This is a genomic window from Desulfurobacterium thermolithotrophum DSM 11699 (genome assembly GCF_000191045.1).
GTDB lineage: Bacteria > Aquificota > Aquificia > Desulfurobacteriales > Desulfurobacteriaceae > Desulfurobacterium > Desulfurobacterium thermolithotrophum.
This window is the reverse complement of sequence record NC_015185.1, coordinates 1,075,755-1,191,097: the sequence shown is the minus strand read 5'-3', so window position 1 is coordinate 1,191,097 and position 115,343 is coordinate 1,075,755. Positions and strand designations below refer to the sequence as shown.

The following is a 115,343-nucleotide window of genomic DNA, read 5'->3' as shown; positions in this document are numbered from 1 at the left end:
AGGTGCAGTTATCTCTACAACCGTTTTAATTACATCCTAAGACAGCAGTATTTCTCCTTTGGAAAAGTCAAAGTTACTGATGGAATTCTCTACAAGTTAGCTAAGGGCTTACCAGAGTATAAAGCTCTCCCTTCAGACATAGCTCAGGAAGTTTTAAAGAAGCTATTAGAGGACTGGAAGTCGTTTTTAAAGCTAAAGAAACAAAAAGAAAAAGGAGAACTACCTCCACACATAGAAAAGGTAAATCCTTCAAAATACAAAAAAGACAGGAAAAGAAACTTAACTCTTCCTATGGACATCTACATTAAGACAGACAGGAGCTACCGTTTAGGGAATTACTCTTTTGAGATGACAGTTCCGAAAGATTTAAGCAGAAAAAGACTAAAGATTAGAGCTAAGTATTCAGTCTCTTATGAAAACATTAAAGGTTTTGGTAGAGCTGAAATCTTCTATAAAGCTGGGGAGTGGTGGTGTTATATATCTGTTAATCTTCAGAATTCCGAAACCAAACCAGTAGGAGAAAAGACAGCAGGGATAGACTTTGGGATTCGTAACTTCCTGACACTTGCAGTGGAAACAGATAAAGGGATAGAAGTTTTCCAGTTTAAAAGCAGAGAGCTTATCAAAGACTACAAAAGATGGAACAGGAAGATAGCTAAGTATCAGTCTCTCCTTAACAGAAGTGGAGCTTATACTTCAAAGAGACTCCAAAAACTATACGTTAAAAGAGATAGGAGATTAAAGCAGTCAATTAACTCAATGCTCAATCGTGTTGTAGAAATCTGTATTTCAAGAGGAGCTAAAGAAGTTTATGTAGGAAACCTAACAGGGATTAGAGAAGACAAAAACTTTGGAAAGCTTAATATTCTCCTACACAACTTCTGGGTAAGAGCTTATGTAACGAAAAGACTTGAAGAAAAGCTAACCGAAGCTGGAATCGGACTTAAACCGATTCCAGAATACAATACAAGCTCAAGGTGTTTTAAGTGCGGTAGTTCTGTCAAAAGACCTCATCAACATTACGTAATCTGTCCAAAGTGTGGAAAACTGAATGCAGACCTAAACGGAGCAGTTAACATATTGAAGAGAGGGAAGAAACTTTCCTCTCTTAAAATTATCTCTTTCTACCACTTTAAGTGGGTTAGAGGGAGAGTGAGCAGTTGGATGCCCGTTGTGACGGGACAAGCTGATAAACCAGCTTGTAGTCTCCTTTTGGAGACTACGAAATCCCTCTCATTTTAATTTAATGAGGGGTAGTTTAGACGTGTTTTTTAAGGTTTAATATAGGCACAACCTTCTTTTTGCAATCGGATTAATTCTACAACTCCAGCTGGTACTATTTTGCAAAATTCTAAAAGTTCATCAGGTCTAATATTTTGCTTACGAAGCGAGTTGTTACACAACAAAAATTTAACACCTATATCGGAAAGTTTTTTCATTCTATCTATGTATTTAGCAGCATTTTCTTTTTTGAGTAGCTTAACTGAAGTACCATTTGCTACTACATAGATAGATATATCCTTAGCAGGAATTTCTTTTAATAGATTTTCGATGTTATTAAGTGTCATAAGAAGTTTTTTTTCTTCAGAATCAATATGAAAAACAACTTTTGCTTTCATTATTTTTTTCCTCCTTTAAATATTATTATAATCAAAAATCCAATTTTGAAATAAAGTTAGCTGAAGCATTAATAACCGGATTGATCCATATTCCGAAAATGATTAAAAATATTGCCATAATGGTGAGAGGTATAAGAATTAGATTTTTATCAGGAGGATTATTTAGAGGTTTTTCTATTTTAGGTTCTTCAAAGTACATCTGTTTTGCAATCCAAATGTAGTAAGCAACAGAAAAAGCACTATTTAAAAGACCTATAACTGCAAGCCAAACCATTCCAGCATTAACGGCTGCTGTAAAGACGAATACTTTGCTGATAAATCCAGCCATCGGAGGAACACCTGCTAAAGAAAATAGAAATATTAAAAAAAGAGCTGCAAGTAAAGGTTCTCTTTTTCCAAGACCTTTATAATCGTCCATAGTTTTTGCTCCCCAAAGATAAAGAAAGACTGCAAAACATAAGAAAGCAGCCGTTTTCATGAAGATGTAAGCAACTGAATGATAAAGAATACCCGTTACGCTAATAGGAACTGAAAGGGCTGCAAAAGCAATAAGAGTGTAACCGGCATGAGCAACAGAAGAATAAGCAAGGATTCTTGATACTCTTTTTTGAGCAAGAGCTAAAAGATTACCAACTGTCATTGTGATTGCTGAAATTAGTGCAAATATGAAAGTTAGATTTTCAGAAATAGGTGGCAGTGCTTCGTAGATAACTCTCATAAGTGCAATAAATACAGCACTTTTGGAAATACCTGTTAAGATTGCAGCTATCTTAGGACAGGTTCCATCATAAACATCGGCTCCCCAAAAATGGAAGGGAAAAGCAGTTATTTTGAAAGCAAATCCAGCTAGAATAAAAATAGTAGCAAGTAAAACTAGAGGGTCTTTAAAGAGCTCTCTCGATAAAACATTAAAATCAAAGCTTCCTGTAAATCCATAAAGAAGAGATATTCCAAAAAGCATTGTTCCAATAGCTAAAGCTCCATTAAAAAAGTACTTAATTCCGGCTTCTATAGATTTATCACTAAAAGTAAAGAGAACCATTAAATATGTTGGCATTGCCATTAATTCCATAGAGATAATAAGGGAAATGAAGTTAGTGCTGGAGATGAGAAAAAGAGCTCCTGCGGTGGAAATAATGAGAGCTCCTATTAACTCATTAACAAACTTATCCTTGTTAGTAGTCCAGTAAATAACAAGCATAGTCATCCATGAAGCAACAAGTATAAATAGACCTATTAGTTGAGCTACGCTATCTGTAACGAAGAAAGAAGTCAGAACTTTCTTCCCTTCTCCTGAAAATAAAATCAGGAAACTGGCAAGAACGTAACCAATACTGGAAATAATGGCTCCTAAATTTCCAGATATTCTAAAAATTCTATTGATAACAGGTAGAAAAGCACCTGTAAGAGCTAATATTAGTATTCCAGCTAAAAAGTTAATATTCACCTGCTACCCCCTATTTAGATTAAAGAGCTGAGCAAAAGCATCTACTACAGGATTGTAAAGGTTAAAGACTAAGGAAGGAACAATACCAATAACTATAAAAGCTACAATGTACATTACTAAAGGAATGTTTTCTATTAGAGGTAACTCTTTTAATGATTTCAAATCCTTAAAGCACTCTTTGAGTGGACCAAAAACTGCTCTTTGGAGCATCCACATAAAAAATCCTGCACTAAGAGCGCTAGCAAGAGGAACAATAATCATTATCCAGCCGTAATAATCAAAAGCTGCAATCACTACAGTTATTTCACCAATAAAACCAGCCGTTCCGGGAAGTCCAACAGCAGCAAGAACTCCAATAACAAACATTGTCATAAGACCAGGAATTTTTTTCATTAGACCACCAAGTTCTGAAATGTACCAGGTGTGAGTTTTGGAGTGAATATAACCGGCAATCATGAAAAGGAGAGATATAATGAGAGCGTGACCTACCATTTCGTAGATAGCTGCTGAGATTCCAGCAGCAGTTATTGCAGACAGCCCTAAAAGAACAAATCCCATGTGGTTGATACTGGAGTATGCAACCATTTTTTTGATATGGTCTTCAGCAAGAGCTCTAAAGCCTGCATAAAAAATTGTCAAAACTGCAATAAATGCCATTAGTGGAGCAAAAAATTTTGATGTTTCAGGTAACATGAATATTTCCCATCTAAGAAGACCATAAGCTCCCATCTTAAGAAGAAGTCCCGCAAGAAAAACGGAAATTGGAGAAGGAGCTTGAACATGAGCATCTGGAAGCCATGTATGAAATGGAACAACAGGCATTTTTACAGCAAAGCCAATAAACATGAGTACCCATACGAGTTTAGCTATGCCGGGCTCAAGATTTACACCAAAAAGATTTGTGAAATCAAAGGTATGTGTATTTAGGAAAAGGATAATGATTCCTAAAAGAAGGAAAATACTTGCAAGATGTGTATAGATAAAGAACTTCATAGCAGCATATATACGGTTTTCTGCTCCCCATATACCTATATGAAAAAACATTGGAACAAGAGTAAACTCCCAAAATATAAAGAACCACAGTAAGTTAAGTGAAGTAAATACTCCGACCATTGGGCCTAAAAATATTAATACTAAAAAAAAGTAAGCTCCTGGTTTTTCTACATTCCAAGAAGAAAGTGTTACAGTAATTGCAAGGAAAGCTGTAACTGAAAGAAGAATTAAAGATATACCATCTACTGCTAGATGAAGATTGAAATCAAAGGGAGGATAAATTTTGTAAAACTCTTCAAAAGCAAAACCTTTATTAGGATAATTAAGTAAAAGATATATAGTACTCAGACCTAAAAATATTCCAATTGAAAGAGATAAATATTTAGGAATACTTTTATTGATTTTCTCCCCAATATAGGCAAATGGAGCTGCCAAGATAGGTACAAGTATCATGCTAAGAAGAATCATTTATTCCTCCTCATATTGCAAGAATAATTAAAGAGAGTACTATTAGACCAGCTACAAAGTAGGTAAGGTAGTGAATTAAATTACCAGTTTGTATTTTTCTACCTTTTTCCCAACAAACTAAAGCAAATTTTGCAGTTCCATTTACAGCTCCATCAATAACATTGGTATCAATCCATTCGATAGCTTTAGCGATGGAACCGTAAAAAATATTTTTGCACGTCCATTTAATAGCGTCATCTATTAGCCAACCTTTGTAAAAAAAGAAGTTAACAGCTGAACCAATTGGATGTGCAAGAAACTTTTCAGTGCTAAATTTTTTCTTATAGTAGATTAAATAAATAATTGAAAAAAGAATAAACATAACAACCATAGTTATCATAAATAAATTCATGTAAAAAGGTTCATGAACTTCTTCAAAGATGAAGTAAATAATTTTTTCCTTAAAAAAGGCAGTAATAAGAGTAAACGCTGCAAGAACATAAAGAGGAAACAGCATTACAGGATAAGCTTCTTTGGCATGTTTAGACCTTTCTGAAGGGTTACCAGTAAAGAGAACAAACCAAAGCCTAAAACCGTAAGCAACTGCCAAAACAGCTGAAACAAAAGTAAGACCAAAAATTACAGGATTTCCAAATCTATAGGATTCAGTAAGTATCCAATCTTTGCTAAAGAATCCATTAAAAGGAGGAATACCAGATAAAGCAAGAATTCCTATTAAGAATAGAAAAGCAGTTTGAGGCATGTATTTATAGAGACCACCTAATTTAAATGCATCTTTTGTATGGTGAGTCATATGTATGACAGCACCAGCTGCAAGGAATAAAAGAGCCTTAAAGATGGCATGGCTTGTAAGATGAAATATACCTGCGGCGACAGAACCTACACCAAGAGCAACGAACATAAGGGCTAAGTGCTCCATAGTAGAAAAAGCAAGAACTTTTTTTATCTCTTTGTGTACTAAAGCACCCGTTGCTGCGATGAATGCAGAAATTGCTCCTACAAAAGCAACGATAATTAGGGCATTAGAATAGTCAAAAAATGGAAACATTCTTGCAACGAGATAAACACCAGCATTAACCATCGTAGCAGCGTGAATGAGGGCAGAAACTGTAGTTGGTCCTTCCATTGCATCAAGAAGCCAAGGAAAGAGCGGAAATTGAGCGGATTTACCAATAGCTCCAATGAATATTAATATAGAAATTATGAAGCCTAGTTTTGCACTAAAAGCTCCTATAACACTTAAAGCATTAAGTTCTTGAAAGTTAACAGTTCCAAGAAAAACAAGAGAAACAATGATACCTGCTAACATAAAGACATCACCAAATCTTGTCATTACAAAAGCTTTTAAAGCTGCTTCTGCAGCGTTCTTTTTCCAGTACCAGTAGCCTATTAAAAGGTAGGAACAAAGACCTACTCCTTCCCAGAATATGTAAAGACCTATTAGATTGCTAACAAAAACAAGACCAACCATCGAACCAATGAAAAAGAGCTTTTCAAAATAATATCTGTGGGGAGATTCATCTTCTTCCATATAACCTTTAGAAAAGACTATGTCTAAGAAACCAATTCCTGTGGCAATTAAGACCATTAAAATGGAAAGAGTATCAACATAGATTCCAAGAGGAATTGAAAAATTACCAAATCGAAACCACTCAAACTCATGAGCTATTGGAGAATTTCCTATATTTAAAGCTATGTAACAAGAAGTTACGAAACCTATGGCTCCAGTGATAACTGCGACCCAAAAAGAATTCCATTTCTGTGTGAACTTTCCTACTATAAAAGCAAGTATGCTACCAAGGAAAAATATTCCAATTAAAGAGTAGACCCAAAATTCCATTCTACCACCTCAGGTTTTTTATTTTAGAGGGTATAACCTCTCCAAACCTTTTGTAAAAGACAATGATTATTGCAAGACCAACTGCTGCCTCAAGAGCTGCAAGGCCTATAGTGAAAAAAGTGAAAATCTGGCCGTCAAGATTTCTTTGAGCTGAGAATATGACAAAATTAAGGTTGGCAGCATTTATTATCATTTCAACAGAAAAAAGCATTCTGATTACGGACTTTTTTGACAAAAGTCCATATACACCAACAGCAAAGAGAGAAAACGATAAAAAAAGATAGGCGTGAATATCTGCTTCAAGTAACATTTATTCTGCCTCCCTCTTTTTTGAGATAATTGCATTAGCCATATAGAGAATTGCAGAAACTATAAAACCGAGAATAATTGTGAAAAATGAGTATTTTTCTACAAAAACTGTTCCAAGTACTTGAGTTGGATAAATTCTGTATGAAAAAGTATCTATGGCACTGAAAAATGAAACTGCTGTTCCAAGAATCAAGATTATTAAACTTAAAACTTTTGCTCCAACGGCTTTACTTTGTGGTTTTTTATAACTTTCTCCTATCATCATTATTGCAAACAGAACGAGAATGGTTACTCCTCCAGCATAAATGGCTAATTGAACTCCTCCAAGAACAGGCATTTCTATTCCGAAATAGACAAGTGCAATCTCTGAAAGAAGAACAACAAAAGCTATAGCTGCCCAAAGAAGAGATGTTGCTTCAAGTGCTACTATTGCAGATATAATGATTACTGCATAGATAATCCAAAAATAAATACTCATGATTGTTCTCCTTTTGTTTCCCTTTTTTCTAATGCTTCCTGCTTTTTCTTTTCTAACATTTCTTCCAGTTTTTTTGCTTTTTCTATTGCCTTTTCAAAATCTTCTGCTTCAAAAACATATTTTGAGAGATTGTCCCAAGTTCCAGGTTCTACGTACATTGCATAGATATCTGTAAGCTTTATAGCTTTTTCTGGTTTTGCAGGACATACATCTTCACAAAAGCCGCAAAACATACATTCGCTAGCTTTAACACGAGGTATAGCTCTTGGTTTTTTTACTCCTGTGGGAATCATTTCTATACACTTAACAGGACAGGTTCTTGCACATAGACCACAACCAATACAAATTGCTGCTTTTATAATATGTTTTCCCCTGTAGTGATAATCTCTTTTTATATCTTTATCCAACCAAACTTCCGTGGCTTTTGGTCTAAATACTGCTTTTGTTATTCTTATTAGCTTTTTAACTACTTCTGCAGGAATCTTAATTACATCTTTAAATTCCATGTTTTCTCCTTATGAAAGTAACATCTTGACAAAAATGATGAAAATAAGGTTAAGAAGAGCAAATGGAGTTAAAATTTGCCAACAAAATCTAAGCAATTGATCCATTCTTATTCTTGGTGTCGAAGCTCTTAAAACAAAAGTGAAAAAGTAAAGGACAAGTATTTTCAAGAGGAACCAAAATATTCCAGGTAGAAAAGGTCCCTTAAATCCTCCTAAAAAAAGTGTAACCGCAAGTGCATAAAGGCCAAAGAGCTCTATTAGCTTTGATAGAATTAAAAGTGCGTAGTTAAATCCTCCATATTCTGTAAGAAATCCATAAACAATTTCCTGCTCAGCTTCAGGAATATCAAAGGGAGGTCTGTCTGTAACGATTAATGTTGCTACCGTGAAAATAAAAAATGCTGGAAGTAGAACTAAAAAACTAAGCCAAGAGCTCTTTTCCACTATTTCTATATGATTGAGAGTTCCATAGAAAACAGCAGCCGCAAGAGCGGAAAGCCAGATAGGAATTTCACTGGATATCATCTGATTAACGACTCTTAATCCTCCAATGAAGGAATATTTACTCTTTGAAGCCCAACCCGCATAGAAAAAAATGGGTGGCATACTTGTAACTATTGCAAGAACAATCAAAAGATCAAAGCTTGTACTAACAACGTACGAGCTTTTTGAAAAGGGTATGAAAGCAATGATTATTGTAACCATCAAAAATGCGACAAAGGGAATGAGAGAATAAAGGAGTTTATTGGCTCTACGCTGAATAATAAACTCCTTTTGAAGAAGTTTGAAAACATCTGCTGTTGTTTGAAGGAGTCCCCATTTACCAACATAGTAAGGACCAGTTCTTAGATGGACATCTGCAAGAATTTTTCTCTCTAAGTAAAATATTAGTAGGAAAACAATTAAGAGGAATAAAAATCCCGGGAAGACAATTGCTTTAAACCAAGGTTCCATTTTTCCCCCTATCTGTCGATATCTCCATGACACATGTAAAGAGAAGCAAAAATTACTGGAACATCTGCTAGTTTAACTCCCTTTATCATTTCAGGCATAGCCCAAAGGTTGGCAAAAGAAGGAGCTCTCATCTTAAGTCTATAAGGACCAGTACCTCCATCGCTTACAAGGTGAAATCCAAAACATCCCCTTGCCCACTCAACGTTTACATAGGCTTCTCCTGGAGGGATTTTAATAGGAAATCGTACTTTGTATTCACCTTCTGGAAGTCCATCTATTGCTTGTCTAATTATCTTTACTGATTCTTTTAGCTCTTCAAACAAAACGCAGTAGCGCGCGTAAGAATCTCCATCTTTTTTTGTTACAACGTTAAAATCGAGTTCTCCATAGGCAGCATAAGGGTAGTCTTTTCTTATATCTGAAGCTATTCCAGATGCTCTTAATGCAGGTCCTGCAAGACCAATTTTAATAGCTTTCTCTTTAGGTATAACTCCCACCCCTTTAGATCTCATTTTTAAAGTAGGATTATCAATAAAGACTTCTTCATATCTTGGTATAAACTCTTTTTCAAGATAGTTAATTGCTTCTAACATTTTATCTATGAACTTTTTGGTAGGTTCATATCTAACTCCTCCAGGAACAATAGAGGAAGTTGCAATTCTTTGACCTGAATAAATTTCAAAAGAATCTAAAAACTTTTCTCTTGCAATAAGTGCCCATTGCATAGGCGTATTAACTCCCATAATTCCGACAAAACTACCAAGGCCTAAAAGATGACTAACAATTCTTCCTCCTTCACAAAGAATTGTTCTGATATAATTAGCTTTTTTAGGAATTTCTATCCCTGCAATTTTTTCCGCGGTTATAGAATAACCTGTCATTGTTCCAAAATCATCCATAAAACAGATTCTCTCCACATTAACGATAGCATTTATCCAGCTTCTATATTCAACAAGCTTCTCAAGAAGCCTAAAAACATATCCAATATCTGGATCTATCTTTACTACTTCATCTCCATCAATCCAAACCTTTAACCTCATAGGACCACTAGCTGGATGTTGAACTCCCCAGTTAAGCTGGAGTAACTTTTCCTGTAATAAACCTAAATCTTTGCCACTTACTTCTTTTCTTTCTTCTACTACAAAGGAGAATCCTAATTGAGATATATCAGCCATTATTTTTTCTCCTTGCGATGCTTCTCAAAATCATAAGATTTTCTTAAAGGAAATGTTCCCTTTGCCCATTCTGGTAAAAGCATAACTTCAAGCCTTGGATTTCCAACAAATTCAATACCGAACATTTCCCAAGCTTCCCTTTCATGTGGTTGTAAAGCTGGGAAAACATCACAGACGGAAGGAATAAAAAGTTCATCTTCCAATAAATTTACTCTTACAATTACGAATTTCTTCTCCTCTATATTTTCAATAATATAGTTTATTTGAAATCCTTCTCCTTTCGGTGTGTAATCAACAACAGAAATTGTATGAGGATAGTTAAATCCTGAATGTTTTAGAAATTTAAGGAAATCTTTTATCTTTTCTTTCTCTCCATGAACAAGCAATATGTTAGTGTCATAAGGTTCTGTTTTAAATCCAAATTCTTCCTGTATCCTTTCTTTTATATCTTCTAACATTTTTTCTCCTATGAAAGATGTCAACCCCCAACACAGAGGTTGCATTTATTTTCAACAAAATCCATAAATTGCCTTCTCTCTCTCAAAACTGCGAACATTACTTTAACCAATTTCCTCGCCGCAGCTATCAGCGCTTTCTTCTTCTCTAAACCTTTCTTAACTAACCCTTCGTAAAATCTTTTAACTGAATTGTCTAACTTGCTGTTCAATAACGCTCTCGTAGCCTGGATAATCTTGTTCCTCGTTCTGCTGTCCCCTTTCTTTGTTATCCTTCCATTTCTAACTTCGTCTCCACTGCTATTAACACGAGGAACAAGTCCAAAATAAGCCGCTACCTTGTCTCCGTTTTCAAACCTCTCTTCGTTACATACGGCAGATATAAAGGCTATAGCTACTATATCTCCTACTCCAGGTATGCTTTTTAGAAGTTCTACTTTTCCCTTAAGCTCCTCATCTTCTCCTATAAAACTCTTGATATCTTCTTCTGTCTCTCTTATCTTATCTGTTAAGTATTCTATTGTTTCTATTTGCCTCCATATCGTTTCTCGTAATGACGGAGGCACTTTCTTCTTCGTTTCTTCCTTTATCCTTTCCATCCCTTTCTTCGTGGTGAGTTCTCTCTTGTTTGTCTTTATCCCATATTCAAGCAATAGGCTATGAAGTCTGTTAATTACCCCTTTTCTCATATCTACAAAGCTATCTCTCTCTTTCATCTTTATCCTTAGCTCTTTTTCTTTTCTCGTCGGGACGTAAACTGTCGGAAGTAAGCCCATTTCATAGTAAATGGCTATCGTTTCTGCATCTATCCTGTCGTTTTTAGCACTGTTAACACCTTTTAGAATGTTCTTAAATTTGTTAGTGTTAACGTAAGTTATTTCATCAACGCAGTTCCTTATCTCCTCCGTAAAAAATGTTACTCCTGTTAAGGTTTCTACCGCAACTTTTACTGAATATCCTTTTTTCCTAAAAGTTGTTAGGTGATTTTTAAATTTCTCTAACTCTTCTGCTTCGTACTTCTTGGTATTAAGTATCCCTGTCAGACAATCTAAATAAGCTGCTGTAAAGCTGTTTTTGTGGTAGTCCACTCCGACATACAGTGTTTTCTCTACCTTCTCCTTCATCTCTACCCCCTGATATGTTTTGTGTTTTGCAACCTCTGCTTCGGAACTATTCCCATACTCCAATACGGCGCTTCCCGCCACTATAATTAGCCGGCAGGAGGCATCGGCTAATCTCCACGCACGGGGCTTATTCCCCAGGGAAAAATCCAGCCTCCTGCCTTTAAAGGTTGCCTCTTTACTATAGTCCCGAATTTCAGGGGGTGACATCTTTTATATCATCTCCTATAGTTAATAATTAATTTCTTCCATTTTGTTTGGATATTTCTTTGCAGCATTGTTTTTATTTTTGAGTATTATTTCTTTTAACTTAAGAAGTCCTTCAAGAGTAGCTTCTGGATTTGGAGGACAACCTGTAACAAAAATGTCAAAAGGAATATATTGGGAAACATCAACTGCCACAAAGTCTGAATCCCAGTATGGTCCTCCACCTCCAGCACAAGCTCCCATTCCAAAAACATATCTTGGTTCCGGCATTTGTTGGTAAACCCTTAGAAGAACTGGAAGAACCTTCTTTGAAACAAGGCCCGTGACAATTATGAAGTCAGCTTGTCTGGGACTTGGAGTCATCATAAAACCGTACCGTTCCCAATCAAAACGAGGTCCCATAAGAGCTAAAACTTCTAAGGAACAGCAACCACTACAAAAATGAACTCCCCATGGAGAGTTAGCTCTAGACCAATCTAAAAACTTTAAAATCATTCTTTTCTTCCTCCAAGCATAACGTATGAAAGAGGAATCATTAGAAGAAATGAAAAGAGGATGAATATCCATCCAAATGAAGGATTTCCTTTTCCTATTGCATAGAGAACGAAAAGAACACCTGCGATGTCCATTGCAATGAAAATGATTGCATAAAAGTAATACTGAAAATTAACACTAGAGATTATTGGTTCAGGAGCAGGAAGGCCACATTCATAAGTATCTTCTTTTACAGGATGAGGATTCTTCGGAGAAGTAACAATAGAAAGAAGCCATAGAGAAATTCCTGCTATTGTCATAACTATTACAAAGATTACAAAGTCATAAAGCATTTTCATCTCCTTATTTTATACATTTAATTCGTCTATACTAACAAATTGTAAATAACTTGTAAATATTTTGTAAATATTTTGTAAATATTTTGTAAAGTCATGATGAATAAGTTAGAATGATGTAGAATAAATATTACTATTAATATTTATTCTACGAAAGAGGTAAAGGTTGCTAACAAAGATAATACTTCTCCTTATTGTTGTTGGTATCATATTCGGATGGGATAAGATCATCAATCTTATTAAATCCTTCTTTGTTGCAAAAGAAGAGTTTAAAAAAGGGCTAGAAGGAAAAGAAGAGACGGAAGCTACTAAAAAAGAAAAACCTATTATAAAGGTAGCGAAGAAAGACTAACAAAAGCTATTTTAAAACTTCAAGCGGGTTAATCTGATATATCTTTCTGTTGTATATTTTGTTTATTTCAAAATAAATCCCACTTTTACCCCAGTCTCCTGATATTCCTGCCGTTCCGATAACATCACCTCTCTTAACTATTTGCTTAGGTTTTACAAAAATCTTGTCTAAATTACTATAAACGGTCTGATAACCTTTAGGATGTTCTATTATTACTACGTTTCCATAAGGTTTGAGAAAATGTTCATCTTTTCCAGCAAACTTTACAATTCCTGTCTCTGCAGCTTTAACTTTTTTCCCAGGATTACTGAGGATAAATATTCCAGGATATCCCTTTTCTCTAACTGTTGGATCAATTCTTCCATCAAGAGGAAACCTAAACTGAACGGGCCTATTTAATTTCAATACATCTTTATAACCTGTTAGTATTTTTAGTTTTTGCCCTGGTCTAAGAATGTAAGGCTTTCTTAAGTGATTTTCTCTTATTATCATTCTCGGAGAAACTCGGAATTTCTTTGCTATTTTGAGAACAGAATCTCCTTTTCTGACACGATAGTACTTATAAACCGGTACTTTCGAAAGAAGAGATGATTTATAGACAAATTGACTATTTTTTTTCTTTTTCGAACTTTTCTTTTTCAAATTTCTTTTTACAAGATAGCTCTTTTTTACCGGAACCTTTAGTTTTTGACCAGGTCTAATTATGTATGGTTTCTTTAAATTATTAATCTTTATAAGTTTTTTTATAGACGTCCTAAATCGCTTTGCTATTTTTGAAAGAGAATCTCCTTTTTTTACAGTATAGTAAACAAACTTTTTTTCAATTCTTCGACTTTTATTAGGTATTTTTAGTTTCTGTCCAACTCTAATTATATAAGGTCTTTTTAAATTGTTAGCTTTAATTATATCCTTTACAGATACACCATAATTTTTAGCAATTTTAGCTATACTATCACCTCTTTTTACAACATAAGTTATATCTGCAAAGGCAAAGTTAGTTAAGAATAAAAAGCTAATGAATAATATTAAAATCTGCATAGTTCCTCCTTAGAAACTATAACGCTTATAATAGCATGTAAAGCTATTACAACCAATCTTCTATCTCTTCAAAAGCTTTAAGTCCATTTTTATAACCTAATTCAAAAATTTCCTCTATATTTTCAAAATCAAAGCTAAATTGTTCAAAGCAATGGTTTACAAGAACATCACAATATTTATATCTCATTTCTTGATTTTCTAGTATTGATGCGAAGCTAACTCTTAATGAAACATCTTTTATTGAGGAAGGTTCAAACTTTTCAGATATTTCATTTACATTTGAGCAGATGTTAATGCGACATCCTGAAGCTTTTACCATTTCGGCCGGAAGACAATTTCTTATCCCTCCATCAATGTAATAATTTTTTCCTATCTGATAAGGAGTAAAAATTGGAGGAATTGAGCATGAAGCTACAACGTAGTCTATGACTTTTCCTTCAGTTATGAATTCAACTTTTAGAGTTTTTAAGTTTACTACTGTTAATCCAAAAGGAATTTTTAAGTCCTTAAAATCTATATCACCTATAAGTTCTTTAAGTTTAGCTCTTAGACCGGAAAGAGAAAAAAGTCCTCCTTTAAAGGAAGGTTTTGTCAGTTTTCTCCAATTAAGATCCAAAGAAAGTTCTCTTATTTTGTCAGGAGAATATCCAGCAGCATAGAGAACTCCTATTGCCGCACCAGAACTAGAACCTGCTATAAAAGAAGGAGATATTCCTTTATACTCAAGAGCTTTTAATAAACCTGCATGGGCGACTCCTTTTATAAAGCCGCCCGAGAGAGTTACCCCTATCTTCATTAGAACTCTATTTCATCTCCTGGATTGAGTATCTGAACGTTGATTCCTCTTTTTTCTGCAAGGGCTTTAAAGTCTTCAGGCTCAGCATCAATAATTGGCCATGTCTTAAAATGCATTGGAATAGCAACTTTTGGTTTTATAAGTTCTGAAGCAATGGCTGCATCTTTAATGTCCATTGTAAAATTCCCACCAATTGGAAGAAGAGCAATCTCTATATTTTCGTATTTTCCAAGGAGTTCCATTTCAGCAATAAGTCCTGTATCTCCAGCATGATAAACGTTTTTACCTTCTACTTCAATAATTACTCCACATGGACTTCCAAGAGTAATGACTTTATTATCCTCAATTACAGAACTTCCATGAGATGCTGGAACAAGTTTTACCCTTCCAAATGGAAAATTGAAAGTACCACCGATATGCATTGCATGAATATTTGCTCCCTTAGATTGGCAGTATTGAGCTACTTCGAAAATACTAACTATTACCGCATTTGTTTTCTTTGCTATTTCAATAGCATCACCAAGATGATCACCATGAGCATGGGTTACAAAAATATAATTAAGATCTTTAAAATCCTCTGGTTTAGCAATTTTCCAAGGATTTTCTGAAAGAAATGGATCTATAAGAGCTTTAATGCCTTCTCCTTCAAGGTAAAATGCTGAATGCCCAAGATACCAAAGCTTCGCCATTTCTCCCCCCTATAACGATAGTTTTATCTCATTAAGCTTGGCACGAAGTTTAAACCGTATTTTTCCATATAGATGATCTCTTTCGGCAAGTGCAACAAGATATGTATCATTTACAAGTTTATAAACTAAAAGTACATGTTTTTCCGTGAACAAAACCATTTCCTCTAAGCTATCTTTTTCTCCAGATATATCCTCTATGCTTTCTACTAAAGTCTTTACAGGATTTACTATATGAACTGAAATTTCCTCTGGATCTACGTCAAGGCCAGGTTTATCAAATTTATAAAGAATAAAACCTTCTTCATCTACAATCGATAATGACTTAACTTCAGGTATTGAATTAGCAATTTCTTTAAGCTTTTCTTCCATATTATCTCCGAATTATATCAATCCCCTTTCTATTAAGACTTCAGCAATTTGAACTGCGTTTAAAGCAGCTCCTTTTTTAAGATTGTCTCCTACGATCCATAAGTTTATGCCATTTTCTACTGTTTCATCTTTCCTTATCCTTCCTACTAAAACATCATCTTTTCCTGCAACATCTATAGGAGTAGGATAGACAAGGTTTTCAATATCATCCATTACTTTAACACCTGGAGCATTCTCAAGAGCTTCTCTTGCTTCTTCTAAAGAAACTGGTTTTTCAAATTCAATGTTTACAGCCTCTGAATGACCTATAAATACCGGAACCCTTACACAAGTAGGAGAGACTTTTATACTATCGTCATGCATAATTTTCTTTGTTTCGTTTATCATCTTATGTTCTTCTCTTGTGTATCCATCAGAAAAGAACTTATCTATATGAGGAACACAGTTAAACGCTATCTGTCTTGGAATTTTGTTAGGAGGAGGGACCTCTCTTCCCTCAAGAACAGCTTTTGTTTGCTCTTTTAACTCTTCTATTGCTGCAGCACCAGCACCAGAAACTGCTTGATAAGTAGATACGACAACTCTCTTTATTCTTGATATATCATAAAGAGGTTTAAGAACTACAACCATCTGGATTGTAGAACAGTTTGGGTTTGCAATTATTCCTTTGTGCCAGTCAACATCTTCAGGATTTACTTGGGGAACTACAAGGGGAACGTCCGGTTCCATTCTGAAAGCAGAGCTGTTATCAATTACAATAGCACCTCTTTTTACAGCTTCAGGAGCAAATTGCTTACTTCTGTCTCCACCTGCAGAAAAGAGAGCCATATCAATTCCTTCGAAAGATTCAGGTTTTAATTCTTCTACAACTACTTCTTCTCCCTTAAACTTGAGTTTTTTTCCAGCAGACCTTGCAGATGCAAGAAGTTTTATCTCGGAAACAGGAAATTTTCTATCCTCCAAAACTCTTATCATTTCCTGTCCAACTGCTCCTGTTGCACCAACAACAGCAACTCTATATCCCTTCATTTCTTACCTCCTATGAAAGATGTCAACCCCCAACACAGAGGTTGCATTTATTTTCAACAAAATCCATAAATTGCCTTCTCTCTCTCAAAACTGCGAACATTACTTTAACCAATTTCCTCGCCGCAGCTATCAGCGCTTTCTTCTTCTCTAAACCTTTCTTAACTAACCCTTCGTAAAATCTTTTAACTGAATTGTCTAACTTGCTGTTCAATAACGCTCTCGTAGCCTGGATAATCTTGTTCCTCGTTCTGCTGTCCCCTTTCTTTGTTATCCTTCCATTTCTAACTTCGTTTCCACTGCTATTAACACGAGGAACAAGTCCAAAATAAGCCGCTACCTTGTCTCCGTTTTCAAACCTCTCTTCGTTACATACGGCAGATATAAAGGCTATAGCTACTATATCTCCTACTCCAGGTATGCTTTTTAGAAGTTCTACTTTTCCCTTAAGCTCCTCATCTTCTCCTATAAAACTCTTGATATCTTCTTCTGTCTCTCTTATCTTATCTGTTAAGTATTCTATTGTTTCTATTTGCCTCCATATCGTTTCTCGTAATGACGGAGGCACTTTCTTCTTCGTTTCTTCCTTTATCCTTTCCATCCCTTTCTTCGTGGTGAGTTCTCTCTTGTTTGTCTTTATCCCATATTCAAGCAATAGGCTATGAAGTCTGTTAATTACCCCTTTTCTCATATCTACAAAGCTATCTCTCTCTTTCATCTTTATCCTTAGCTCTTTTTCTTTTCTCGTCGGGACGTAAACTGTCGGAAGTAAGCCCATTTCATAGTAAATGGCTATCGTTTCTGCATCTATCCTGTCGTTTTTAGCACTGTTAACACCTTTTAGAATGTTCTTAAATTTGTTAGTGTTAACGTAAGTTATTTCATCAACGCAGTTCCTTATCTCCTCCGTAAAAAATGTTACTCCTGTTAAGGTTTCTACCGCAACTTTTACTGAATATCCTTTTTTCCTAAAAGTTGTTAGGTGATTTTTAAATTTCTCTAACTCTTCTGCTTCGTACTTCTTGGTATTAAGTATCCCTGTCAGACAATCTAAATAAGCTGCTGTAAAGCTGTTTTTGTGGTAGTCCACTCCGACATACAGTGTTTTCTCTACCTTCTCCTTCATCTCTACCCCCTGATATGTTTTGTGTTTTGCAACCTCTGCTTCGGGACTATTCCCATACTCCAATACGGCGCTTCCCGCCACTATAATTAGCCGGCAGGAGGCATCGGCTAATCTCCACGCACGGGGCTTATTCCCCAGGGAAAAATCCAGCCTCCTGCCTTTAAAGGTTGCCTCTTTACTATAGTCCCGAATTTCAGGGGGTGACATCTTTTATATCATCTCTACAATTTCTTTATTTCTTCAGCAATCAAGTCTCCCATTTCCTCAGTTGAAACAAGTTTAGTTCCTTCAGAGCAGATATCTTTAGTTCTATAACCTTTAGCAAGAACTCCCTTAACAGCTTCGTCAATTGCTTTTTCAACTTCAGGCATATCAAAAGAATAAGTGAACATCATTCCAATAGAATTAATAGTTGCAATAGGATTGGCAATATTTTGTCCCGCAATATCCGGAGCTGAACCATGAATTGGCTCATAAAGACCTATCTTTCCGCCAATACTTGCTGATGGAAGCATTCCAAGAGAACCTGTAAGCATTGCACATGCATCAGAAAGAATGTCTCCAAAAATATTTGTTGTAACTATAACGTCAAACTGTTTTGGCCATCTGATTATCTGCATTGCTGCATTGTCAACGTACATATGGTTAAGTTCAACATCTTCGTACTCTTTGTGAACTTCTTCGATAACTTCTCTCCAAAGAACAGTAGCTTCAAGAACATTAGCTTTATCAACACTTGTTACCTTTTTGTTTCTCTTTCTCGCAACTTCAAAAGCTACTCTTGCAATTCTTTCAACTTCATGTTCTCTATATCTAAGAGTATTAATTCCTACTTTTTCTCCATCGTCTTCAAAAATTCCTCTTGGAATTCCAAAGTAGATACCACTGGTGAGTTCTCTAACAACCATAATGTCTACGCCTCTAACAACCTCAGGTCTTAAAGTAGAAGCATCAATAAGTTCATCGTAAAGTTTTGCAGGTCTTAAGTTTGCAAAAGCGTTTAAGAGTTTTCTCATTCCAAGGAGAGCTCTTTCAGGTCTTATTGAAAAATCAAGATTATCCCACTTTGGTCCTCCAACAGCACCAAGTAAGACAGCATCTGATGAAAGAATTATTTCTTTTGTTTCTTCAGGGAAAGGAATTCCACATTCATCAATAGCAGCACCACCAATAAGACCATAATTGTATTCAAGCTTAACATTAAACTTTTCAGAAACAGCATCCATTACTTTAACAGCCTGCTTAACTATTTCTGGACCTATTCCATCGCCTGGTAGAACTGCAATCTTAAAAGTTTTCAATTTTCACCTCCAAAGTTATTGCTAATTTTTAGTGCCTAATCATCTAACCTTTTAAATCTTTACTTCAATCCTAATTTTTGCTTTGCGTATTCCATAAGTCCACCAGCATCCATTATTCTTCTAATATCTGGAGGAATTGGATTGGCTTTGTATTCTGTTCCCTTAGTAAGATTTTTTATAACTCCCGTTTCTGGATTAATTTCAACAATGTCTCCTTCTTCTATTCCTTCTACTGCCTCAGAAGATTCAAATATGGGAAGTCCAATGTTAATAGCATTTCTATAAAAAATCCTTGCAAAGGACTTTGCTATTACAGCAGATACTCCCGCAGCTTTAATCGCTATAGGAGCATGTTCCCTTGAAGAACCACATCCAAAATTCTTTCCAGCTACAATGATATCTCCCTTTTGAACTTTTTGAGGAAATTCAGGATCTGCATCTTCCATTACATGTTTTGCAAGTTCAGATGGCTCAGAAGTATTGAGATACCTTGCTGGAATAATTTCATCAGTATTAATGTCATCTCCAAACTTAAAAGCTCTTCCTTTAAAAATTTCGGACATCTTTTCCTCCTAACTTAAACCTAATTTGAATGTACTGGAAATTATACAGAGATTATATCAGTGATACAGTATCCTTGCTAATCTAAAATTTAATAAAATAATTTTTACAATGCTATCAAAGTAAGAGAGGAGTTTTGTTGAAGTGTCATAGATGCTACTTTCCAGCTTGTTATAGAGAAGGAAAGGAATGTAAAAATTTAAAAGGAATTTTGGAAGAATTATCTGAATTTGAAAGAAAGTTACTTACAGTTTCTTCTCATATTGAGAAGGAATTTTACTGCAAATTGACAAGAGTGGAAGAACTTATTGAATTTGCAAAAAGAATGGAATTCAAAAGAATTGGTATAGCTTTTTGTATAGGCCTTTTGGAAGAAGCTAGAACTCTTGCGAAAATTTTAGAATCTTGCGGATTTGAAGTCTTTTCAGCTATATGTAAGATAGGAGGAATAGATAAATCTGAGTTAAATATTGAAAAAATAAATCCTGACACCTTAGAGGCTTCCTGTAATCCGATTGGTCAAGCTGAAGTTTTAAATGAAGTCGGAACTGACATGAACGTAATTGTTGGACTTTGCATTGGCCATGATATGCTCTTTCAAATGCACTCAAGAGCTCCTGTAACTACTTTGATTGTTAAAGATAGAGTTCTAGCTCATAATCCTGTTGGAGCTCTTTATAGCAATTACTATAAAAGAAAGTTAATTAAATAACGTTTATGAAAAAAGTTATATTAAGTTAATCAACACAGTTTTTTCTTCAAATCAAAAATATGTAGAATTTACGTGTAATTTTATTTTATTAAAAGGAGTTTTTGTTGTGATAAAGCTTATAATTTTTGATGTTGATGGTGTTATGACTGATGGTACCATTACCTATGACAGTGAAGGAAGAGAGTACAAGAGTTTTAATGTTAAAGATGGTTATGCAGTAGTTACTGCCATAAAGAAAGGAATCAAGGTTGCTGTAATCACAAGTAGGTTTTCTCCTATGGTAGAAAAAAGGTGTAAAGAATTGGGAATTGAAGACATTTTTCAAGGAGTGGATAATAAATTAAAATCCTATGAAATCTTAAAAGCCAAATACGGTTTACAGGACAGAGAAATAGCTGCTATGGGAGATGATATACCTGATTTACCTATTCTTGAGAGAGTAGGTATTTCAGGAGCTCCAAAAGATGCTGTGGAGGTAGTTAAGAAAAAAGTAAAGTTTGTTTCTTCTTTCCCAGGCGGTAAAGGAGCAGTTAGGGATTTTATTGAATATCTCTTAGGTGGAATAGAGTGAGGGAAAAATTTTTTAAAGTAGCCGTGTTTTTGGCTATTATCTCTATTCTTCCATTTATTGTTCTTATAATGCGCAAAGAAACTCCGCCTGAAAAACTCAATGTAGAAACTCACAAAAAACAGGTAATAAAAGATTTTGTTCTTAAATCAGAAGGAGTAAAAAAGTGGATACTGAGAGCCCCTAAAGCTCTCTTTGAAGGAGAAGAAATTCACTTAAAGAAACCTCAGCTTGTTATCTATGATAAAGATAAGTTTTTTCTAATTGCAGATGAAGCTGTATATTATCAAAACAAGAAGTTGGTACATCTAAAGCAGGTTACTCTAATTGGTAAAAATCTTAGAGGAAAAGCACCTTATGGGACTTACTACACGGACAAAGAAATTTTTACCACTAAAACTACATGTGAGTTTACTTTTGATAATGATAAAAGAGTGACAGGTAAAGGATGTCAATTAGAGCTTAAAGATAAAAAAGTTATAATCCAATCTAACGTTAAATCTAAATTCGGAGAGGCTATAAAATGAGATTAGTAGTTTCCTTGTTAATTTTCTTTATGTCTATTTCTCTTTCTGCTCTTGGAGAAACTAAAGAGAAAACTTCTACTCCAATAGTTATTGAATCTCAAAAGCTTATTTATATTCAAAAAAAACACATGGCTACCTATATTGGTAATGTTATTGCTCAAAGAGAAAAAACTATAATGAAAGGAGATAAATTAATTGTTTATTTTGATCCAACTGATCGTTATATCGAAAAAATAGAGGTTATAGGTCACGTCTATATAAAAGATCCAAGAGGAGAAGGTTGGTGCAATAAGCTTTATTACTATCCTGTGCAAGAAAAAGCAGTTCTTATAGGGAATGCTAAGTTAAAACAAAAAGAGAATCTTGTTGTTGGAGATGAAATAATAGCTTATAAAGATGGGCGTGTAACAGTTGAAGGCATAAAACAAAGAGTAAAAACTGTAATATTTCCAGAAGAAAAGAACAAAAACCTCATAAAAGGTGGAAAAGAAAGTGAAAAGAGTCGTTGATTTAAATGTTCTCAGAGCTGAAAACATAACAAAGATATATAACAAAAGGAAAGTCGTTAACGGCGTAACTATAAAGGTAATGGAAGGAGAGGTTGTAGGACTTTTAGGTCCTAATGGAGCAGGAAAGACTACTACTTTTTACTGTATTGTTGGTTTAATAAAACCTGATGGTGGCAGAGTTCTTCTTGGAGAAGAAGATGTTACTAATGACCCAACTTATATAAGAGCAAGAAAAGGTATTTCATATCTCCCTCAAGAACCTTCTATTTTTAGAAAATTAACAGTTGAAGAAAACATAAAAGCTATTCTTGAAATGCATGGATTTTCAGAAAGAGAAATAAAAGAAAAAACTGATTGGCTTCTTGAGAGATTTGGAATTACACATCTTAGAAAACAAAAGGCAAACTCACTTTCTGGAGGAGAAAGAAGAAGATTAGAAATAGCGAGAGCTTTAACTATAAATCCCAAATTTTTGCTTCTTGATGAACCCTTTGCTGGAATTGATCCTATAGCGGTTTATGAAATTCAGGAGTTAATTGAAGAGTTAAAAGAAATGAACATTGGAATTTTAATTACTGACCATAACGTGAGAGAGACTCTAAGGATTATTGATAGAGCCTATATAATAGGACATGGAAAGGTTATAGCGTCAGGCTCACCCCAACAAGTAGCTAAACAAGAAATTGTCAAAAAAATATACTTAGGGGAACAATTCACGTTCTAATATATTTTCCAGCTTTTAATTTCAAATGTCTTTGAGTCTCTTCCATCTATCATGTCTTTAAGTTGGCAGTATATATTTTTATAAAAGCTAGGAATAGTCGTATCTTCTTCACAATAATATTTTATTTCATCGTAACTTAATCCACTTCTTTGCTCTTGACCAGCAAAAAACCAAAAGTTAAGGTTTACGTTTCCATTAGAAACTAATATTGAAAAATTTCTTTCATTATTATCAAAAGTATTACCTGAATTTCCAGTTATTTTAAACCCTCCTTGTTCACTTTCAATTCCTTTATCTGCCCAAATCAAAAAATTGACATCTTTTTTTGTTGTTGATGGTTCAAAAATTAAATTTCCTTTAGTTCTTACTGTTTCCGGAGTTATTATAAAGACATTTGAGGTGTATTCTGTGTTTTGGTTACCTGAGATTTTTATCAAGTTGTTAGAAGACGTGCTTTCAATCCCTTTTTGAGCATAAAGAAGAATGTTATATCCTTCTTGAGAACCAGAAAAGTCTATTCCTGCATTGCTGTTAAATATAATCTGTCCTCCTGCTATAAAAGACAAATTATCAGCTGAATTATCACTCTGCTTGTTTCCTGTAAACTTAAGTTCACTACTTATTGTTACATTTTCTTTTGCCACTATAAATAAGTCTGCATCAAAATCTAAAGCGTTTTCTGATCCTATACCTTCAATGGATATGTTTTTACCACAAATAAAAACGGTTCCTGATTTATTTTTTAACAACTCTTTTAAATCACTAAGCGTTAAATTTTTATCCTTGCTGAGTTCTACATCACTACAGTATTTTTCAGGAGAAATATCGATGTTAGAAGCTTTTGGAAAATCAAAACCTGAAGGATCTACTCTGACAGTAAAAGCACTTTCTTCAAATGCTTTTTTCAACTCTTCAGAAATACTCTTTACACCCAACTGTGCATCCGTCCAGCTTCGACTTCTTCCTTTATTATGAAAACGGTTAATTCTAAGTTCTCCATTTATTGAAAAGGGAAAAAACGTAGAACCTTTTTTTTCTACGGAAGCTACAATTCTTCTTTCTGCATCATTCTTTTTACCCTTAGAATCTATTATAAAACTGTTTCCATTAACATCTAGAGTAACTGTATAAGTTGCATTACCTATTGTGCCAGAAAAAGAATAAGGAAAAGAGGTAATTAGCCTATTTTTCAATTTTATGATTGCTATTTCTACACCACTTTCAGCAGCTTTTAGAGCCTTTATGGAGTCTGAAGTGTCAACAGTTACTCTTGTTTCTTTGGTTACAATATATAAACCAATAGCTCCAGCTATTGTGAGAATGGTAATGATTGCAAGTGTTGTTGTAAGTATAAAACCTTTTTTTGCTTTCATCCTAAAATCTCTAAAAAAGTTTATTTCCAGTTTCTACAGATAACTGTATCCCCAATTGTAAAATTTCCTTCTAGTGTTGTACCATTAATAGCATATTCTACTGCATGAGTTGTGTTATTTATTGAAACAAAGAAATCCTCTATCTTTATCAGATTTCCGTCGAACATAGGAGCAGAAGAGCTGTTGCCATTTGCTCCTTTATCAACGAACCTATATAAGTTATTATTTTTAAGTTGATAGATAATGATATAATCACACTCGGGAGTGTTATTGTCTCCAAAAGTTTCATTTTCACAGTCTATATCATCTTTTTCATAATCAACATATCTAACAATAAGTTTTTTTAGTTCTAAATTCCATTCAACAGGAGGATAAGTAGTTGGGTCCTCTATTCCATATCCTGCTTTTCTCAAATCAGAATTGATTATTTCCTCTACTTGAAAAATAGAAGTATTACTTCTTGAATTAGAAATAGTATTTAAAATCAAACGATATCCATAAGAGAAAAAAATTGTGGATGCTAAAACTATTATGATACCTATTAAAGCTCCAATAAGAATTTCTATTAAAGTAAATCCTTTCCTCATTACCAGTTTCCTTTAATCTGTTCTAAAGACACACCTCCTTCATAATCTCCACTTTTAAACCTTACAGTCACTGATATTTTCTTCATATCTGTTTCAAGGTTTTCTACTGAGTAACTTATTTTTGGATCTCCAGCAAAGCCATTACAACAGGTTCCAGCATCTGTTTGACAATTCCGGATTCCAACAGTAAGACAGGAACTATCATATGGAAGAGATGTTAAATAATTTAGCAATTTATCAGCCTTGTAAAGAGCTCTCTCTCTTAGTTTATTTATCTTTGCAAATTTAATGTTGTAAACTATTGTAGCTCCAATACCAAGAATAGCTATAGAGAAAATGGCTAGGGCTATTAAGACCTCAACGATTGAAAAACCTTTTCTTTTCATTGTATTTTCTCTAAATAAATTCTCCCACTAGTAGAGTTGATAACTATTTTATAATAAATAATTTCAGATTCAGAATCCTTTATTTCAATATTTCCACCTGTATCAGGAAGCTTGTTTCTTTTGAATTTTATTCTTGTTTTTTCTAAATCTAAATTAGCCTTAATAGCAATCTTTTCAGGGGCTACTTTTTCCTTAATTGGAGAAGTAGAATTTTCAGGAACGTATATTAAATATCTATCACTCTGAAATTCTACTTTACTGCTTCCTTTCTTAAATGCTAAGCAACGTGCCCACTCCAAATCAGAAAGTATTTCCTCTGAAAAGCTTTTAACCTTGATTTTGTGTATCCAATTTATGATACTTGGCATTACCAAAGAAGAAAGAATTCCAATTATTGCAATGACGACTATTAGTTCACCAAGTGTAAAACCTTTCCTTAGCCTCAAACTGTTTGTCCTTTTACATTTCGCTACTTAATACGTCAACTTTAATGTAATCCCTTAAAACCTCTGGGACGATAACTGAACCATCCTCCTGCTGATACTGCTCGAGGATTGCAATTACAGTTCTTCCAACGGCTAACCCCGAACCGTTTAGAGTATGAACAAATCTTGTTTTGCCATTTTTGTCTCTAAAACGTATTTTAGCTCTTCTTGCTTGGAAATCTTCACAATTTGAGCATGAAGATATTTCTCTATACTTGTTCTGAGAAGGTATCCATACCTCTATATCGTAGGTTTTTGCAGCAGAGAATCCGAGGTCTCCTGTACAAAGCTCCACTACGCGATAGTGAAGTCCTAAAAGCTGTAAGACTTTTTCAGCTTCTCTAACAAGTTTTTCAAGCTCTTCGTAGGAAGTCTCTGGATGAACTATTTTTACAAGCTCAACTTTGTTAAATTGGTGAAGTCTCATTATTCCTCTAACGTCTCTTCCATGAGCACCAGCTTCTCTCCTAAAACAAGGAGTATAAGCTGTATAGTACTTTGGAAGCTCTTTTTCAGGAAGTATTTCTCCAGCGTGAATATTTGTCAGAGGAACTTCTGCTGTTGGTATAAGCCAAAGATCTTCATTTTCGATCTTATATAGGTCTTCTTCAAACTTTGGAAGTTGTCCTGTTCCTGTCATTGTTTTTGTGTTAACAAGAAATGGCGGTATTATTTCTTCATAACCGTGATTGCTTGTGTGAAGGTCAAGCATAAAGTTTATGAGAGCTCTCTCTAATTTTGCTCCCCACTTTTTGTAAATAACAAATCTTGAACCTGCAAGCTTTGTAGCTCTTTCAAAATCGAGAATATTAAGCTCTTTTGCAATATCCCAGTGAGGTAAAGGTTCAAAACAAAATTCTGGTTTTTCACCCCAGTATCTGATAACTACGTTGTCTTCTTCGTCTTCTCCGATAGGAACAGAAACGTGAGGAGGATTTGGAATGGAAAGAATCAATCTTTCAAACTTTTTTTCTATATCTGTAAGTTCTTTTTCAAGGCTTACAATTCTTTCTGATATTTTTTCTACTTCTGATTTAAGTTTAAGAGCTTCTTCTTTCCTTCCTTCTTTAAAGAGCTTTCCTATCTCTTTTGAATATTTATTTCTTTTTGCCTTTAAATCTTCAACCTCTGAGATGATAGCTCTTCTTTCACTATCAACGGCAAGAAGTTCGTCAACCATTGCAATATATTTTTTATCTCTTCTTGAAAGGAGTTCTTTAACCTTTTCTGGTTCTTTTCTAAGAAGTTTTATATCAATCATTACTCTCCTCCAGCTTTTCTTGAACCTTAGAAACAGAAACAACTACATCTTCTTTTGAAAGCTTTTGAATTCTTACACCTCTTGTGTATCTGCTGTAAACAGGTACATCACTGCTATTTACTCTTATTATTTTTCCATTCCTTGAAACGATAATTACAGGTTCTTCATTTTTTAAAGTTATTGCATCAGCTATCTTTCCTGTTTTTTCACTGAGTTTTGCAGCTATTAATCCTTTTCCTCCTCTTCTTTGAAGAGGAAATTCTGAAAGTAGAACTCTTTTTCCATATCCTTTTTCCATAACTATTAGCAAGTACACATCGTCAGGTTGAACAACTGTTCCTGCCATAATTCTATCTTCTTCATCAAGAAGCATTCCTTTGACGCCTCTTGCACTTCTTCCCATTTGTCGAACATCTTGAACGTGAAATCTAATGGCTCTTCCTCCTTTCGAAATAAGGAGGATATTATCTTTTTCTTCAACGAGACCAACGTAAATAAGTCTATCTCCTGGCTCAAGGTTTATAGCATTTATTCCTGTCGAACGTGGATTAGAAAATTCTGAAAGAGAAGTTCTTTTAACGTATCCTCTTTGGGTGACAAAGAATATGTCCTTTTTCTCAGAGAAATCTTTTACAGGAATAATTCTTGATACAACTTCTGCCCCAGACATCCCAGGTAAAAAGTTTCTTATTGATTGACCACGAGTTGACTTTTCTGTTTTTGGAATTTCGTAAGCTTTTAACCAGTAAACCTTTCCTTGATTTGTAAATATGAGAAGATAGTCTTTTGAAGATGCGGTAATTACATCTTTAACAAAATCACCTTCTCTTGTCCTTATTCCTCTTACTCCTGTTCCACTTCTTCCTTGAGTTTTATAACTTTTTGCAGAAGTTCTAGCTATGAAGCCTTTGTGAGTTAGAAAAATTACAACTTCCTCTTCTTCTATCATTGATTCAATATCTATTTCTGATTCCTTAGAGACTATAGCAGTCTTTCTCTCATCACCATAATTCTTGATGATCTCGTCAATGTCTTCTTTTATAAGTCTTTTCTGTTCTTCTCTGTTTGAGAGAACAAATCTATAGTATTCAATATCCTTTTCAAGAGCTTCATATTCAGAATCTATCTTTTCTCTTTCAAGACCTGTAAGTCTTTGAAGTTTCATATCAAGAATTGCTTTGCTTTGCTTTTGGGAAAGGCCAAACTCCTTTTCAAGGAGCTCTTGAGCAATATTTGGACTTTCAGAACTTCTTACAATTTCAATTACTCTTTCTATGTTAGTAAGAGCTATTTTTAAACCTTCTAAAATGTGGAGTCTTGCTTCTGCTTTTTTTAGTTCATGAGTAGTTTTTCTAAGAATAACTTCTCTTCTAAATTCAATAAATTCTTTTAGATAAGTTTTCAGGTTTAGAAGTTTTGGTTCACCATTTACAAGAGCAATCATGTTAAAGTTAAAGTTCGTTTGGAGAGGAGTAAACTTATAAAGTTTATTTAAAACTACTTCAGGAGTAGCATCTCTTTTTAGCTCAATTACCACCCTTATTCCTTCTCTATCAGACTCATCCCTTATATCGGAAATACCATCTATTTTCTTTTCCTTAACAAGGTCTGCAATCTGTTTTATAAGAGCAGCTTTATTCACTTGGTACGGTAGTTCTGTAATTACAATAGCTGTTTTTTTTCTAACTTCTTCAATGGTATGTTTTGCTCTTATTGTTACACTTCCTCGTCCAGTTTCATAAATCTTTTTTAGGTTTTCAGGATTTATGATTTCGGCACCTGTTGGGAAATCAGGTCCTTTAACAAACTGGAGAAGCTCGTGAGTTTCTGCTTCTTCATGATCAACCATATACTTGACTGCCTGACAGACCTCTTTAAGGTTATGAGGAGGAATATTTGTTGCCATTCCAACAGCAATTCCGGCCGAACCATTTACAAGAAGATTTGGAAATCTAGCAGGTAAAACTTCAGGTTCTGTTAAGCTTTCATCAAAGTTTGGCCTAAAGTCGACGGTATCCTTTTCTATATCTTTTAGGAGCTCTATTGAAATCTTTGAAAGCCTTGCTTCAGTATATCTCATTGCAGCTTGGGAATCACCATCAATAGAACCAAAGTTTCCCTGTCCATCAATAAGTGGATATCTCATTGAAAAATCTTGAGCCATTCTGACAAGAGCATCGTAAACTGCTGTGTCACCGTGTGGATGGAATTTACCTAGACAATTGTGAACTACTACACCATTAGCAACAAACTCATGATCTTCATCTACTTGAATATCGTAAGTAACTTCGGGTGCAATATTGGAAACTGACTTAACTTTGCAGAAAAACCAATTAAACTCCTTAACAGACTTGAGAAAGTCTGTGTATTTAGAACCTATAAGTTCTGCTTTTTTCAAGATACCAAGCTCTTCAAGAGAATCTCTGTAAAGTCTGAATTTCTCTTTTAAGCCTTTACTGTAACGGATTTTTGCTCCATCTTTGTACTTAAGTCCACATCTTATTTTCTTTCCATCAATTTGTGAGTACCAGCCTCCACCCAGGTGTTTCTCCGAAAACTCTTTGAGAAGAAGTGAACCCATATAAGGTATTTCGTCAGATTTGTTTCTTTTTAGACCGCGAAAGTTAAATTTCTCTGCTTTTATGGGTTTAATTGGAGCATTTAGTGCAGCAACAACATATTTACCCGTAATCTCCAAATAATAAAGGGAATGTTTCCCTTTTATTCTTCTACCGTTTATATATCCATCTTTTGGCGGTTGACAATAAAGTTTTGAAGGAATTCCAAGAGAGAACAGAAGTAGTTGAAGTTCCTCAACAAGTTTTCTTGAAGTAAGAGCAATAATGATAACATTTCTTTTTCTGTGAACAAAGCCGTCCGAGTCAATTAATCCTGATAAAAACGAGAGTATAACTTCTTTCTTAGATTCAAAAAGCCAAGAAGGAATCTTTTTCGTCAGAGCATTGATATTTTCATCACACTCGAGAATTTCCATAAGCTTTTTTGTAAACGAAGAAGAAACTCTTATATCTGATCGGATTTCGCTGAACGAAACAGGAATTCCTATTTTTTCAAGGATTCTTTTTGCTTTTTCCACTGCTTCAGGAAGAGAAGGTATTGTTAATCCGAAACGGTGATAGCCTCTTTTGTCTTTTTCTATCCATCCATCGCCACAGAAAAGTCCCGTTAAATAAGCAACTTCTTCGTTTAAAGTAATACCTTCTTTCCTTTTATAAGGAACATTTTTAGGATAAGCTGCTCTGAGAAGTAAAACATCTCCTTTTTTTAATTGATCAGCTTTTTTCCATTCAAACTTACCTTTAGGAGACAAAACCTTAAACATCTGTCCTGAAGTACATCTAAGCTTTATGCCGTTTTCAAGCTCTATTTCTTTAAGAGGTTGAGGAGGCATTACATAAAGTTCTGTTACTTTTCTAACCCCTGTGGAAGTAAAAACTTCATCACCAATGTTAAGATCCTCTATATTTCTCAATCCAGCAGGTGTGGAAACCTTTGTTCCTTTTACAAAACATTCACCAACAATTCTCGCGCTTTTCTTATAAGGCTTATCTGGATAAAGCCCGAGTTGATACATTGAGTAAAGAATCCTTCTATGAACAGGTTTTAAACCATCTCTAACATCAGGTAATGCCCTACCTACGATTACGCTCATTGCGTAATCAAGGTAAGATTGTTTCATTTCGTCTTCTATGGAAACAGGAATTATTTTTTCCACTGAGAAACCTCCTTTAAGGATTGTTAGCAATTATAACACTTAACTTTAACTTAGAATTTTAAAGATCATTGTAAGTTTCTTTCTACTGAATTTTTGCTTTATCAGCTTTTTCGCCCAATGAATTTATCAATTCATCATAGTAAGCTTCTTTCATTTCCTCTTCGGGGAAGTGAGTTGGAAGAGGGTAGTTCTTTACTATTTCTTCGTATGGTGGTTCAAACTGCTCACAACCGTATTTTGAACAAAGTTCCTTGGCAATCTCAGCCCATGGAGGTGCAGCTACTCCTCCACCTGTAGCTCCCTTCCACATTGTTTCATAGCTATCCCTTCCAAACCATATGCTCATAATAAAAGAAGTTGTAAATCCTGTAAAGTAAGTATCTCTCCAATCATTAGTTGTACCTGTTTTACCAGCTACATCAAACCATTTTGTTAGATAAGATATCCTCTTTGCTGTTCCTTCCTTCACTACGTCCTGAAGTATAGATCTTATAAGCTGAATAGAAAAAGGATCTGAAACTGGTTTTATAGTTGGATATCCTTTATAAATTATTTTTCCATTTTTACTTCTTATTTCTGTTACCACGTAAGGTTCTTTTAGTATTCCATTGTCTTGAATTGCAGAATAGGCTCTTATAATTCTGTATAAATTTGCAGGAAAACTTCCTAGAACATAGGATAAGTCAAAAGGAGAGTCTTTCTTTATAAGTTCAAAGGCAATCATATTTTTTCTTATTTTTTGAGGAAAATTTAACGCTAAATAAATAGTTGCAACGTTTACTGAATGAATTAGAGCTTCTCTTACTTGAATAAAGGGAGTAAACTTTCCTGAATAATTTTCAGGTTTCCAAATTTTTTCTTCTCCCGTTTCGTTGTCAATTTGCCCAGTTGGAATTTCTAAAGGTTCGTTTGGAACGAAATCTAATGGAGACCACCCATTTTGAAAAGCAGTTAGATAAGTCATAGGTTTTGCTGTAGAACCTATTGGTCTTAAGACTTGGAAAGCTCTGTTAAATTTACTTGTTTTGTAATCTTTACCTCCAACGACAAATAGTACCTCTCCTTTTTTATTTATTGCCATTCCAGCACATTGAAGGTCTTCAAGTTTATGGATTTCTGAGTACTTTTGATCATATTTAGAAAGTATTTCTTGAGCAAACTTCTGAATTTCTTCGTCTATAGTGGTTTTTATCCTATATCCACTTGTAAATATAGAGTTGTATGGAACTAATCCTTTTCTCGCAATTTCAAATTTTACAAGGTCAAGCTCGTAACCGGCTGTTTTGGGTTTATTAGGTTTTTCAAGAGGAGTAAGTGGCTCATTAATAGCCTTTTCATACTCTTTTCTTGAAATGTATCCTGCTTTTAACATTTTTTTCAAAATGAAATCTCTTCTCTTCTTAGCTCTTACTGGATGTTTAAAAGGGTTGTAATATTCAGGACCCCTAATGATTCCTGCAAGAAGTGCGCACTGAGCTAGAGTAAGTTGTTTAAGATCACTTACTCCAAAGAGAACCCATGCAGCAGCTTTTACTCCATAAGCTCCATTTGAAAGATAAACGTAGTTTAAATATAGCTCAAGGATTTCCTTTTTCGTTAACTTTTCTTCTAGCTCTCTTGCAAGTGCAAGTTCTTTTAACTTTCTTTCTACAGTTCTTTTAGGAGACAGATACACCATTTTTGCAAGTTGTTGAGTAATTGTACTTCCCCCTTGGACTACTTTTCCTTTTGAAATATCTGTTACTGCTGCTCTAAGAATTCCAAGGGGGTCTATACCTTTATGTTCAAAGAACCTTTCATCTTCTGCTGTTATAACTGCTCTTATTAAGTTTTCTGGTATCTCTTTATAAGATGCATAGATTCTAAATTTTCCTTTATAGAAAAAGCCAATAATATGTCCATCTCTATCATATATTGTCGATGCAAACTTTGGTAAAAGTTTTTCTTTATACTCTGAAGATGCAAGTGCGTTAATACTAAGCATAAAGAAACAGATTAACAAAAAGAATCTATTCACTGTACTTCTCCATCGTTAAAACTTAATGAGTGAAAATACAGGATAACCTCTATCTGTGATTTTTTTCCTTCCATTAAGGAATGTTAGCTCAAGAAGGAAATCAACACTTACGATATTTCCTCCCAACTTTTCAACAAGATCAATAGCTGCACTCATTGTTCCACCAGTTGCAAGAACATCATCAATAAGGACAACTTTCATTCCTTTTTGAATAGCATCTTCATGAACTTCTATCTTGTCTTCTCCGTATTCAAGTGTATAGGTAGCACTTATAGTTTTGTAAGGAAGCTTTCCAGGTTTTCTAATAATTGCAAGACCTGCTCCTATTTTGTAAGCAAGAGCTGAAGCAAGAATAAAACCTCTAGATTCTATTCCTGCAACTATGTCAACTCCAAGACCAATATATCTATTTCCTATGTAGTCTATAATTTTTTGAAAAGCCCAAGGCTTGTGGAGTAAAGGAGTAATATCTTTAAAAATGATGCCAGGTTTTGGAAAGTCTGGAATATCTCTTATTAAAGACTTTAACTCCTGTATTTCCTTGTGAACGTTAAGGTCTGTTTCATTGATGTAATTTTCCATTTTACGTCCTCCTTTGCTAATCTGAAATGTTTAAAATTTTCCTCACTATTTTAACAGCTTCTTGTGCATCTTCACTGTAGTGTCCTCCTATTTCTTTAGCATATTCAGGAGTTACAACAGCACCACCGACAATTACAGGAACATCAAGTCCTGCTTCTCTTAACTTTTTTATAGTTTCTTCCATGGACGGTAAAGTTGTTGTCATAAGAGCACTTAGACCTACAACATCTGCTTTTTCCTTTTTGGCAACCTCTACTATTTTTTCTGGAGGAACGTTTGTACCAAGATCTATCACTTCAAATCCGCTGTTTTCAAGCATTGTTATTACAATGTTCTTACCTATTTCGTGAACATCTCCATAAACTGTTGCCATTACAATTTTTCCATCTACTTTTACGTTTCCTCCTCTTTTTTTGACTTCTCTTTTAATAATTTCAAAGGCTGATTGAACTGCTTGAGCAGATCTAAGCATTTGGGGAAGAAAGATTTCTCCCTTTTCAAATCTTTGTCCAACAACGTCAAGAGCAGGAATTAAAGCTTTATCGCTTATTTCCATAGGTTCAAACTCTTTTAAAGCTTCTTCAGTTGGTTTAATTATTCCTTCTTTATCTCCTTCAAGAACTTTTTTGAAGATTTTTCCTAAAATTCCTGGCGGAATACTTTCATCTTCTTTACTTTTGTCTTCCTCTAAGGATTTTTTTTTCTTCTTACCTTCACTTTCTACTTCAAAACTTATTTTTTCTCCTTCTAAGAAAGCGCAAGAAATCTGACAAATCTTTCTAAGGAGCTCTCTGCACTCTTTGTCCTCTGTTTTAGGTTTATAGTTTTGAAACTTTTCAACGTAACGAGTAGCTCCTTTGTCTTTTCCAACTAACACGTCTGAAGCATAGATAGTTTCTACCATTCTCGAATCAGCTGGATTAACAATTCCAGAATCAAGTCCTGCTTCTATTGCCATGGCCATAAAGGATGAGTTAAGAAGAGATCTTCCTGGAAGCCCGAAAGAAACGTTACTTACACCAAGAGTAGTTGCAATTCCATGTCTTTCCTTAACAATTCTTATTGCTTTAAGAGTTTCTCTTGTTGCTTCCTGCATTGCACTTGCTGCAAGATTTAAAACATCTGCAATTATGAAATCTTTTGGTATTTCAAGTTTTTGACATTCTTCTACTAATTTATCTATAATGGCTGCTCTATCTTCGGCTTTTTCTTTTAGCCCTTCATCATCAATTCCAAGAACAAGAATATTTGCACCGTATTTTTTTACAAGTGGAAGTATGTTCTTTATGTCTTTTTCTTCTCCTGAACAAGAATTGACTATCGGCTTTCCATCACACATTTTTAAGGCTCTTTCAACAGCTTCAGGATCCTTACTGTCTATCATTATTGGAACGTTAACAGTTTCAATGACTGTTCTTACTGCTTTTTCCATTGCTTGTGCTTCGTTAATCCCTGGAACCCCAACGTTAACATCAAGTATATCTGCTCCCTCTTCTACTTGCTTTTTAGCTTCTTCCTTTACTAACGAGAAATCTTTTTTCTTTAAAGCTTCTTGGAGTTTTTTCTTTCCAGTTGGATTTATTCTCTCTCCAATTATTCTTGTTGGATGGTTAGTTCCAATTATTACAAGTTCTGTTCTGCTTGCAACCTTTAATCCTTTAGTAGGATTTTTCTTAATAGGTTTTAGAGTTTTAACTGCTTCTTTGATGGCCTTTATGTGTTCTGGAGTAGTTCCACAACAGCCACCAATTATGTTTGCACCTGCTTCTACAAAAAGAGGTGCATATTTTTCAAAAGTTTCTGGAGGTTCAGGATAGTAAGTCTTTCCATCTTTTAAAACAGGAAGGCCAGCATTTGCATAAATGATAATTGGAGTATCTGTAATATTAGCCATTCTTTTTATAAGATCAACAAAGCTTTCAGGACCAAGTGAACAATTTGCACCAATAGCAGCAACACCAAAACCTTCAAATATTGCTGCAGAGACTTCAGGCGGAGTTCCAAGAAGAGTTCTACCATCAGCTTGATAAGTCATGCTTACCATTATAGGTAAATCACAAACTTCTTGAGCAGCAACAACTGCTGCTTTTGCTTCTTTTGTGTCGGACATTGTTTCAATCAAAACAAGGTCGGCACCTGCTTCGGCACCAGCTTCTATTTGTTCTTTAAAAACATCCACAAGTTCGTCAAAAGTATAGTCTCCAACAGGTTCTACAAATACACCTGTCGGGCCGACAGAAAGTGCAACTAAGGCCTTATCTTTTGCTGCTTCTTTTGCAATCCTAACTCCTGCAGCAGTTAGCTCTTTTACTCTATTTTCAAGACCATAGTGAGAAAGTTTGATCCTATTACTGCCAAAAGTGTTTGTTTCTATGATATCTGCTCCAGCTTCTATGTACTCTCTATGGATTTCTTTCAAAATTTCTGGTTTTTCCATATTAAGGAGCTCTGGAGCATAATTGACGTCTACTCCTTTCCTCATAAGCATTGTTCCCATTCCACCATCTAAGACCCATATCTTTTCTGAGTCTCTAAAAGGGTTCTCTTTCAACGAAGACCTCCTTGTTAGCTTTCAACTTTTTTGCCACAGTGTTGGCAGAGAGAGCTCTCAGAAATAATAAACAAATTTTCTCCAGAAGTTTTTTCTGGCTTTGGATGATAAAAGTCAACAGTAAACCATGCTCTTTCCCATAAACCTAGTTTCTTTAAGATTTCATAAGCGGCAATTCTTCCATCTCTAACCGCATTGACCACTGAGGAAACACCGCTCAACGAATCTCCAACTACAAAAACTCCGTTCTCAAAAAGTTTTTTTCCCGAAACGCCAAATACTTTAAAAATTTCCTTATCTTTTTCAAAACCTATTGCAGGAACTAAGTAATCAAAGTAAACTTCTCCACAAGAGAACTTTACTTTCTTGTTCTCTACTAATATAGGTTGACAGTTTGTATATATTTTCACTCCTTCCCTTATGGCAGCATTTATTTCTCTTTGTTGAGCTTTAATCTCAGTAGCGTTTCCTCTATAAAAGACAAAAGCTTCTCCTTCTTTTTTTATCGTAAGTCTTGCAACGTCAAAGGCAGTATCTCCAGCTCCAATGACTACAACTTTCTTTCCTTTTAGTTTCGGGGGATTCTTTAAAAAAGAGAGAGGATAAAGAATTTTTGGATTTCCCTTTGTAGGAATATCTAACTTTTTCTCTTTCTGTGCTCCCGTTGCAATAACGACAAAATCATAATTTTTTAGCCTTGAGTTAACTTTAGTGTTAAGAAATACTTTAATATTTTTAAATGAAGTTAGAAATTCAATTTCCTTTCTTAGAAGAACTTTGTTAAGTTTAAAATCGGGAATTACATGTAAGAGTCCTCCAAGCTCACTTTCCTTTTCAAAGATATCAACTTTTATACCCGCAGAAGCAAGATAGTAAGCTACTGTTAATCCAGCAGCTCCTCCGCCCACAACTGCAACCTTTTTGTTGATAATTGGGAATACAGGTTCTCTCTCTATTATCTCTATTTCTTCAAGAACTTTTTTTCCAAACTCTTTATGAACTTCTCTTATTTTTAATGGTCTTTCTGGAAGAGTGCCACACTTTGTTTCGCACTGGGCTGGACAAATTTCTCCAAGAGTAAAAGGAAATGGAGCTCGCGTCATAAAGGAACCAAAAGCTTTCTTGAAATCTCCCGATTCGCAATAGCTCATAAAGGTTGGAATATTAACGTTTGTAGGACAGAAATCTTCGCATGGAGATGTTTCTCTTTTAGTTCCTCTTTTTGCATCAAGAAGTTGCAAAATATAAAGAAAAAACTGAGATAAAATGAGGGTCACTGAACCATAGTTGAGTTTAAAGCCTATTAAGTAGAGATAGTAAAAAGGAAAAAGAAATATCAACAAAAAAGCAAGTCCTGAAATCCAACGTCTTTGGTATAACTGTCCAAGTCCTGGAAAAAGTAGCGAAAGGTAGAAAGCTTTCTTTCGCTCTTTTAGAATCCGTTTTCCTCTTATATGAAATTCAAAATCAGGAAAATTCAATTCATATACCCTTAAAACGTTAGTTTGTAAATCAACGAAGTTACCCTATAAAATAATAGGGGATTAAATTCAGATTTCAATTTTGTGACTTCCTCTCTTCATTAAAGATTTGTATTTCTAACGATTATTGTTGAAGTTCAGATAGAAGGTGGACACCCTAAAATAACCTTTGAATCCCAGAAGGAGGTGTCCACCGATGAAACAATTGAAAAGATTCAAAGGAACATCCCTCCATATATCAAGCACAAATACAGCATTCAAAGAAACCCTGAAAGAAGGAAGAAGAGTAAAAAAGAAACTTGACCTAACAAAAGACAGAAATGTTAAAAGGAGACTCAAATGGATAGAGTATTACCACAAAACAGGCAACGCCAGAAAAACATGCAGATACTTTGGCATCAGTCCAACAACCTTCTACAAGTGGAAAAAAAGATACGACAAGTACGGGATAGAAGGACTCCAAGACAGAAACAAAAGACCTCATAAAGTAAGACAACCCCAAACAGAACCTGAAATAGAACACATCATCGTCACAATAAGGGAAAAATTCCCAACCTGGAGCAAAGAAAAGATAGCAGCCTTCATGGAAAGATACCTAAATGTAAAAATATCATCCTCTACAGTTTACAGGGTTCTCAAAAGACACGGACTAATAGAAAGAACCTGGAAACTAAAAAGTACCTACAAGAGGAAGAAACAGAAAGGGAAAAAGAACCGCACCAGAAAAGGACTAAGAGCAGACAAACCAGGAACAATCCTCATGGACGTTAAATACCTCTACTGGTGCGGTAAAACCTTTTACCAGTTCACGGCAATAGACAAGTTCACCCGAATAGCATTTGCCAAGGTTTATTCTACAAAAAGCAGCAGGAGCGGAAGAAGGTTTTTTGAAGAACTTGAAAAATTTCTTCCCTTCAAGATAGAGAAAGTTCAAACGGATAACGGGAGCGAATTTTTAGGGGAGTTAGACGAATATCTTAAAAGAAAAGGGATAGAACATACTTTAGTTATCCGAAATCTCCCAAGACTAATGCGCATGTAGAAAGGTTTATTCAAACGACAGAAAGTGAACTATGGATGATAGAAGGAACAGAACCGACTGTTGATGAGATGAATAAAAAACTTTTTGAGTATTTAAAGATTTACAACTTTCTTAGACCCCATCACTCTTTAAATTACAAGACTCCCGCTGAGAAGTTTGAGGACTATATTAGAAGTCATCAAGGTGTCCACCATGTATTGAACTCGAACAGAGCCTTGACAAATGTTAAATAAGGTTTAAATTAGAGTTAAATTCTTTAAAGAAGGCAGTACCGGAAATACGAAAGCCCTGAAGGCATGCCGTTTCTGCCTTCAGGGCTTTTTTACTTTAAGATGAATTTAAGGAGAGGTAAGACACATGGAGAAGCTTGTTGGAACAGTTAAGTGGTTTGATTCAAAGAAAGGATACGGCTTTATAACAGCCGACAACGGACAGGATGTATTTGTTCACTACACAGGAATTGCAGGTACAGGTTTCAGGACTCTTGAAGAGGGCGAAAGAGTTTCTTTTAACATCACTGAAAGCAACAAAGGTTTGAAAGCTGTTGATGTTGAGAGAGTTTAATTAAAAATTAAACTTAATTAAAATCAGTTGCCACGGCTTACGTCTGAAACGGCGGCGTGAGTCGTGGCAATTTTTATTAAGAAGGGAGAAAAAATGGAATTTACGTTCAATCAACTTGATTTAAAAGTTCAAAAGTCTTTGGAAGAAATGGGATTTGAGAGTCCTACTCCTATTCAGAAAGAAGCGATTCCTCTTGCTCTTGAAGGATACGACATTGTAGGACAAGCCCAAACAGGAACAGGGAAAACTGCAGCCTTTGGTATCCCTATAATAGAAAACATAAATTCGCGAGAAAGAGGTGTTAAAGCAATAGTTCTTACTCCTACAAGAGAATTAGCAATACAGGTAGCTCATGAACTTTCTCTTATAGGAAAGAATAAAGGAGTTTCTGCATATCCGATTTATGGGGGCGTTTCTATTGAGAGACAAGCAAATATTCTAAAAAGAGGAAGAAATCAGATAGTTGTCGGAACTCCCGGAAGAGTAAAAGACTTAATAAGTAGAGGACTTTTAAAGCTTGATAGGGTAAGATTTGCTGTTTTAGATGAAGCTGATCAGATGCTTGATATGGGATTTATAGAAGATATTGAAGAAATCCTTTCTAAGACACCTAGAGAAAAACAGACTTTATTATTTTCTGCAACTATGCCTTACGAAATTAGAAAGCTTATAGACAACTATCTTAAGTCAGGTTATAAAACCATTAAAGTTGGAAAAAATCTAATAACTCCAAAGGTTCATCAGAGGATTATTTTTGTTAAAAGCGAAGATAAGTTAAAGGCTTTAGAAAAGCTTTTAAAAGAACATCAAGGAACCTCTACAATTGTTTTTGTTAAAACAAAAAGAGATGCTGCAGAGATAGAGAAGGAGCTCCAAAAAAGAAGTATCAATGCCAGAGCAATTCATGGGGATCTTTCTCAAAGACAGAGAGAAAATGTGATGAAAGCCTTTAAGGAGGGTAAAGTAAAGACCCTCGTGGCAACCGATGTTGCGGCAAGAGGTATTGATATCAAAGACGTAGGATTAGTCATAAACTATGAACTTCCAGAAAATCCTGAAAGCTATGTTCACAGAATCGGAAGAACTGGAAGAGCTGGTAGAGAAGGAACTGCAATCAGTTTGGTCGCAGATAATGAAAAAAGGAGAATTTACAGGATAAAGGGATTGAAGCACATTAAGCCAGAAAAATTTAAAGCAAATGATTTAAGAGATCTTAAACAAGACCTCCTTTCTGCCGACGTTGGTAAAGTTTCAGAAAAAATTAGAAAAGTAGCTAAGGAGCTCTTAAGAGAAAGAGATCCTGAAGAAGTTATTTCTCTTTTAATAGCTAAACTAATTTAAATTTTTGCGCCCCCAAATTAAATAGTCAAAATGAGGGGGCTTAATTTAACTTAGATTGCTTTTTTCTTTATAAAGTGGAAGAACATAGGGATAATCCATAAATTAACAAAAATTGCAAACAATAATCCTCCAATAATTGCTATTGCCATATCTTGAAGTATTTGGGTACCACTTCCAATAGTCAATGCTATTGGAAGCATAGCAAAAGAGTTAGATAGCATGGTCATCATTATAGGTCTAAATCTTGTAGATGTAGCAGCTACAATTTTTTCTGTTTCTGAAAGGTGATTTTTTTCACTCATCTTGTAAAAGTCAAAGATTAATATGTTGTTGTTAATGGCAATACTGAGAACTATTAGCATTCCCATGAAAGCTGTAATATCAAGCGGTTTTGCTGTTAAAAGCAAAGCCATAAAAACCCCTATAAGTGTCAAAATGAGTGCCAATAAAGTAGAAATAGATATTTTGAAATCTCCAAACTGAAACATTAGAGCAGTTAGTATGATAACTATCGATAGGATTATTACAAAAAGCATTTCTTTAAATGATTTTTGTTGTTCTTTGTAAAATCCAGAAATAACGGGAGAAATACTAGAAGAAATTTTAGCCTCTTTTATAACTTTTTGGATTATTTCAACAGCTTTAGACATATTGTTTCCTTTGAATCTTAAAGTTATTACAGAAACTGGGGAAAGATTGTAATGTGTTATTTCTGGTACTTTATCTTTAAAAGAAATATCTACTACATAAGAAATAGGGATTAATTTTCCTAATTTAGGAGAATAAACCTTTAATTTTTGAATTTCAAAAAAACTTTTTTTCTGAGAAGATAAAAGACGAATATTAATTATTTTTTCTCCTTGCATAATATTTCCTATTACTTTTCCCCAGTAGATACTGTACAGTTGGTTATATATATCATTAACTGTTATTCCATAGAGAGCTTCTGCATCTGGTTTAACACTTATTTGGATTGAAGGAGAAACATAGTTAGTTTTGAGATTTACTTCTTCTAAAAGTGGTTGTTTCCTTAATATATCTCGAAGATACTGACCGGTTTTTATAAGTTTCTCTGGATCGGAACCGTAAAGGATGATGGAAATAGGAGCTTCTGCTCCCATTATATCTCCTAATCTATCTTCCAATACTTGGGGTAAATCAAATTCCTGTAAGTTTGGAAAGCGGGAAAGAACCTTTGCTCTGAGTTCTTCTTTAATCTGGAAAATACTACGTTTTCTATTACTTTTTAAGACAACAAGAAAATCTCCTTTACTTGGTTGAGTAACAATGTGTCCTAAGGAAGTTCCTATTCTTAGTGTCCAGTTTTCTACTTCAGGAATACTATTTATTATTTTTCCTATTTCCATGGCTTCTTTGTAAGCTTCTTCTAAAGAAGTTCCTGGAGAAAATGAAAAATCTACTACGAGATTTCCTTCATCCCATTTAGGTAAAAATGTTGAAGGTAATGCTTTGTAAAGAACAAAAGTCGTTAATATACCTATGATAATTAAAGGAACCGAAAGATAATCGTATTTGAGAGCTCTTCTTAAAAAGTTGGCATACTTTTCTTTAAGTCTTTCTATCAAGTCAACTTTTTTCTCTTCTTTTTGAGGTAAAAGAATATAAGCTACTATAGGAACAAAAAATATAGCTAAAATTTGGGATATTATGTATGTTGCAACCAATACCAAAGCTAACTGTTTAAAGAAAACTCCTACAATTCCAGAAACTAAAAGCAACGGAATAAAAACAATGATTGAAATAAGAGTTGCAACGGTCATTATGGGAATTATCTCTTTTGAGCCTTCAATTACAGCAGTTAACTTATCTTTTCCTTTTCGTAAGTGTCTTTCTATGTTCTCTGTTACTATGATTATGTGATCAATTAGTCCGCCTATAGCAGCTGCTAGTCCACCAAGAGAAAAAAGATTAAAGTCCAGCTTAGTAATCTTAATTCCAATTATCGTTATGAAAAAAATTACAGGAATTGTGAGTAAAGTAGCCAAAGAAAGTTTAACTTTTCGTAGGAACAGGTATATGATAAAAACAGCAATTACACTTCCAAGTAGTATAGCATCTCTTACGCTTTTAATGGCTTCTTCTATAAAGAGAGTAGAATCATAAGATTTTTTAATTATTATTCCTTGCTTTTTTAATGAAGCATTTATCTTTCCTAAGAGTTCATCAACGTTTTTTACTACTTCTACTGAGTTAGCGTTTGGTTGACGAAGAAGATTAAATACAACAGCGTTTTTGTACCCTGAAAATGCAGAAATTGACTTTACAGGAGTATGAGATTTAACGATTATAGCTATATCGGAAAGACTAATGAATTTGCTGTTTGAAACAGGAATTTTAATTTTTAAGAGTTTGTATATGTCTTTAGACTTTTGATACAAAGAAATAATATATTGTTTATGGGGAGAATCTAATTTTCCAAGGAATTTGATTTTAGTTTGTTCTCTTAAAATTGATACTACTTTACCGATATCTATGTTGTAGTTTGCAAGTTTTTTTAAATCAACAATTACGTGATATTCTTCCCATTCAGGTGCCTTTATTTCTATGTCATAAACTCCTTTAATAGAAAGAAAGAGGGGTTTAAGTTGATAATAAAGAATTTCTGTTAATTTATCTCGTGGCAAAGAATTGGAACATATAGCGTATATCGCTATTGGATAAATACTTGGAGTTGCTTGTCTTACTACTACATTAGCAGTTGAAGGTAATCTGTTTTTTAGTTCTGCAACTCTTGCCTGAACAAGTTGATAGGCCAAATATGGATTTATTTTCCAGTCAAAGTATATGTTTATTTCCGTTGAACCAACTGAAGTTTTGGAAACTATCTTTTCTGCATCTTGAACCGTTTTTAGAGATTCTTCTGCTGGTTTAGTAACTTCTGAAAGCATTTGCTCTACGGGAACAAAGCCATTTTCAATAGTTACCTCAATTCTTGGGAAAAAAACGTTAGGGAAAACACCTCTTGGTATATCTTTTGATACTAAATAACCAACAAGAGATAGTATTAAGAGGGTTAGTGAAATAGCAAACTTTCTTTGTAATATGAATAAAAAGATTTTTTCTCCTTTCATCTTATTGTTACCTCTGTTCCATTTTGAAGCCGGTAAGAATTAGAAATAACTATAAGGTCTTTGGATGATAAATTTCCTGTTACTAATACTTCATTACCTAAATCTTTTAAAACATTTATTTGTTTCATTATTGCTTTATTGTTTTTCACTATAAACAAGATGGGCTTATTGTCCTTTATGACTATAGCTTCTTTGGGAACTACAAGTCCTTTTAGTTTTTTTATAGAAATCTTAGCAGTAAACTTATAGTTTAAAGGAAGAGATAGACTGTTAATACCTGAAACCTTAACTTCTACTAAGTTTCCGTTGGTAATAGGAATAACCTCTTTAATTTTTCCTATATACCATTTCTTAAGAATTCTTACTTTTAATTTTTTATTTGTTTTTATTTCGGAGAGATACTCAATTGGAAGATATAAGGATAAATAAGTTTTTTGGAAATTATAGACTTTTGCTATTTGTGTACCAATTTTGATGTATCCTTTGTTAGGAACTATTTCTAAAACATATCCATTACACGGAGATATTATCTTAGAGTAATTTTCTTGAAACTGAAGTATTCTGAGTTGATGCTGTAAATTCTCAAGTTCTATTTTTTTATTCAAAATAGTATTTTTTAGATTAACTAAATCGTTTTTAGATATTAATCCTAATTGAAATAACTCTTGGTAATTTTTTAATTTTTTATTAAAGTTTAAGAGCTCTCCTTTTACAAGACTTATTTTATTTTTTAAGGAAAGTACCTTTGTTTTTAAAATTTCATTTTGGATCTCAGCAATTACTTTTCCTTTTTTTACAGAATCTCCTTTTCCTACATATGTTGTAATGTATCCTTCTGTTTTTGAGGTAATAGCACAAACATTACTTAAATCTATTTGTCCAGGAACTTCCACAGTTATATCTGAAATTTTTTCTATAGGTTTAAAAACTTTTACTGGTACTCTTGTTTTCTTTACTATATGTGGAATTTCGTCGTCATCAAAATCAAAAGCGTAAAGCTTACTTGACATAATAAATATAAAGACCAGTGCGTATAAAAGCTTTTTCATCTGTAAATATCTCCTTTTGATAGATGTTTTAATAGCTGATATTTAAGGTAGATTCTATATTTCGTTTTTATATAAGATTCTTTTGCTGATACGTATTCTTTATAATAATTGTCAAGTATTGTGAAATCACAAAGTTTCATTTCATACGCTTTTTCGTACTTATCAAGAATGTCTTTTAGAGCTCTACACCTTTTTTTAAGTAAACTAAGACTTTTTAGCCCTGAAGAAACAGAGTTATATAAAGAATTGATCTTTTGGATTAGCCGTATCTTTTCTTGGTGTTTAAGTATATTTAAAGTTTTTTCCTTTGTTTTTATACTCAGTAATTTATACTTCTTTCCATTATTAAACACTTTAAAATTTAAAGATGCTCCTATAGAGTACTGATTTCCATTTCCTGTTGGATCTTTATTGATCTGATATTCAGAAAAAATAGAAAGAGTGGGAAGCCAATAATTCTTTTCCTTGAGGTAGGTTGTTTTTAAAATCTTTTTATCCAATTCTAATAGCTGTAAGTCTGGATTGTTGTGTAAGACTTTAGCCTTTAAAGACTGCAGATTTTCTAATTTATTAGGTAACTTGACTTTTTCTAATTTAACTTCTTTAATCCCACACAAAGTTTTAAGATTTTTTTCGATAATATTTATATTTCCTTTGTAATTTACAAGTTTTTCTTTTTCTTTTAGAAGTTGTGATTCCCATTTACTTGATTCTATACTTGGAAAAATACCACGACTAATAGCTTTTTGAGTAAATCTTAAGTTTTTTCTTATCCAAATAATCCTCTCCTCTTGTAGCTTAAGTAATTCGTTGTACATCAAAAGAGATGTATATAAACTTAATATATTTTTAAAGAGTAACTGTTTATCTTTTTTAACAAGAACATTTGACTTTTCTTTCTGAATTTCATTTATTCTTACATCGTATTGTGTTTTATTGAAAAGATCAATGTCGTCTGATATAGCTATTAAAGAAAAATTATATGGATGTGTAAGTTTTGTATCTATCCTTGAATAAGAAATCTGAGAATTTAGATTTAAAAATCTATTCTTTTTTAAGACTTTGTTAAGCTGATCATAATACTCTTGATTGAGAGAAAACTTTTTACTTAAAAGTAGATTTTTCTCTGCTTGTTTAAATAATTCAACAATTTCTTCACCTTTAGTATTTTGATAACTTAAAATAAGTATTAATGCAATAATCCATTTCTTTTTCAAAATCTTACCCCTACCATTAAGTTGTTTTTACTAGGCAGTAGTACTATTTTTTTGTTTAAATGTCTTTTGGAAAAGAAATAACCAACTGCAAGACCTATACCAGAAGACATAACTGTATCTGATAGCCAGTGTTTATTCTTATAGACACGTGCAAAGTTAACAGATAGAGGAATTAGATAAAGAAGTGGTTGTTTATAGTAAACAGCATAAGGTGTAATCATCGACCATGCCATTACAGTATGCCCAGAAGGAAAGGAATGAAATAAAGTGTCTTTTTTAAATGGCTTAAATCTAAATGGATTATCAGTACCGTAAGGTCTTTTTCTACCAACAGCTATCTTAATACCTATTGTTAGTAGTCCAGCTGTTAATCCAGATTCAAAAGAGGTAACAGAGGCTTCTAAGAGTTTGTAGTTATTATTCAAAAATCCCCATGTGCCAAGAGCAGTTACTGCAGGAAAGAGAATATATCCACTTCCAAAATAATTTGTAAAGTCTGCGGTATTTTTCAACGTTGTATTCTGGTGATTCAAAACATACGTTCTTGTTCCCTTATCTAAAAAGAAACTAAATCCAAGGAGACCTCCAAATGTTAATAGCGAGTTCTTGTTAGCTTTTAACCCTTTAACTGTATAGAAAACATCTTTTTTATAGGTCTTTAATAAATTTGAAGAACTACCAGCAAAAGCGTTTACTACGTAACTAAACCATAAAACGAAGATAAAGAACCCTCTCATAAACTATCTCCTTAAAAATTTCTTTAAAAAAGAGTTAATATTTCAACCTTACAGATGCCTTACAAATTTTTCTTAAAAGCAATGTATATAGTTGTTCCTTTGTTGAGTTTACTTTCAATTTTAAGAGAAGCACGATGGAGCTCTGCTATTTCTTTAACGATTGATAAACCTATACCTGTTCCTGGTTCCTTTAAATCGCACTCTTTTACTGTGTAGAACTTTTCAAAGACTCTATTAATTTCTTTTTCAGGAATTCCTACACCAGTATCAGAGATACTAACTCTTAATTCCTGTTCTGTATTTTTTACATCAATATTAACACTTCCCCCGTATATATTGTATTTTATTGCATTTTCAAGAATATTTACAAAGAGCTGAATGAGAAGTGTTTTATCACCCTTAATTTTAAGAGATTTATCTTCCTGCAACTTAAAGCTTACTTTTATATTTTCTTTTTCTGCCAGAGGAGTTACAAGATTTATCGATTTTTTTATTACTTCCTTTAAATCAACTTCTTGAAAGGAAATTTTTTGTTTATCAAGTTCTATTCTAGAAAGAATAAGTAGCTTCTTTACAGTATCTGTCATTTGAGAAATTTCTTCTTTAATATTCTCTAAAATTTCCCTATATTCCTTTTGTTTTCTCTCTCTTCTGAGGGCTATTTCCACTTGAGATAGTATTACCGTTAATGGAGTTTTAAGCTCATGAGCAGCATTTGATAAAAAATTTTTTTGATTTTCTACAAGTCGAAAGATTCTATTCATTAAGTTGTTAAAAGTCTTAGCTAAAAATTTAAATTCTTGTGGACATTGATGTCCACAGTTAATTTTATAATTCCCAAAGTTTTTTTCAGAAATTGATTCTATCTTTAGGATAAGGTCTTCTAAATATTTAAATTCTGAGTTTAATTTTCGATAGATTATTAATCCTCCAAGGAACGTTACTCCTATTCCAAGTAGACTTATGCTAAGGACAAACACGTTAAGAGTCTTTTTTAAATCAGAAACATTTCTTCCTAGAATTAAGGAAACCCCTGGAATAGCACTATTTTCAACTTTTACTGTAGAAAAGAGATAATCATTGTTTTTTAGTTTTAATTGGAATGTAGGTGACTGAAAGCTTATGTTTTTAGGAAATTCTGGCAAAGAACTATAAATTACTTTGTTATCTTTAACTAATACTAATACTGATTCTTTATTTTTAGGATTATATGTTTTAAGTGTTTCTTCAGATATACAAATGTTAGAAATCCTGACATCGGGTAATTTACATTCTTCACCGTCATTTTCATCTATTAAATCGTTTAGTATCTCTTGAGATTCTGCTTTTAGGGAATCTTCTGTAATATGTAAACTTATTTCTTTTAATAAAAATGCAGAAGCAATACTTAGAAAAACTACTAAAAAGCTCATAATTAAAATAGAAAAAAGAATAATTCTTCCTTTGAAGGACTCTTTTTTAATCATCTTTTATCATATATCCAAATCCTTTAATAGTATGTATTAGCTTTAGAGGATAGTCTTTATCTATTTTCTTTCTTAATCTATTGATTAAAACTTCTATAGCATTAATACTTACAAATCTATCTGTAGAGTAGAGACTATCTATAAGAAATTCTTTACTAATTACTCTGTTTTTATTTAAAGCAAGTAATGTTAAAGCTTTAAATTCTTTCTTTGTAAGTTTTATTTCATTTCCAGCTCTTTTTACAATCTTTTTGTTTAAATCGATTTCTAAGTCTTTTATTTTGATGAATGAAGTTTTGGATTCAGATTTTCTCCGAAGTAGAGCTCTTATCCGTGCAAGAAGTTCATCATAAGAAAAAGGTTTTGTTAGATAATCGTCAGCTCCACTATCTAAACCTTTTACTTTATCTTCTACAGAATCTTTTGCTGTTAGCATTAAAATGGGAGTTTTAACTCCCTCTTCTCTCAATTTTAACAAGAGCTCCATTCCATCTAACTTAGGAAGCATCACATCTAAGATAATAACATCGTAACCATAACATCTACCTAAGAAAAAACCTTCTTCTCCATCGTATGCTACATCCACAATATATCCTTCTTCTTCTAAACCTTTCTTTAAAGTATTTGCCAATAGTTTCTCATCTTCCACTAAAAGTATTTTCATCTCATTTCATTTTGAAATATTCGTAATTAGCTACCCAGCAATTTTTCTAAATTTTTCGTATCTCTGTTTTACAAGCTCTTGAGGAGTCATTTTCAAAAGTTCATTTAAAGCTTTTAGTACATGTTCTTTAAAGTTTTTAAAAGTAGTTTCGTAGTCTCTATGAGCTCCCTCTATTGGCTCTGGAATAATTCCGTCTATGGCTCCGAGTTTTAGAAGATCTTTTGAAGTAAGCTTAAGAGCCTCCGCAGCTTCTTTTACTTTATCTTGGGATTGCCATAAGATAGCTGCACAGCCTTCCGGAGATATAACAGAATAGATGGCATTTTCAAGCATTAGCAATTTATTGGCTACACTTATTGCTAAAGCCCCACCTGAACCTCCTTCTCCAATAACAACGCTGATTACAGGAACCCTCAGTTTTACCATTTCAAAAAGGTTCTTAGCTATTGCCTCTGATTGTCCGTGTTCTTCAGCTTCTATTCCAGGAAATGCTCCTGGAGTATCGACAAGAGTTACTATTGGTTTTCCTAGTTTTTCAGCTAACTTCATAACTCTTAACGCTTTCCTGTAATCTTCAGGAACTGGCATTCCAAAGTTTCTTGCTATCTTTTCTTTTGTATCTCTACCTTTTTCCTGTCCTATAATGCAAACTGGTATTCCTTCAAACTTTGCAAATCCGGCAACTATTGCTTTTCCATCTCCGTAATGTCTATCTCCATGGAGTTCAATAAAATCTGTAAACACATTGTTTATGTAGTCAATAGCATGAGGTCTATCAGGATGTCGGGCGATTTGAACTTTATCCCAGGGAGTAAGACTTTCATAAAACTCCTGTATTTTCTTCTGAAACTTTTTTTCAATTTCTTCTATCACCGGTTGTTCGAATCTTCCCATAGATTTTAATTCCTCTATTTTCTTTCTTAATCTATCAACCTTTTTCTCAAATTCAAACAGAATAGACATTTTCCACCTCAGCAAATAGTTATTCTCTCCTTAGGAAGCAACCTTTGAAGTTCTTTTAAAACTTCAGGCTCAATAGGCAAAGAGTAATCAGGATGAAGTTGCAATTTTACAAAACAATCTTTTAATTTCGCTTCAATAATAACAGGTTTGCCTTTACCATTTCGATTTTTCTCTATGAATTCCTTAAGTTTATAGAGAAACTCATCTTTTATCTCCTCATCATAAATTTTTATTGTAATGTTTCTTATATTTTTTACTATTTCATCGTTAAGAGGCAAGATATCTTTAGCTATTATAGTTTTTGATTCCTCTTCTTCTCTCACGCTTCCTTCAATAACAACAACATTTCCTTCTGTTATTTGTTCCATTTTTTCTCTGTACAAGTTTGGAAAGACAAGAATAGAAACAGTTCCTTCAAGATCTGAAATTTCAACTGTTGCCCACAGATCTCCTCTCTGGGTTCTCTTGGTTGTTACTTCAGTTATTGCACCTGCCAACTTCACTTCTTGACCGTCTTTCCAGCTATCTTTTTCAGATGTTAAATCGAAACTAAACTGAACAATATCTTTATACTCAAGAAGAGGATGACCTGAAAGGTAAAAGCCTATTGCCTGTCTTTCGTATTCTAGCTTAATTCTATCGGGCCATTCCCTAACCTTTGGAAATTCTTTATTTACGATTTTTGTTTCGTTATCAAAAAGGTTCATTAATCCTTTGCTTTTTGTTTTCTGAAGACTTTGAGCAACAGACATTGCGTTATCTAGAACTTCAAGATTTGCCGCTCTTGAAATACCTGTTGAGTCAAAAGCTCCTGCTTTTATTAAGGATTCTATTACTTTTTTGTTTACTTGTTTTAGATCTACTCTCTCACAAAAATCGTAAAGATCTTTAAACTCTCCATTTTCTTTCCTTATTTTAACTATATGTTGTGCAGCTTTTTCTCCAACACCCTTAATTCCAGCAAGCCCAAAACGTATTCCTTTGCCTTCAATTGAGAAAAGAGCATCGCTTTTATTAACATCAGGTGGAAATACAGGAATACCATTTTCTCTGCAATCTTTTATTAGTTTTACAATTTCGTCAGTCTTATCATAATCTATCGAAAGCATTGTTGTCATAAGCTCTTTTGGATAATGAGCTTTTAGATATGCGGTTACGTAAGCAAGAAAGCCATAGGCAGCAGAGTGAGACTTGTTAAAGCCGTATTCTGCAAATTTAGCTATATCGTCAAAGAGTTTTTCAACCTTTTCTCTTGGATAACCTCGTTCAACAGCCCTTGTAATGAAGATGTTTCTTTGTTCTTCCATAACATCTTTCTTTTTCTTACCCATTGCACGACGCAAAATATCAGCTTCTCCAAGCGAGTAGCCGGCAAGAACGTTTGCAATTTGCATTATCTGTTCCTGATAGATGAAAAGACCGTAGGTTTCCTTAAGGTAAGGTTCAAGTTCAGGAAATATGTAATCAACCGGTTCAAGACCGTGTTTTCTTCTTATGTAGCTTTCTGCCATTCCAGAGTTTAATGGTCCGGGGCGGTAAAGAGCAACAAGAGCAATAATGTCCTCAAAAACAGAGGGTTTAAGTCTTCTCATCAAATTTCTCATTCCTTGAGATTCAAGCTGGAAAACCCCAACGGTGTTTCCTTCCTGAAGGAGCTTAAACGTCTTTTCATCATCAAGAGGTATTTTTCTCGTGTCTATTTCAATTCCATGTCTTTCTTTAATCAACTTTATTGTTTTATCAATAATCGTTAAAGTTTTTAGACCTAAAAAGTCCATCTTTAAAAGACCAAGAGATTCAATCTGTCCCATGTCGTACTGGGTTGTTATATCTCCGTCTTTACTTTTGGCTAAGGGGATATACTTTGTAAGAGTATCTGGTGCGATAACAACGCCTGCAGCGTGAACACCTGTTTGTCTTGCAAGTCCTTGGAGTTTAGAGGCTATTTTTAAAAGTTTTGAAATTGTTTCATTTTCTTGAGCTAACTCTTTAATTTCTGGAGCTCTATCGATTGCATCCTCAATTGACTTAGCGTCATTTGGTATGAGCTTTGCAAATTTATCTACTTCTTTTGGAGGAATGCCTAAAACTCTTCCAACATCTCTTACAACCATTTTTGTTTTCATAGTTCCAAAAGTAATTATCTGACAGACCTTATCTTCACCGTACTTATCTCTAACGTATTGAATAACTCTATCCCTTCCCTCCTGACAAATGTCAACATCAATATCTGGCATTGTTACTCTTTCAGGATTGAGAAACCTTTCAAAGAGAAGATTAAATCTTAAAGGATCTATATCGGTAATACCTATGGCATAGGCTACTAATGAACCTGCTGCTGAACCTCTCCCAGGTCCTACAGGAATGCCATTCTTCTTTGCCCAGTTGATAAAGTCCCAAACGATGAGAAAGTAACCTGGAAATCCCATATCTGAAATTATTTTTAGTTCATGCTGCAATCTCTGATAGTATTTTTGTTTGATTTCGCCATTGGTTATTCCTAATTCTTTAAATCGTCTCTCAAGACCTTTTTCAGCAAGCTCTCTAAGATAGGATTCATAGGTATAATCTGGTGGTACATCGTATTTTGGAAGTAGATATCCCGTGTTTTTTATTTTTACATCAATTTTTTCCGCAACCTTTAATGTGTTGAAAACGGCATGAGGAACTTCTTTAAAGAGTTCAAGCATTTCATTAGCATCTTTAAAGTAAAATTCCTTTGTAGAAAAACGTAGTCTATTTTCATCAGATAGCTTTTTTCCTGTTTGAAGACATAGAAGAACATCGTGGGCTTCCCAATCTTCTTTTTCAAGATAGTGAGCATCATTCGTGGCTACTAAATCGATATCTAATTCCTTGGAAAGTTTTATAAGAAACTGATTTGCCTTTTCCTGTTCTTTTATGCCGTGATACTGAATTTCTAAATAAAAATCGTCTCCAAATAATTCTTTATACCATTTTGCTACATTTTTTGCTTCTTCTTCCTTTCCCTGAAGATAAAGAACCGGAATTTCTCCCTGTATACAGGCTGATAGAGCAATTAATCCCTCGCTGTACTTTTCAAGAACTTCTTTATCTATTCTGGGTTTATAGTAAAAACCTTCTAAAAAAGCTATAGAACTAAGTTTCATAAGGTTTTTTAACCCTATTTCATTCTTTGCCAAAAGAACTAGGTGATAGCTTCCTTTTTCTCCTTCATTTCCCTTTTTTCTATCAAATCTTGATCCCTTAGCTATGTAAAATTCCTGTCCAATTATTGGTTTAATTCCTTCAGCGGTACACTCTTTATAAAGTTCGTACGAAGCATACATGTTACCGTGATCTGTAACTGCAACTGCAGACATACCGTACTCTTTGGCTTTTTTTACTAAGTCTTTTATCTTTATAGCACCATCAAGAAGGGAATACTGAGAGTGAAGATGGAGATGGACAAAATCTCCTTTATTTGCCATTTTTTCCTCTCTTTGTTAAGAATTTGATAACACTTTTTCAAGAAAAAAAGCTATACTTACCAATGAAATTTTACAACCTAACCTAAGAGGTAGCGGTGAAGAGAAGTTACCTAATAAATTGGACTTTTGAAAAAGTTGCTCTGGCTTCAACTTTACTCGTAATAACTATTCTATTAGTCCTTTTTGTAGTCCTTTACAAGGAATCCTCTCTTTCCCTTCAAACTTTTGGGATATGGAAATTTATTACCTCTACTACGTGGAACCCTCCCTTAGATAAGTTTGGAGGAGCTCCTGCAATATTTGGTTCTATAGTAAGCACTGTAATAGCTATCTTAATTGCAGTTCCTGTTGCTATTGGTATAGCTATATTTCTTACAGAGATTTCTCCTTACTTTTTAAGGACTCCTGTAGGAGTTGCAATAGAGCTCTTAGCTGCAATTCCAAGTATCATTTACGGTATGTGGGGACTTTTCTACTTTGCGCCTTTCATGAGAGACAAAGTTCAACCAATAATTCATCAAACGCTTGCTAAGCTTCCGTTAATTGGAGAATGGTTTGCAGGCTACACTCCGGGAATAGGTCTTTTAACAGCTTCAATTGTTCTTTCTATAATGATTCTTCCATTTACTGCAGCAATTGCAAGAGATTCCTTTAATATGGTACCACCTATTTTGAAAGAGTCTGCATACGCTCTTGGTGCAACTAAATGGGATGTCATGAAAGATGTTGTAATTCCTTATACTAAATTAGGTGTAATTGGGGGTATTATCCTTTCTTTGGGAAGAGCATTAGGAGAAACTATGGCAGTTACGTTTGTAATGGGTAATCAACCTGTAATTCCTAAGTCTTTGTTAGAACCTGCAACTTCAATTACAGTTACTCTTGCTAACGAATTTACAGAAGCAGACACAGACTTATATCTTTCCAGTCTCTTTTATCTTGCTCTTATTCTTTTTGTTATGAGCTTTTTAATTATAGCTATCGGAAAATTTATATTCTTAAGAAAGGTTGAGAGGTAAAAGTTGGACGCGTTTACAAAAAGAAAGATAGTAAACAGCATAGTTTTAGTTCTCTCAACGGCTGCAGCTTTGTTTGGTATTATGTGGCTCTTTTGGATACTTGGAACACTTCTTTATAAAGGATTTTCTACGTTATCTTTAGAAGTTTTTATTGGAGAACCTCCATCTCCAGGAGATGAAACAGGCGGTTTGAAACACGCTATAGTCGGACAGGCTTTAATAGTTTTTGTTGCAACGATTATAGGAATTCCCTTAGGAATACTTGCTGGGACTTATCTTTCTGAGTACGGAAGAAATAGTAGATTGGCTAATATTGTTAGAGATCTTTCGGATATCATGATGAGCGTTCCTTCAATAGTAATTGGAACTTTCATTTACGCTATTTTGGTAAAACCTGTTGGTCACTTTATGGGAATTGCAGGTTCCCTTTCTCTTGCGATAATGATGATTCCGATTGTTTTAAGAACAACAGATGATATGTTAAGACTGGTTCCTCCTGAGCTTAGAGAGGCTGGATATGCCTTAGGAGCTACAAAGTTTAAGGTAATAAAAGATATTGTATATAGAGCAGCAATAACGGGAGTTATAACTGGGATAATCCTCTCTGTTGCAAGAATTGGAGGAGAAACAGCACCGCTCCTTTTTACTTCCTTTAACAATAACTTCTTTACTGTTGATATGACTCAGCCTATAGCTTCTCTTACAGTTACTATGTATGATTATGCAATGAGTCCATATCCTTACTGGCAGAAACTTGCCTGGGCAGCTGCAATTATTCTCACCTTTGGTGTTTTAAGTGCAAATATTCTTGGAAGGGTTATAGCTCACTATAAGTTCAAAAAATAGTGGAGGAGTTACTCGATGGCTTACATAGTTCAAATAGAAGAAAAACCGAAGTTAATAGTTGAAAATCTAAACTTTTACTATGGAAGTAAACATGCGTTAAAAAATATCTCTTTTAAGGTTCCAGAAAAAAGGATAACGGCGCTGATAGGTCCTTCCGGATGTGGAAAAACAACATTACTTAGATGTTTTAACAGAATGCATGATCTTTATCCTGGTAATAGATATGAAGGAAGGATACTTTTGGATGAAGAAAATATTCTTGATAAGGATTATGATCTAATAAGACTAAGAAGTCGAGTTGGAATGGTTTTTCAAAAACCAACAGCTTTCCCAATGTCAATCTTTGATAATGTTGCTTATGGTTTAAGATTAAAAGGGCTAAAGAATAAAAGTGAACTTGAAGATAGAGTAGAAAAAGCACTAAAGGATGCAGCTCTCTGGGATGAAGTTAAGGATAGGTTGAAAGATCCTGCATCTGGTCTTTCAGGAGGTCAACAACAAAGGCTTTGTATAGCAAGGGCTATAGCTGTAGAACCTGAAGTTTTACTTTTTGATGAACCTACTTCAGCACTTGATCCTATTTCAACAGGGAAGATAGAAGAATTGGTTGTTAGCTTTCGAGGCCGTTTAACTATAATAATAGTAACTCACAATATGCAGCAAGCAGCTAGGGTTTCAGATTATACTGCCTTTATGTACTTAGGTGAACTCATAGAATTTAATAAGACTGAAGAACTCTTTGTTAAACCTAAGGAACAGCTTACAGAGGATTACATAACCGGACGCTTTGGATAGTTAATTTCTCCCTACCTTTCTCATTATTTTGCTCTTTTTAATTCGGTAGTATATTGGTCTTCCATGGGGACAGGTTTCCCTATTTTTGCAAAGTAGGTATTTTTCAAAAAGTTCCTTTATATCATTAAAATTCAAGGGTTTGTATCCGCTTTTTATTGCTTTTTTACAGGCGATTTCTGCTATAGACTCAGGAGTTTCTCCATTTATTATTTTCTTTATATCTTCAACTCTTAAAATCTCTGGAATTGAATGAATAAAAATAGTTTTTCCTACTTTTTCATACTCTATTCCAAATTTTTCAAGTTTATCTGTTAATTTAACGGAAAAATCTACTTCCATAGGAGGAAAAATTCTTTTCAATGGAACTTTTTTTGAAAAGAGTAGACTTATTAATTCTTCATAGTTTACCCTTTCGTGGATTAAATGCTGATCAAAAAAGTAAAAGTATTCACTGTCATGAGCAACTATTATCGTGCCATCACTACCCAAGACCTCTATTGGTGTTTGATAGTGAATTTCTTTTTTTTCTCTTAAAACAGGGAAGGTAGGAAGAAAAACTTTCTTTGCTAGTAAATTTTTCATTTCTTCTAAAATTGAGAAGTCTCTTAAAATAACTTTATCTTTGGTAGGAGTAACATTAACATCTACTTCTTCTGGTGTTACATTTATGAACAGTATGTAATTTTTGATATTTAACTCACTTAGAACTTTTTCAACTTCTGGAAGAGAAACAGGTCTTTTATTAACGAAGATAAAGCTTATTTTTCTCCTTCCTTCTTCTTTTTCTGTTAGATAAAAAATAGTGAATCTTTTGGATAGTTCCTTTTCAAAGGTAATTTCTTTTCCAAAAATTTGTCTTATCCTTTCTTCTAACGAAGAGGCAAAAAAAACTTCATTATCAAGCTTAAAAGTTATCTCAGGTCTACAAAGAGCAAAGGTTTTAACGATTTTTTTTAAATTTCTTTTTTCTCTTAAGTCAAAACATTTCTTTCTAACTGGAACATTGAAGTAAAGAGAACTTACTAAAACTGAAGTTCCTCGAGAAAAGGAAATGGGAGAATGGGAAAGGATTTTTCCTCCTTTTACTTCTAATTTTCCTCCAATAGACTCTTCTTGAAATCGTGATTTTATCGTAAGATGAGAGACTTGAGAAATTGCATATAGAGCTTCTCCTCTAAATCCGTAAGTATTTATTTGTGATAAATCTCTGATTGTGCTGATTTTACTTGTTGTAAATCTTTCAACAGCAGTTGGTAATTCTTTGTAGGGTATACCTATTCCATTATCAGTGACTTTAAAGTTAAAGTGATCCTTTATTCTTATCAAGATTTCTGTAGCTTTTGCATCAATTGCATTTTCTATCAGCTCTTTTAAAACGTTCATTGGAGAAGAAGCTATCTGTCCAGAAGCAATTTTTGAAATTATCTCAGGAGGTAATCTCTTTATCATTTCTTACATTTCCTCATAAGTTAAAGAAGAGACTTCAAAAAATTTATAGCTTGATGAGCATCTCTTCAAATAAATGTTCGAGTTCAATACATGGTGGACACCTTGATGACTTCTAATATAGTCCTCAAACTTCTCAGCGGGAGTCTTGTAATTTAAAGAGTGATGGGGTCTAAGAAAGTTGTAAATCTTTAAATACTCAAAAAGTTTTTTATTCATCTCATCAACAGTCGGTTCTGTTCCTTCTATCATCCATAGTTCACTTTCTGTCGTTTGAATAAACCTTTCTACATGCGCATTAGTCTTGGGAGATTTCGGATAACTAAAGTAGTGTTCTATCCCTTTTCTTTTAAGATATTCGTCTAACTCCCCTAAAAATTCGCTCCCGTTATCCGTTTGAACTTTCTCTATCTTGAAGGGAAGAAATTTTTCAAGTTCTTCAAAAAACCTTCTTCCGCTCCTGCTGCTTTTTGTAGAATAAACCTTGGCAAATGCTATTCGGGTGAACTTGTCTATTGCCGTGAACTGGTAAAAGGTTTTACCGCACCAGTAGAGGTATTTAACGTCCATGAGGATTGTTCCTGGTTTGTCTGCTCTTAGTCCTTTTCTGGTGCGGTTCTTTTTCCCTTTCTGTTTCTTCCTCTTGTAGGTACTTTTTAGTTTCCAGGTTCTTTCTATTAGTCCGTGTCTTTTGAGAACCCTGTAAACTGTAGAGGATGATATTTTTACATTTAGGTATCTTTCCATGAAGGCTGCTATCTTTTCTTTGCTCCAGGTTGGGAATTTTTCCCTTATTGTGACGATGATGTGTTCTATTTCTGGTTCTGTTTGGGGTTGTCTTACTTTATGAGGTCTTTTGTTTCTGTCTTGGAGTCCTTCTATCCCGTACTTGTCGTATCTTTTTTTCCACTTGTAGAAGGTTGTTGGACTGATGCCAAAGTATCTGCATGTTTTTCTGGCGTTGCCTGTTTTGTGGTAATACTCTATCCATTTGAGTCTCCTTTTAACATTTCTGTCTTTTGTTAGGTCAAGCTTCTTTTTTACTCTTCTTCCTTCTTTCAGGGTTTCTTTGAATGCTGTATTTGTGCTTGATATATGGAGGGATGTTCCTTTGAATCTTTTCAATTGTTTCATCGGTGGACACCTCCTTGTGGTATTCAAAGGTTATTGTAGGGTGTCCACCTTCTATCTGAACTTCAACAATAAAAAAACTTTTTAGTTGACTTAAAACGATATTTGACATAATTTAAATAATAGAAGCAAAACAACTACAGTAACGAAGAAAGGAGGGAGAGAATGGTAATTAGGAAAGAACATGCGCTTGCACTTTTGAGAATAAGGGAGGAGGAGCTTAAGAAAGCACCAACTTGTCAACTTTTTGCAAAGTCTGAAGAACCACCATTTATTGAGCTTGAGAGAATGAACTTAGTTAGAATGGAAAGACCGTTGGAATATTCTCTTACATATTGGGGAAGAGCTCTTGCTAATTTAATAGATGACATGATTCAAAAAGGTTTAATAGAACACCCTTCAAAGTGGAATGAAGAATTTAGATGGCTTGGCTCCGAAATTATTATGATGATAGAGACAGCTATCGAAAACGAGGACATTCCTGGTCCACTTACAGAAGGAGAGCTGGAAAAGAGAGGATTTATTGAAGAGAGAAAAGTTGAGAAGAAAGGAACGTTTAAGGCAATTAACAAGTACGCTAAGGATATCTATGAAATCTTCAGAAACGCTCACCCAAGATTGATAATAGATAGAGAGCTCTACCAGTACATAAAGGACATGCCAGCAGGACCTGCAGAGTCCTCAATGCTTCCAGCAGGTGGAAGATTCCCTCTTCTCATGGGAGCTATGAGACTTCTTGCATTTTCTGTTCCAACTTCTGACGTTTATGCTCTTACAGCTCTTGGCCAGGAGATTAAGAAAGCCTGCGAATACCTTGCTCCAAGTTATGAGACAGTAATCTCTGAAGACATTATGGATTCACTTGGTAAGGTTGTTGATGAGGGGGTTGAAGCCCTTACAGCCGAAGAGAAAGAAGTCCTTATGGCACTTGCCTACATCGATGGTGACGGTGAAATCCTTCCGGCTGGCGAGCACCTACTTGAGGCTTATAGGATCTGGAAGGAGAGAAGCTTTAAGCCTGTTAAATCTATTAACATTGAAATTCTCGATGCAGAGCTCCTCAAAGCTATTCAGGAGGTATGGAAACACCACGAAAGCGATCCAAGTGTAATGCCTACGGTTGATGAGCTTGTCCACTACATGTTCTACAAACCTGCCAAAGAGTATAAACATCTCCTTGAACATTACGGTAGAAGACTCTATCAGGACTTGGGTTATCAGAAGAAGGAAGAGATTAAAAACAAGTTTGCCGAAGTTAAGACAGTTGAGGAGCTCTTTAAGAGCTTTTACGAAAAGGGCAATAAGTGGTATGAAAAGATGTATGACATCATCCAAGAGTCCCTCTATACACTTGAATCTTTCAACCTAATCCATGCTGAGGAGAAGGAAGGAAAGAGAGTCCACTACCTGACAGAGTACGGTAAGAAAGTTCTTGAGGATATGGAAACAAGAGGAATGAGGGAAATTCCAGCCGTTGCAGTTAAGGCTATCATAATTGCAAATAAAGAGTTTGCATCTCCAAACGTTGACTGGTACAAGAAAGGAGTTGATGCCCAGCTCATCGGTGGTGGTGAGGCAACGGAAGCTGGAAAGATGTACGCAGAGATGGCATACCAGATTAGAAGACTTCCACACATCACAAGATTTGAGCTTCAAGTTCTTCACAAACTTCCAGAAAAAGGTTTCTTCATTAAAGATGTTTATGAACAGTTTGATGAAACTTGGAAGGAAGAAGTTGAGTATGCTCTTAATAAGCTTGAAGCTCGTGGTTACATAGATATTTTGCAAAATGAAGCAATTGTTCTTACAGAAGCTGGTAAGCTAATCAAACGTGCTCTTTCCGGAACTCCAGAAGGATTTGCAAACCCAATTACACCTCTTGCAGTGAGAGTCCTTGAAGCCCTTAGCAAAGTAGGTACCCTTTATGAAAAGGAAAAGAAGGTAAGAGTTCTTCCAAAGAACTTCAAAGAGGCTATGAAACTTTCCGGTCTTGATCCAGATACTTTTGAAAAAGAGCTCATAGTCCTTAGAGCTTCAAACCTAATTGGAAAAAGCAGCATCAACGAAGCAGGTCTTCTAATTCTTGAAGCTCTTGAGAAACTTGATTAAACGCGGGGCTTTGGCCCCTTTTAAAACTGAATTTGGGAGGGAGTTATGGGAAGAATCTACGGAAAAGTAGAAGGTCCTGAAGACATTCGTCGTATCAACTGCATCATCAGAGATGAAATGCTTGAGGTTGAAACACCTGAGCAGCTTACAGATCTCAAGAAACGTTCAGATTACCTCTGCACACTCACATATTCTCCGTTCTGGCAAAAGAAATTCGGCTCAATGATTGAAGAGCTAAGGGAAGTTGCCCTTGAAGAAAACAGGGTAACCGTAAGGCTTGCAAACTGCATAGCTAAGTATCACAACTGGAATAAGACCTACAATCCCTGGGGAAGTGACGATAGGACGATTGATGAAAGGTTAAAAGAGATTCCTGAAGCCATAACGAAGGAGATCTTTGAGAGTGTTGTTGAGCTCAAACTCTCTCCAGAAATTCTCGAGGAGCTCAGGAAGAATTTCTGCGAAATCAGAAAGGCGATGGTACTTGCAGACAGTGAGGAGCTCCTTGAGAAACTCAAGAAGCAGGGTGACCTGATTGTTGCGATAACAAGGCTTGAAGACTTCAGAGAAAGATTTAAGGACATCCTTGATAAAATCGATGAACTTGTAGAAAAAGAAGAAAAGAAAAACGTTAAGCTTGCAAACATCATTGCGACTGTTAAAAAGTGGCAAATCGAATTTGAAACCTGGACAGAAAACGAGGTCAGGGAAGACGAAACCCTTGAGCAGTACGTCCAGAGACTTCTCGAGGAAGAGGAAAAGGCTGAGAAGTATATCCCAACTGAAGCTAAGTACAAAGAAGGAAAAGTTCTCTGGCTTGTTTACTACCACAAAGGTAGAGATAGACACTATGCAAAGAGAATCTACTTCCCTGGAAGTGCTAAGGATATAGAGGTAGAAGGACCTGGCGAGTTTGAGAACAAGCTTGGTAGAAAAGTCTTTGGAGTAAGAATCAAGTACAAAGCAAAAGTAGCTCCGGCAACAATCAGAATTGGAAAGAGAGTGATTCACCTTCCAGAAAGGTGGGTTGAAAGGGTTAAGGTTGTCCCACTTCCAAAAGAAGCTGTAGATATAAAGCTTACTGAAGAAAGACCAGAAGTTGCATATCCAATCGCTTAAAAAAAGGAGAACTCCCAAAGGAGGGAGTTCTATCTATTTATCCTTTTAGGTTGTACATTGGCTTAATAAAGTGTTCTACTTCAACAGTTTTTGGTAGAAATTCTAAGATTTCCTTAGGGTCTTTATAAGCAAATGGTGCTTCATCGAGTGTATCTTTGTTAACAGTTGTTGAAAATACCCCAGCCTCTTCAACGGCTTTCCTAAAGTCACTAACAGAGAACATTTCTTTTGCCTTTCTTCTGCTTAACTTCCTTCCAGCACCATGGGGTGCGGAAAAGTTGAGCTTTCTAATTCCTTTTCCTCTACCTATAATTAGTCCTGTTGTTAAATTGAAAGGAATAACTACCCTTTCGTCTTTATGAGCAGAAATTGCACCTTTCCTTACGCACATATCCCTTTCAAGGTCTATATAGTTGTGAACACTTTTAATGAGTTTGTTCTCGTTAAATTCTTCTTTGAAAAACTCTTCTACTATCAGCTTTAAAATCATTCTTCTGTTTAAATCCGCATATTTTTGAGCAAGTTTCATTGCCCGTAAATACTCTCTTCCTCCTTTGTTAAGTGGAAGGAATGAGAGGTCTGCTGGAATGTCGGAATAGCGTTTCTTTGTGTGCTCTTTGGCTTTTCTCTGGAAGTGGTTGCAAACCCTAAGTCCAAGATTCCTTGAACCGGAGTGAACAGTTAGGTAGAGTTCTCCGCTTTCTGTGTCGTATCCAAGTTCCAAAAAGTGATTACCACTTCCAAGTGTTCCAACCTGTAGGATAGGTTCTTGAAGGTCAATTTTGTAAGTATTTATAAGAACTGATTTGATTTCAGAAAGGAGTTCTTTGTCATCTTTAGAAAGTGGTAACTTCTTGGCATTTGACTTTGTTCTTGAGGTTAATCCTACAGGAATTTTTCCCTTTACAAAAGCATCAAATTTTAAAAGATTTAATCCTTCTTTTGGATTTTCTTTATCTACCTTAATTCCTAAAGGATATGTATAAACACCACAACCTATATCAACACCAACAATATTTGGAATTACAACTTCATTAAAGTAACCTGTAAAACCTATAACACATCCCTTTCCTGCATGACAATCTGGCATTATGACAACTTTGTCTTTAAAAAATGGAAGGTCTTTTATTCTCTCTATTTGAACCTTAACCTCTGATTCAATTTCCTTAGCGTAAACGTATATAGGAATCCTTCCTTCAATTACAATTGGATCCACTTTTTCCTCCAAGCTTGACTTGAAATTTTTACAAATTTTTTACATAATTTTTACACGTTGTTTAGTATGCTCATGAGAGTGCCTATAAAATAGAAATTTATTCATAAAAGGAGGAGAGATGGGCTTAAACATCGTTCAGAAAATTATTAAAACACACCTTGTTGAAGGAGACATGACTCCTGGAAAGCCCATAGCAATTAGAATCGACCAGACACTCACACAAGATGCCACAGGAACAATGGCGTACCTCCATTTTGAAGCTATGGGACTTCCAAAAGTTCAAACAGAACTTTCTGTATCTTATGTTGACCACAACACACTCCAAGCTGGTGGTCCTGAAAACGCAAACGACCACCTCTTCCTCCAGACAGCTGCTGCAAAGTTTGGAGTTTTCTTCAGCAAAGCTGGAAACGGTATCTGTCACCAGGTTCACCTTGAAAGATTTGCTGTTCCAGGAAAGACACTCCTCGGTTCAGACTCCCACACACCAACAGCAGGCGGTATCGGTAGCTTAGCTATTGGTGCAGGTGGTATGGACGTTGCTCTTGCAATGGCTGGAGAACCTTTCTACCTCACAATGCCAAAGGTTGTTAGGGTTAACCTCTACGGAAAGCTCAGACCTTTCGTTTCAGCTAAGGACATTATCCTTGAGCTCCTCAGAAGACTTTCCGTTAAAGGCGGTGTTGGAAAGATCTTTGAATACGGTGGAGAGGGTGTTAAGTACCTTTCAGTTCCAGAAAGAGCAACTATTACAAATATGGGTGCTGAGCTTGGTGCTACAACATCTATCTTCCCAAGTGACGAGCAGACATACCTCTTCATGAAAGCTCAGGGAAGAGAATCCCAGTGGAGACCACTACAGGCTGACCCAGACGCTACATACGATGAAGTAATTGATATTGACCTTTCTGAGCTCGAGCCACTCATCGCTTGCCCACACATGCCTGACAACGTTAAGAAAGTTAAAGAAGTTGAAGGTCTAAGAGTTCATCAGGTTGCAATTGGTTCTTGTACAAACTCTTCCTACAGAGACCTCAAGACTGTAGGTGAAATGTTCAAGAGAACCGGAAAGATGGTACATCCGCTTGTTTCAGCTGCAATCTCTCCAGGTTCAAAGCAAGTTCTCAGAATGATGGATAAAGAAGGCTACTACGATGTATTCCTGAGAGCTGGATTTAGAATTCTTGAGAACGCTTGTGGTCCATGTATCGGAATGGGATTTGCTCCACCATCTGGAGGAGTTTCTGTTAGAACATTTAACAGAAACTTCTACGGCCGTTCTGGTACAAAGGATGCAGAAGTTTACTTAGCTTCCCCAGAAACAGCAGCTGCAACTGCAATGAAGGGAGTTATTACAGACCCAAGAGACCTTGGAATTGAGGAGATTAAGGTATTTCTTCCAGAGAAGTTTGAGATTGACGACTCAATGATCTATGCTCCAGCTGCTGATCCAGATGAGGTTGAAATCTACAAAGGTCCTACAATCAACTATGTTGGTTATAAGGAGCCTCTTGGAGATAAGGTAGAGGGAGAAGTTCTCCTCAAAGTTGGTGATAACATTACAACAGACCACATCATTCCTGGTGGTGCAAAGATCCTCCCACTCCGTTCAAACATTCCTGCAATCTCTGAGTATGTTTACTCAGTTGTGGATGAAACATTTGCTCAAAGAGCTAAGGAGAAGGGTGGTGGATTCATCGTTGGTGGTGAAAACTACGGACAGGGTTCTTCAAGAGAGCACGCTGCAATTGGTCCAATGTATCTTGGAGTTAAGGCAGTAATCGCCAAGTCCTTTGCAAGAATCCACCATGCTAACCTTATCAACTTTGGAATTCTTCCACTTGTATTTGTTAACCCTGAAGACTACGACAAGATTGACCAAGGAGATCTTCTTGAGATAGATCTTTCAAACTTTGCTCCAGGAGAAGACAACATCATTACCGTAATCAACAGAACAAAGGGTATTTCAATTCCTACAAAGCACGGCCTCAACGAGAGACAGGTCAAGATCATCAAGGCGGGGGGCGTTCTCAAATACGTTAAGGACAAATTCGAAGGTAAACTCCAGTAATCTTTGGGGGCTTGTCCCCCTTTCACCTGAAATTGAAATCAAAATGTGGAGGAGGATAAATATGGCAAAAAAGCCAACTATTATCTGGACAAAGGTTGACGAGGCTCCAGCACTTGCAACCTACTCACTTCTGCCAATTATGAGAGCCTTTGTAAAGCATGCAGACGTAGATATTGAAGTTAGAGATATCTCCCTTGCAGGAAGAATCCTTGCTCAGTTTGGATATGTTCCGGATGATCTTGCTTACCTTGGTGAGCTCGTTTGGAAGCCAGAAGCAAATATTATGAAGCTTCCTAACATTTCTGCTTCTATTCCTCAGCTTATCGACGCTGTTAAGGAGCTCCAGTCCCAAGGATACGATCTTCCAGACTTTCCGGAGAACCCTCAAACCGAGGAAGAAAAAGAAATCAGAGCAAAGTACGACAAGTGTATCGGCAGTGTAGTTAACCCGGTTCTAAGACAGGGCAACTCCGACAGACGTATTGCTCCACCTGTTAAGGAGTATGCCAAGAAACATCCTCACAGAATGAGAGATGTTTCTCCAAAGTCTCTTAGCTACGTTGCTCACATGAAGAGCGGTGATTTCTACGAGAATGAGAAATCTGTAACTCTTAAGAAGGATACAAAGATTCGTTATGAGTTTGTTGATAAAGAAGGAAATGTGACTGTTCTCAAAGAGATCGAGCTTGGAATGGGTGACGTCGTTGACGGAACCTACATGAGCAGAAAGAAGCTCAAAGAGTTCTTTGAAGAAGTTATTAATGATGCTAAGGAAAAAGATATTCTCTTTTCCCTTCACGTTAAAGCTACAATGATGAGAGTTTCAGACCCTGCAATCTTTGGTGATGCAATCAGGGTTTACTACAAGGAACTTTTTGAAAAGCATGGAAAAGAACTTGAAGAGATTGGATTTGATCCTAACAAAGGTCTCATTGACCTTGAAAACAAACTTTCTAAGCTTCCACCAGAAAAGCAAGAAGAAATCAAGAAAACAATAGAGGAAATTTACAAGAAGCAACCACGTCTTTACATGGTTGACTCAGATAACGGTATTACAAACCTTCACAGACCTAACGACGTTATCGTTGATGCTTCTGTTCCTGCTGTTATCAAAAATGGACTCCAGGGCTGGGGACCAAGCGGAGAGACAGATGACTGTGTAATTACAATCCCAGACCGTTCTTATGCAACAATGTACAGCGAAATCGTTGAAGACATCAAGGTACGCGGTCAATTCGATCCAACAAAGGTGGGAAGCGTTTCAAACGTTGGTCTTATGGCTATGAAAGCTGAAGAGTACGGTTCCCACGATAAAACATTTTTCCCACCGGCAGATGGTGTTATTAGAATCGTTGATGAAGACGGAAACGTCCTCATGGAACATGAGGTTGAAGAAGGTGACATCTACAGAAGCTGCGTAACAAAGGATATTGCTATTCGCGACTGGGTTAAGCTTGCAGTTAACAGAGCTAAAGAGTCCGGTGAGCCAATCGTATTCTGGCTTGATCACATGAGAGCTCACGATAGACAGCTTATCGAGAAGGTAAAAGAAGAGCTTCAAAAGTACGATCTTTCTGATGTTGAGTGGTACATCAAGCCTCCAAGAGAGGCAATGAAGTTTACACTTGAAAGATTCAGAAAAGGACTCAACACAATTTCCGTAACAGGAAACGTTCTCAGAGACTACCTCACAGACCTCTTCCCAATTATTGAAGTTGGAACAAGTGCAAGAGCTCTTTCCATTGTTCCTGAAATCGCCGGTGGTGGACTCTTTGAAACAGGTGCTGGAGGATCAGCTCCAAAGCATGTTCAGCAGTTTGTAAAAGAAGGACACCTCAGATGGGATAGCCTTGGAGAGTTCCTTGCATTTGTAGAAGCTCTCAAGCTTGCATACAAGCAGTCAGGAAGCACTAACAAGAGAATCCTCATCATGGCGGATACTCTCTCTAAGGCTGTTGGTAAGTACCTTGACAACGACAAGACTCCAAAGAGAAAAGTTGGAGAGCTTGATACACGTGGTAGCCACTACTGGCTTGCACGTTACTGGGCAGAAGAGCTTGCTGCGCAAGACACAGACGCTGAGCTTGCGAAAATTTTCGAACCTGTAGCAGCTGCTCTTATTGAGAACGAGGAAAAGATCTTAGAAGAAATTAGAGCAACTGAAGGTTCTCCAAAGGATATCGGTGGATACTACCATCCAGATGACGCAAAAGCAGAAGCAGCTATGAGACCAAGTGCAACTCTCAACTCAATCATCGACTCCATTTAAGACAAAAATACGGGGGGCTCCTGCCCCCTTTAACCACTTTAAAGGAGGTCAATTAATGGCTCAAAGAGGGATTAGAGAATACGATGGTAAAAGAATCCTTGCAGAGCACTGGAACGAGTATTTTGCTCCAGAGTTTGAGTACGACTTTAAATCAGTTCTTGTAACGCCACAAACAGACTTAGATAAACTTCCAGAAGAGTATCCATGGCTTAGAGAATTACCACTTGTTGCAAAACCTGACATGCTCTTTGGTAAAAGGGGTAAGCTTGGACTTATCCTCTTTAAGAAAGAAAAGCCTTGTGATGTTGATTACGAAGCTGCAAAAGAGTGGATTAAGAAGAAAATGGAAGAAGATGTAGAGATAAAAGGAAAGAAAGGTAAACTTACTCACTTCCTCATTGAACCATGTGTTCCACACGCTCAGGAAGATGAATACTACGTTGCTATGACACTTGGTCAGGATGGTGACCACATCTTCATGTCTGCGTTTGGTGGAATTGACGTTGAAGAAAACTGGGACAAGGTAAAAGAAGTTGTTATTCCTGTTCTCGCAACAGATGAAGAAGCTGAAAAGCTTATTGAAGAAAACGTACCTGAAGAAATAAAGGATAAAGAGAAGTATGCTGACTTTGTAAAGAGACTCTACAAGTTCTTTAAAGACATGCACTTTGCATACCTTGAAATCAACCCTCTTGTTATGGTTGGAAATAAAATCTACCCACTTGACTTTGTAGGAAGACTTGACGATACAGCACAGTTCTTGGTTGGTAGAAAGTGGGGTGAGATAGAGTTTCCAGCAGGATTTGGTGGAGAGCTTACACCAGAAGAGAAGTACATTAAAGAAATGGACGAAAAGTCCGGTGCTTCACTTAAACTCACAATTCTTAACCCAGAAGGTAGAATCTGGACTCTCGTTGCTGGTGGTGGAGCATCTGTAGTTTACGCAGACACTGTTGCAGACCTTGGATACGTTAATGAACTTGCAAACTACGGTGAATACTCCGGTAACCCATCAAGGGCTGAAACAAGAGAGTACGTTAAGACTGTTCTCGACCTTATGACAAGAAAGAAAGATCCTCAAGGAAGACCAAAGATCCTCATCATCGGTGGTGCTATTGCTAACTTCACAGACGTTGCTAAGACATTCGACGGAATCATTGATGCTTTCAAAGAGTATGCTGATAAGATGAAAGAAGTTGGAGTGAAAATCTACGTACGTCGTGGAGGACCTAACTACGAAGTTGGTCTTGCAAGAATCAAAAAAGCTGCAGAAGAGCTTGGTCTTCCAATAGAGGTTTACGGTCCAGAAACTCACATTACAGCAATTGTTAAAAAAGCTCTCACAGAGAATCCTTAATACGGAGGAGAGATAATGGGCAGACCTGATTACGTACTTTTTGACAGAAATACAAAGGCTATTTTCTGGAACCTAAACAGAAATGCTATCCAGAGAATGCTTGACTACGACTATACAGTTGGAAGAACTCCTTCTATCGTTGCAATAGTTGCTCCTACTCAAAACAGAAAGTTTGAGAAGTTCTTCTTTGGAACTCAAGAGATAATGATTCCTATCTACAAGTCCACTGTAGAGGCTGCTGAAAAGCATCCTGAAGCTGACGTTTTAGTTAACTTTGCGTCTTTCAGAACTGCTTACAATGTAACAATTGAAGCTCTTAACATTCCAACTATTAGAACAGTAGCTATTACTGCTGAAGGTATCCCAGAAAGACTTGCAAGAGATATGGCTTATAAAGCCAAGCAGCTTGGAAAGTGGATTATTGGTCCTGCTACTGTTGGTGGGATTGCTGCTGGTGCGTTCAGAATTGGAAACGCTGGTGGAACAATTGAAAACATTGTTAAGTCAAAACTCCACAGACCTGGCTCCTGTGGTCTTGTTACAAGGTCTGGAGGTCTCTTTAACGAGCTTTCAAACATCATTGCAAGAAACGCTGACGGTATCGTAGAAGGTATTGCTATTGGTGGTGACAGATTCCCAGGTTCAGATTTCCTTGACCACCTCATCAGATTCCAGAAGAACCCTCAAGTTAAGTACATGATAATGCTTGGTGAAGTTGGTGGTGAGCTTGAATACAAAGTTGCTGAAGCTATCAAGTCAGGACTTATCACAAAGCCTGTAATTGCATGGTGTATTGGTACTATCGCAAAACACTTTGGTGGAGAAGTTCAGTTCGGTCACGCCGGTGCTAAGGCTGGTGCTGACAGAGAAACAGCAGATGCTAAGAATAGAGCTCTCAAGGAAGCTGGTGCTATCGTTCCAGACTCTTTCAACGACTTCCCAGAAGTTATTAGAGAAGTTTACGAAGACCTGAAAGCTAAAGGTGAAATCGGCGAGATTGAAGAACCAGAAGTTCCACCAGTTCCAGAGGATTACGCAAAAGCTGTTAAGGCTGGAAAAGTTAGAAGACCTACAAACTTCATCTGTACAATTTCCGACGATAGAGGAGAAGAAGCTACATACTGTGGCATTCCAATTTCTGAAGTTGTTGAAAAGGACTACTCAATTGCTGACGTTATCGGTCTCCTCTGGTTCAAGAAGAAGTTCCCAGCATGGGCTTCAAAGTTCATTGATATGGTAATCAAGGTTGTTGCTGACCACGGTCCTGCAGTTTCCGGTGCTCACAACGCAAAAGTAACTGCAAGAGCTGGAAAAGACCTCATGTCCTGTCTTGCTACAGGTATTCTCACAATTGGACCAAGGTTTGGTGGTGCTATTGACGGTGCTGCCAAGTACTTCAAGATGGCAAAAGAAAAAGGAATGGATCCTTACGAGTTTGTTGATTACATGAAGAACGTTGAGAAGATACCAATTCCTGGTATCGGACACAGAATTAAGTCAACAAAGAACCCTGACAAGAGGGTTGAGCTCCTCAAGAACTTCGCAAAAGAGAACTTCCCATCAACAGAGCTCCTTGACTACGCTCTTGAAGTTGAAAAAGTTACAACAGCTAAGAAAGAAAACCTCATCCTCAACGTTGACGGTACAATCGGTGTTCTCCTTGTAGATATGTTCAGAAACCTTGGTTACACAGATGAGGAAATCGACGAGCTCATCAACGCTGGAGCTTTCAACGCATTCTTCGTCCTCGGAAGATCTATTGGATTTATCGGACATATCCTCGACGAAAAACGCCTCGCTATGCCACTTTACAGACATCCATGGGATGATATCCTCTACGACGTTAAGAGACCTGAAGAAGCTTAATGAAAGCTTCATGAGTTTATATGTTCAGGGGGCGAGATGCCCCCTTTTTTATTTGCTAAAATTTTTATCTTTTGCGGGCGGGAAGACCCCTCCCGGAGGGAGGGGATGAGAGCCCGCAGGTGCCTCAGCACCTGTTGAAGTTCAGACAGAAGGTGGACACCCTACAATAACCTTTGAATACCACAAGGAGGTGTCCACCGATGAAACAATTGAAAAGATTCAAAGGAACATCCCTCCATATATCAAGCACAAATACAGCATTCAAAGAAACCCTGAAAGAAGGAAGAAGAGTAAAAAAGAAACTTGACCTAACAAAAGACAGAAACGTTAAAAGGAGACTCAAATGGATAGAGTACTACCACAAAACAGGCAACGCCAGAAAAACATGCAGATACTTTGGCATCAGTCCAACAACCTTCTACAAGTGGAAAAAAAGATACGACAAGTACGGGATAGAAGGACTCCAAGACAGAAACAAAAGACCTCATAAAGTAAGACAACCCCAAACAGAACCTGAAATAGAACACATCATCGTCACAATAAGGGAAAAATTCCCAACCTGGAGCAAAGAAAAGATAGCAGCCTTCATGGAAAGATACCTAAATGTAAAAATATCATCCTCTACAGTTTACAGAACTCTCAAAAGACACGGACTAATAGAAAGAACGAAAAAAATAAAAACCACCTACAAGAGGAAGAAAGAAAAAGGAAAAAAGAACCGCACCAGAAAAGGACTAAGAGCAGACAAACCAGGAACAATCCTCATGGACGTTAAATACCTCTACTGGTGCGGTAAAACCTTTTACCAGTTCACGGCAATAGACAAGTTCACCCGAATAGCATTTGCCAAGGTTTATTCTACAAAAAGCAGCAGGAGCGGAAGAAGGTTTTTTGAAGAACTTGAAAAATTTCTTCCCTTCAAGATAGAGAAAGTTCAAACGGATAACGGGAGCGAATTTTTAGGGGAGTTAGACGAATATCTTAAAAGAAAAGGGATAGAACACTACTTTAGTTATCCGAAATCTCCCAAGACTAATGCGCATGTAGAAAGGTTTATTCAAACGACAGAAAGTGAACTATGGATGATAGAAGGAACAGAACCGACTGTTGATGAGATGAATAAAAAACTTTTTGAGTATTTAAAGATTTACAACTTTCTTAGACCCCATCACTCTTTAAATTACAAGACTCCCGCTGAGAAGTTTGAGGACTATATTAGAAGTCATCAAGGTGTCCACCATGTATTGAACTCGAACAAATACTTGACACAACAATCTTAAAAGTCTATATTTCTTCTTGCATTGCCGAGGTAGCTCAGTCGGTAGAGCAGAGGACTGAAAATCCTCGTGTCGGCGGTTCGATTCCGCCCCTCGGCACCATTTCCTGATTAACAAAAAATCATTTAATGATAAAAATCCCACCTTTTTGCCCGGGTGGCGGAATTGGCAGACGCATGGGACTTAAAATCCCAGGGCCGCAAGGCCGTGCGGGTTCGATTCCCGCCCCGGGCACCACGTCTTCTCCAGCTTTTTCAACACTTTAAATATCTTATTTCCCGCTACTACTGTTATATACCCTTGGCAGTCGATAAGAATTCTTATTAAATTATCATACGTTTCAACTTTTATGGAGGCTTGAAATGGAATCCATTATTTTCATTATGTTAGTTACTTTTCTAATAAATATTCCTTTTGGTTGGCTAAGAGAAGGAGTAAAAAAATTTTCTTTTCTTTGGTTTGTCTATGTTCATACTCCAATCCCTTTTATCGTTGCTCTAAGAATCGCGCTTAGGATACCTTGGAAATTTGCTCCTTTCCTTATTCTAATAGCTATTTTCGGGCAATATGCAGGAGCAAAAATCAGAAGAAAACAGTTAGCTATCACTAACTAGGAGGAAAGATGGACTTCCACGCTACAACGATATGTGCAGTTTTAAGAGATGGAAAAGTTGCAATGGCTGGGGATGGACAGGTTACACTCGGAAATACCATTTTTAAAAATGGTGCTAGAAAAGTAAGAAAAATTTATGGTGGACGAGTACTTACTGGATTTGCAGGTTCTGTTGCAGATGCTTTTGCTCTTCTTGAAAGATTCGAAGATAAACTCCAAACTTATAGTGGAAATCTACTCAAATCGGCAGTAGAACTGGCAAAAGATTGGAGAACAGATAGAGTTTTAAGAAGACTAGAAGCCATGCTTTTAGTTGCAGATAAAACAAAAATTTTGCTTATTTCTGGTAATGGAGATGTCATAGAACCTGATATTCCTGTAATGGCAATAGGCTCTGGTGGTGCTTACGCTCAAGCTGCTGCAACAGCTCTTTATGAAAATACTGATTTGTCTGCAAAGGAAATTGCACAAAAGTCTCTAGAGATAGCAGGAAACATCTGTGTCTACACAAATACAAACATAATAGTTGAAGAACTCGACTAAAACTTAAGGAGGAAGTATGCTTAAAAAACTTTTTGGTGGAAATAATGAAGAAAAAAAAGAAACAAAAGTAGAAAACTTTTTTACTCCAAAAGAAATAGTTAAGGAATTAGATAAATACATAGTTGGCCAACACGAAGCAAAAAAAGCTGTTGCAATAGCTTTAAGGAATAGATGGAGAAGACAAAGGCTCCCGGAAGAAATGAGAGATGAAGTAGCTCCTAAAAACATCATAATGATTGGTCCTACAGGTGTTGGTAAAACAGAAATTGCAAGAAGGTTAGCAAAGCTTGTAAGAGCTCCATTTATAAAAGTAGAAGCAACAAAGTTTACAGAAGTTGGGTATGTAGGAAGAGATGTTGAGTCAATTATTAGAGATCTTGTAGAAATTGCTGTAACGATGGTAAAAGAAGAAAAGATGGAAACTGTTATGGAAAGAGCAAGGGAACTTGCTTATGATAGGCTTGCAGAGATAATGGTTCCAGAACCTCAAACATCCCAACAGTCAATCCAAAATCTTTTTGATGTTTTCTTTTCTCCTCAAAAAAACCTTAATCAAGATTTAGAAAAAGAACAGAGTAGATTAAAAGACGAAAGGAACAGAATTAAGAAACTACTTAAAGAAGGAAAGCTTGACGAAGAGGTTGTCGAAATAGCAGTTACTGTGGAAACTCCTGGTATTAACGTCATAGGAATAGGTGGAGATATGGCTAATCTCCAGGATATGTTGTCTTCCATTTTACCAAAGCCTAAGAAAATGAGAAAAATGAAGGTAAAAGAAGCGCTTCGTTATCTCACTCAGGAAGAAGCACAAAAACTTATAGATATGGATGAAGTAGTAAGAGAAGCAATAGACAGAGTAGAAAACCAAGGGATTGTTTTTATAGACGAGATAGATAAAGTAGCTGCAAAAAGTGGAGGAAAAGGTCCTGATGTTTCAAGAGAAGGAGTTCAAAGAGATTTGCTTCCTATAGTTGAAGGTAGTAAGGTTTCGACAAAGTATGGTCTTGTCAGAACTGATCATATTCTTTTCATAGCGGCAGGAGCTTTTCATATTGCTAAACCTTCTGATTTACTTCCAGAGCTCCAAGGTAGATTTCCTATAAGAGTTGAACTAAAACCTCTTACCAAAGAAGATTTTGTAAGAATCCTTACAGAACCAAAGAATGCTCTTACAAAACAGTACAAAGCTCTTCTTGGAACAGAAGGAGTTGAAATAGAATTTACTCCAGACGGAATAGAAGAAATTGCCAGAATTGCTGAAGAAGCAAACACAAAGGCTGAAAATATTGGAGCAAGGAGACTTCATACAGTTCTTGAAAAACTTTTAGAAGAAATTTCCTTTAACGCACCTAGTATGAAAGGAGAAAAGATTCTTATCGATAGAGAGTATGTAAGAAACAAGTTAGAGAATATTATAGAAAGCGAAGACCTTACAAAATATATCCTTTAGTGGAGAGCAAATGGACTTTGAAAGAATTATCTCTAAGGTTAGATCTTTAAATGTTGACGCTTATCTTACAGTTGACAAGGCAGAGAATTTCTATCTTACTCGATTTAGTTCTTCTTTTGGAATATCCGTAGTTTCTTCAAACGGAGAGCTTTTTTTCTTTACTGATGGTAGATATTTTGAAAAGGCAAGAAGAGAGATTCGTGAATTTGAAGTAATAAAGTGGAAAAATTGGGAAGAATTCTTCAAGAAACTAAAAGAGGAAAAGATAGAGAAGATAGCAGTTGATCCTAACAGAATAAATCTTTCTACTTTCCGTAAACTTACTGAAAAGTTTGAAGTTATAGAGAAAAACAGTTTTTTAGACGAATTTCGTAGCGTAAAGAGCTGTGAAGAAATTTCTCTAATAACGAGAGCCATAAATATTGCAGAACTCTCCTTAAAGAGCGTTTTGCACCTTTTAAAGCCAGGAATAACCGAAAAGGAATTTAGGAAAGAACTAATATCTGCCTTTTTTAAATTTGGAGGAGAAGGAGAAGCTTTTTCTATTATCGTTGCTTCCGGTAAGGGAGCAGCAATTCCTCACTGGCAAACTTCAGACAAAGAGATAAAAGATGGAGATGTTGTAATTGTAGATTTTGGAACAATTTATAGAGGCTACGTATCAGATATAACGAGAACTTTTTTGATAGGTAATGTTTCCATAGAAATAAAGAAAATTTACGATGTAGTTCAAGAAGCTCAAAAAATCGGAATTTACTCTTTAAAAGCAGGACAAAGTTGTAAAGAAGTTGATCTTAAAGTTAGAAATTACATAAAAGAAAAAGGATATGGAGACTATTTTGTTCATTCTACAGGACATGGTATAGGAATAGAAGTTCATGAATCACCAACTCTTTCATTTAAGTCTGAAGAAATACTAAAATCAGGAATGGTTGTAACTGTTGAACCCGGAATTTACATTCCAGAACTTGGTGGTGTTAGAATAGAAGATGATTGTCTTGTTACTAAAGAAGGATGTTTTGTTCTTTCCGTGTAGGTGTTGAAGTTCAGATAGAAGGTGGACACCCTACAATAACCTTTGAATACCACAAGGAGGTGTCCACCGATGAAACAATTGAAAAGATTCAAAGGAACATCCCTCCATATATCAAGCACAAATACAGCATTCAAAGAAACCCTGAAAGAAGGAAGAAGAGTAAAAAAGAAACTTGACCTAACAAAAGACAGAAACGTTAAAAGGAGACTCAAATGGATAGAGTACTACCACAAAACAGGCAACGCCAGAAAAACATGCAGATACTTTGGCATCAGTCCAACAACCTTCTACAAGTGGAAAAAAAGATACGACAAGTACGGGATAGAAGGACTCCAAGACAGAAGCAAAAGACCTCATAAAGTAAGACAACCACAAATAGAACCTGAAATAGAACACATCATCGTCACAATAAGGGAAAAATTCCTAACCTGGAGCAAAGAAAAGATAGCAGCCTTCATGGAAAGATACCTAAATGTAAAAATATCATCCTCTACAGTTTACAGAACTCTCAAAAGACACGGACTAATAGAAAGAACCTGGAAACTAAAAAGTACCTACAAGAGGAAGAAACAGAAAGGGAAAAAGAACCGCACCAGAAAAGGACTAAGAGCAGACAAACCAGGAACAATCCTCATGGACGTTAAATACCTCTACTGGTGCGGTAAAACCTTTTACCAGTTCACGGCAATAGACAAGTTCACCCGAATAGCATTTGCCAAGGTTTATTCTACAAAAAGCAGCAGGAGCGGAAGAAGGTTTTTTGAAGAACTTGAAAAATTTCTTCCCTTCAAGATAGAGAAAGTTCAAACGGATAACGGGAGCGAATTTTTAGGGGAGTTAGACGAATATCTTAAAAGAAAAGGGATAGAACACTACTTTAGTTATCCGAAATCTCCCAAGACTAATGCGCATGTAGAAAGGTTTATTCAAACGACAGAAAGTGAACTATGGATGATAGAAGGAACAGAACCGACTGTTGATGAGATGAATAAAAAACTTTTTGAGTATTTAAAGATTTACAACTTTCTTAGACCCCATCACTCTTTAAATTACAAGACTCCCGCTGAGAAGTTTGAGGACTATATTAGAAGTCATCAAGGTGTCCACCATGTATTGAACTCGAACAGTAGGTTGCCAGAAAAGGTACTATAGAGTATATTCTTACTGTAAGAAATTGCGGGCGTAGCTCAGCTGGCTAGAGCATCAGCCTTCCAAGCTGAGGGTCGCGGGTTCGAATCCCGTCGCCCGCTCCATCTTCAGGGAAAATAATGATCAAGGAGTACAAATTAGATTTACTTTCTTTAATGATTTCTTTGACTTTGCACGTTTTATTACTCTTTCTTTTTGGATTTACAGAAATCTTCAAAGCTAAAACATACCAAATTGTTGATATCTTAACTCTCTCTTTTGATTCTAGGGTAGATTCAAAACTAATAGGGGAAAAAGCTAATAAAGGAAACTTAGAAGATACTTCTTTACAAAAAGGTCTTACAGAAATTCCACAAGGTGAGAACTCGAAAAAGAGAAGAGTCCTAAAGGAAAAAACTATTGCTCAGTATACAGGAAAATTTAAATCTACTATTTCTAACGGAATTGATAAATTTAAAGGAGCAGATAACACTAAAGGATATCAAACTGGCAAAGGTAAAATAGCTCTTTCTCTTTCTATGGATGATATTAGAAAAGAAAAAAATAGGAAACTTCCTGCTATAACCTCAAGTAAATTAGTTCCTTATTTTTTAAGGATTAAGGAGAAAATAATTTCTAACTGGAAAAATCCTTATTCCAAACCTCTGAATTCTTTAAATAAAGATAGAAAAGTAGTTATTTCTCTTTCGATAGATAAAAACGGAAAACTTAACGAAATAAACATAGAAAAACTCTCATCAGACATGCTTTTTAACCGTTCAGTAATATCTGCTATTTATTCTTCTGAACCTTTTGATCCAATTCCTAAAACTGCCGAATTAGATAAAGTTCGTTTGAGGGTGGAATTTGAAATTAAGTAGAGAAGATATTCTGTTTTTCCTTTTGAACGGTTTTGTAAAAACTCTCAAGATAGAGGTTAAGTTTTTAGAAGATGTGAAATTTCCTTCGATTATTACTTTTTGGCACGGCAGAATGTTCCTTTTACCCTTTGTTTTTGCAAATTATGCTGATAAAGTTTCCATTTTAATAAGCAGACATAGAGATGGTGAATTAGCAGCAAGGTTCATAGAAAAATTAGGATTTAGTACTGTCAGAGGGTCAACTGGAAAGGGAAAAGGAGGAGACAGAGCTTTTAGAGAAATGGTAAATATTCTTGAGAGTGGAAAATCTGTTGCTATCACTCCAGATGGTCCTCGGGGACCTAAGGAAGTTTTTAAACCTGGTGCAGCAAAACTTTCAATTGTTACAGGAGTACCTGTTTATCCTGTTGCATTTTCAACTTCGAAGGGAAAAGAACTTTCATCATGGGATAATTTTCTACTTCCTTATCCTTTTAGTAAATGTAAAGTCTTAGTTGGTAAACCTTTATATCCTAAAGAAAAGGAAGATATCGATTTTTATACGAAAAGGTTAGAATTAGCATTAAAGGATTTAACGAAGCTATGTGACCAGGAGACAGGATGGAAAATATAGTTGCAGTTATTTCAGACTATGGTCTAAAAGATACTTACGTAGGAACTGTTCATGGAGTTATTAGAAGCGTTAATCCAGATGCAAAAATCGTTGATATTACTCATAATGTTAGACCCTTTGACTTAGTCGATGCTGCAGTTAAATTTAAATGGTCTTTTAAATATTTTCCTCGGGGTACAGTTTTTTTGATTTTGGTTGATCCTGATCCTTCTTCAGAGTCCATTATAGTTTCCACCGAAAAGTATTTTGTTGTTTGTCCAAATAACGGTGTAGGAAGTCTTGTATTTAAAGAAGAACCTCCAGAAGCTGTTTATAGAATAACTGCAGATCATTATTTCATTGAAGGAAAAGGAAACTTTAGAGGACGCAACATTCTTGCTCCTATAGCTGCTGAATTAGCAAAGCTTCAATCTGCTCATCATCTTGGAGAAGAGATAGAGATTTCCAAATTAAAAAGGTTTAGAATACCTTCTCCTGTGGAAGTGTCTCCAGGTATTTTTGAAACTATAATTCTTGATGTCGATAGCTTTGGAAATCTTATTCTTAACATGGAGTACGAAGGAAAAGAACCAAAGTCTATTGAAATCAATGGGGTAAAGATAGAGAAAGTTTCTGAAAAATTTTCAGGCTTTCAAAAAGGAGAGCTCTTTGTTTCTGTAAATCCTGAGGGTCACTTTCAAATCGTTGCATATATGGCTTCTGCTGCAAATATCTTAAAGGCAAAAAGAGGAATGAAAGTAAAGGTGGAGTTTTAGATGTGGGATGGTATTTATGATGTAATAGTTGTAGGTGCAGGGCATGCAGGATGCGAAGCAGCTTTAGCTGCTGCAAGAATGGGCTGTAAAACTGCTTTATTTACAGTGAACGTTGATAAGATAGCAGAAATGTCTTGTAATCCTGCAATTGGTGGAGTTGCCAAGGGAACAGTTGTAAGGGAGATAGATGCCCTTGGTGGTGAAATGGCAAAGAATATAGATGAAACAGGAATACAATTTAGAATTTTAAATAGGAGAAAAGGTCCTGCTGTTAGAGCTCCAAGAGCTCAAGCTGATAAATATGCCTATAGAGATAGAATGAGGAAAATCATAGAAAATACGCCAAACCTTGAAATTGTTCAGCAAATAGTTGATGACATAATAGTTGAAGATGGAAAAGTTAAAGGGGTTGTTACTCACATAAACGCAAGATATGGAGCAAAAGCAGTTGTTGTAACTGCTGGAACTTTTCTAAAAGGAAAAATTTTTATTGGCTTTAAAGAATTTGAAGGCGGCAGGATGTGGGAACCTGCTGCAAATAAACTCTCTAATTTCTATATTAGACATGGTTTTAAGGTAGCAAGACTCAAGACAGGAACACCAGTGAGACTTGATGGAACAACGATAGATTTTTCTAAAATGGAAAGACAAGATGGTGATGAGCCACCACCATTTTTCTCTTATTGGACAGAACCAAAAGAAATAGAGCAAATTCCGTGTTGGTTAACGTACACAACTCCAGAAACTCACAGGATAATAAAAGAAAACCTTCACCGCTCTCCAATGTATGGAGAGTGCAAGTTAATTAGCGGAGTTGGTGTTAGATACTGTCCATCTATTGAAGATAAGATTGTAAAGTTTCCAGATAAGGAAAGGCACCACGTTTTTGTTGAACCAGAAGGGAGAAATACAGTTGAATTTTATCCAAATGGAACGTCAACAAGTCTTCCGTTTGATGTTCAGGAAAAGATAATTCGCTCAATCCCAGGACTTGAAAACGCAAAGATAATAAGACCAGCTTATGCGATTGAATATGACTTTGTAGACCCCACTCATCTTTATCCAACTCTTGAAACAAAAATTATTAAAGGTCTTTTTAACGCTGGTCAGATTAATGGAACAACAGGATATGAGGAAGCAGCTGGTCAAGGAATTGTTGCAGGAATAAATGCTGCCCTTTATGCTCTTAATAAGGATGAAAGGTTTATTCTTGGAAGAGACGAGGCATATATCGGTGTTATGATAGATGATCTTGTGAACAAAGGAGTTAGAGAACCTTATAGGCTCTTTACTTCTCGTGCCGAATATAGGCTTCTCATAAGGTATGATAACGCGGACTACAGGCTCGCAAAGTACGGCTACAGGTTTGGTCTTTTAACAAGGGAACAGTACGAGAGGGTCAAGAGAAAGTATGAAACTATTAAGGTCTTCATTGAGAAATTAAAGGAAGTGAAGGTAAAACCTGAGGTTATTAATCCGGTGCTCGAAAAAGCTGGTTCAACTCCTTTAAAGGAGAGTAAAACTGTTTATGAAGTCCTTAAAAGACCTGAAGTTAAACTATACGAAATACTAAAGGTTATTTCTTTTAAACTTGATATAGAGGATAGAAAGCTTCTGGAAGAGATCTTAGAAGAAGTTGAAATTGAAGTTAAGTACGAAGGTTACATAAAAAGACAGCTTGAAGATGTTAAGAAGTTTAGAAAACTTGAGAACGTAAAAATTCCTCAAGACTTTGATTACAGTATTGTTCCAATTTCAACAGAAGAAAAGCAGAAACTAAAGGAGATGAAGCCATTAACGCTTGGACAGGCTGCAAGACTTGAAGGAATTAGACCAGCTTCTATTCCAATACTTGCTATATACATAGAAAAGTGGAAAAGAGGTGAGGTAAAACTTGAGTCTTGAGAGATTGAGAGAGCTCTGCGAACTAAATGAGATAGATTTATTTGAAAAAGAGTATAAAAAATTTGAAAGATATAGGGAACTTCTAAAAAAATGGGGAAAGCGAATTAATATAACTTCCATTTTAAGCGATAAAGAAATTGAGGAAAAACACTTTTTTGACTCTCTCCTTGGGCTAAAAGCTTTTAAACTTTATGGATTTGATTATCATAATAAACTTTTGGGAGATGTTGGTTCTGGAGGAGGATTTCCAGGAGTTCCACTGGCAATAACAATACAAAATTCAACCTTTGACCTTATTGAGTCTCGACACAAAAGGTGTGTTTTCTTAGAACAGGTGAAAAGAGAATTGGAACTTCCAAATGTTAAGGTTCTTTGTACAAGAGTTGAATCTATCGACAGAAACTATGATATGCTTTTGATGAGAGCTGTTGAAGATCCTATTGAAGCTATAAAAATAACAAAACACTTACTTGAAAAAGGAGCTATTTTGTGCATATATAGAGGAAAAGAAAGGTTTTCTCAGGAAATTCCTAATTACATCATAGAAGAAATTTCGTTTGAAGTAAAAGGAATTAAGTTAAGAAGACATTTTCTTTTTATAAAATCTGCAAAATAAAATAATCTTTACGTGGAATTAAGAAGTTTTTTAATTCTTATTGAAAATTTCAATAACTTTTTGAGCCTCTTTTGTTGCTTGGTTTATAATCCAGCTAACATCAGTTTTTCCTTTTGGACAGTAGCGTTCTTTTTCTGAATAAATGCAACCGCAGTACTCTTGCCGGTAAAGTTTATATCTTTTTGATATTTCTATTCCCTCTCTCCATCCTTTTCTAAAGTCAATATCTAAGAAATTTACTCCAAACTTATTAGCTGCATTTTTTGCAAGAGGAAGCATCCACTCTCTTTTTTGGTACTTACTATAAAAAAGTGTAGAAGTAAAAAAATCAAATTTTCCTCTTTTTGCAACACTTGCAGTCATTTCAAGACGCATTGAATAGCAAATTTGACATCTTACAGTTTTTTCTTCTCTAAAAACAACTTGTCTCAGCCAGTTCTCAGGTTCATAATTTTCAAAGTAAATAATCTTAACGTTTTCAAGCTTCTCAAGTTCTTTAACAGCTTTTGTTCTTTTAGCAAATTCCGTAGATGGATGAATGTTAGGATTGTACCATAAACCAACGATTTCATATCCTTTTTCTTTTAGAAATTTGATAGGATAACAGGCACATGGAGCACAGCAAATATGAAGGAGAACTTTCATTCTTCTAACTCTACATCAAGATCTGTTTTTATTTGGTTTTTTCCGTTTCTTTTAGCTAAATATAAAGCTTGATCCGCTTTTTCTATAATTCCTGTCTCGTCAAGTCCATTCCTCATAACTGCAACTCCAATACTTGCAGTTACAGGAATAACCGTATCCTTGTACCTAAATAAATGTTTCTCTATATTCTTCCTTATTCTTTCTGCAATTCTAACAGCTTGAGCAAAAGTAACTCCTGGAATAAGAATTGCAAATTCTTCACCTCCATACCTAGCAACAACATCTCTAGCTCTTAATTGTTCCTTTATTGTTCTTGCAAGTTCTCTCAAAACATGATCTCCAGCTTGATGTCCATATGTATCATTTATCTGCTTAAAGTTATCTATGTCAATCATTAACAAAGCAAAGGGATAATTCCTTTCATAAAAATCTTTAACCATATCGCTTATTGCTCTATCAAAACTTGCTCTGTTAGCTACTCGTGTTAAGAAATCAATATTGGCTTCTTTTTTTGATTCTTCTAACTCTTTTCTTAATTTCTTTATTTGTTGATTTGATTCTTCAAGCTTGTTTCTTAAAAGATCATTTTGCTCTCTAATAGTTTTAAGTTCATCTAAAACCTTATTTAAAATTCCTCTAACTATTTGATCTTCAGTATTTTCTCTAATTTCTTTTACAGAAGCTTCTTTATTCTTTAAAGATTCTTGATGTTCTTTCAGTGCTTCGATAATTTCCTCTATTTCTTGGTTTATCTCTTCAGCAACTTTTTTTACTAAATCTTTTTCTTCTGTTTCAACTTCCACCAAAACATTTTCTATTTTTTCTTTTGAAGGATACTTTTCCTTAAAGAGTCCTATGATTTCAAGATCTGATAGTTTCAAATTATTTTCCGTTAAGTAACAGAATATATCAAACCAAAGAACATAGTTTTCTGGTATTAAAGGAATATTATTACGGGCTAAAAATTTGAGTTCTTCTTTTGCAATATTTGTTATTAACTGGAGTTCTTCCTTTGAGAATTTTCTCTCTTGACGAACTTTCTTAAGAAGCTTACATTCAATATTGTCTGCTCTATCTTCCATTCCTACCTCTTCCAAATTAAGTTCACTCCTGCTTTAGAGAAAGAGTGTTGAAAAGGTACACTAAGTTTTGTCATTTTAATTTCTATACACTCAGGATTCCACCTTTTGCGGACTTTATTTAACAATATTTCTCCTAAGTCTTCAAGGTAGGTAAACTGCATTTCACTTGCAGTTTTGAAAATAAGTTCATAGAGTTCTTGATAGTCAACAAACTCTGTAGATTCAACTCTTATATCTATAAGAACTTGAACACCTAATTTCCTTTCTTCTTCAAAAACTCCGCACTTTACATGTAATTTCATTCCTTCAATGAAAACAGATCTTTTTATCATTCTTTCCTCACTAAATTTTCAACTTCTTTCACAAGTCTTTCTAAAGCTTCTTCCTCAGAAAGTTTATCTATTATTTTTCCTTTAATAAAGAGAATAAAGTAATCACCTGCTCCTGCAATTCCTACATCAACAAATCGAGCTTCACCTGGGCCATTAACTGCACATCCCATAACTGCAACTTTTAAAGGTTTTTCAATATGTTCCAGTCTCTTTTCTACCTCTTTTGCTAAGGTTTCAACATCTACTCTGCATCTTCCACATGTCGGACAAGAAATTACTTCTACTCCTCGTTTTCTTAAATCAAGAGCAGAGAGAATTTTATAAGCAATTTTCACTTCCTCTTTTGGATGAGTAGACAAAGATATTCTTAGTGTATCTCCAATTCCTTCATATAGAAGAATTCCTACTCCTACTGCAGACTTAACAGCTCCGGAAATAAAAGTTCCAGCTTCAGTAATTCCTATGTGAATTGGATAATCAGTTTGTCGTGCAAAGATTTTATTAGCAATTACAGTACTTTTGACTTCTGAACCTTTAAGAGAAAACTTTAAATTTGTAAAGTCATTATCCTCAAAAAACCTTGCATAGTTTAAAGCGGTTTCTGCAAGAGCTTCTGGAGTTGGTTTTTCGTACTTTGCAAGGACTTCTTTAGGAATTGAGCCTGAATTTACTCCTATTCGGATAGATATTCCTCTTTCTCTTACAGCAGAAATGATTTCCTTTACTTTCCATTTTTCTCCAATGTTACCTGGATTTATCCTTATGCAGTCAGCTCCATTTTCTACTGAAAGTATGGCTAATTTGTAATCAAAGTGGATATCTGCAACTAAGGGAATAGAAATCCTTTTCTTTATTTCCTTAATAGCTTCTGCTGCTTTTATAGTTGGAACTGCTACTCTAATAATTTCGCAACCGATTTTTTCCAGTTCCTTTATCTGAGCAACAGTAGTTTCAACATCTTCAGTGAAAGTATTAGTCATTGACTGAACTGCAATCGGATGTTCACTTCCGATAGGTACATTTCCAACATAAATTGTTCTTGTCTTCCTTCTTTCTATCCAACTCATTTTGAACTCTCAGTAAATACGAATATATTTTACTCATTATGAAGGAAAAAGTTAAAGAAAACTTTTCAAAAGCTGTAAAGGAATATAACAAGTATGCGTTGATTCAGCAACAGGCTGGAAAGAGACTTCTTAAAAAGCTTAGTCTTCTTGACAAGAATTTGCTAATACTTGACTTAGGAGCAGGAACAGGTTCTCTTTTAAAAGAATTTAAAAATGTTGTTGCTTTGGATATATCTTTTTCAATGTGTAAAAGCTGTAAAGAGAAAGGACTTTTACCTATTGTTGGAGATGGTGATTTTCTTCCATTTAAAGAAAAAGTTTTTGATGTAGTCTTTTCAAACTTCGCTCTTCAATGGATGAACTTAGGAAAAGTTACTCATGAAATTAAGCAAGTTTTAAAAAATAATGGTTTTGCTTTTATTTCTATTCCTGTGGAAGGAAGTCTCAGTCAACTGTTTTCAGCCTGGAATAGGGCTCATTTAGAAGTTTTTGGAGAAGAAGATTTTCTCTTTCGCTTTCCAACAGAAAAGGAAGTAATTGAGACATTTAATAAAGCTGGGTTTAAAATCTTAGAGTTTGAAAGAAGGTCGTTTTCGGTTTGGTTTAATTCTCCAAAAGAAGCTCTTAGATGTGTCAATAAAATAGGAGCAAAAAATCCTTTTAGAACGAGCAAAGTAAGTAAAAAGCTTGTAAGTAAGTTTTACAAACTTTACGAGATAGAAGGTAAGTTTTTACTAAACTATAATGTTTTCTTTTCCATTTTTAAGATTTAAAAAAATTTGATTTAATTATAAGAAAGCATATAATTGACTTTTGCAATTTCCCAAGTGGAGGAGGCAAACCCGCCTTGAGTGTCATTTAACTTTATATAGAGGAGGAAAGAAAATGGCAAAGACCCTCGGTGTTCACATTGTAGCTGATTTCTATGGATGTGACTCAGAAATCCTTAAATCTGCTGACAAAATGGCAGAAGTTTTTGAAGGAGCTGTAAAACACGCTAATCTTAACAAACTTTCTTCTTACTACCACCAGTTTGAGCCTTTTGGTGCAACGGGGGTTGTTGTAATATCTGAATCACATCTTTCATTTCATACATGGCCTGAACATGGATATGTTGCCATAGATGTTTATACCTGCGGAGATCATGAAAACGCATTTAAGGCCTTTGATTATATTGTAGAAAAACTAAAACCTGAAAAAATAGAAAAAGAGGTTCACTTTAGAGGAGTAGTTAACGAAGAAGAAGAAGTTACATTCTGTGCAAGTGTTGGCTGAGTTTTTATAAAGGGGGAGAGTCCTCCCCCTAAACTTTATTCCTCTTCTCCAAATTTTCTTTCAAAATTTTCCTGCTCTAACTTGCACTTTATACATAGTTCAGCAACAGGTCTTAACTTAAGCCTTTCATAATTTATGCATTCCCCACATTTTTCACAGATTCCGTAAGTTCCTTCATTAATCTTCTGAAGAGCTTTTTCTATCTTCTTTAAGTATTTTGCTTCTCTATCCCTAATTCTCATTTCAAAAGTTTTAAGAATTTCGTCTGTTGACATGTCTACAACATCTCCAACTTCTCTTTCACTTTGAAAATTTTCTTCCAGCCCTCTTTTTATATCTTCTATTACTTCCTTCTTTTTCTGTTCAAGAATTTCTTTTAGTTCTTTTATTTGTTCAGGAGTTAGGCATCTGTTCCCCTTCATAGTTAGTTACCTCCACACTTTTGCTGGTGGGAAAAGTATCAGCAAATGTGTAAAATGTCAACGACACTTTTACTGGATTATTATGGAGGCTGTCATGAAGCTGTCAAAGAGAGTTTTAAACATGTCTCCTTCTCCTACAATGGCAATTACGGCAAAAGCTAAGGAGATGAGAGCCAAAGGCATAGATGTCATAGGTTTTGGTGCCGGAGAACCAGATTTTGATACTCCTTGTCATGTAAAAGAAGCTGCAAAGAGGGCAATTGACGAAGGTTTTACAAAGTATACCCCTCCAGCTGGAATTCCTGAACTTAGAAAGGCAGTTGCAGATAAATTAAAAAAAGAAAATAACATTGATTATGATCCTTCTGAGATTGTAATAACAGACGGTGCCAAACAAGCCCTTTTTGCTCTTATGCTTTCTGTTATTGAGAAAGGGGATGAAGTAATTATTCCTGCTCCTTACTGGGTTACCTATCCTGAACAAGTTAAATTTGCTGGTGGAAAACCTGTATTTGTTGAAACAAAGGAAGAGAACAACTTTTCTTTAACCTTAGAAGATATAAAACCAGCCGTTACAGACAAAACAAAGCTACTCATACTATGTACACCAAACAATCCAACAGGTTCTGTCGTAGATAAAGATGAACTTGAAAAAATAGGAAATTTCTGTGCAGAGAGAGGAATAATCATTGCTTCAGATGAATGCTATGAAAAATTGACTTACGATGGGTTTAAACATGTTAGTATTGCTTCGCTTTCAGAAAAAATAAAATCTATTACAGTTACAATAAATGCCCTTTCAAAGGCTTTTTCTATGACTGGCTGGAGAGTTGGTTACGCTGCTGGTCCTAAAGATATAATTAACTCAATGATAAAAATTAATTCTCAATCTATATCAAATGTAAACTCAATTGCACAAAAAGCGGCAGTTGCGGCTCTCACAGGTTCTCAGGAATTTCTAAAAGATTGGCTTAAAGCTTTTGATGAAAGGCGTCGTTTTATGGTTGAAAAGCTGAACGAAATTCCAGGAGTTAAATGTCTTCTTCCTAAAGGAGCTTTTTATGCTTTTCCAAATGTAAAAGAGCTCATAGAAAGAGCAGGATTCAAGGATGATTTTCAGCTTGCAGATTATCTTCTTGAAAAAGCAAAAATTGCTGTTGTTCCTGGTACCGCATTTGGAATGCCTGGATATCTAAGACTTTCTTACGCAACCTCTATGGATAACATTAAAGAAGGACTTGAAAGATTTGAAAAGGCAGTTGAGGAGCTCCTAAATGATTGAAAAAGTTTTTAAGACAGACAAAATTACGCTTTTAGGTTATACTCTTTTGGTTTTCACCTATTCTCTTTTTTTTGGAACCATTTTTTTTAAACAGAACAGTTCTTCCTTTACGTCAATAATTATGGTTCTTCTTGTTCTGCCTGTGGCCGCTTACTTTTTCTTTCTCTTGAGAAAGAGAGTTATAGTTGATCAAAATGGTATAAAAATTATAGGAATAACCGGAAAAAAAGAATTTAGCTGGAATGAAATCTCAGAAGTTGCTGTTTCTCCTGGAAGAAAGTATTTCCTTTTTACAACAAACAAAAGTGGAGACGTTGCAGTTATAGATGATTCAACAGAAAATTTTAAAGAGCTCCTTGAAGAACTGAAGAAAAGACTTCCAAAGGAAAAGCTATCTCCTAACTACGAAAATGTTTTAAACTCATATAAGCGATCTTACGGAAGTATAATTTTGATTTACGTTGCTTCTTTAATATTGCTTTTTGTTTTATTGAAATCTCTTTTAGGGATCTAAATAGATCGCATGAAGATGGATAAAGAAATCTACGACATCTCTACATTTCTTGATAAAAGAACTTGTTTTATTCAGAGGAAAGACGGTTTTAGGTTTGGAACAGATACTTTTCTTCTTGCAGATTTTGTGAAGGTAAAGGGGACTGAAAAGATAATAGATCTTGGAACAGGTTGTGGTGTAATTCCAATTCTTCTTTTGAAGAAGTATCCACAACTAAAAGCTTTTGCCATAGATGTCCTTGAAGAAAACATCAATATTTCAAAGAAAAATGGAGAAATTAACGGAGTTTCTGAAAGATTTACAGCATTACACTTAAATGTGAAAGAAGTTAAAAAAGTTTTTAAATCAGGAGAATTTGATATTGTAATAACAAATCCACCTTTCATAGAAGTAGGGAGAGGAAATTTATCCCAAAAAGATCATAGAGCTATTGCACGGCAAGAGTTAACAGCATCGTTAGAAGATTTTATAAAAGCAGCTTCTTATCTTCTAAAAAATAAAGGTAAACTTTATATTCTACTTCCTGTTCAACGTTTTGTTGATGTTATCTTCCTAACGAGAAAATACAAGGTAGAGCCTAAAAGACTTAGAATTATACATCCAGAAGCAGAAAAAGAAGCTAATCTTTTCTTGTTAGAAGGAAGAAAAGGAGGAGGAAAAGGAATTAGTATAGAATTTCCTCTTATTGTTTATAAAAATGCAAAAGAAAGAGTTTACACTGAAGAAGTAGAAAGGAAGTATAATTCTTTTTTGAGATGAAAATAACATAATTAGGTTATCAAATTTCTTGGATTCCTTTTGCACCATAATCAATAGCTGACAATACAGTTAAAAGAGCAGTTACTCCGTAGATTACATTGATACAAAAAGAATCGCATATCTGATAATTAAGATTAAGAAGTGTCAGAAAAATAGTAAAAAACTGAAAAAAAGCGGTTAATTTTCCTATCATAGTAGGTTTTATCTTGTTTATCTTTCCAAAAGTAGTTAAGAGCCATCCTCCTACTAAAATTATTACATCTCTGCTTAAAACAAGAATAGTTAACCATACGGGAATAATTCTATCTACGTACGAAAGAAGTATAAAACCGGAATTTATAAGTGCTTTATCGGCAATTGGGTCAAGAATGACTCCAAGAGTTGTAACCTGATTCAAATGTCTTGCAAGAAAACCATCTAAAGCATCACTTATTGAGGCCACTAAAAATATGATAAGAGCAAGCTTGAAATTCTTGTAAAAAACAGCCATAATGAAAAGTGGTACTAAGAAGCCTCTAATAAGAGTTATAACGTTTGGAATGGTAACCATACTATCTCCTTGGGAGTAGTAAGATGAGCAAACTCTATTTGCAGAAGTTAATTTTATCCTTTTTAGAGGAAGATTTAGGTACGATTGGAGATATTACCACAGCTTCTCTTTCCGATAAAGAGCTACGTGCAGAAATTATTGCAAAAGAAGATTTTATCTTGTGTGGAGCTCCTTTTTTTGAGGAAGTATTCAGACTTTACGATAATAATGTAAAGTTTGAGTGGAAAAAGAAAGAAGGAGAAAGTGTTTTTCCAGGAGAGATTGTTGGAATTGTTTTGGGAAATATAAAAACTCTTCTTACGTGTGAAAGAACTGCTTTAAATATCTTGCAAAGATTATCAGGAATAGCAACTGAAACAAAGAAATACGTAGATGTTTTAAAGGGATCAAAAGTCAAACTTCTTGATACAAGAAAAACAACTCCGGGCTTAAGATATTTAGAAAAGTATGCCACGCGAATAGGAGGAGCTTTTAACCATAGACTTGGACTTTATGATGCAGTTATGATAAAGGATAATCATATAAAGCCTTTTGGAAGTGTAATTACTGCTGTCAAATCTATATCCTCTTCAATTCCTGTAACTACGAAAATAGAGGTAGAAGTTGAGAATGAAGAACAACTACAGGAAGTAATGGAAGTAATAGAATTAGTTGACATCGTCATGCTTGATAATTGGAACGTTGAAAAGGTAGAAGAAGCTACTTTAAAATTGAAAAAACAAAAACCGACTATTAAAGTTGAAGTTTCTGGGAACATAACTATTGAAAAGCTTAAAAGACTTAAATATAAATCTATAGACTTTGTATCAACGAGTAAGATAATAACTGGAGCAAAATGGGTTGATATTAGTATGGAGGTCTTGTGAACTTTCCACCTCTTAATATTTTAGACGCTCTTATAGTAATTACTTTAGGATGGAATTTTATACGAGGGTTTAGTAAAGGATTAATGGAAGAAATTATTTCCTTAGGGGGAATTGCTGTTAGCATATTTTTATCCTTTAACCTTTCTGTTCCTATCACTAACATGTTAATTGGTAATGAAAAAGCAGATATTACTACTATAGTTGTTACTGGATTTATAATTTATCTTATTTCCTTTATCTTTTTTAAATACATTGCTTTTAATTTGAACAAACAACTTCAAAAAACATCTTTTGGAATTATTAATAGCTTCTTGGGATTTCTTTTTGGTATTTTCAGAGGTATAGTAATTGCCTCCATATTTGTTTTAGGTATAGCATTTGTGGCTCCAAATAGTTATTTAGTAAAGAAAAGTTACTTGGGTGGATTAACAGTTCCAGTTATTGATAGAGCTCTCCTTTTTGTGCCTGAAAAAAACAGAAAGAAAATAGAAGATAATTGGAAAATAGCAAAGAAGTATCTATTAAAAAATATCGAAAAATGGAAAGAAGAAATTATAAGCGAAAAAAGGTATAGGCATTAAGCCTATACCCCAACAGTTCCCATATATTTGATTAAGTCACCAAGTCTTACAGAATATCCCCATTCATTATCGTACCATGCAATAATTTTGACAAGGTTACCATTAATAACGTCTGTACTCTTTCCGTCAACAATTGCAGAGTGAGGATTTCCTGTGTAATCAATGGATACTAATTCTTCCTCTGTATAAGCAAGAATTCCTTTTAGTTCACCTTCAGCTGCATTTTTAAGAACTTTATTAACTTCTTCAACAGTAACATTTTTCTCTACAACACAAACAAAATCTATGAGAGAAACGTCTGGAGTAGGAACTCTAATAGAAATTCCATTAAACTTTCCTTTAAGTTCAGGAATTACAAGGCCAACCGCTTTAGCAGCACCTGTTGTTGTCGGAACCATCGAAAGTGCTGCTGCTCTTGCTCTCCTAAGATCTTTATGAGGAGCATCAAGAAGTCTTTGGTCAGCTGTATAAGCGTGAACAGTTGTAAGGAAACCGGATTCAATTCCAAAGTTTTCAAGAAGAACTTTTGCAACAGGAGCAAGACAGTTTGTAGTACATGAAGCATTTGAAACTATAAAGTGTTTTGAGGGATCATATTCCTTATGGTTAACTCCCATAACGATGGTAACATCTGGATTTTTTGCAGGAGCAGATATAACAACTCTTTTTGCACCTGCCTTAAGATGTTTTGAAGCACCTTCTCTATCTCTAAATCTTCCTGTTGATTCTAAAACAACATCAACATCTAACTCTTTCCATGGAAGTTTTTCTGGATCTGGCTCTGCATAAACCTTTATTCTTTTTCCATTAACAATTATGCTGTCATCATCAGCTTCAACTTCAGCATTGAATCTGCCGTGAACAGAATCGTATTTAAGAAGATGTGCAAGAGTTTTTGCATCGGTTAGGTCGTTAATTGCAACAATTTCGATATCAGGATCATTAAACCTTGCTCTGTGAAAACTTCTACCAATCCTTCCATAACCATTAATTGCTACTCTTATTGCCATCGAATCCTCCGTCAAGTTGTTTTTAGTAATGATAAACTTTCCAAGAATAATATTCAAACGAGGTGAGCAAGTTGGAAGCAATACTATTTGCTGTTACTATTTTTTTTGCTACGCTAACTTTACTCTTTGCCTACATTGCTTACACTGAGAGAAGAAAGAGAGAAAGAGTTCTGATAACGCTACGACTAAACCGAACAAAAGAAGAAGTTAACAGAAGAATTGACAGTACAAAACTTTTAGCAAGAGCCTTAAGTTTACTACGTGAAGGAATAGTGATAATGGATCCTTACGGTAGAGTGATTTACACGAACAAATTTGCCAGAGAACTATTAGATATTAGTCCAGAAGATACGGAAAAGTTTTTCTATCAAGCAATAAAAAATTTTGATGTAGTTTCAATGATAAATGAAAGTTTTAATGAAAAGTATAGAATATGGCAGGAAAAGAAAATAAAAGATAGATATGTTCAGATAATCTTTGGTTCAGATATGGATGAAAAAGTCCTATTACTTATAGATCTTACTCCAATGAAAAAGTACGAAAACCTAAAAAAAGACTTCATTGCCAATGTTTCTCACGAGCTAAAAACTCCTGTTGCTACAATGAAATTGCTACTTGAAACTCTTGAAGAAGAGTGTAAAGACAAACCCCAGGCTGAAAAATTTTTGCGAAAAGCAATAGAAAGAGTTAACTATATGGAACAGCTAATAGAAGATCTTATAACTCTTTCGATGCTTGAAAGTGTAAATTTTCCAGTGAAAATAACAACGGTAAAACTTAAACCTTTTATTGAAAAAATTGTTCATGACCTTTCAGAATTTGCAGAAAAGAGAAAAATAACTGTTAAAGTAGAAATTCCAGATAATATTTCAATTAAAATAGATGAAAAAATGTTCCATGCGATAATGAAAAATTTGATAGACAATGCTATTAAGTACAACAAAGAAGGAGGAAGCGTAGAAATTGCATTTAAAGAGTATACTAACGAAATAGAAATTTCTGTCTGTGATACAGGACAGGGAATTCCTTGCTCTCATATTCCTTTTATATTTGAACGTTTTTATAGGGTTGAGCGATCAAGATCTCGAAAGTTAGGCGGAACAGGACTAGGTCTTTCTATTGTTAAGTTAGCAACTGAAAGATTAAAGGGTAAGGTAGAACTTGAAAGTGAAGAAGGCAAGGGTACTTGTTTTAGAATATACCTTCCTAAGTGCTAATTTATGTTATCATTAGCCAAGTTATTTACTCGGGGGCAGATTGTGAGAAAGTTAACATTTACTGCTATTTTTCTGTTATCTCTTTTATTAGGTTCAAATACCTTGGCTACGGAAAAACAGCTTGTTGAAAAGGTGGAGATAATTGGAAATGAATTAGTTCCTAAAAGTACAATTCTTTACTATATTTCGGAAAAACCTGGGAAACCCTTTTCAAAAGAATTAATAGCAAAGGACATAAAAAACCTTTTTAAATTAGGATACTTTGAGAACATTTCTGTTGATGCTAAAAAAGGAAAGAAAGGAATTGTACTTAGATATTTTGTAAAAGAAAAACCTATCATTACAGATGTTGTTTTTAAAGGAAACAAAAAATTATCGTCAGATAAATTAAAGGAAGAGTTAGGACTTACAGGAGAAAAAGAAACAGGAACAAAACTACAAGAGCCTTTAAGTTACAAATACTTAGATAGTTTAAAAAAGAAAATTAAGAAGCTTTACGAGAAAAAAGGTTATATAGGAACACAAGTTCATTACTCCATTGAGAGAATTTCCCCAACAAAAGCAGTTGCAACATTCATAATAAATGAAGGAAAAAAGGCTAATGTATGTAAAATAGAAATAAGAGGAAATAGAAAAATAAGTAGTGGAGATATTAAGGATGTCCTAAAGACAAAAGAAAAATCTATACTACATCTTCGTTTTTCTGCTCCTCTTTCTGCAGAAAATTTAAAGCAGGATGTCGAGAATATAGAGAAGCTTTACTATAAAGAGGGTTTTCTTGATGTAGAAGTAGAAAAGCCTAAGGTAGTTGAAAAGAAAGGTTGTTATGAAGTTATATATACAATAAAGGAAGAAGGTAAAAGATATAAATTTGGAAAGATTTCATTTGTAGGAAATTCTCTTTTTTCGTCTAAGGATTTCTTAAAACTCCTTAAGAGCGTAAGAACGGGAAGAACTTTCAATCAAGAGCTTGTAGATAAGCTTGTAAGAAAAATAATAAGAAAGTATGGTGAATTAGGTTACATTTTTGCTAATGTTGAACCGGAGATAAAAATTCATCCAAAAACACATACTGCCGATGTAATTTTCCACATTTATGAAGGTAATAGAGCTTATGTTAGATGGATAAATATCTCTGGCAACATAGCAACAAGAGATAGAACAATTCGAAGAGAATTAGACCTTTATGAAACTGGCATATTTAATACAGTAAGACTTGAAAGATCTATTAGAAGACTTTTCAATACAGGATACTTTGAGAATGTTGATGTTAAACCAAAGATAGTAGAAGGTAATAAGGTTGATGTAAATGTAGATGTAAAAGAGAGATTAACAGGAATGTTTTCAGTTGGTGCAGGTTATAGTTCTGTTTCAAAACTTGTAGGAATGGTCAGCGTTTCAAAAGGTAACCTTTTTGGAACTGGAGACTCTGGATCTGTTTCTCTACAAGCAGGTTCAAGAGTATTTTACTTTGATCTTAATTACAATCATAAGTGGTGGTTAGATAAACCACAAACTCTTTCTCTTGCTCTTTACAACAGAAGAAACGATTACTTTACTTATACTAGCCATAAAGTAGGATTTTCTACTATGGTAGATAGAAGACTTTGGGAAGACTGGAGAGTAGGACTTGGATATTTAATAGAAAAAGACAAAATTTCGGATATTGCTGAAGATGCTCCAGATATTGTTAAAAATCAATTAGGAACGACTAGAATTGGAATGGTTACAGGATTTATATCTAGAGATCTAAGAGATAACAGGTTTTTACCTCATAAAGGAGATTACTTCTCTATCACTACGCAAGTTGCTGGAAGCTTTTTGGCTGGAAAAGAGGATTTTTACAAAATAATTGCTGAATATGCCTATTACTTTAACTTAAACGATTTACCTCTTGATATAAATCTTCCTTTTGTTGCATCTGCACATGCAAAAGTTGGATATGCAGATGCCTTTGGAAACACTTCCACACTTCCAATAGACTATAGATTTTATGTAGGAGGAGATTCTTCAGTTAGAGGATTTAGTTGGGGTGAAGCAGGGCCAACAGATAGTAGTGGAAATCCCGAGGGAGCAAACAGAGAACTCATTTTTAACTTTGAGCTTGGATATGATGTAACAAGGATGCTAAGACTTATCGGATTTGTTGATGTTGGTGGTGGTTGGTGGAACGAGTTTAAAGTCGGTGATATGAGAAAATCTGCTGGTGTCGGAATCAGAGTATTAACACCAATGGGACCTATTAGACTAGATCTTGGATGGAAATTAGATAGAAGAACTGGGGAGAGCTCCTCAGAATGGCACTTTGGAATGGGAAGTTATTTCTAACGTTTTTAAAGGAGGATAATTATGAAAAGAGCAATCTTGATTGCAACTTTATTTTCACTTATAACAGGTGGAAGTTCTCTAGCAGCAAAGGAAAAAACATTTAAGCAGCAACAATTTGCTGTTTATTACGTAAACATGCAGGAAATAATAAACAACTCTAATAAAGGAAAACAAGCAAAAGCAATTCTTGAGTCAAAGATTACTAAGGCTAGAGAAGAGATTAAGAAAAGAGAAAAGGAAATAAACAAACTAAAAGAAGAACTCAAAAGTCCTGTTCTCAGTGCACAGGCAAAGACAGATAAAGAAAGACAGCTCCAGCAGAAAATAAGAGATCTTCGAAGATTTCGTCAGGATGCACAAATAGAAATAGCTAATTTAGAAAAACAATATACTATGGAAATAATCAATGAAGTTGTAAAGCTAATTAACAATTATCGCAAGGAAAAAAACATTCCTATGATTGTTGAAGTAAGAGAAGCGGGAGTAATTACAGCAGATCCTAAGTATGATCTTACACAAACTATTATTAAACTCTACAACAAGCAGGCAAGACAATGAAGTTAAAGGAATTAGTAGAGATTTTAGGTTGTAAGCTAATTGGCGATTCTGAAGTAGAAATCAAAGGAGTTTCTGAGATACAAACAGCTGAGGAAGGAGACTTAACTTTTCTCACAAATCCAAAATATAGAAAATTTTTAAAGACCACTAAAGCCTCAGCTGTCATTTTAGAAAAAGAAATTCCTGAACTTAAAATAGCTCAGCTCCTTTGTGAAGAGCCCTATGTAGCCTTTGCAAAAGCTTTATCTGTCTTTTATCCAGAAAGACTTCCTGAACCTAAAATATCTGATAGAGCAATAATTTCAGATACAACAACAATTGGAGAAGACTGTTACATTGGAGATAATGTTTTTATTGGGAAGGGTACAAAAATAGGCAAAGAAGTAAAAATTTTTCCGGGAGTTTACATAGGAAATGACTGTGAAATAGGAGACAACACAGTAATCTTTCCTAATGTAACAATCTATGAAAGAACAAAAGTTGGAAGATTTGTCAGAATACACGCTGGAAGTGTTATTGGTTCAGATGGTTTTGGTTATGCTTTTAGTAAAAAGGATGTGAAAATCTATAAGGTACCTCAAACAGGGAGAGTAATAATAGAGGATTTTGTAGAAATAGGAGCAAACACCACAATAGATAGGGGAACCATAGGGGATACGGTAATTGGAGAAGGAACAAAAATTGACAACCTTGTTCAGATAGGACACAACGTCAAGATTGGAAAGTACTGTTTTATCGTTTCCCAGGTTGGAATTTCGGGAAGTACAAAAATCGGAGATTTTGTAACTCTTGCTGGAAAGGTTGGAGTAGCAGGTCATATAGAAATAGCAAGTAACGTTACAGTTGGAGCAAAGGCAGGAATAACAAAGAGTATTAAAAAGCCGGGTACCTATGCTGGATTTCCTGCAAGGCCTTATAGAGAATGGAAAAAAATTCAAACAATAGTTGATAGACTTCCTGAGATTTACGAAAAGATTAAACATCTATTAAGAAGAAAATAAGGAGGAAGTATGGAATACCATGTTAAAGATCTTTCATTAGCAGATAAAGGAAAAGACAGAATCGAATGGGCTGAAATAGATATGCCTGTTTTAAGGAAAGAGATTAGAAAAAGGTTTTTAGAAGAAAAACCTTTAAAAGGAGTTAGGATTGCTGCCTGTCTTCATGTGACAACAGAGACTGCAAATTTAATGAGGACTTTGAAAGAAGGAGGAGCTGAAGTTTATCTTTGTGCTTCAAATCCTTTGTCCACACAGGACGATGTAGCAGCAGCTCTTGTAAAACATTATGACATTCCTGTATTTGCCATTAAAGGAGAAGATGAGGAAACCTACTATCAGCACATAGAAGCAGTTCTATCTAAGAAACCTCACATAACTATGGATGATGGAGCCGATCTCATCTCAACTCTTCACAAGAATCATCCAGAGCTCTTAGAAAATGTTATTGGTGGAACAGAAGAAACAACTACAGGTGTAATTAGACTTAAAGCAATGGCAAAAGATGGAGTTCTAAAGTATCCAGTAATTGCAGTAAACGAAGCTCTTACAAAACATCTTTTTGACAATAGATATGGAACCGGGCAGTCAACAATAGACGGTATTTTGAGAGCAACTAATAGACTTCTTTCTGGTTCCGTTTTCGTTGTCGCTGGTTACGGTTGGTGTGGCAAAGGTGTTGCAATGAGAGCAAGGGGGATGGGAGCAGAAGTTATTGTAACAGAGGTTGATCCGATAAAAGCCATTGAAGCAAGAATGGATGGCTTTAGAGTTATGCCAATGGCGGAGGCTGCAAAGCTTGGAGATATCTTCTGTACAGTTACTGGAAATCTTAATGTAATTAGAGAAGAACACTTTAAAGTAATGAAAGATGGAGCAATAGTTTCCAATTCTGGACACTTTAACGTCGAGATAGACATTCCAGCTCTTGAAAGAATGGCAATTAAGAAGAGAACTGTTAGAGAATTTGTTAATGAATATACTTTAGAAGATGGAAGAAGAATATATCTTCTTGCTGAGGGAAGACTTGTAAACCTTTCTGCGGCTGAAGGTCATCCAGCTTCTGTTATGGATATGAGTTTTGCAAATCAAGCTCTTTCGGCTGAATACCTCGTAAAAGAAGGAAAAGAGCTAAGAGCAGATGTATATGTGGTTCCAGGCCATATAGATAAGCATGTTGCAGAGCTAAAGCTTAAAGCAATGGGAATAGAAATTGATGAATTAACACCTGAACAAATTGAATATCTCAATTCCTGGGAGATGGGAACGTAATGTTGAAGGTAGATAGAAGTCTTTTGAACAAAATAGACTTTGAAAAAGGAAATGGTCTTATTCCAGTTGTAACTCAAGATGTTAATACCAAAAAAGTTTTGATGGTGGCATACGTAAATAAAGAAGCATTAGAAAAGACTCTTGAAACGGGATTTGCCCATTACTACTCCCGTTCCAGAAAAGAGCTCTGGAAAAAAGGTGAAACTTCAGGACATGTTCAGAAAGTGGTAAATGTTTATATTGACTGCGATGAAGATACGCTGCTATATGAAGTTGAACAAACTGGTGTAGCGTGCCATACAGGAGAGTATAGCTGCTTTTTTAGAAAACTGGCGGAGAGAGAAGATGAGTAAGTTTTGTGAGGTGGTAAACGAGCTTTATAAGATAGTTGAAGAAAGAAAAGAAAAATTGCCAGAGGGTTCATACACAGCAAAACTTTTTAGAAAAGGAGAAGATAAAATTCTACAGAAAGTAGGAGAAGAAGCAGTAGAAACTATATTAGCCTTTAAGTCTGGTGACAAAAATCATACTGTTTATGAAACAGCGGATCTTATATACCACCTGTTAGTAGCTCTTGTAAATAAAGGGATAACTCTTGATGAGATAGGAGAAGAACTTCAAAAGAGAATGAAGTAGAGCTCTCAGGGAGCTCTACCTACTCTACTACTCACAAATCATTTTTCCTAATGGTTTTCCTGCAAATAGATGATAGTGTATGTGGTATATTTCTTGTCCTCCGTCTTTATTACAGTTAATCAAAATTCTGTAACCATTTTCTGCAAATCCCATATCCTTAGCTATTTTCTTAGCAACTAAGAATATGTGCCCTATTAACTCTTTATGCTTTTCTTCTAAGTCATTTACCGTTGGAATGTGTTCTTTAGGAACTATTAGAATATGAATAGGAGCTTGAGGATTGATATCATGAAATGCTACTACAAGCTCATCTTCGTAAACTATCTTTGCAGGAAGTTCTTTATTAATTATCTTGCAGAAAACACACATTGCCACCTCCGTTAATTTTTAGCAAAAGTAGAGTTAAGTTTAACAAAATCCATAGATGCTACTGCCGCTAACTCATATCCCGATAGGTAATATTTACTTCCGTTAACTGCAAGTGAAGAAAATGCTATTTTTTTACCTCCATATTCCATAAAACCAGTAAACCACTCGCACCTACCTTCGGGGTATGTCAGCTCCGAAAGAGTTCCACTCTTTCCGCCAATTACTAAGTTTGGATACTGCCATTTAAGTTTCCTAAAATATTTTCTATCAGAGACAGTTCCATACTTTACAGTCATAAGCATCATGGTTTTTATTTTATTTGCTGTTGATAGAGATACAACCTTTGCCAGTTTCTCTTTTTTGAAAGAGAACAACAACTTACCATCTGAATCATAAACTTTTTCTATTAACGAGGGTTTTAACATAATTCCTTGATTTTCTATAGTGAGAGCTATTAAAGCTTCATGAAAAGGACTTGTTCTTGTCTCGCCAAGACCTGCTGCCATTAAAGCTAAATCGTAACCATCAAGAGGTTTTCTCATAATTCCCCATGGAAACCCGTAGTCCTTTCTATTGAATCCGAACTTTTCAGCAAATTTTAAGAGATTTTCTTCTCCGATGAGTCTACCAAGATTTCCAAAAAATGGATTTGAAGAGAATGCAAACGAATCCTTCATATTCCTTTTTACCCTGTATTTACTGTTAAGCCAAACAGATGGAGAACAAGAGTCATCGTGTCCACCACAAATAAAAGAAGTATTGAGGTCAGCAATACCTGTTTCTATCGCTGTTGCAGCGGTTATAATTTTAAATGTTGAAGCTGTGGGAAAAGTTCTTTTTATTGTAAGATCTGGATAATCAAGACTTGAAACTGTTGCAAGAACCTTTCCAGTTAAGGCATCAAGCGCAACATATGCTCCGTACTTAATCTTAAAGTATTTAAATTTCTTTTCAAGTATTTCTTGAAATTGAGGATCAACAGTAAAAATTATAGTTAAGTCTTTATCATGGTAAACATATTTTCCTTTTTCTAACTTAGCTTTTTTAAAAAGGTAATATTGATAAGAAAAATCTCTTAAAAGCTTATTTAATTTTTCATAGGATGATTTAATCTCAGTTTCTTTAAATTCAAAGGAAGTTTCTTTCCTTTCGATTTTTCCTTTTTCTTCCGAATCATTATGAACTACAAATCCAAATAGAGTAAACAGTAAAAGTAAGCTTCCTAAAACTTGAACTTTCTTCATGTCTCAACCTGTTTAATCTCACTTAAGACCTTTAAAATTATTAGCTATTAAGACTCCTGCAGACTCAACTTCAGCTGCTATCTTATCAAGTTTTCTTTGGAATAGGTTGTACATAAAAAGTGCTGGAATGGCAACTAATAAGCCAAAAACTGTAGTAAGGAGAGCTTCTGCAATTCCTGCTGAGAGCTCTTGAGGATTGCCAATAGCTGTACTTCCAGCAGTCAGGACTCCAAATATTTTAATCATTCCAAGAACCGTTCCAACAAGTCCTAAAAGAGGTGAAACTGCGGCTATTGTTGCAAGGAGAGGCATACCTCTTTCTATTTCCATAAACTTCCTTTTTGCTGTTACTTCAAACGCGTTGAGAAAGTTTTCTTTTGTAGGTTTTCCAATATTTTTTAAAGCATCAAGAACTATGGAAGTTAAGAAACTTTTTCTTTTCTTACAAAACTCTACAGCATCTCCAATATTTCCTTCACTTAGAAAATCAACTATTAATCTTAAGTCCTCTTTAGGTACAAGTTTTGAAAGACGAAGAACAATAAACTTCTCTATAATAATAGCTACCGAAATAACTGAAAGAAACAAAAGAAAATAGCCTATAATTCCTGATTTTTGTAAGAGCTCTAAAACACTCATTTCAACTATACCTCTACGATACCGGGTAATTTTCTAGCAAATATAAGATAAGCTGTATGAGCTGGCATTCTATCTTCGGGTCTTAACCTTTCTGGAACTGTTTTATACTTCCTAAGAAGTATTTCTGATACTTCTACATCTATAAAAGGAAACTTTTCTATTTTCTTTAAAACTTCAATTACCTGATTAACTGTAGGAACAAGAATACCAAGCATATTTCCTGTTTTAAGTGCTTTGTATGCCTTATCTATGTAAAGCCAAGGTTCTCTTACATCTAAAAAAACTGCGTCAGCCTCAGTTTCATCAAAACCTTCTGCAATATCCCTATGCTTAACCTTTACTCTGTGATCAAGACCTAATTTACGAAGATTAGAAAGAGCATTCTTTATAAATTCTTCTCTTCTTTCATAACTTACCACTTTTCCAGAATCCCCAACAATATGAGCGAAAACAGCTGTCATTGCTCCACTTCCTATACCGCTCTCCACCACTAAATCACCAGGTTTTACATTTAATCTGAGAGCTATATAAGCTGAATCCTTGGGATAAATTATTTGCGTTAGTCTGTTAAGCTTATACATAATGAAATCATAAAGAGTACAGGGAAGAATTACGTATTTAAAACCTTTATGAGTTTCTATTACTGAACCATACTTTTTTCCAATGAGATCCTGAATATTTATCTCTCCTTTATCAGTATTAAACTTCCCTTTTGCAAGTGAGAGATTAAGAAAATACTTCTTATCTTTTTCAGAATCGTAAAGAACTACTGTATCTGTTTCCTTAACTATTCCCATTTTCTACTGCTTCCTTTTTGTAGTCTGTTTTAACTATTAAAATTGTCTGTCCTCTGTAAACAACAGTTCTTTTCAATCTATTAATTTCTTTTATCAGCTTAGCATCTGCTCCAAATCGTCTTGCAATAGAAACAATTTTTTCTCTTTTCTTAGGTATATAGACATAAATCTTTGAAGAAGATATGTACTTAAGTAAATTTGTCCTTTTCACAAACTTAGATGGTATGTACACGTAATGGCCTGCCGGAACTATTCTTCTTCTATATTGACTATTAAATCTCTTTGTGATGTAGTAAGGGACTTTTAGTTTTTTAGATATTCGATAAAGAGAGGTCTTAGATAGAACTTTTATTTTTAAAAGAGCAGCTGAGTTTTTTTTGTTTTCAAAAAAACTTTTTTCTTTAATAATAGAAAGAATTGCATAGAATTTTGGAACATAGTTTAAAGTTTCATCAGGAAGCTTAGTTAAATCCCAAAAGTGTTCCGCTCCAACTAATTTTAATCTTTTAAAGATTGTTCCAGGACCGGCATTATAGGCTGCTATTGCAAGATCCCATCTACCAAAAAGGGAATGAAGATATTTCAAATACTTAGCAGCTGCATGTGTAGACTTTTCTATATCAAATCTTTCGTCTATGTATCTGTTTACCTTAAGACCATAAAGCTTTGCGGTAGCTGGCATTAACTGCCAAAGACCCGCTGCACCTGCTTTTGAAACAGCTGAAGGATTTCCGTTACTTTCCACTACAGCAAGGAAAACAAGGTCTTCTGGAATACCTTCTTCTTTGAAAATTCGTTTTACAGTTGGATAAAAAACTTTAAAGTTATCAAGCAAAGAAAAGAGTTTCATCCTGTTCCAGTTGTTCTTGTAGTAAGAAAGCCAAAACTGAAAGGAAGGCTTATCCCATGGAATAGAAAGTTTTGTATTTGGAAGTTTGCTTTTTTGAGAAGTACTACTACCTAGAAGAATTGCAGCTTCACTGTAAACTGTAGATACTATTGAGTTATCAGGAGCTCCAAAAACAGCTGGAGCTCCTGATAAAATCAAAGCAGAAGCTATAGCAAAAAATGATTTACGCATTACTCATAACCTCTTCAGGCATGTCAAAGTTCGAGTAGACTTCTTGAACATCATCTAAGTCTTCAAGTGCTTCAAGAAGCTTGAGAACTTTAAGAGCTGTTTCTCCTTCTACTCTTGTTGTATTTTGAGGAATTAAGTCTAATTTTGATTCTTCAATCTCAAGACCTGCATCAAGAATAGCCTTTCTTACATCCTCTAAATCCTGAGCTTGAGTATAAACAACAAAATAACTTTCTTCCTTCACTACATCATCTGCACCTGCTTCTATTACAGCCATCATAACTGTATCTTCATCATAGTTTTCTGCTGGAATTGTAATTATTCCCTTTCTTTCGAACATCCATGAAACACAACCGGAAGTTCCTAAATTTCCACCATGCTTTGAAAAAGCATGTCTTACTTCTGCAGCAGTTCTGTTTCTATTATCGGTAAGACACTTTACAATAATTGCAACACCACCTGGACCATAACCTTCATATGTAACTTCCTCGTAAGCCTCTCCTGCAATTTCTCCTGTTCCTCTTTTTATTGCCCTTTCAATGTTTTCCTTAGGCATATTAAATTTTCTTGCTCGCTCAATAGCAGCTCTTAATCTTGGATTGGTTTCTGGATCTCCTCCTCCTTCTCTTGCTGCAACAGTTATTTCTCTTGCTAATTTTGTGTAAATTTTTCCACGCTTTGCATCTTGTGCAGCTTTTCTATGTCTAATATTTGCCCATTTGGAATGTCCAGCCACAGTAAACCTCCTTTAATTGATTTCCGCTAGTCCAATATAGACTGTAGGAAAAAGAGTTCAAGGTTCTATACCGGTAACAACTAACTTTCCATGCTTTACGCCTTTGAGGGTGATAATCTTATCTGCTAATTCCTTGATTACACTTGCCTTGCCTCTTACCGCAATTGTTTCAAGACAGTGATTATGGTCAATATGAATATGCATTGTAGAAATTATGTTTTTTAAGTAACCGTGTTCTATGTCTGTTATCTTTTCCGCAAGCTCTTTCTGATGGTGATCATAAACTATGGTTATAGTACCAAAAACTTCCCTGTCTTCCCCTATAGATTCCTCTATTAAAGCGTTTCTAATTAAGTCCCTAACTGCTTCTGAACGACTAACATATCCCTTTTTTTCAATGTATTGGTCAAACTTTTCTAAAAGTTTTTCATCAATTGAAACTGCAAAACGAGCTACTCTTCCCATTTTCCAAACCTCTTAAAATTTCTGATTTTAAAGTCAACTTGTAGTCTATTTGCCAAATCTATAAAAGCTTTCTCATTAAAGCCTGGGTAATTTACTGCAGAAATAATAACTTTAAAACCTTTTCTCTTTGCATCTTTTATAAATTTTAAAAGAGATTCCCAACTTCCGCTTCCAAATTTTGGTCTAACTATTTCATAGTATTCTTCAGGAGCTGAAGCATTAACACTAACGTTAAAAGTATCAATAAGCCCTTTAAGTTCGTCAAGAATATTTTCTCTTCCTGTTATAAGATATCCAAGTCCACAGGTATCTACTCTGAGATGCTTTCCTCCCATTTTTCTTATCCACTCTGCGACCTTTTTCAAGACATCAAATCTTTCAAAAGGTTCCCCATAACCACAAAAAACTATCTCATCGTATATTCCGGGATTTTTAATCCTATACATGTACTCTTCAGGAATTGGTTCTCTTCTTAAGTTTAGGTTATATCCAAGAATGAAATCTTCTTTTCCTCTAAAACAAAACTTACAGCTACATGGGCATTTAGAAGTTAAGTTAACATAAAGCTTGTTTCCTACAGTATAAGCAAGTCTTTCTTTTTTTTCTTCTTCTGTAAGAGAAAGACCAAAAAGCCTTTTAGCATTTAAAGAGGTCATTCTGTCGATATCTAAAAAGCTTAATCCTAATTCTTTGGCAATAGTCATTGCAACATAGGCAACATAAGCTGGTTTGTTTCTTTTTCCTCTTACTGGCTGAGGCGCAAGGTAAGGAGAATCGGTTTCTATAAGTAGCCTTGAGCTCGGAACATATTTTAATGTTTCTCTCAGTTCGCTGTTTTTTGGATAGGTGACAATTCCAGCATAAGAAATATAAAGACCTTCGTCTAAAGCAGCTTTAAGTAGTTCTTTATCTCCACTAAAACAGTGAAGTACACCTTTAATTCCTTTAAATTTAGTTCTTATAAAACTTGCCGTTTCCTTTCCTGCATTTCTTGAGTGAATAATAACTGGTAGATTAAGCTCTCTTGCAGCTTCAATTTGCATTTCAAAGATTTCATATTGCTTTTCTTTCGAAGATAGGTTTCTATAAAAATCAAGCCCCATCTCTCCAAGAGCAACTACTTTGGGAGAGCTCTTACTAATTTCCACTATCCTATCGTAATCTTTTTCGGAATAGTTTTTAGCTTCATGAGGATGTATTCCGACTGAAGCATAGATTTTTCTGCTTGACATAGCAAGCTCTACGGCTTTTTTACTATCTTCTAAATCACCACCAACAGTAATAACTGCATCTAGCTTATTTTCACATTCTCTTATTATTTCTTCTCTATCTTCGTCAAATTGGGGAAAGTGAAGATGGGCATGAGTATCTATCAAATTATTTCCTCCTCTTAAGAATAGATTTATACCCAATGTTTTTTAACAACTTTTGTACTGACAAAGCCTTTTCTTTAGAATCAAAATAGCCAACAGTAACTACTGTATACTTATCATAAAAAAGAGTTTTTGAATTAAATCCTTTTTCTTTTAGTTGAGAAGCTAATTTAATAGCATTAGTTTTGTTCTTGAAAACTCCAACTTGCAAATAGTAGCCTTTTTCCTTAATCTCTCGAGTTGTTTCTTTTGATTTTAGTTTTACTGTAGATTTCTTTTCTTGCTTAGTAGACGTAGAAGCTAACTCCTTTTTCTTCTCCTCAACTATTTTCTTTTTTTCTTGAGAAATTTCCTTTTTTACCTTTTCTTCAGCAACACTATGTTCTGTCTTTTCTTTTGTATTATCCACTACTACAACTTTATTCTCAACTCTCGGCTGAGAAACAGGACTTAAAGCAGCTATTGTTTTAAGAAGTTTTTGCTTTTCAATGTCAAATTTCTGTTTAGCTTCTTCAAAACCAGCTTCTTTTCCTATAAAGTAACCTAGAGAATAAGAAAAGACAAATATAGCAACAGCGGTACCCATTAAAATGAACTGAATCCTCCTATCCCCTTCCATTACATCCTCCTTGGTGCAGTTACGTTAAGAATATCAAGTCCAAGATTAATTGTTCTTCTAACAGCTTTTATCAAAGAAAGTCTTGCAGTCGAAAGTTTAGGATCTTCCTCCATAATTACTCTATGTTTGTTGTAAAATCGATGGAGTTTTGATGCAAGGTCTATAAGATAGTAGGTAAGCCTATGTGGTTCTCTTTTCTCTGCTACCAGCTCAAGCTCATATTTTAGATTATAGCAACCTGCTATAAGTTCTCTTTCTTCTTCAGAAGATAACAGTTCTAAGTTTTCTTCAGAAGGAACAAATCCTTTTTCTTTTGCTTTATCTAAAATACTGCAGAGTCTTGCATGAGCATATTGAACATAGTAAACAGGGTTTTCACTCTTTGAAGAAAGTGCAAGATCTATGTCAAAATCAAGAGGAGTATCATGCCTTTTCAAAAGGAAGAAAAATCTAACAGCATCAACTCCAACTTCATCCATAAGCCATCTGAGAGTTACAAAGTTTCCTGCCCTCTTTGACATTTTCACTTCTTCACCATTCTTAAACAGTTTCACAAGCTGGATGAGAATCACTTCAAGCCAATCTGGATTTTTCCCAAGTGCTTGAATTGCTGCTTTTACTCTTGGAATGTAACCGTGATGATCTGCTCCCCAAACATTAATAGCTTTATCAAAATTCCTTTCTATTTTATTATAATGATAAGCAATATCTGAAGCAAAGTATGTATATTCTCCATTTGAACGTTTTACCACTCTATCTTTATCATCTCCAAAAATAGTAGTTTTCAGCCAAAGAGCTCCATCTTTTTCGTAAAGAAGATCTTTTTCTTCTAAAATTTTTAAAATTCTTTCAACTTCTCCCTTCTCATAAAGGCTTTTTTCGCTAAACCAGTAGTCAAATTTAACCCTTAAATCTTTTAGATCTTTCCTAATTTCCTCAAGAAGTCGCTCTTTTCCAAACTCTGCCGCTATTTCTATAGCTTCTTCCTCGGGTAAAGAGATTATTTCCGGTCTTTCCGCCAAGAGCTCTTTTGCAACCTCAATAATGTATTCTCCCTTATATCCATCTTCGGGAAAAGGATAGTTTTCTCCTGAAAGTTCTTTCATACGAGCGTATATTGAGACTCCAAGAAGTTTTATTTGTCTTCCTGCATCGTTTATATAAAATTCTCGTTCAGGTTTATAACCTGTAAGTCTCATCACTCGATAAAGAACATCTCCTACCACTGCACCTCTTCCATGTCCAACATGAAGAGGACCAGTAGGATTAGCAGAAACATATTCAAGAAGTACTCTTTCTCCTTTTCCAATCTCAGAAATATAAAATTCTTCGTGTAAAACCTTCTTTAAAATATCGGTGTAAAAACGTTGACTAAAGAAAAAGTTAATAAAACCACCACCTGCAACTTCTACCTTTTCAAATTCAGGCATTGATTCTAAGCTCTTAAGAAGTTCATTAGCAATAGAAAATGGCTTTTGTTTTAATTCTTTTGCAAGGAGAAAAGAAATATTTGTTGCAAGGTCTCCGTACTCTCTTTTTTTAGGTTTTTCAAAGCTTGCTTTATCAACAAGATAAGAAAGCTCCTTGTTGTATATTTCTTTTATAGCAGATCTTACTTTCTCCTTTATAAGCTCCTTCATCTTCTCTCCTTAGCAACGTAGTTGATGAGAGTACCTATTCCTTCAATCTCAACTTCTACTTTATCTCCTTCTTTTAAAGGTCCTATACCAGGTGGAGTTCCTGTAATAACAACATCTCCTGGTAAAAGAGTCATAACTTGTGAGATAAAAGAAACAAGCTCAAAAGGTGAAAAAATCATGTCCGAAGTTTGACCTTGTTGTTTTATTTCTCCGTTAATTCTTGTTGTTATTTTGAGGTTTAATGGATCAACAGAAGTTGCAATCCAAGGACCATAAGGTGCAAAAGTATCAAAAGATTTTGCTCTTGTATATTGAACATCTTTTTGTTGAAGATCCCTTGCTGTAACATCGTTAAAGCAAGAATATCCAAGAATGTAGTTAGGTACATCTTTGGGAGTAACTTTTCTACACTTTCTTCCAATTATAACGGCCAATTCTCCTTCATAATCAACTCGTTGAGACATTTCAGGAAGGAATATCTTCATCTTATTTGCAATAACAGCAGTAGAAGGTTTCATAAAGAGAAGAGGTTCCTCAGGAAGAGGTTTACCCATCTCTTCAGCATGAGCTTTATAGTTTAATCCTACAGCAACAATTTTTGATGGTCTTGTAGGAGAAAGAAATTTTACTTCCGAAAATGAAAGAACATCTTCTGTAGGAGTTATAGAATCCATTAATTCTGAAACCTTAGTTTCCTTTATAGGTACTATTTCTTTTCCCTTTATTAAACCGAAAAATGATTTTTCATTACTTTTAAACCTTCCTATTTTCAAGGGAATTCCTCCTTAATTAGATTAGATATTTACAATTCCAAACATCTTACCATTAACAAATATCCTATCACCATCGGTTAAATCAAGGTAGACAGGAGTCAAAACGTTTAACTCCATATCTTCTGCAATAATATTAATAGAAAAAAGTTCTCGAGATTCAAACGTTACTTTTTTAAAAAATGTTACAACTCCAACAACTGAGTAGTTGTTAGACCTGGAAAATATGTAAGTATCAAATATTTCTTCTGGCTTAGATTTAAATTCATCTATTAACCTTTGAGTTTCTCTTTCTCCTAAGTCTCTTTCCAATTTTTCTATAGCTTTATCATTATTTTTAACTGCTAATTTAAGTATTTCCTTATGTTCGTCAGCAATTTGGTCAAAATGGATAAGAGGCTCTAATTTTCTTACTTCTTTTGAGTAAAGACTTAAATGAACTATATGTTCAGAAGATAGTCTTTCAGGAAGCTCGCATAAGTTACACAGCTCGAAGAAAAAAGTATTTCCTGTAGCAATTTCTACAGCTTCCACCAGTAACGTAAATTCTTCTAAGGATTGGATTTTAAAGTTGAAATCTTCAAAAGTATAAACCACTCCATTTTTATATGCTATGTAACATCCCAAAGATTTCTCTTCCTTTTTTGGAAAGATGGATCGAGATTCTTTTTGAAGGAAATAGGAAAAGATACTGAAATCTTCATCAGCTTCAAATCTTTTACATATTAATTTTTCCTGCGAATCGAGAAGATCATCAAAAACGTAGTGAGCAATTTCTATTTCTTGACCTCTTTCCTCTGCTAAAGAACAAAGTTCCTTTTTATCCAGCTCCAAAATACTGAAACTGTCGTCCATTTAATCTCCCCATAGGATTTAAGTAGGGGGAATAAAATTCCCCCTTACTCGTTAATTTCAAGAGCACTAAAGAAAAATGGAATTTCATAAGCTGCAGATTCAGGAGAGTCAGAAGCGTGAACAGCGTTTCTTCCAACGTCTGTTCCATATTTCTTTCTAATTGTTCCTTCAGCAGCTTTTGCTGGATCTGTAGCTCCAATAATTTCTCTTACTCTTGCAATAGCATTTTCGCCTTCAAAAACCATAGGTACACATGGTCCAGAGGACATAAAATCTGTTAGTTCGTCATAAAAAGGTCTATCCTTATGGACAATGTAAAACTTCTTGGCCTGTTCTTTTGAAAGGTGAACCATCTTTATTGCAAGAAGTTTTAGGTCGTTTTCTTGAAGTATCCTAACGATATCTCCAACAGCATTTTTCTTAACAGCATCTGGCTTCACGATAACAAGTGTTCTTTCTACAGCCATTTTTTCCTCCTTTCTTGAATTTATTGGGAATTATAACCTTTTCTCAAGGTTTGCAGGTAATTGTGAGCCAATCTTGTAGGTTCAGGAATTCTGTACTTCCCTTTAAGAGTTTGCATAAAAGAAAGAGTATCTGTAAGAGTTATAAGATTTCCTGGCGAAATATAGATTGGTTTTACATTATTCTTAGTCCTTAAAACGTATCCTAAAATTTCTTTTGTTTTAGGGTCATAAATTTCTTCATAGCATCCTTTCTTTTCGCACGGCTCTTTAAAATTTCCATAAAGAGGCTTTTTAGCACAGCCGATAGTAGGAACTTTTTCAACTATTCCAAAATGAGCTGCTATTCCAAGTTTTCTTGGATGAGCTATTCCATGCCCATCAACAATAACAATATCTGGTTTATTCTTTAGTTTCCTAAAAGTTTTGATAAGAAGAGGAATTTCTCTAAAGGCTAAAAAACTAGGAATATAAGGCACTTTAATCTCTAATATTTCATAAGCATATTCGATAACTTCTAAGGAAGGATACGAAAGAACCACAAAAGCTCCTATTCCAAGTGTAGGAGTTTTATAGGGATTCAAGAAGGTAAGATCACAACCAGCAATAAGTTTTACCTTTCCTAAAGGTTTAAGAGATAGTTTTTTCTTTAATATCTCTTGAGCTCTTTTTGCTTTCTTAAAATCAAACTTCAAGTATCCATCCTCGCAAGAAGAAGTAAACCAATTGATAAGAACATAACCTCAGGTGCAAAGGCGGAATAAAAAGGAGGGAGTACCCCGCTTTTTCCAAGACTTGAAAAGAAAGATATCGTTATCCACATGAAAACTATAAGAGCTGCAGCTATAACAAGGGTATAACCTTTTTTGTTACGAGGATTAAAAACTCCTAAAGGAATTCCTATAACTGCGACAACCAGTGGAAGCAAAGAAATTGCAAGTTTTGAGTATAAATCTACTAAATAGCCAGTAGTATCATATCCAGCTCTTTTAAGCTGCTTTATAACTTTGTAAAGTAAGAAAGAGCTCATCGTTTCAGTTTCAATTTGTGTAAATATTAAATCTTTCTTTCCAATTCCAAGATTGATTTCTTTTTCAGAAATTTTCGTTGTTTTAAGCTCTTTTAATTTCCTTTCAAAACAATTTTTAAGTTTCCAGATATCATCTTTGATGTTAATTCCATAGAGAGCATCTATTCTTTTAGTAGGAGAAAATTCTTTTCCAAGGAAAAAAATGGAAATTCTCTTAGCTTCAGATTTTGCTGGGTTTACATACTCCATAAAGACAAAAGTTTTTTCATCTTTTTTAAACCAGATAGATTTTCCAGAAACGTGAAAATTTTTATTTTCCTTTACCTTGTAATAAATACTTTTGGAAAGAGAAATTGATTTTGGTACGACCAGTTCTCCTATTAGGAAAGAAAGGATAGAAGCCAAGAAAGCAAGAAAAATAATAGGAAATGAAAATCTATACACACTAATTCCTAAAGCTTTTACAACTGTAAGTTCATTAGAAAATGAAAAGTTAGAAAGAGTAACCATAGTTGCAATTAAGGTAGCAATGGGTATTACTCTAACAGTATAAAGAGGAAGACGGTAGATAACATAAAGAAATCCATCTGCAATTCCAGACTTTAAAAAAGTGTCCATTTTGCTGACAAAATCTATAACAATAAAAAGAACCATGAATGTAAGAAGTGTAAGGACAAAATATCTCAAGGTTTCTATAAAAACGTATCTATCCAGTCTCTTTACCATCTACCACCAACTCTTAACTCTATTTTCTCTTTCAAAGCCTGAATGTAGAGAAAACCTCCTAGGACAAAAAAGAATAAATCTGTTAAAAGAGGTAAAAGAACAATTCCTGTATTAAGAGCAATTTTCTTTGTTAGAGTATAAAGTATGTAGTAAACGACAATTATTAAAAGACTTAAAAGAATTCCGATCCCTATTGAACTTCGTGGAATTATTAATGCAAGAGAAAAAGCTAATATTCCAACTATAAGAGGTGCTAAAGAAAGACCAAGCCTTTTAAAGAGCTCTACTTTTGCCTCAATTCTGTTTGAGGAAATGAGTTCTGGAAGTGTCTTATATCTGATTGATTCAAATTTTTCTCTTTTTGTAAATCTATAGAGTTTTACTGTGTAGTTTTTGAAATTTAGAACTTTAAAGTTTTCAGGCTTTTTCCAGTTAATAAACTCTCCAGTGCCATCTTGAATGTCAAGAAATACTGTATCCTTTTCTGTTCTTAACATTCCTTTCTTTGCAAAAATTGTTATGAGTTCATCTTTTTTTACAAGCGATACCATGAAGTTTTCAAGATATCCTTTTTCAGGATAGAGTTTTTCTACGTAAAAAGTAACTCCGGGAAAGTTAGAACTAAAGTTTTTGGGCGATATGCTCATTGTAATCTTTTTCTTTACCAATTCTTCAATTTCCTTTTTCATAGCAACATTACTTTTAGGCATCAAAAACATAAGTGAATAAAAGGAAAGAATAGAAAAGGCAACTCCTAAGAAAATTACTGGTTTTGATAGTTCTTTTGTGCTTACACCACACGATTTTAAGGCTACAAGTTCGTTATTGTTCCCTAATTGAATAAAAACAATTAAAACGGAAAGAATAAAGGCCATAGGTATTGTCATACCTAAGAAAGCAGGTATCCCCTTTACTAAAACAGAGAGAAAATTTAATATGGAAACTCCCTGTCCAAAAACTGTTTCCGCAATTGAAGAAGCTCTATCCATCAAGATAACAAAAATAAAAAGCCCCAAAGTTAAGATAAAAACTCTGAGAATTTCTAAAAAAATGTAACGATGAATTATCTTTATTCTCATTTTACCTTTTTAACACGCTTGTACCAATCAACTACAATAGCACTTGCTATGAAGATAGAAGAGTAAGTTCCAACAATAATTCCCACTAAAAGGACAAATGCAAAATCGTTTATTACTCCTCCACCAAATATGTATAGGCAGAGAACTACAAAAAAAGTTGTTAGTGAGGTAATTATTGTTCTAGAAAGAGTTTGGTTAATACTTTCATTTACAATTTCTTCAAAAGGTTTACTGCGAAGTAAGACTTTCATATTTTCTCTTATTCTATCGTAAACAACTATTGTGTCGTTTATTGAGTAACCAATAACCGTTAAAAGAGCAGCTATAACGGGAAGGCTAAATTCTCTGCCAACAGCCATAAAAATTCCTGTAGTTGCAAGAGTATCGTGAAAGAGAGCCAAAACGGCTCCAAAGGCAAATATCGCTTCAAATCTCCATGCAACGTAAAGAAGAATGCCAATCATTGCATAGATAAGAGCCATTATTCCCTTTTCCCTTAGTTCTTTTCCGACTGTAGGACCTATCATCTCAACTCTTCTAATTTCTGCCTTTCCATTAAACTTTTCTTTTATAGTCTTTGTCACACTCTCCACAGTTTTATTTGGATCTCCTTTTACGGGTGCTTTTATAAGGAATTCATTTGCAGTTTCTATGTTTTGAACAGTTACTCCCTCAACTTTTCCCTTAAATAACTGTCTTAAAGTTTCTGTGTTAACATTCTTGTCTTCTATCTTAACCTGAACAAGAGCTCCACCTGTAAAGTCTATTCCGAATTTTGCACCTTTTATAAAAGCTCCGTAAAACCAAGAACCTGCTATAAGAAGAAAAGACAAAAAGTAAGCAATATATCTTTTACCTATAAAATCAAATTTTCTTTCCATCGACTACTCCTTAAATGCTAAATATTCGTGATTTGTACTTAACAATTACGTCAAGAAGAACTTTTGTTACAAATACAGCTGTAAACATACTTGAAAGGATACCTAGAGACAGGGTAACTGCAAATCCCTTAATAGGCCCTGTTCCAAACTGAAATAGAACAATAGCAGCAACAAGAGTAGTTACGTTTGCGTCAATAATTGTTCCCCACGCTCTTGAAAACCCAGCTTCTACTGCAGAGTAAAGGTTTCGTCCCTTTCTTAATTCTTCTCTTATCCTCTCGAAGATAATGACGTTAGCATCAACTGCCATACCAATTGTAAGGATAAACCCTGCTATTCCCGGAAGTGTAAGTGTAGCTCCAAGAAGAGCAAGAGCTGCCCAAAGAACAGCTACATTCATAAGAAGCGCTAAATCTGCAATAGCTCCCGAAAGTTTGTAATAAGCAACCATAAAAAGCATGACAATAATAAGACCTGCAACTCCTGCTTTTATACCTTTTTCTATGGATTCTTTACCAAGAGAAGGTCCGACTGTCGTTTCTTCAATTATCTTAACAGGAGCAGGAAGAGCTCCAGCTCTTAGGACAATGGAAAGGTCTTTTGCTTCCTGATATGAAAACTGCCCAGTTATCTGTCCTCTCCCACCAATTGCTGATCTTATTACAGGAGCGGATTGAACTTTGTTATCAAGAACAATAGCAAGTCTTACACCTATGTGTTTTGAAGTGTAGTCTTTAAAAATTCTTGCTCCTTCTGAATTTAACTCAAAACTTACTGCAGGCATTCCATATTCATCAGTACTTGGGTAGGCATCTTTGAGGTAGGCACCTGTAAGAATTGGTTCTTTCTTTAAGATAAAAAACTGATATCCAATAACTCTTTCGCTTTTATCTTTAATTTCTTGGACTAAGATTTGGTTATCCTCAGGAACATGTCCTCCAAACTTTTTAACGAGTTCCTCTAAGGAATTAACTTTTAATTCCTCTTTCTTCCCATCCTTTAAAAGGTAAAACTTAGCACCCGAAGGAGAAGGTACTACAGAAACTGTTTCTCCTGAAGGAATAGTTCCTCCAAGCTTTGTTATAAGCTCATCTGGTGTCTGTGCCGTATCAACAACTTCTTTAAATTCAAGCTTTGCAACTTTTCCTATAACTTTTTTAGCTCTCTCTGGATCTTTTATACCTGGGAGCTCTACAATTATTCTATCCTTGCCGTTTCTAACTATTACAGGTTCTGCAACTCCAAGCTCATCAATTCTATTTCTTATTGTTTCAAGAGCTTGTTCTGCAAGTCTGTCTATTTCCTTAGAAATGTAAGAAGGTTTAAGGGTAAGAATTAGCTTTTCACCTTCTACTTTTACATCAAACATATTTCCGTAGTCTTCTTTAACAAGTTCTACTGCTTTTTGAACAGAGCTCTTTTCTAAAAGAACGAGCTCTATTTTCTTTTCTTCTCTTTTTGCAGATAGAAGTGGTATGTTTTCCTTCTCAAACTTGTTTTTTATTTCTCTTAAGGCAGTAGAAACTTCATCTTCTATTGCTTTTTTTACATCTATCTGAAGAACAAGATGAGTTCCACCTTGAAGATCAAGACCAAGAGTTACAGGTTTTGTAAACATAACGTAGATTGAGCCTAAGAGAACTAACAAAACAAGAGCTATTCTGTACTTTAAGCTTTTCATTCCTCTCTCCTACAGCCTCTTAAATTAAAGCAAGATGTATTATACGATTTTCTCTTTTACAGTCTAATGCTTACATTTCCTGAAAATAACCTTCTTATTTTTCCCTCCACTTCAACCACAAGGCAACCATTAGTATCTATTCCCAGAGCTATTCCATTAAATTGTTTGTGTTCTTCGATTACGGAAACTTCTTTTCCTATTAAGGGACAGTTTTTCTCAAATTCCTTTACGTTGAAAGCTTTCTTTTTTAAAAGCTCGTAGTAATTTTCTACTTCGAGGATTAACTTATCTAAGATACTATGTTTATCAAATGGAATTTTTTCAGCAAATAAAGAAGTTGCAGGAACTTCAAGAGAAGAAAGTTCATCTCTTGTATAGTTAAGATTTATACCGATACCGATTATAAGGCGATCTGAAAGGAGCTCAGGTAAAATTCCAGAAATTTTCTTTCCGTTTATGTAGATATCATTAGGCCACTTTAAATAAAACCTTTTGTCTAAAGTCTTTAAAACATTTAAAACTGCTACTCCAAAAGCAAGACTTGAAAGAGAAGCTATTTGATAGCTTATAGGAGAAAACATAAAAGAAACATAAAGTCCTTTTCCTTTTTCAGAAATCCATTTTTTCCCCCTTCTTCCCTTTCCGCCTGTTTGTTTTTCTGCAACTACGCAAAGACCGTGGCAAAATTCCACA

General features: G+C 34.9%; 111 protein-coding genes, 3 tRNA genes and 2 pseudogenes (2 of these 116 cut by a window edge). 47 read left to right on the top strand and 69 right to left on the bottom strand.

From position 1 onward, the window contains the following. Positions 1-1,242, top strand: the 3' portion of a protein-coding gene (locus DESTER_RS06120; protein WP_013638781.1) for an RNA-guided endonuclease InsQ/TnpB family protein. It extends 72 nt beyond the left edge of the window; only the last 1,242 of its 1,314 coding nucleotides appear in the window; its start codon lies off the left edge, out of view; its stop codon occupies positions 1,240-1,242. Positions 1,243-1,271: 29 nt separating this feature from the next. On the opposite strand, the gene DESTER_RS06115 is transcribed toward DESTER_RS06120, so the two are convergent. Genes DESTER_RS06115 through DESTER_RS06055 form a run of 13 tightly spaced genes read right to left on the bottom strand, consistent with a single transcriptional unit; the run spans position 1,272 to position 12,399 of the window. Further along, positions 1,272-1,619 carry a DsrE family protein gene (locus tag DESTER_RS06115; RefSeq protein WP_013638780.1) on the bottom strand — a complete coding sequence of 116 codons (348 nt, stop codon included), beginning with the start codon at positions 1,617-1,619 and terminating at the stop codon, positions 1,272-1,274. Positions 1,620-1,650: 31 nt separating this feature from the next. Further along, a complete protein-coding gene (locus tag DESTER_RS06110; protein WP_013638779.1) occupies positions 1,651-3,066 on the bottom strand; it encodes an NADH-quinone oxidoreductase subunit N in 1,416 nt (471 codons plus the stop codon). A 3-nt stretch (positions 3,067-3,069) separates the two neighbouring features. Beyond that, a complete protein-coding gene (locus tag DESTER_RS06105; RefSeq protein ID WP_013638778.1) occupies positions 3,070-4,527 on the bottom strand; it encodes a complex I subunit 4 family protein in 1,458 nt (485 codons plus the stop codon). 10 nt (positions 4,528-4,537) lie between these two features. Beyond that, positions 4,538-6,367, bottom strand: a complete 1,830-nt coding sequence (locus DESTER_RS06100; protein ID WP_013638777.1) for an NADH-quinone oxidoreductase subunit 5 family protein — start codon at positions 6,365-6,367, stop codon at positions 4,538-4,540. Position 6,368: 1 nt separating this feature from the next. Beyond that, positions 6,369-6,677, bottom strand: coding sequence for an NADH-quinone oxidoreductase subunit NuoK (nuoK, locus tag DESTER_RS06095; RefSeq protein ID WP_013638776.1), 309 nt, complete (start codon positions 6,675-6,677; stop codon positions 6,369-6,371). After that, on the bottom strand, positions 6,678-7,154 hold the full coding sequence (locus DESTER_RS06090; protein ID WP_013638775.1) for an NADH-quinone oxidoreductase subunit J family protein: 477 nt from the start codon (positions 7,152-7,154) through the stop codon (positions 6,678-6,680). Next, positions 7,151-7,660: a 4Fe-4S dicluster domain-containing protein gene (locus DESTER_RS08095; RefSeq protein WP_013638774.1), complete on the bottom strand. Its 510-nt coding sequence runs from the start codon at positions 7,658-7,660 to the stop codon at positions 7,151-7,153. Before DESTER_RS08095 ends, DESTER_RS06090 begins: the two co-directional genes overlap by 4 nt. 9 nt (positions 7,661-7,669) lie before the next feature. Beyond that, a complete protein-coding gene (locus DESTER_RS06080; RefSeq protein WP_013638773.1) occupies positions 7,670-8,614 on the bottom strand; it encodes a complex I subunit 1/NuoH family protein in 945 nt (314 codons plus the stop codon). Between the two features lie 8 nt (positions 8,615-8,622). Next, the gene (locus DESTER_RS06075; protein WP_013638772.1) at positions 8,623-9,789 is read right to left on the bottom strand and encodes an NADH-quinone oxidoreductase subunit D; all 1,167 of its coding nucleotides are present in this window, start codon (positions 9,787-9,789) and stop codon (positions 8,623-8,625) included. Then, positions 9,789-10,247 carry an NADH-quinone oxidoreductase subunit C gene (locus tag DESTER_RS06070; RefSeq protein ID WP_013638771.1) on the bottom strand — a complete coding sequence of 153 codons (459 nt, stop codon included), beginning with the start codon at positions 10,245-10,247 and terminating at the stop codon, positions 9,789-9,791. The genes DESTER_RS06075 and DESTER_RS06070 overlap by 1 nt, the downstream gene beginning before the upstream one ends. Before the next feature lie 20 nt (positions 10,248-10,267). Beyond that, positions 10,268-11,575: an IS110 family RNA-guided transposase gene (locus DESTER_RS06065; protein WP_013638118.1), complete on the bottom strand. Its 1,308-nt coding sequence runs from the start codon at positions 11,573-11,575 to the stop codon at positions 10,268-10,270. 21 nt (positions 11,576-11,596) lie between these two features. Further along, positions 11,597-12,067 carry an NADH-quinone oxidoreductase subunit B gene (locus DESTER_RS06060; protein WP_013638770.1) on the bottom strand — a complete coding sequence of 157 codons (471 nt, stop codon included), beginning with the start codon at positions 12,065-12,067 and terminating at the stop codon, positions 11,597-11,599. After that, complete coding sequence (locus DESTER_RS06055; RefSeq protein ID WP_013638769.1) at positions 12,064-12,399, bottom strand: NADH-quinone oxidoreductase subunit A; 336 nt, start codon at positions 12,397-12,399, stop codon at positions 12,064-12,066. Before DESTER_RS06055 ends, DESTER_RS06060 begins: the two co-directional genes overlap by 4 nt. 169 nt (positions 12,400-12,568) lie before the next feature. On the opposite strand from DESTER_RS06055, the gene DESTER_RS06050 reads away from it, so the two are divergent. After that, entirely contained in the window at positions 12,569-12,754 is a 186-nt protein-coding gene (locus DESTER_RS06050) for a twin-arginine translocase TatA/TatE family subunit (protein WP_013638768.1), read from the top strand. Between the two features lie 6 nt (positions 12,755-12,760). On the opposite strand, the gene DESTER_RS06045 is transcribed toward DESTER_RS06050, so the two are convergent. The 8 genes from DESTER_RS06045 to leuD are packed head-to-tail and all read right to left on the bottom strand — an operon-like array spanning position 12,761 to position 19,662. Continuing rightward, positions 12,761-13,792 (bottom strand): M23 family metallopeptidase, encoded by a 1,032-nt coding sequence (locus DESTER_RS06045; RefSeq protein WP_013638767.1) that lies wholly within the window; start codon positions 13,790-13,792, stop codon positions 12,761-12,763. Between the two features lie 46 nt (positions 13,793-13,838). Then, positions 13,839-14,588 carry a patatin-like phospholipase family protein gene (locus tag DESTER_RS06040; RefSeq protein ID WP_013638766.1) on the bottom strand — a complete coding sequence of 250 codons (750 nt, stop codon included), beginning with the start codon at positions 14,586-14,588 and terminating at the stop codon, positions 13,839-13,841. Continuing rightward, positions 14,588-15,277 (bottom strand): metal-dependent hydrolase, encoded by a 690-nt coding sequence (locus DESTER_RS06035; RefSeq protein WP_013638765.1) that lies wholly within the window; start codon positions 15,275-15,277, stop codon positions 14,588-14,590. Before DESTER_RS06035 ends, DESTER_RS06040 begins: the two co-directional genes overlap by 1 nt. Before the next feature lie 9 nt (positions 15,278-15,286). Continuing rightward, complete coding sequence (locus DESTER_RS06030; protein WP_013638764.1) at positions 15,287-15,646, bottom strand: roadblock/LC7 domain-containing protein; 360 nt, start codon at positions 15,644-15,646, stop codon at positions 15,287-15,289. Positions 15,647-15,658: 12 nt separating this feature from the next. Further along, positions 15,659-16,675, bottom strand: coding sequence for an aspartate-semialdehyde dehydrogenase (locus DESTER_RS06025; RefSeq protein ID WP_013638763.1), 1,017 nt, complete (start codon positions 16,673-16,675; stop codon positions 15,659-15,661). 22 nt (positions 16,676-16,697) lie between these two features. After that, the gene (locus DESTER_RS06020; RefSeq protein WP_013638762.1) at positions 16,698-18,005 is read right to left on the bottom strand and encodes an IS110 family RNA-guided transposase; all 1,308 of its coding nucleotides are present in this window, start codon (positions 18,003-18,005) and stop codon (positions 16,698-16,700) included. A gap of 14 nt (positions 18,006-18,019) precedes the next feature. Then, positions 18,020-19,099 carry a 3-isopropylmalate dehydrogenase gene (gene leuB, locus DESTER_RS06015; RefSeq protein WP_013638761.1) on the bottom strand — a complete coding sequence of 360 codons (1,080 nt, stop codon included), beginning with the start codon at positions 19,097-19,099 and terminating at the stop codon, positions 18,020-18,022. Between the two features lie 59 nt (positions 19,100-19,158). Next, positions 19,159-19,662 carry a 3-isopropylmalate dehydratase small subunit gene (gene leuD / locus DESTER_RS06010; protein ID WP_013638760.1) on the bottom strand — a complete coding sequence of 168 codons (504 nt, stop codon included), beginning with the start codon at positions 19,660-19,662 and terminating at the stop codon, positions 19,159-19,161. A 137-nt stretch (positions 19,663-19,799) separates the two neighbouring features. On the opposite strand from leuD, the gene DESTER_RS06005 reads away from it, so the two are divergent. The 5 genes from DESTER_RS06005 (at position 19,800) to lptB (ending at position 22,700) form a co-directional block, all read left to right on the top strand. Then, positions 19,800-20,372, top strand: coding sequence for a DUF1847 domain-containing protein (locus DESTER_RS06005; RefSeq protein ID WP_013638759.1), 573 nt, complete (start codon positions 19,800-19,802; stop codon positions 20,370-20,372). A gap of 106 nt (positions 20,373-20,478) precedes the next feature. Next, the gene (locus DESTER_RS06000) at positions 20,479-20,943 is read left to right on the top strand and encodes a KdsC family phosphatase (RefSeq protein ID WP_013638758.1); all 465 of its coding nucleotides are present in this window, start codon (positions 20,479-20,481) and stop codon (positions 20,941-20,943) included. Next, on the top strand, positions 20,940-21,467 hold the full coding sequence (lptC, locus tag DESTER_RS05995; RefSeq protein ID WP_013638757.1) for an LPS export ABC transporter periplasmic protein LptC: 528 nt from the start codon (positions 20,940-20,942) through the stop codon (positions 21,465-21,467). The genes DESTER_RS06000 and lptC overlap by 4 nt, the downstream gene beginning before the upstream one ends. Further along, positions 21,464-21,976: a lipopolysaccharide transport periplasmic protein LptA gene (gene lptA / locus DESTER_RS05990; RefSeq protein WP_013638756.1), complete on the top strand. Its 513-nt coding sequence runs from the start codon at positions 21,464-21,466 to the stop codon at positions 21,974-21,976. Before lptC ends, lptA begins: the two co-directional genes overlap by 4 nt. Next, entirely contained in the window at positions 21,960-22,700 is a 741-nt protein-coding gene (lptB, locus tag DESTER_RS05985; RefSeq protein ID WP_013638755.1) for an LPS export ABC transporter ATP-binding protein, read from the top strand. Before lptA ends, lptB begins: the two co-directional genes overlap by 17 nt. On the opposite strand, the gene DESTER_RS05980 is transcribed toward lptB, so the two are convergent. The 11 genes and pseudogenes from DESTER_RS05980 to DESTER_RS05935 all read right to left on the bottom strand — a co-directional run bounded on the left by DESTER_RS05980 (position 22,697) and on the right by DESTER_RS05935 (position 37,159). Further along, the gene (locus DESTER_RS05980) at positions 22,697-24,073 is read right to left on the bottom strand and encodes a pilus assembly PilX N-terminal domain-containing protein (RefSeq protein ID WP_013638754.1); all 1,377 of its coding nucleotides are present in this window, start codon (positions 24,071-24,073) and stop codon (positions 22,697-22,699) included. The genes lptB and DESTER_RS05980 overlap by 4 nt on opposite strands. Positions 24,074-24,093: 20 nt before the next feature. Next, positions 24,094-24,660, bottom strand: coding sequence for a hypothetical protein (locus tag DESTER_RS05975; RefSeq protein ID WP_013638753.1), 567 nt, complete (start codon positions 24,658-24,660; stop codon positions 24,094-24,096). Further along, on the bottom strand, positions 24,660-25,046 hold the full coding sequence (locus DESTER_RS05970; RefSeq protein ID WP_013638752.1) for a type IV pilus modification PilV family protein: 387 nt from the start codon (positions 25,044-25,046) through the stop codon (positions 24,660-24,662). The genes DESTER_RS05975 and DESTER_RS05970 overlap by 1 nt, the downstream gene beginning before the upstream one ends. Continuing rightward, on the bottom strand, positions 25,043-25,492 hold the full coding sequence (locus DESTER_RS05965; protein ID WP_013638751.1) for a prepilin-type N-terminal cleavage/methylation domain-containing protein: 450 nt from the start codon (positions 25,490-25,492) through the stop codon (positions 25,043-25,045). The genes DESTER_RS05970 and DESTER_RS05965 overlap by 4 nt, the downstream gene beginning before the upstream one ends. Positions 25,493-25,505: 13 nt before the next feature. Further along, positions 25,506-26,792, bottom strand: coding sequence for a serine--tRNA ligase (serS, locus tag DESTER_RS05960; RefSeq protein WP_013638750.1), 1,287 nt, complete (start codon positions 26,790-26,792; stop codon positions 25,506-25,508). Next, the gene (gene gyrA, locus DESTER_RS08205; RefSeq protein WP_425477279.1) at positions 26,785-30,285 is read right to left on the bottom strand and encodes a DNA gyrase subunit A; all 3,501 of its coding nucleotides are present in this window, start codon (positions 30,283-30,285) and stop codon (positions 26,785-26,787) included. Before gyrA ends, serS begins: the two co-directional genes overlap by 8 nt. Before the next feature lie 27 nt (positions 30,286-30,312). After that, positions 30,313-30,492, bottom strand: a pseudogene (locus DESTER_RS08555) (DNA gyrase subunit A); the annotation flags it as partial. 118 nt (positions 30,493-30,610) lie between these two features. Continuing rightward, the gene (locus DESTER_RS05950) at positions 30,611-32,545 is read right to left on the bottom strand and encodes a transglycosylase domain-containing protein (protein ID WP_013638748.1); all 1,935 of its coding nucleotides are present in this window, start codon (positions 32,543-32,545) and stop codon (positions 30,611-30,613) included. Between the two features lie 15 nt (positions 32,546-32,560). Continuing rightward, the gene (locus tag DESTER_RS05945; RefSeq protein WP_041737879.1) at positions 32,561-33,082 is read right to left on the bottom strand and encodes an adenine phosphoribosyltransferase; all 522 of its coding nucleotides are present in this window, start codon (positions 33,080-33,082) and stop codon (positions 32,561-32,563) included. A 61-nt stretch (positions 33,083-33,143) separates the two neighbouring features. Next, positions 33,144-35,678: a homocysteine S-methyltransferase family protein gene (locus tag DESTER_RS05940; protein WP_013638746.1), complete on the bottom strand. Its 2,535-nt coding sequence runs from the start codon at positions 35,676-35,678 to the stop codon at positions 33,144-33,146. Positions 35,679-35,692: 14 nt separating this feature from the next. Then, entirely contained in the window at positions 35,693-37,159 is a 1,467-nt protein-coding gene (locus DESTER_RS05935; protein WP_013638745.1) for an FAD-dependent oxidoreductase, read from the bottom strand. Positions 37,160-37,355: 196 nt separating this feature from the next. On the opposite strand from DESTER_RS05935, the pseudogene DESTER_RS05930 reads away from it, so the two are divergent. The 3 genes and pseudogenes from DESTER_RS05930 to DESTER_RS05920 all read left to right on the top strand — a co-directional run bounded on the left by DESTER_RS05930 (position 37,356) and on the right by DESTER_RS05920 (position 40,106). Further along, a pseudogene (locus DESTER_RS05930) lies at positions 37,356-38,434 on the top strand (IS481 family transposase). Positions 38,435-38,558: 124 nt separating this feature from the next. Then, complete coding sequence (locus DESTER_RS05925; protein WP_013638744.1) at positions 38,559-38,765, top strand: cold-shock protein; 207 nt, start codon at positions 38,559-38,561, stop codon at positions 38,763-38,765. Positions 38,766-38,858: 93 nt separating this feature from the next. Next, a complete protein-coding gene (locus DESTER_RS05920) occupies positions 38,859-40,106 on the top strand; it encodes a DEAD/DEAH box helicase (protein ID WP_041737468.1) in 1,248 nt (415 codons plus the stop codon). 50 nt (positions 40,107-40,156) lie between these two features. On the opposite strand, the gene DESTER_RS05915 is transcribed toward DESTER_RS05920, so the two are convergent. The 8 genes from DESTER_RS05915 to dnaE are packed head-to-tail and all read right to left on the bottom strand — an operon-like array spanning position 40,157 to position 52,746. Beyond that, on the bottom strand, positions 40,157-43,198 hold the full coding sequence (locus DESTER_RS05915; RefSeq protein ID WP_013638742.1) for an efflux RND transporter permease subunit: 3,042 nt from the start codon (positions 43,196-43,198) through the stop codon (positions 40,157-40,159). Then, entirely contained in the window at positions 43,195-44,247 is a 1,053-nt protein-coding gene (locus DESTER_RS05910) for an efflux RND transporter periplasmic adaptor subunit (RefSeq protein ID WP_013638741.1), read from the bottom strand. Before DESTER_RS05910 ends, DESTER_RS05915 begins: the two co-directional genes overlap by 4 nt. Beyond that, on the bottom strand, positions 44,244-45,464 hold the full coding sequence (locus DESTER_RS05905; RefSeq protein WP_013638740.1) for a TolC family protein: 1,221 nt from the start codon (positions 45,462-45,464) through the stop codon (positions 44,244-44,246). Before DESTER_RS05905 ends, DESTER_RS05910 begins: the two co-directional genes overlap by 4 nt. Then, positions 45,461-46,201, bottom strand: a complete 741-nt coding sequence (locus DESTER_RS08090) for a phosphatase PAP2 family protein (RefSeq protein WP_013638739.1) — start codon at positions 46,199-46,201, stop codon at positions 45,461-45,463. The genes DESTER_RS05905 and DESTER_RS08090 overlap by 4 nt, the downstream gene beginning before the upstream one ends. A 59-nt stretch (positions 46,202-46,260) precedes the next feature. Next, positions 46,261-47,667 carry a sensor histidine kinase gene (locus DESTER_RS05895; protein ID WP_013638738.1) on the bottom strand — a complete coding sequence of 469 codons (1,407 nt, stop codon included), beginning with the start codon at positions 47,665-47,667 and terminating at the stop codon, positions 46,261-46,263. Then, positions 47,660-48,331 carry a response regulator transcription factor gene (locus DESTER_RS05890; RefSeq protein ID WP_013638737.1) on the bottom strand — a complete coding sequence of 224 codons (672 nt, stop codon included), beginning with the start codon at positions 48,329-48,331 and terminating at the stop codon, positions 47,660-47,662. Before DESTER_RS05890 ends, DESTER_RS05895 begins: the two co-directional genes overlap by 8 nt. Before the next feature lie 30 nt (positions 48,332-48,361). After that, positions 48,362-49,294 (bottom strand): acetyl-CoA carboxylase carboxyltransferase subunit alpha, encoded by a 933-nt coding sequence (locus DESTER_RS05885; protein ID WP_013638736.1) that lies wholly within the window; start codon positions 49,292-49,294, stop codon positions 48,362-48,364. An 8-nt stretch (positions 49,295-49,302) separates the two neighbouring features. After that, positions 49,303-52,746: a DNA polymerase III subunit alpha gene (gene dnaE, locus DESTER_RS05880; RefSeq protein ID WP_013638735.1), complete on the bottom strand. Its 3,444-nt coding sequence runs from the start codon at positions 52,744-52,746 to the stop codon at positions 49,303-49,305. A 95-nt stretch (positions 52,747-52,841) separates the two neighbouring features. On the opposite strand from dnaE, the gene pstC reads away from it, so the two are divergent. From pstC to pstB, 3 genes are read left to right on the top strand one after another with little or no spacing between them, the layout of a single operon-like run. Continuing rightward, positions 52,842-53,765: a phosphate ABC transporter permease subunit PstC gene (pstC, locus tag DESTER_RS05875; protein WP_013638734.1), complete on the top strand. Its 924-nt coding sequence runs from the start codon at positions 52,842-52,844 to the stop codon at positions 53,763-53,765. A 3-nt stretch (positions 53,766-53,768) separates the two neighbouring features. Further along, positions 53,769-54,611 carry a phosphate ABC transporter permease PstA gene (gene pstA, locus DESTER_RS05870; protein ID WP_013638733.1) on the top strand — a complete coding sequence of 281 codons (843 nt, stop codon included), beginning with the start codon at positions 53,769-53,771 and terminating at the stop codon, positions 54,609-54,611. 15 nt (positions 54,612-54,626) lie between these two features. After that, positions 54,627-55,406: a phosphate ABC transporter ATP-binding protein PstB gene (pstB, locus tag DESTER_RS05865; protein ID WP_013638732.1), complete on the top strand. Its 780-nt coding sequence runs from the start codon at positions 54,627-54,629 to the stop codon at positions 55,404-55,406. Here pstB and mutL read toward each other — a convergent pair whose 3' ends face one another. Continuing rightward, entirely contained in the window at positions 55,407-56,855 is a 1,449-nt protein-coding gene (gene mutL, locus DESTER_RS05860) for a DNA mismatch repair endonuclease MutL (RefSeq protein WP_013638731.1), read from the bottom strand. A 3-nt stretch (positions 56,856-56,858) separates the two neighbouring features. Next, positions 56,859-57,986: an IS481 family transposase gene (locus DESTER_RS05855; protein WP_013638730.1), complete on the bottom strand. Its 1,128-nt coding sequence runs from the start codon at positions 57,984-57,986 to the stop codon at positions 56,859-56,861. A gap of 162 nt (positions 57,987-58,148) precedes the next feature. On the opposite strand from DESTER_RS05855, the gene DESTER_RS05850 reads away from it, so the two are divergent. Both DESTER_RS05850 and DESTER_RS05845 read left to right on the top strand, forming a co-directional pair. After that, positions 58,149-60,092, top strand: a complete 1,944-nt coding sequence (locus DESTER_RS05850; protein ID WP_013638729.1) for a DUF505 domain-containing protein — start codon at positions 58,149-58,151, stop codon at positions 60,090-60,092. A 45-nt stretch (positions 60,093-60,137) separates the two neighbouring features. Continuing rightward, entirely contained in the window at positions 60,138-61,211 is a 1,074-nt protein-coding gene (locus DESTER_RS05845; protein ID WP_013638728.1) for a type 2 periplasmic-binding domain-containing protein, read from the top strand. Between the two features lie 37 nt (positions 61,212-61,248). On the opposite strand, the gene DESTER_RS05840 is transcribed toward DESTER_RS05845, so the two are convergent. Continuing rightward, positions 61,249-62,427: an RtcB family protein gene (locus DESTER_RS05840; protein ID WP_013638727.1), complete on the bottom strand. Its 1,179-nt coding sequence runs from the start codon at positions 62,425-62,427 to the stop codon at positions 61,249-61,251. Between the two features lie 118 nt (positions 62,428-62,545). Between DESTER_RS05840 and DESTER_RS05835 the strand changes: the two genes are divergently transcribed. From DESTER_RS05835 to rsmG, 18 genes are all read left to right on the top strand, one after another. Further along, on the top strand, positions 62,546-64,498 hold the full coding sequence (locus DESTER_RS05835) for an aconitate hydratase (protein ID WP_013638726.1): 1,953 nt from the start codon (positions 62,546-62,548) through the stop codon (positions 64,496-64,498). 61 nt (positions 64,499-64,559) lie between these two features. Beyond that, positions 64,560-66,767, top strand: coding sequence for an NADP-dependent isocitrate dehydrogenase (locus DESTER_RS05830; protein WP_013638725.1), 2,208 nt, complete (start codon positions 64,560-64,562; stop codon positions 66,765-66,767). A gap of 55 nt (positions 66,768-66,822) precedes the next feature. Next, positions 66,823-68,124, top strand: coding sequence for an ATP citrate lyase citrate-binding domain-containing protein (locus DESTER_RS05825; protein WP_013638724.1), 1,302 nt, complete (start codon positions 66,823-66,825; stop codon positions 68,122-68,124). Positions 68,125-68,139: 15 nt separating this feature from the next. After that, positions 68,140-69,990, top strand: coding sequence for a citrate/2-methylcitrate synthase (locus tag DESTER_RS05820; protein WP_013638723.1), 1,851 nt, complete (start codon positions 68,140-68,142; stop codon positions 69,988-69,990). A 200-nt stretch (positions 69,991-70,190) separates the two neighbouring features. Beyond that, the gene (locus DESTER_RS05815; protein ID WP_013638722.1) at positions 70,191-71,270 is read left to right on the top strand and encodes an IS481 family transposase; all 1,080 of its coding nucleotides are present in this window, start codon (positions 70,191-70,193) and stop codon (positions 71,268-71,270) included. A 23-nt stretch (positions 71,271-71,293) separates the two neighbouring features. After that, a tRNA-Phe gene (locus tag DESTER_RS05810) sits at positions 71,294-71,369 on the top strand. A gap of 48 nt (positions 71,370-71,417) precedes the next feature. Further along, positions 71,418-71,504, top strand: a tRNA-Leu gene (locus DESTER_RS05805). Positions 71,505-71,629: 125 nt separating this feature from the next. Beyond that, complete coding sequence (locus tag DESTER_RS05800; protein ID WP_013638721.1) at positions 71,630-71,881, top strand: hypothetical protein; 252 nt, start codon at positions 71,630-71,632, stop codon at positions 71,879-71,881. An 8-nt stretch (positions 71,882-71,889) separates the two neighbouring features. After that, on the top strand, positions 71,890-72,423 hold the full coding sequence (hslV, locus tag DESTER_RS05795; protein WP_013638720.1) for an ATP-dependent protease subunit HslV: 534 nt from the start codon (positions 71,890-71,892) through the stop codon (positions 72,421-72,423). A 16-nt stretch (positions 72,424-72,439) separates the two neighbouring features. Further along, a complete protein-coding gene (gene hslU / locus DESTER_RS05790; RefSeq protein WP_013638719.1) occupies positions 72,440-73,873 on the top strand; it encodes an ATP-dependent protease ATPase subunit HslU in 1,434 nt (477 codons plus the stop codon). A 10-nt stretch (positions 73,874-73,883) separates the two neighbouring features. Beyond that, positions 73,884-74,909 carry a M24 family metallopeptidase gene (locus DESTER_RS05785; RefSeq protein WP_013638718.1) on the top strand — a complete coding sequence of 342 codons (1,026 nt, stop codon included), beginning with the start codon at positions 73,884-73,886 and terminating at the stop codon, positions 74,907-74,909. A 69-nt stretch (positions 74,910-74,978) separates the two neighbouring features. Next, positions 74,979-76,061: an IS481 family transposase gene (locus DESTER_RS05780; protein ID WP_013638717.1), complete on the top strand. Its 1,083-nt coding sequence runs from the start codon at positions 74,979-74,981 to the stop codon at positions 76,059-76,061. A 24-nt stretch (positions 76,062-76,085) separates the two neighbouring features. After that, positions 76,086-76,162, top strand: a tRNA-Gly gene (locus DESTER_RS05775). A gap of 15 nt (positions 76,163-76,177) precedes the next feature. Beyond that, a complete protein-coding gene (locus DESTER_RS08200; RefSeq protein WP_013638716.1) occupies positions 76,178-76,918 on the top strand; it encodes a TonB C-terminal domain-containing protein in 741 nt (246 codons plus the stop codon). Further along, a complete protein-coding gene (locus DESTER_RS05765) occupies positions 76,905-77,531 on the top strand; it encodes a lysophospholipid acyltransferase family protein (RefSeq protein WP_013638715.1) in 627 nt (208 codons plus the stop codon). Before DESTER_RS08200 ends, DESTER_RS05765 begins: the two co-directional genes overlap by 14 nt. Continuing rightward, entirely contained in the window at positions 77,519-78,286 is a 768-nt protein-coding gene (locus DESTER_RS05760) for an SAM hydrolase/SAM-dependent halogenase family protein (RefSeq protein ID WP_013638714.1), read from the top strand. The genes DESTER_RS05765 and DESTER_RS05760 overlap by 13 nt, the downstream gene beginning before the upstream one ends. Continuing rightward, a complete protein-coding gene (mnmG, locus tag DESTER_RS05755) occupies positions 78,287-80,191 on the top strand; it encodes a tRNA uridine-5-carboxymethylaminomethyl(34) synthesis enzyme MnmG (RefSeq protein WP_013638713.1) in 1,905 nt (634 codons plus the stop codon). Beyond that, a complete protein-coding gene (rsmG, locus tag DESTER_RS05750; RefSeq protein ID WP_013638712.1) occupies positions 80,181-80,807 on the top strand; it encodes a 16S rRNA (guanine(527)-N(7))-methyltransferase RsmG in 627 nt (208 codons plus the stop codon). Before mnmG ends, rsmG begins: the two co-directional genes overlap by 11 nt. A gap of 30 nt (positions 80,808-80,837) precedes the next feature. Here the strand turns inward: rsmG and DESTER_RS05745 are convergent, their stop codons facing one another. From DESTER_RS05745 to ispG, 4 genes are read right to left on the bottom strand one after another with little or no spacing between them, the layout of a single operon-like run. Then, positions 80,838-81,452, bottom strand: a complete 615-nt coding sequence (locus tag DESTER_RS05745; protein ID WP_013638711.1) for an epoxyqueuosine reductase QueH — start codon at positions 81,450-81,452, stop codon at positions 80,838-80,840. Further along, complete coding sequence (locus DESTER_RS05740) at positions 81,449-82,534, bottom strand: GGDEF domain-containing protein (protein ID WP_013638710.1); 1,086 nt, start codon at positions 82,532-82,534, stop codon at positions 81,449-81,451. The genes DESTER_RS05745 and DESTER_RS05740 overlap by 4 nt, the downstream gene beginning before the upstream one ends. 2 nt (positions 82,535-82,536) lie before the next feature. Next, a complete protein-coding gene (locus DESTER_RS05735) occupies positions 82,537-82,866 on the bottom strand; it encodes a dihydroneopterin aldolase (protein WP_013638709.1) in 330 nt (109 codons plus the stop codon). Next, positions 82,863-83,933, bottom strand: a complete 1,071-nt coding sequence (ispG, locus tag DESTER_RS05730) for a flavodoxin-dependent (E)-4-hydroxy-3-methylbut-2-enyl-diphosphate synthase (protein WP_013638708.1) — start codon at positions 83,931-83,933, stop codon at positions 82,863-82,865. The genes DESTER_RS05735 and ispG overlap by 4 nt, the downstream gene beginning before the upstream one ends. 38 nt (positions 83,934-83,971) lie before the next feature. Between ispG and DESTER_RS08075 the strand changes: the two genes are divergently transcribed. Next, positions 83,972-84,706 carry a methyltransferase domain-containing protein gene (locus DESTER_RS08075; RefSeq protein ID WP_013638707.1) on the top strand — a complete coding sequence of 245 codons (735 nt, stop codon included), beginning with the start codon at positions 83,972-83,974 and terminating at the stop codon, positions 84,704-84,706. Positions 84,707-84,818: 112 nt separating this feature from the next. Continuing rightward, a complete protein-coding gene (gene speD, locus DESTER_RS05720) occupies positions 84,819-85,208 on the top strand; it encodes an adenosylmethionine decarboxylase (RefSeq protein ID WP_013638706.1) in 390 nt (129 codons plus the stop codon). A 35-nt stretch (positions 85,209-85,243) separates the two neighbouring features. Here speD and DESTER_RS05715 read toward each other — a convergent pair whose 3' ends face one another. Continuing rightward, positions 85,244-85,630, bottom strand: a complete 387-nt coding sequence (locus DESTER_RS05715; RefSeq protein WP_013638705.1) for a TraR/DksA family transcriptional regulator — start codon at positions 85,628-85,630, stop codon at positions 85,244-85,246. 94 nt (positions 85,631-85,724) lie between these two features. Here DESTER_RS05715 and DESTER_RS05710 point away from each other — a divergent pair, with 94 nt between their 5' ends. From DESTER_RS05710 to DESTER_RS05700, 3 genes are read left to right on the top strand one after another with little or no spacing between them, the layout of a single operon-like run. Next, entirely contained in the window at positions 85,725-86,912 is a 1,188-nt protein-coding gene (locus tag DESTER_RS05710) for a pyridoxal phosphate-dependent aminotransferase (protein WP_013638704.1), read from the top strand. Beyond that, a complete protein-coding gene (locus DESTER_RS05705; protein WP_013638703.1) occupies positions 86,905-87,426 on the top strand; it encodes a hypothetical protein in 522 nt (173 codons plus the stop codon). Before DESTER_RS05710 ends, DESTER_RS05705 begins: the two co-directional genes overlap by 8 nt. A gap of 9 nt (positions 87,427-87,435) precedes the next feature. Continuing rightward, positions 87,436-88,185: a tRNA1(Val) (adenine(37)-N6)-methyltransferase gene (locus DESTER_RS05700; protein ID WP_013638702.1), complete on the top strand. Its 750-nt coding sequence runs from the start codon at positions 87,436-87,438 to the stop codon at positions 88,183-88,185. Between the two features lie 19 nt (positions 88,186-88,204). Here the strand turns inward: DESTER_RS05700 and DESTER_RS05695 are convergent, their stop codons facing one another. Further along, on the bottom strand, positions 88,205-88,735 hold the full coding sequence (locus DESTER_RS05695) for a CDP-alcohol phosphatidyltransferase family protein (RefSeq protein ID WP_013638701.1): 531 nt from the start codon (positions 88,733-88,735) through the stop codon (positions 88,205-88,207). A gap of 23 nt (positions 88,736-88,758) precedes the next feature. Here DESTER_RS05695 and nadC point away from each other — a divergent pair, with 23 nt between their 5' ends. Beyond that, complete coding sequence (gene nadC, locus DESTER_RS05690) at positions 88,759-89,601, top strand: carboxylating nicotinate-nucleotide diphosphorylase (RefSeq protein WP_013638700.1); 843 nt, start codon at positions 88,759-88,761, stop codon at positions 89,599-89,601. Next, the gene (locus DESTER_RS05685) at positions 89,598-90,182 is read left to right on the top strand and encodes a CvpA family protein (protein WP_013638699.1); all 585 of its coding nucleotides are present in this window, start codon (positions 89,598-89,600) and stop codon (positions 90,180-90,182) included. Before nadC ends, DESTER_RS05685 begins: the two co-directional genes overlap by 4 nt. A gap of 2 nt (positions 90,183-90,184) precedes the next feature. Here DESTER_RS05685 and gap read toward each other — a convergent pair whose 3' ends face one another. Next, positions 90,185-91,192 (bottom strand): type I glyceraldehyde-3-phosphate dehydrogenase, encoded by a 1,008-nt coding sequence (gap, locus tag DESTER_RS05680; protein WP_013638698.1) that lies wholly within the window; start codon positions 91,190-91,192, stop codon positions 90,185-90,187. A 71-nt stretch (positions 91,193-91,263) separates the two neighbouring features. Between gap and DESTER_RS05675 the strand changes: the two genes are divergently transcribed. Genes DESTER_RS05675 through hisE form a run of 7 tightly spaced genes read left to right on the top strand, consistent with a single transcriptional unit; the run spans position 91,264 to position 98,201 of the window. Beyond that, a complete protein-coding gene (locus DESTER_RS05675; RefSeq protein ID WP_013638697.1) occupies positions 91,264-92,409 on the top strand; it encodes a sensor histidine kinase in 1,146 nt (381 codons plus the stop codon). Between the two features lie 42 nt (positions 92,410-92,451). Then, entirely contained in the window at positions 92,452-94,737 is a 2,286-nt protein-coding gene (gene bamA / locus DESTER_RS05670; RefSeq protein ID WP_013638696.1) for an outer membrane protein assembly factor BamA, read from the top strand. 21 nt (positions 94,738-94,758) lie between these two features. Then, entirely contained in the window at positions 94,759-95,295 is a 537-nt protein-coding gene (locus tag DESTER_RS05665) for an OmpH/Skp family outer membrane protein (protein WP_013638695.1), read from the top strand. Further along, positions 95,292-96,296: a UDP-3-O-(3-hydroxymyristoyl)glucosamine N-acyltransferase gene (lpxD, locus tag DESTER_RS05660; RefSeq protein ID WP_013638694.1), complete on the top strand. Its 1,005-nt coding sequence runs from the start codon at positions 95,292-95,294 to the stop codon at positions 96,294-96,296. Before DESTER_RS05665 ends, lpxD begins: the two co-directional genes overlap by 4 nt. A gap of 9 nt (positions 96,297-96,305) precedes the next feature. Then, positions 96,306-97,565 (top strand): adenosylhomocysteinase, encoded by a 1,260-nt coding sequence (gene ahcY / locus DESTER_RS05655; protein WP_013638693.1) that lies wholly within the window; start codon positions 96,306-96,308, stop codon positions 97,563-97,565. Further along, positions 97,565-97,918 carry a phosphoribosyl-AMP cyclohydrolase gene (gene hisI / locus DESTER_RS05650; RefSeq protein ID WP_013638692.1) on the top strand — a complete coding sequence of 118 codons (354 nt, stop codon included), beginning with the start codon at positions 97,565-97,567 and terminating at the stop codon, positions 97,916-97,918. Before ahcY ends, hisI begins: the two co-directional genes overlap by 1 nt. Continuing rightward, positions 97,911-98,201 (top strand): phosphoribosyl-ATP diphosphatase, encoded by a 291-nt coding sequence (hisE, locus tag DESTER_RS05645; protein ID WP_013638691.1) that lies wholly within the window; start codon positions 97,911-97,913, stop codon positions 98,199-98,201. Before hisI ends, hisE begins: the two co-directional genes overlap by 8 nt. A 27-nt stretch (positions 98,202-98,228) precedes the next feature. Here hisE and DESTER_RS05640 read toward each other — a convergent pair whose 3' ends face one another. The 19 genes in view from DESTER_RS05640 to DESTER_RS05550 are tightly spaced (at most 57 nt apart) and all read right to left on the bottom strand, a layout consistent with a single transcriptional unit that may run on beyond the window. Further along, positions 98,229-98,570: a histidine triad nucleotide-binding protein gene (locus tag DESTER_RS05640; RefSeq protein WP_013638690.1), complete on the bottom strand. Its 342-nt coding sequence runs from the start codon at positions 98,568-98,570 to the stop codon at positions 98,229-98,231. A gap of 11 nt (positions 98,571-98,581) precedes the next feature. Then, complete coding sequence (locus DESTER_RS05635) at positions 98,582-99,814, bottom strand: penicillin-binding transpeptidase domain-containing protein (protein WP_013638689.1); 1,233 nt, start codon at positions 99,812-99,814, stop codon at positions 98,582-98,584. A gap of 18 nt (positions 99,815-99,832) precedes the next feature. Beyond that, complete coding sequence (locus DESTER_RS05630) at positions 99,833-100,453, bottom strand: MotA/TolQ/ExbB proton channel family protein (protein WP_013638688.1); 621 nt, start codon at positions 100,451-100,453, stop codon at positions 99,833-99,835. A 5-nt stretch (positions 100,454-100,458) separates the two neighbouring features. Next, positions 100,459-101,250 carry a tRNA (adenine-N1)-methyltransferase gene (locus DESTER_RS05625; RefSeq protein ID WP_013638687.1) on the bottom strand — a complete coding sequence of 264 codons (792 nt, stop codon included), beginning with the start codon at positions 101,248-101,250 and terminating at the stop codon, positions 100,459-100,461. After that, positions 101,237-102,331 (bottom strand): lytic transglycosylase domain-containing protein, encoded by a 1,095-nt coding sequence (locus tag DESTER_RS05620; protein WP_013638686.1) that lies wholly within the window; start codon positions 102,329-102,331, stop codon positions 101,237-101,239. The genes DESTER_RS05625 and DESTER_RS05620 overlap by 14 nt, the downstream gene beginning before the upstream one ends. Beyond that, positions 102,324-103,067, bottom strand: coding sequence for a YebC/PmpR family DNA-binding transcriptional regulator (locus DESTER_RS05615; protein ID WP_013638685.1), 744 nt, complete (start codon positions 103,065-103,067; stop codon positions 102,324-102,326). Before DESTER_RS05615 ends, DESTER_RS05620 begins: the two co-directional genes overlap by 8 nt. A gap of 57 nt (positions 103,068-103,124) precedes the next feature. Further along, complete coding sequence (gene nikR, locus DESTER_RS05610) at positions 103,125-103,532, bottom strand: nickel-responsive transcriptional regulator NikR (protein ID WP_013638684.1); 408 nt, start codon at positions 103,530-103,532, stop codon at positions 103,125-103,127. Next, the gene (locus DESTER_RS05605; RefSeq protein ID WP_013638683.1) at positions 103,520-104,908 is read right to left on the bottom strand and encodes a YchF/TatD family DNA exonuclease; all 1,389 of its coding nucleotides are present in this window, start codon (positions 104,906-104,908) and stop codon (positions 103,520-103,522) included. Before DESTER_RS05605 ends, nikR begins: the two co-directional genes overlap by 13 nt. A gap of 1 nt (position 104,909) precedes the next feature. Continuing rightward, a complete protein-coding gene (locus tag DESTER_RS05600) occupies positions 104,910-105,524 on the bottom strand; it encodes an SPOR domain-containing protein (RefSeq protein ID WP_013638682.1) in 615 nt (204 codons plus the stop codon). Further along, entirely contained in the window at positions 105,524-107,164 is a 1,641-nt protein-coding gene (gene argS / locus DESTER_RS05595; RefSeq protein ID WP_013638681.1) for an arginine--tRNA ligase, read from the bottom strand. Before argS ends, DESTER_RS05600 begins: the two co-directional genes overlap by 1 nt. Next, positions 107,161-107,937 (bottom strand): fumarylacetoacetate hydrolase family protein, encoded by a 777-nt coding sequence (locus tag DESTER_RS05590; RefSeq protein WP_013638680.1) that lies wholly within the window; start codon positions 107,935-107,937, stop codon positions 107,161-107,163. Before DESTER_RS05590 ends, argS begins: the two co-directional genes overlap by 4 nt. A 21-nt stretch (positions 107,938-107,958) precedes the next feature. Continuing rightward, complete coding sequence (locus DESTER_RS05585; protein ID WP_013638679.1) at positions 107,959-108,789, bottom strand: hypothetical protein; 831 nt, start codon at positions 108,787-108,789, stop codon at positions 107,959-107,961. A gap of 44 nt (positions 108,790-108,833) precedes the next feature. Beyond that, positions 108,834-109,256: a nucleoside-diphosphate kinase gene (gene ndk, locus DESTER_RS05580; RefSeq protein ID WP_013638678.1), complete on the bottom strand. Its 423-nt coding sequence runs from the start codon at positions 109,254-109,256 to the stop codon at positions 108,834-108,836. 20 nt (positions 109,257-109,276) lie between these two features. Then, the gene (locus DESTER_RS05575; RefSeq protein ID WP_013638677.1) at positions 109,277-109,948 is read right to left on the bottom strand and encodes an endonuclease V; all 672 of its coding nucleotides are present in this window, start codon (positions 109,946-109,948) and stop codon (positions 109,277-109,279) included. Next, a complete protein-coding gene (locus DESTER_RS05570; protein WP_013638676.1) occupies positions 109,945-111,009 on the bottom strand; it encodes an LptF/LptG family permease in 1,065 nt (354 codons plus the stop codon). Before DESTER_RS05570 ends, DESTER_RS05575 begins: the two co-directional genes overlap by 4 nt. Further along, on the bottom strand, positions 111,003-112,088 hold the full coding sequence (locus DESTER_RS05565; protein ID WP_013638675.1) for an LptF/LptG family permease: 1,086 nt from the start codon (positions 112,086-112,088) through the stop codon (positions 111,003-111,005). The genes DESTER_RS05570 and DESTER_RS05565 overlap by 7 nt, the downstream gene beginning before the upstream one ends. Further along, complete coding sequence (gene secF / locus DESTER_RS05560; protein WP_013638674.1) at positions 112,085-112,969, bottom strand: protein translocase subunit SecF; 885 nt, start codon at positions 112,967-112,969, stop codon at positions 112,085-112,087. Before secF ends, DESTER_RS05565 begins: the two co-directional genes overlap by 4 nt. A gap of 10 nt (positions 112,970-112,979) precedes the next feature. Further along, the gene (gene secD / locus DESTER_RS05555; RefSeq protein WP_013638673.1) at positions 112,980-114,650 is read right to left on the bottom strand and encodes a protein translocase subunit SecD; all 1,671 of its coding nucleotides are present in this window, start codon (positions 114,648-114,650) and stop codon (positions 112,980-112,982) included. 56 nt (positions 114,651-114,706) lie between these two features. Further along, positions 114,707-115,343 carry the 3' portion of a biotin--[acetyl-CoA-carboxylase] ligase gene (locus DESTER_RS05550; RefSeq protein WP_148223777.1) on the bottom strand. Its footprint extends 53 nt past the window's final position, so only the last 637 of its 690 coding nucleotides appear in the window; the start codon falls outside the window, past its right edge; the stop codon is at positions 114,707-114,709.

Excerpts from the sequence above, each read along its gene's own strand:
- DESTER_RS06115 (WP_013638780.1), bottom strand. The coding sequence starts at position 1,619 with ATGAAAGCAAAAGTTGTTTTTCATATTGATTCTGAAGAAAAAAAACTT.
- DESTER_RS06060 (WP_013638770.1), bottom strand. The coding sequence starts at position 12,067 with ATGATTTTAAAGTTTTTAGATTGGTCTAGAGCTAACTCTCCATGGGGA.
- DESTER_RS05740 (WP_013638710.1), bottom strand. The coding sequence starts at position 82,534 with ATGGAAGATAGAGCAGACAATATTGAATGTAAGCTTCTTAAGAAAGTT.
- serS (WP_013638750.1), bottom strand. The coding sequence starts at position 26,792 with ATGATTGATATAAAACTTCTTAGAAAAGAACCAGAAAAGGTTAAAGAA.
- DESTER_RS05830 (WP_013638725.1), top strand. The coding sequence starts at position 64,560 with ATGGCAAAAAAGCCAACTATTATCTGGACAAAGGTTGACGAGGCTCCA.
- DESTER_RS06020 (WP_013638762.1), bottom strand. The coding sequence starts at position 18,005 with ATGTCACCCCCTGAAATTCGGGACTATAGTAAAGAGGCAACCTTTAAA.
- hslV (WP_013638720.1), top strand. The coding sequence starts at position 71,890 with ATGGACTTCCACGCTACAACGATATGTGCAGTTTTAAGAGATGGAAAA.
- DESTER_RS05815 (WP_013638722.1), top strand. The coding sequence starts at position 70,191 with ATGAAACAATTGAAAAGATTCAAAGGAACATCCCTCCATATATCAAGC.
- DESTER_RS05735 (WP_013638709.1), bottom strand. The coding sequence starts at position 82,866 with ATGATAAAAAGATCTGTTTTCATTGAAGGAATGAAATTACATGTAAAG.
- lpxD (WP_013638694.1), top strand. The coding sequence starts at position 95,292 with ATGAAGTTAAAGGAATTAGTAGAGATTTTAGGTTGTAAGCTAATTGGC.
- DESTER_RS06070 (WP_013638771.1), bottom strand. The coding sequence starts at position 10,247 with ATGTTAGAAGATATAAAAGAAAGGATACAGGAAGAATTTGGATTTAAA.
- DESTER_RS06055 (WP_013638769.1), bottom strand. The coding sequence starts at position 12,399 with ATGCTTTATGACTTTGTAATCTTTGTAATAGTTATGACAATAGCAGGA.
- DESTER_RS05915 (WP_013638742.1), bottom strand. The coding sequence starts at position 43,198 with ATGAAAGGAGAAAAAATCTTTTTATTCATATTACAAAGAAAGTTTGCT.
- DESTER_RS05970 (WP_013638752.1), bottom strand. The coding sequence starts at position 25,046 with ATGAAAAGAAAAGGTTTTTCAATCGTTGAGGTCTTAATAGCCCTAGCC.
- DESTER_RS05850 (WP_013638729.1), top strand. The coding sequence starts at position 58,149 with ATGGTAATTAGGAAAGAACATGCGCTTGCACTTTTGAGAATAAGGGAG.
- secF (WP_013638674.1), bottom strand. The coding sequence starts at position 112,969 with ATGGAAAGAAAATTTGATTTTATAGGTAAAAGATATATTGCTTACTTT.
- hslU (WP_013638719.1), top strand. The coding sequence starts at position 72,440 with ATGCTTAAAAAACTTTTTGGTGGAAATAATGAAGAAAAAAAAGAAACA.
- DESTER_RS06045 (WP_013638767.1), bottom strand. The coding sequence starts at position 13,792 with ATGCAGATTTTAATATTATTCATTAGCTTTTTATTCTTAACTAACTTT.
- DESTER_RS05760 (WP_013638714.1), top strand. The coding sequence starts at position 77,519 with ATGGAAAATATAGTTGCAGTTATTTCAGACTATGGTCTAAAAGATACT.
- nadC (WP_013638700.1), top strand. The coding sequence starts at position 88,759 with ATGAGCAAACTCTATTTGCAGAAGTTAATTTTATCCTTTTTAGAGGAA.
- DESTER_RS05885 (WP_013638736.1), bottom strand. The coding sequence starts at position 49,294 with ATGTCTATTCTGTTTGAATTTGAGAAAAAGGTTGATAGATTAAGAAAG.
- DESTER_RS05920 (WP_041737468.1), top strand. The coding sequence starts at position 38,859 with ATGGAATTTACGTTCAATCAACTTGATTTAAAAGTTCAAAAGTCTTTG.
- DESTER_RS05825 (WP_013638724.1), top strand. The coding sequence starts at position 66,823 with ATGGCTCAAAGAGGGATTAGAGAATACGATGGTAAAAGAATCCTTGCA.
- DESTER_RS08095 (WP_013638774.1), bottom strand. The coding sequence starts at position 7,660 with ATGGAATTTAAAGATGTAATTAAGATTCCTGCAGAAGTAGTTAAAAAG.
- DESTER_RS05835 (WP_013638726.1), top strand. The coding sequence starts at position 62,546 with ATGGGCTTAAACATCGTTCAGAAAATTATTAAAACACACCTTGTTGAA.
- lptA (WP_013638756.1), top strand. The coding sequence starts at position 21,464 with ATGAGATTAGTAGTTTCCTTGTTAATTTTCTTTATGTCTATTTCTCTT.
- DESTER_RS05785 (WP_013638718.1), top strand. The coding sequence starts at position 73,884 with ATGGACTTTGAAAGAATTATCTCTAAGGTTAGATCTTTAAATGTTGAC.
- DESTER_RS05585 (WP_013638679.1), bottom strand. The coding sequence starts at position 108,789 with ATGGACGACAGTTTCAGTATTTTGGAGCTGGATAAAAAGGAACTTTGT.
- DESTER_RS06080 (WP_013638773.1), bottom strand. The coding sequence starts at position 8,614 with ATGGAACCTTGGTTTAAAGCAATTGTCTTCCCGGGATTTTTATTCCTC.
- DESTER_RS05715 (WP_013638705.1), bottom strand. The coding sequence starts at position 85,630 with ATGAAGGGGAACAGATGCCTAACTCCTGAACAAATAAAAGAACTAAAA.
- DESTER_RS05600 (WP_013638682.1), bottom strand. The coding sequence starts at position 105,524 with ATGGAAGGGGATAGGAGGATTCAGTTCATTTTAATGGGTACCGCTGTT.
- hisE (WP_013638691.1), top strand. The coding sequence starts at position 97,911 with ATGAGTAAGTTTTGTGAGGTGGTAAACGAGCTTTATAAGATAGTTGAA.
- DESTER_RS05800 (WP_013638721.1), top strand. The coding sequence starts at position 71,630 with ATGGAATCCATTATTTTCATTATGTTAGTTACTTTTCTAATAAATATT.
- DESTER_RS05620 (WP_013638686.1), bottom strand. The coding sequence starts at position 102,331 with ATGCGTAAATCATTTTTTGCTATAGCTTCTGCTTTGATTTTATCAGGA.
- leuD (WP_013638760.1), bottom strand. The coding sequence starts at position 19,662 with ATGTCCGAAATTTTTAAAGGAAGAGCTTTTAAGTTTGGAGATGACATT.
- DESTER_RS05895 (WP_013638738.1), bottom strand. The coding sequence starts at position 47,667 with ATGATTAAAAAAGAGTCCTTCAAAGGAAGAATTATTCTTTTTTCTATT.
- pstB (WP_013638732.1), top strand. The coding sequence starts at position 54,627 with ATGGCTTACATAGTTCAAATAGAAGAAAAACCGAAGTTAATAGTTGAA.
- DESTER_RS06040 (WP_013638766.1), bottom strand. The coding sequence starts at position 14,588 with ATGAAGATAGGGGTAACTCTCTCGGGCGGCTTTATAAAAGGAGTCGCC.
- DESTER_RS05890 (WP_013638737.1), bottom strand. The coding sequence starts at position 48,331 with ATGAAAATACTTTTAGTGGAAGATGAGAAACTATTGGCAAATACTTTA.
- dnaE (WP_013638735.1), bottom strand. The coding sequence starts at position 52,746 with ATGGCAAATAAAGGAGATTTTGTCCATCTCCATCTTCACTCTCAGTAT.
- DESTER_RS05710 (WP_013638704.1), top strand. The coding sequence starts at position 85,725 with ATGAAGCTGTCAAAGAGAGTTTTAAACATGTCTCCTTCTCCTACAATG.
- DESTER_RS05630 (WP_013638688.1), bottom strand. The coding sequence starts at position 100,453 with ATGAGTGTTTTAGAGCTCTTACAAAAATCAGGAATTATAGGCTATTTT.
- DESTER_RS05910 (WP_013638741.1), bottom strand. The coding sequence starts at position 44,247 with ATGAAAAAGCTTTTATACGCACTGGTCTTTATATTTATTATGTCAAGT.
- ahcY (WP_013638693.1), top strand. The coding sequence starts at position 96,306 with ATGGAATACCATGTTAAAGATCTTTCATTAGCAGATAAAGGAAAAGAC.
- DESTER_RS06025 (WP_013638763.1), bottom strand. The coding sequence starts at position 16,675 with ATGAAGGGATATAGAGTTGCTGTTGTTGGTGCAACAGGAGCAGTTGGA.
- secD (WP_013638673.1), bottom strand. The coding sequence starts at position 114,650 with ATGAAAAGCTTAAAGTACAGAATAGCTCTTGTTTTGTTAGTTCTCTTA.
- DESTER_RS06030 (WP_013638764.1), bottom strand. The coding sequence starts at position 15,646 with ATGGAAGAAAAGCTTAAAGAAATTGCTAATTCAATACCTGAAGTTAAG.
- DESTER_RS05980 (WP_013638754.1), bottom strand. The coding sequence starts at position 24,073 with ATGAAAGCAAAAAAAGGTTTTATACTTACAACAACACTTGCAATCATT.
- DESTER_RS05565 (WP_013638675.1), bottom strand. The coding sequence starts at position 112,088 with ATGAGAATAAAGATAATTCATCGTTACATTTTTTTAGAAATTCTCAGA.
- DESTER_RS05925 (WP_013638744.1), top strand. The coding sequence starts at position 38,559 with ATGGAGAAGCTTGTTGGAACAGTTAAGTGGTTTGATTCAAAGAAAGGA.
- DESTER_RS06075 (WP_013638772.1), bottom strand. The coding sequence starts at position 9,789 with ATGGCTGATATATCTCAATTAGGATTCTCCTTTGTAGTAGAAGAAAGA.
- DESTER_RS05570 (WP_013638676.1), bottom strand. The coding sequence starts at position 111,009 with ATGGTAAAGAGACTGGATAGATACGTTTTTATAGAAACCTTGAGATAT.
- DESTER_RS05625 (WP_013638687.1), bottom strand. The coding sequence starts at position 101,250 with ATGGGAATAGTTAAGGAAACAGATACAGTAGTTCTTTACGATTCTGAA.
- mnmG (WP_013638713.1), top strand. The coding sequence starts at position 78,287 with ATGTGGGATGGTATTTATGATGTAATAGTTGTAGGTGCAGGGCATGCA.
- DESTER_RS06105 (WP_013638778.1), bottom strand. The coding sequence starts at position 4,527 with ATGATTCTTCTTAGCATGATACTTGTACCTATCTTGGCAGCTCCATTT.
- DESTER_RS06090 (WP_013638775.1), bottom strand. The coding sequence starts at position 7,154 with ATGAGTATTTATTTTTGGATTATCTATGCAGTAATCATTATATCTGCA.
- DESTER_RS05695 (WP_013638701.1), bottom strand. The coding sequence starts at position 88,735 with ATGGTTACCATTCCAAACGTTATAACTCTTATTAGAGGCTTCTTAGTA.
- DESTER_RS05635 (WP_013638689.1), bottom strand. The coding sequence starts at position 99,814 with ATGAAGAAAGTTCAAGTTTTAGGAAGCTTACTTTTACTGTTTACTCTA.
- nikR (WP_013638684.1), bottom strand. The coding sequence starts at position 103,532 with ATGGGAAGAGTAGCTCGTTTTGCAGTTTCAATTGATGAAAAACTTTTA.
- gap (WP_013638698.1), bottom strand. The coding sequence starts at position 91,192 with ATGGCAATAAGAGTAGCAATTAATGGTTATGGAAGGATTGGTAGAAGT.
- ispG (WP_013638708.1), bottom strand. The coding sequence starts at position 83,933 with ATGAGTTGGATAGAAAGAAGGAAGACAAGAACAATTTATGTTGGAAAT.
- speD (WP_013638706.1), top strand. The coding sequence starts at position 84,819 with ATGGCAAAGACCCTCGGTGTTCACATTGTAGCTGATTTCTATGGATGT.
- DESTER_RS08075 (WP_013638707.1), top strand. The coding sequence starts at position 83,972 with ATGAAGGAAAAAGTTAAAGAAAACTTTTCAAAAGCTGTAAAGGAATAT.
- argS (WP_013638681.1), bottom strand. The coding sequence starts at position 107,164 with ATGAAGGAGCTTATAAAGGAGAAAGTAAGATCTGCTATAAAAGAAATA.
- DESTER_RS05665 (WP_013638695.1), top strand. The coding sequence starts at position 94,759 with ATGAAAAGAGCAATCTTGATTGCAACTTTATTTTCACTTATAACAGGT.
- nuoK (WP_013638776.1), bottom strand. The coding sequence starts at position 6,677 with ATGTTACTTGAAGCAGATATTCACGCCTATCTTTTTTTATCGTTTTCT.
- DESTER_RS08090 (WP_013638739.1), bottom strand. The coding sequence starts at position 46,201 with ATGAGAGGGTTCTTTATCTTCGTTTTATGGTTTAGTTACGTAGTAAAC.
- DESTER_RS05780 (WP_013638717.1), top strand. The coding sequence starts at position 74,979 with ATGAAACAATTGAAAAGATTCAAAGGAACATCCCTCCATATATCAAGC.
- DESTER_RS08200 (WP_013638716.1), top strand. The coding sequence starts at position 76,178 with ATGATCAAGGAGTACAAATTAGATTTACTTTCTTTAATGATTTCTTTG.
- DESTER_RS05855 (WP_013638730.1), bottom strand. The coding sequence starts at position 57,986 with ATGAAACAATTGAAAAGATTCAAAGGAACATCCCTCCATATATCAAGC.
- DESTER_RS05700 (WP_013638702.1), top strand. The coding sequence starts at position 87,436 with ATGAAGATGGATAAAGAAATCTACGACATCTCTACATTTCTTGATAAA.
- DESTER_RS05745 (WP_013638711.1), bottom strand. The coding sequence starts at position 81,452 with ATGAAAGTTCTCCTTCATATTTGCTGTGCTCCATGTGCCTGTTATCCT.
- DESTER_RS05975 (WP_013638753.1), bottom strand. The coding sequence starts at position 24,660 with ATGAGGAAAGGATTTACTTTAATAGAAATTCTTATTGGAGCTTTAATA.
- DESTER_RS05705 (WP_013638703.1), top strand. The coding sequence starts at position 86,905 with ATGATTGAAAAAGTTTTTAAGACAGACAAAATTACGCTTTTAGGTTAT.
- DESTER_RS06035 (WP_013638765.1), bottom strand. The coding sequence starts at position 15,277 with ATGGCGAAGCTTTGGTATCTTGGGCATTCAGCATTTTACCTTGAAGGA.
- DESTER_RS05845 (WP_013638728.1), top strand. The coding sequence starts at position 60,138 with ATGGGAAGAATCTACGGAAAAGTAGAAGGTCCTGAAGACATTCGTCGT.
- mutL (WP_013638731.1), bottom strand. The coding sequence starts at position 56,855 with ATGATAAAGAGATTACCTCCTGAGATAATTTCAAAAATTGCTTCTGGA.
- hisI (WP_013638692.1), top strand. The coding sequence starts at position 97,565 with ATGTTGAAGGTAGATAGAAGTCTTTTGAACAAAATAGACTTTGAAAAA.
- DESTER_RS05640 (WP_013638690.1), bottom strand. The coding sequence starts at position 98,570 with ATGTGTGTTTTCTGCAAGATAATTAATAAAGAACTTCCTGCAAAGATA.
- DESTER_RS05820 (WP_013638723.1), top strand. The coding sequence starts at position 68,140 with ATGGGCAGACCTGATTACGTACTTTTTGACAGAAATACAAAGGCTATT.
- DESTER_RS06065 (WP_013638118.1), bottom strand. The coding sequence starts at position 11,575 with ATGTCACCCCCTGAAATTCGGGACTATAGTAAAGAGGCAACCTTTAAA.
- DESTER_RS06100 (WP_013638777.1), bottom strand. The coding sequence starts at position 6,367 with ATGGAATTTTGGGTCTACTCTTTAATTGGAATATTTTTCCTTGGTAGC.
- ndk (WP_013638678.1), bottom strand. The coding sequence starts at position 109,256 with ATGGCTGTAGAAAGAACACTTGTTATCGTGAAGCCAGATGCTGTTAAG.